This window comes from Malacoplasma penetrans HF-2 (genome assembly GCF_000011225.1).
In the GTDB taxonomy this organism is placed as follows: Bacteria; Bacillota_I; Bacilli_A; order Mycoplasmatales; family Mycoplasmoidaceae; genus Malacoplasma; species Malacoplasma penetrans.
This window is the reverse complement of sequence record NC_004432.1, coordinates 692,059-807,401: the sequence shown is the minus strand read 5'-3', so window position 1 is coordinate 807,401 and position 115,343 is coordinate 692,059. Positions and strand designations below refer to the sequence as shown.

General features: G+C 25.8%; 86 protein-coding genes, 2 tRNA genes, 1 pseudogene and 1 other annotated feature (1 of these 90 running past the window's edge). Of the genes and pseudogenes, 59 read left to right on the top strand and 30 right to left on the bottom strand.

Annotated features, from left to right (window positions below):
* Positions 1-161 carry the end of a glycosyl hydrolase 53 family protein gene (locus tag MYPE_RS03285; protein WP_011077453.1) on the top strand. Its footprint begins 2,167 nt before the window's first position, so only the last 161 of its 2,328 coding nucleotides appear in the window; its start codon lies off the left edge, out of view; the stop codon is at positions 159-161.
* A gap of 5 nt (positions 162-166) precedes the next feature.
* Here the strand turns inward: MYPE_RS03285 and MYPE_RS03280 are convergent, their stop codons facing one another.
* The 5 genes from MYPE_RS03280 to MYPE_RS03255 all read right to left on the bottom strand — a co-directional run bounded on the left by MYPE_RS03280 (position 167) and on the right by MYPE_RS03255 (position 5,980).
* Positions 167-889 carry a hypothetical protein gene (locus MYPE_RS03280; RefSeq protein WP_011077452.1) on the bottom strand — a complete coding sequence of 241 codons (723 nt, stop codon included), beginning with the start codon at positions 887-889 and terminating at the stop codon, positions 167-169.
* Between the two features lie 249 nt (positions 890-1,138).
* Positions 1,139-1,900, bottom strand: a complete 762-nt coding sequence (gene istB / locus MYPE_RS03275; RefSeq protein WP_011077044.1) for an IS21-like element helper ATPase IstB — start codon at positions 1,898-1,900, stop codon at positions 1,139-1,141.
* A 1-nt stretch (position 1,901) separates the two neighbouring features.
* On the bottom strand, positions 1,902-3,278 hold the full coding sequence (locus tag MYPE_RS03270; RefSeq protein ID WP_044891206.1) for a DDE-type integrase/transposase/recombinase: 1,377 nt from the start codon (positions 3,276-3,278) through the stop codon (positions 1,902-1,904).
* 320 nt (positions 3,279-3,598) lie between these two features.
* Complete coding sequence (locus MYPE_RS03260; RefSeq protein ID WP_011077451.1) at positions 3,599-4,423, bottom strand: hypothetical protein; 825 nt, start codon at positions 4,421-4,423, stop codon at positions 3,599-3,601.
* Between the two features lie 810 nt (positions 4,424-5,233).
* On the bottom strand, positions 5,234-5,980 hold the full coding sequence (locus MYPE_RS03255) for a YaaA family protein (RefSeq protein ID WP_011077449.1): 747 nt from the start codon (positions 5,978-5,980) through the stop codon (positions 5,234-5,236).
* A gap of 175 nt (positions 5,981-6,155) precedes the next feature.
* On the opposite strand from MYPE_RS03255, the gene MYPE_RS03250 reads away from it, so the two are divergent.
* Positions 6,156-7,235 carry a formate/nitrite transporter family protein gene (locus MYPE_RS03250; protein WP_011077448.1) on the top strand — a complete coding sequence of 360 codons (1,080 nt, stop codon included), beginning with the start codon at positions 6,156-6,158 and terminating at the stop codon, positions 7,233-7,235.
* Between the two features lie 487 nt (positions 7,236-7,722).
* On the opposite strand, the gene MYPE_RS05430 is transcribed toward MYPE_RS03250, so the two are convergent.
* From MYPE_RS05430 to MYPE_RS03235, 3 genes are all read right to left on the bottom strand, one after another.
* The gene (locus MYPE_RS05430) at positions 7,723-7,992 is read right to left on the bottom strand and encodes an SDR family NAD(P)-dependent oxidoreductase (protein ID WP_324293362.1); all 270 of its coding nucleotides are present in this window, start codon (positions 7,990-7,992) and stop codon (positions 7,723-7,725) included.
* A gap of 381 nt (positions 7,993-8,373) precedes the next feature.
* Positions 8,374-8,448, bottom strand: a tRNA-Trp gene (locus MYPE_RS03240).
* Between the two features lie 62 nt (positions 8,449-8,510).
* A complete protein-coding gene (locus tag MYPE_RS03235) occupies positions 8,511-9,191 on the bottom strand; it encodes an acetolactate decarboxylase (protein ID WP_011077446.1) in 681 nt (226 codons plus the stop codon).
* A gap of 329 nt (positions 9,192-9,520) precedes the next feature.
* On the opposite strand from MYPE_RS03235, the gene MYPE_RS03230 reads away from it, so the two are divergent.
* Positions 9,521-9,594 (top strand) — tRNA-Gly (locus MYPE_RS03230).
* 180 nt (positions 9,595-9,774) lie between these two features.
* Here MYPE_RS03230 and MYPE_RS03225 read toward each other — a convergent pair.
* Positions 9,775-11,208, bottom strand: coding sequence for a hypothetical protein (locus MYPE_RS03225; RefSeq protein WP_011077445.1), 1,434 nt, complete (start codon positions 11,206-11,208; stop codon positions 9,775-9,777).
* 147 nt (positions 11,209-11,355) lie between these two features.
* Positions 11,356-11,517 (bottom strand): hypothetical protein, encoded by a 162-nt coding sequence (locus MYPE_RS05700; protein WP_011077444.1) that lies wholly within the window; start codon positions 11,515-11,517, stop codon positions 11,356-11,358.
* A 293-nt stretch (positions 11,518-11,810) separates the two neighbouring features.
* Here MYPE_RS05700 and MYPE_RS03220 point away from each other — a divergent pair, with 293 nt between their 5' ends.
* On the top strand, positions 11,811-12,977 hold the full coding sequence (locus MYPE_RS03220) for an iron-containing alcohol dehydrogenase (protein WP_044891279.1): 1,167 nt from the start codon (positions 11,811-11,813) through the stop codon (positions 12,975-12,977).
* Between the two features lie 187 nt (positions 12,978-13,164).
* Here MYPE_RS03220 and MYPE_RS03215 read toward each other — a convergent pair whose 3' ends face one another.
* The 3 genes from MYPE_RS03215 to MYPE_RS03205 form a co-directional block, all read right to left on the bottom strand.
* Positions 13,165-13,662 carry a hypothetical protein gene (locus tag MYPE_RS03215; RefSeq protein WP_044891278.1) on the bottom strand — a complete coding sequence of 166 codons (498 nt, stop codon included), beginning with the start codon at positions 13,660-13,662 and terminating at the stop codon, positions 13,165-13,167.
* A gap of 430 nt (positions 13,663-14,092) precedes the next feature.
* Positions 14,093-14,368 carry a DUF2188 domain-containing protein gene (locus MYPE_RS03210; protein WP_044891277.1) on the bottom strand — a complete coding sequence of 92 codons (276 nt, stop codon included), beginning with the start codon at positions 14,366-14,368 and terminating at the stop codon, positions 14,093-14,095.
* Between the two features lie 124 nt (positions 14,369-14,492).
* Positions 14,493-15,038, bottom strand: coding sequence for an RBBP9/YdeN family alpha/beta hydrolase (locus tag MYPE_RS03205; protein WP_011077440.1), 546 nt, complete (start codon positions 15,036-15,038; stop codon positions 14,493-14,495).
* 408 nt (positions 15,039-15,446) lie between these two features.
* On the opposite strand from MYPE_RS03205, the gene MYPE_RS03200 reads away from it, so the two are divergent.
* From MYPE_RS03200 to MYPE_RS03180, 6 genes are all read left to right on the top strand, one after another.
* Positions 15,447-15,671, top strand: a complete 225-nt coding sequence (locus tag MYPE_RS03200) for a hypothetical protein (RefSeq protein ID WP_011077439.1) — start codon at positions 15,447-15,449, stop codon at positions 15,669-15,671.
* A 241-nt stretch (positions 15,672-15,912) separates the two neighbouring features.
* Positions 15,913-16,047 (top strand): hypothetical protein, encoded by a 135-nt coding sequence (locus tag MYPE_RS05900; RefSeq protein WP_267871832.1) that lies wholly within the window; start codon positions 15,913-15,915, stop codon positions 16,045-16,047.
* Between the two features lie 312 nt (positions 16,048-16,359).
* Entirely contained in the window at positions 16,360-16,530 is a 171-nt protein-coding gene (locus tag MYPE_RS05695) for a hypothetical protein (RefSeq protein ID WP_011077438.1), read from the top strand.
* A 140-nt stretch (positions 16,531-16,670) separates the two neighbouring features.
* Positions 16,671-16,868 (top strand): hypothetical protein, encoded by a 198-nt coding sequence (locus MYPE_RS03195; protein ID WP_011077437.1) that lies wholly within the window; start codon positions 16,671-16,673, stop codon positions 16,866-16,868.
* Between the two features lie 144 nt (positions 16,869-17,012).
* Positions 17,013-17,330, top strand: a complete 318-nt coding sequence (locus MYPE_RS03185) for a hypothetical protein (protein ID WP_011077436.1) — start codon at positions 17,013-17,015, stop codon at positions 17,328-17,330.
* A gap of 263 nt (positions 17,331-17,593) precedes the next feature.
* Positions 17,594-23,050, top strand: coding sequence for an ABC transporter permease (locus tag MYPE_RS03180; protein WP_011077435.1), 5,457 nt, complete (start codon positions 17,594-17,596; stop codon positions 23,048-23,050).
* A gap of 660 nt (positions 23,051-23,710) precedes the next feature.
* Here the strand turns inward: MYPE_RS03180 and argS are convergent.
* The 5 genes from argS to MYPE_RS03155 all read right to left on the bottom strand — a co-directional run bounded on the left by argS (position 23,711) and on the right by MYPE_RS03155 (position 30,586).
* Positions 23,711-25,405: an arginine--tRNA ligase gene (argS, locus tag MYPE_RS03175; RefSeq protein WP_011077434.1), complete on the bottom strand. Its 1,695-nt coding sequence runs from the start codon at positions 25,403-25,405 to the stop codon at positions 23,711-23,713.
* Between the two features lie 216 nt (positions 25,406-25,621).
* Positions 25,622-27,325, bottom strand: coding sequence for an APC family permease (locus MYPE_RS03170; protein WP_011077433.1), 1,704 nt, complete (start codon positions 27,323-27,325; stop codon positions 25,622-25,624).
* Positions 27,326-27,349: 24 nt separating this feature from the next.
* A complete protein-coding gene (gene arcC, locus MYPE_RS03165) occupies positions 27,350-28,279 on the bottom strand; it encodes a carbamate kinase (protein ID WP_011077432.1) in 930 nt (309 codons plus the stop codon).
* Positions 28,280-28,304: 25 nt separating this feature from the next.
* A complete protein-coding gene (gene argF / locus MYPE_RS03160; RefSeq protein ID WP_011077431.1) occupies positions 28,305-29,333 on the bottom strand; it encodes an ornithine carbamoyltransferase in 1,029 nt (342 codons plus the stop codon).
* Positions 29,334-29,353: 20 nt separating this feature from the next.
* Entirely contained in the window at positions 29,354-30,586 is a 1,233-nt protein-coding gene (locus MYPE_RS03155) for an arginine deiminase family protein (RefSeq protein WP_044891275.1), read from the bottom strand.
* A 296-nt stretch (positions 30,587-30,882) separates the two neighbouring features.
* On the opposite strand from MYPE_RS03155, the gene MYPE_RS03150 reads away from it, so the two are divergent.
* The 9 genes from MYPE_RS03150 to MYPE_RS03110 all read left to right on the top strand — a co-directional run bounded on the left by MYPE_RS03150 (position 30,883) and on the right by MYPE_RS03110 (position 48,448).
* Entirely contained in the window at positions 30,883-33,735 is a 2,853-nt protein-coding gene (locus MYPE_RS03150) for a P116 family lipid acquisition surface protein (RefSeq protein ID WP_011077429.1), read from the top strand.
* 148 nt (positions 33,736-33,883) lie between these two features.
* Complete coding sequence (locus MYPE_RS03145; protein ID WP_011077428.1) at positions 33,884-36,745, top strand: P116 family lipid acquisition surface protein; 2,862 nt, start codon at positions 33,884-33,886, stop codon at positions 36,743-36,745.
* Positions 36,746-36,882: 137 nt separating this feature from the next.
* A complete protein-coding gene (locus tag MYPE_RS03140; protein WP_011077427.1) occupies positions 36,883-38,787 on the top strand; it encodes a hypothetical protein in 1,905 nt (634 codons plus the stop codon).
* Positions 38,788-38,796: 9 nt separating this feature from the next.
* Positions 38,797-39,018 (top strand): hypothetical protein, encoded by a 222-nt coding sequence (locus tag MYPE_RS03135; protein ID WP_011077426.1) that lies wholly within the window; start codon positions 38,797-38,799, stop codon positions 39,016-39,018.
* 313 nt (positions 39,019-39,331) lie between these two features.
* Positions 39,332-41,989, top strand: a complete 2,658-nt coding sequence (locus MYPE_RS03130) for an SGNH/GDSL hydrolase family protein (RefSeq protein ID WP_011077425.1) — start codon at positions 39,332-39,334, stop codon at positions 41,987-41,989.
* 9 nt (positions 41,990-41,998) lie between these two features.
* Complete coding sequence (locus MYPE_RS03125; protein ID WP_011077424.1) at positions 41,999-43,891, top strand: acyltransferase; 1,893 nt, start codon at positions 41,999-42,001, stop codon at positions 43,889-43,891.
* Entirely contained in the window at positions 43,875-45,587 is a 1,713-nt protein-coding gene (locus MYPE_RS03120) for an SGNH/GDSL hydrolase family protein (RefSeq protein WP_011077423.1), read from the top strand. Before MYPE_RS03125 ends, MYPE_RS03120 begins: the two co-directional genes overlap by 17 nt.
* A 14-nt stretch (positions 45,588-45,601) precedes the next feature.
* Positions 45,602-45,829: a hypothetical protein gene (locus tag MYPE_RS03115; protein WP_011077422.1), complete on the top strand. Its 228-nt coding sequence runs from the start codon at positions 45,602-45,604 to the stop codon at positions 45,827-45,829.
* Between the two features lie 63 nt (positions 45,830-45,892).
* On the top strand, positions 45,893-48,448 hold the full coding sequence (locus MYPE_RS03110; protein WP_011077421.1) for an SGNH/GDSL hydrolase family protein: 2,556 nt from the start codon (positions 45,893-45,895) through the stop codon (positions 48,446-48,448).
* Positions 48,449-48,549: 101 nt separating this feature from the next.
* Here the strand turns inward: MYPE_RS03110 and MYPE_RS03105 are convergent, their stop codons facing one another.
* The 4 genes from MYPE_RS03105 to MYPE_RS03090 form a co-directional block, all read right to left on the bottom strand.
* On the bottom strand, positions 48,550-49,998 hold the full coding sequence (locus tag MYPE_RS03105) for a hypothetical protein (protein WP_011077420.1): 1,449 nt from the start codon (positions 49,996-49,998) through the stop codon (positions 48,550-48,552).
* A 7-nt stretch (positions 49,999-50,005) separates the two neighbouring features.
* Entirely contained in the window at positions 50,006-50,602 is a 597-nt protein-coding gene (locus MYPE_RS03100; RefSeq protein ID WP_011077419.1) for an ABC transporter permease subunit, read from the bottom strand.
* A gap of 92 nt (positions 50,603-50,694) precedes the next feature.
* Positions 50,695-52,836, bottom strand: a complete 2,142-nt coding sequence (locus MYPE_RS03095; protein WP_011077418.1) for an ABC transporter permease — start codon at positions 52,834-52,836, stop codon at positions 50,695-50,697.
* Positions 52,837-53,036: 200 nt separating this feature from the next.
* Positions 53,037-54,839 carry an ABC transporter permease gene (locus MYPE_RS03090; RefSeq protein WP_267871835.1) on the bottom strand — a complete coding sequence of 601 codons (1,803 nt, stop codon included), beginning with the start codon at positions 54,837-54,839 and terminating at the stop codon, positions 53,037-53,039.
* Between the two features lie 406 nt (positions 54,840-55,245).
* On the opposite strand from MYPE_RS03090, the gene MYPE_RS03080 reads away from it, so the two are divergent.
* The 23 genes from MYPE_RS03080 (at position 55,246) to rplL (ending at position 79,875) form a co-directional block, all read left to right on the top strand.
* Positions 55,246-55,719 carry a MerR family transcriptional regulator gene (locus MYPE_RS03080; RefSeq protein ID WP_052270426.1) on the top strand — a complete coding sequence of 158 codons (474 nt, stop codon included), beginning with the start codon at positions 55,246-55,248 and terminating at the stop codon, positions 55,717-55,719.
* A gap of 18 nt (positions 55,720-55,737) precedes the next feature.
* On the top strand, positions 55,738-56,325 hold the full coding sequence (locus MYPE_RS03075) for a hypothetical protein (protein WP_129374461.1): 588 nt from the start codon (positions 55,738-55,740) through the stop codon (positions 56,323-56,325).
* 77 nt (positions 56,326-56,402) lie between these two features.
* Positions 56,403-57,371: an ATP-dependent 6-phosphofructokinase gene (locus MYPE_RS03070; RefSeq protein WP_011077414.1), complete on the top strand. Its 969-nt coding sequence runs from the start codon at positions 56,403-56,405 to the stop codon at positions 57,369-57,371.
* A 311-nt stretch (positions 57,372-57,682) separates the two neighbouring features.
* A complete protein-coding gene (locus tag MYPE_RS03065; protein WP_044891273.1) occupies positions 57,683-58,015 on the top strand; it encodes a hypothetical protein in 333 nt (110 codons plus the stop codon).
* A complete protein-coding gene (locus MYPE_RS03060) occupies positions 58,016-60,325 on the top strand; it encodes a PTS transporter subunit EIIC (protein WP_011077413.1) in 2,310 nt (769 codons plus the stop codon).
* 260 nt (positions 60,326-60,585) lie between these two features.
* Positions 60,586-62,400: a BMP family ABC transporter substrate-binding protein gene (locus MYPE_RS03055; RefSeq protein ID WP_011077412.1), complete on the top strand. Its 1,815-nt coding sequence runs from the start codon at positions 60,586-60,588 to the stop codon at positions 62,398-62,400.
* A 271-nt stretch (positions 62,401-62,671) separates the two neighbouring features.
* The gene (locus MYPE_RS03050; protein WP_044891387.1) at positions 62,672-64,264 is read left to right on the top strand and encodes an ABC transporter ATP-binding protein; all 1,593 of its coding nucleotides are present in this window, start codon (positions 62,672-62,674) and stop codon (positions 64,262-64,264) included.
* On the top strand, positions 64,264-65,898 hold the full coding sequence (locus MYPE_RS03045; protein WP_011077410.1) for an ABC transporter permease: 1,635 nt from the start codon (positions 64,264-64,266) through the stop codon (positions 65,896-65,898). The genes MYPE_RS03050 and MYPE_RS03045 overlap by 1 nt, the downstream gene beginning before the upstream one ends.
* Positions 65,898-66,827, top strand: coding sequence for an ABC transporter permease (locus MYPE_RS03040; protein WP_011077409.1), 930 nt, complete (start codon positions 65,898-65,900; stop codon positions 66,825-66,827). Before MYPE_RS03045 ends, MYPE_RS03040 begins: the two co-directional genes overlap by 1 nt.
* Positions 66,828-67,005: 178 nt before the next feature.
* Positions 67,006-68,157: a tRNA uracil 4-sulfurtransferase ThiI gene (gene thiI, locus MYPE_RS03035; protein ID WP_011077408.1), complete on the top strand. Its 1,152-nt coding sequence runs from the start codon at positions 67,006-67,008 to the stop codon at positions 68,155-68,157.
* Between the two features lie 6 nt (positions 68,158-68,163).
* The gene (locus MYPE_RS03030; protein ID WP_011077407.1) at positions 68,164-69,135 is read left to right on the top strand and encodes a DHH family phosphoesterase; all 972 of its coding nucleotides are present in this window, start codon (positions 68,164-68,166) and stop codon (positions 69,133-69,135) included.
* 54 nt (positions 69,136-69,189) lie between these two features.
* Positions 69,190-69,357 (top strand): hypothetical protein, encoded by a 168-nt coding sequence (locus MYPE_RS05690; protein WP_011077406.1) that lies wholly within the window; start codon positions 69,190-69,192, stop codon positions 69,355-69,357.
* Positions 69,358-69,463: 106 nt separating this feature from the next.
* Positions 69,464-70,744: an adenylosuccinate synthase gene (locus tag MYPE_RS03025; RefSeq protein WP_044891272.1), complete on the top strand. Its 1,281-nt coding sequence runs from the start codon at positions 69,464-69,466 to the stop codon at positions 70,742-70,744.
* Between the two features lie 9 nt (positions 70,745-70,753).
* The gene (gene purB, locus MYPE_RS03020) at positions 70,754-72,052 is read left to right on the top strand and encodes an adenylosuccinate lyase (protein ID WP_011077404.1); all 1,299 of its coding nucleotides are present in this window, start codon (positions 70,754-70,756) and stop codon (positions 72,050-72,052) included.
* The gene (locus tag MYPE_RS05425) at positions 72,052-72,603 is read left to right on the top strand and encodes a phosphoribosyltransferase (RefSeq protein ID WP_011077403.1); all 552 of its coding nucleotides are present in this window, start codon (positions 72,052-72,054) and stop codon (positions 72,601-72,603) included. Before purB ends, MYPE_RS05425 begins: the two co-directional genes overlap by 1 nt.
* Positions 72,604-72,744: 141 nt before the next feature.
* On the top strand, positions 72,745-73,749 hold the full coding sequence (locus tag MYPE_RS05420) for an AAA family ATPase (RefSeq protein WP_011077402.1): 1,005 nt from the start codon (positions 72,745-72,747) through the stop codon (positions 73,747-73,749).
* A 32-nt stretch (positions 73,750-73,781) separates the two neighbouring features.
* Positions 73,782-74,642 (top strand): hypothetical protein, encoded by an 861-nt coding sequence (locus MYPE_RS03005; RefSeq protein WP_011077401.1) that lies wholly within the window; start codon positions 73,782-73,784, stop codon positions 74,640-74,642.
* Between the two features lie 91 nt (positions 74,643-74,733).
* Entirely contained in the window at positions 74,734-75,669 is a 936-nt protein-coding gene (locus MYPE_RS03000; protein WP_044891271.1) for a hypothetical protein, read from the top strand.
* A 384-nt stretch (positions 75,670-76,053) separates the two neighbouring features.
* Positions 76,054-76,491 (top strand): TM2 domain-containing protein, encoded by a 438-nt coding sequence (locus MYPE_RS02995; RefSeq protein ID WP_044891270.1) that lies wholly within the window; start codon positions 76,054-76,056, stop codon positions 76,489-76,491.
* Between the two features lie 16 nt (positions 76,492-76,507).
* Positions 76,508-77,980, top strand: a complete 1,473-nt coding sequence (locus MYPE_RS02990) for an MFS transporter (RefSeq protein WP_129374455.1) — start codon at positions 76,508-76,510, stop codon at positions 77,978-77,980.
* Positions 77,973-78,710: a glycerophosphodiester phosphodiesterase gene (locus MYPE_RS02985; protein WP_011077397.1), complete on the top strand. Its 738-nt coding sequence runs from the start codon at positions 77,973-77,975 to the stop codon at positions 78,708-78,710. The genes MYPE_RS02990 and MYPE_RS02985 overlap by 8 nt, the downstream gene beginning before the upstream one ends.
* Before the next feature lie 104 nt (positions 78,711-78,814).
* Positions 78,815-78,969, top strand: a sequence feature (ribosomal protein L10 leader region).
* 27 nt (positions 78,970-78,996) lie between these two features.
* Positions 78,997-79,482, top strand: coding sequence for a 50S ribosomal protein L10 (gene rplJ / locus MYPE_RS02980; RefSeq protein WP_044891269.1), 486 nt, complete (start codon positions 78,997-78,999; stop codon positions 79,480-79,482).
* Between the two features lie 27 nt (positions 79,483-79,509).
* Entirely contained in the window at positions 79,510-79,875 is a 366-nt protein-coding gene (gene rplL / locus MYPE_RS02975; RefSeq protein WP_011077395.1) for a 50S ribosomal protein L7/L12, read from the top strand.
* A 222-nt stretch (positions 79,876-80,097) separates the two neighbouring features.
* Here the strand turns inward: rplL and MYPE_RS02970 are convergent, their stop codons facing one another.
* On the bottom strand, positions 80,098-81,513 hold the full coding sequence (locus tag MYPE_RS02970) for a transposase (protein ID WP_011077394.1): 1,416 nt from the start codon (positions 81,511-81,513) through the stop codon (positions 80,098-80,100).
* 185 nt (positions 81,514-81,698) lie between these two features.
* Positions 81,699-83,180, bottom strand: coding sequence for a DDE-type integrase/transposase/recombinase (locus MYPE_RS02965; RefSeq protein WP_044891173.1), 1,482 nt, complete (start codon positions 83,178-83,180; stop codon positions 81,699-81,701).
* Between the two features lie 317 nt (positions 83,181-83,497).
* Between MYPE_RS02965 and MYPE_RS02960 the strand changes: the two genes are divergently transcribed.
* The 3 genes from MYPE_RS02960 (at position 83,498) to MYPE_RS02945 (ending at position 86,323) form a co-directional block, all read left to right on the top strand.
* Positions 83,498-84,688 (top strand): acetate kinase, encoded by a 1,191-nt coding sequence (locus MYPE_RS02960; protein ID WP_011077392.1) that lies wholly within the window; start codon positions 83,498-83,500, stop codon positions 84,686-84,688.
* Between the two features lie 561 nt (positions 84,689-85,249).
* Entirely contained in the window at positions 85,250-85,765 is a 516-nt protein-coding gene (locus MYPE_RS02950) for a hypothetical protein (protein ID WP_011077390.1), read from the top strand.
* A gap of 201 nt (positions 85,766-85,966) precedes the next feature.
* Positions 85,967-86,323, top strand: a complete 357-nt coding sequence (locus MYPE_RS02945) for a hypothetical protein (RefSeq protein WP_011077389.1) — start codon at positions 85,967-85,969, stop codon at positions 86,321-86,323.
* A 138-nt stretch (positions 86,324-86,461) separates the two neighbouring features.
* Here the strand turns inward: MYPE_RS02945 and MYPE_RS02940 are convergent, their stop codons facing one another.
* Complete coding sequence (locus MYPE_RS02940) at positions 86,462-87,478, bottom strand: IS30 family transposase (protein ID WP_011077358.1); 1,017 nt, start codon at positions 87,476-87,478, stop codon at positions 86,462-86,464.
* Positions 87,479-87,644: 166 nt separating this feature from the next.
* Positions 87,645-88,205, bottom strand: a complete 561-nt coding sequence (gene def / locus MYPE_RS02935; RefSeq protein WP_011077388.1) for a peptide deformylase — start codon at positions 88,203-88,205, stop codon at positions 87,645-87,647.
* A 79-nt stretch (positions 88,206-88,284) separates the two neighbouring features.
* On the opposite strand from def, the gene gmk reads away from it, so the two are divergent.
* From gmk to MYPE_RS02920, 3 genes are read left to right on the top strand one after another with little or no spacing between them, the layout of a single operon-like run.
* A complete protein-coding gene (gene gmk, locus MYPE_RS02930) occupies positions 88,285-88,875 on the top strand; it encodes a guanylate kinase (RefSeq protein ID WP_011077387.1) in 591 nt (196 codons plus the stop codon).
* Positions 88,876-88,880: 5 nt separating this feature from the next.
* The gene (rlmN, locus tag MYPE_RS02925; protein ID WP_044891383.1) at positions 88,881-89,933 is read left to right on the top strand and encodes a 23S rRNA (adenine(2503)-C(2))-methyltransferase RlmN; all 1,053 of its coding nucleotides are present in this window, start codon (positions 88,881-88,883) and stop codon (positions 89,931-89,933) included.
* Positions 89,920-90,717, top strand: coding sequence for a protein phosphatase 2C domain-containing protein (locus MYPE_RS02920; RefSeq protein WP_011077385.1), 798 nt, complete (start codon positions 89,920-89,922; stop codon positions 90,715-90,717). Before rlmN ends, MYPE_RS02920 begins: the two co-directional genes overlap by 14 nt.
* 107 nt (positions 90,718-90,824) lie before the next feature.
* Here MYPE_RS02920 and msrA read toward each other — a convergent pair whose 3' ends face one another.
* Entirely contained in the window at positions 90,825-91,304 is a 480-nt protein-coding gene (gene msrA / locus MYPE_RS02915) for a peptide-methionine (S)-S-oxide reductase MsrA (RefSeq protein ID WP_044891382.1), read from the bottom strand.
* Between the two features lie 658 nt (positions 91,305-91,962).
* Between msrA and MYPE_RS02910 the strand changes: the two genes are divergently transcribed.
* The 10 genes from MYPE_RS02910 (at position 91,963) to MYPE_RS02865 (ending at position 107,736) form a co-directional block, all read left to right on the top strand.
* Positions 91,963-92,604 carry a hypothetical protein gene (locus MYPE_RS02910; protein ID WP_011077383.1) on the top strand — a complete coding sequence of 214 codons (642 nt, stop codon included), beginning with the start codon at positions 91,963-91,965 and terminating at the stop codon, positions 92,602-92,604.
* Positions 92,594-94,123, top strand: coding sequence for an Eco57I restriction-modification methylase domain-containing protein (locus tag MYPE_RS02905; protein ID WP_052270425.1), 1,530 nt, complete (start codon positions 92,594-92,596; stop codon positions 94,121-94,123). The genes MYPE_RS02910 and MYPE_RS02905 overlap by 11 nt, the downstream gene beginning before the upstream one ends.
* Positions 94,116-96,605, top strand: coding sequence for a DEAD/DEAH box helicase family protein (locus MYPE_RS02900; protein WP_011077381.1), 2,490 nt, complete (start codon positions 94,116-94,118; stop codon positions 96,603-96,605). The genes MYPE_RS02905 and MYPE_RS02900 overlap by 8 nt, the downstream gene beginning before the upstream one ends.
* 187 nt (positions 96,606-96,792) lie before the next feature.
* The gene (locus MYPE_RS02895; protein ID WP_052270424.1) at positions 96,793-97,977 is read left to right on the top strand and encodes an ABC transporter ATP-binding protein; all 1,185 of its coding nucleotides are present in this window, start codon (positions 96,793-96,795) and stop codon (positions 97,975-97,977) included.
* A 275-nt stretch (positions 97,978-98,252) separates the two neighbouring features.
* Positions 98,253-100,796, top strand: coding sequence for an MG321/MPN456 family lipoprotein (locus MYPE_RS02890; protein WP_011077379.1), 2,544 nt, complete (start codon positions 98,253-98,255; stop codon positions 100,794-100,796).
* Positions 100,797-100,805: 9 nt separating this feature from the next.
* Positions 100,806-102,086: an ABC transporter permease gene (locus MYPE_RS02885; RefSeq protein ID WP_011077378.1), complete on the top strand. Its 1,281-nt coding sequence runs from the start codon at positions 100,806-100,808 to the stop codon at positions 102,084-102,086.
* The gene (locus MYPE_RS02880; protein WP_011077377.1) at positions 102,079-103,311 is read left to right on the top strand and encodes an ABC transporter permease; all 1,233 of its coding nucleotides are present in this window, start codon (positions 102,079-102,081) and stop codon (positions 103,309-103,311) included. The genes MYPE_RS02885 and MYPE_RS02880 overlap by 8 nt, the downstream gene beginning before the upstream one ends.
* A gap of 2 nt (positions 103,312-103,313) precedes the next feature.
* Positions 103,314-104,534 carry an ABC transporter ATP-binding protein gene (locus MYPE_RS02875; RefSeq protein ID WP_011077376.1) on the top strand — a complete coding sequence of 407 codons (1,221 nt, stop codon included), beginning with the start codon at positions 103,314-103,316 and terminating at the stop codon, positions 104,532-104,534.
* An 11-nt stretch (positions 104,535-104,545) separates the two neighbouring features.
* Positions 104,546-107,122, top strand: coding sequence for an ATP-binding cassette domain-containing protein (locus tag MYPE_RS05415; RefSeq protein WP_011077375.1), 2,577 nt, complete (start codon positions 104,546-104,548; stop codon positions 107,120-107,122).
* Between the two features lie 89 nt (positions 107,123-107,211).
* Complete coding sequence (locus MYPE_RS02865; RefSeq protein ID WP_011077374.1) at positions 107,212-107,736, top strand: hypothetical protein; 525 nt, start codon at positions 107,212-107,214, stop codon at positions 107,734-107,736.
* A gap of 1,200 nt (positions 107,737-108,936) precedes the next feature.
* On the opposite strand, the gene istB (MYPE_RS02860) is transcribed toward MYPE_RS02865, so the two are convergent.
* From istB (MYPE_RS02860) to MYPE_RS05795, 3 genes are all read right to left on the bottom strand, one after another.
* Positions 108,937-109,698 (bottom strand): IS21-like element helper ATPase IstB, encoded by a 762-nt coding sequence (gene istB, locus MYPE_RS02860; protein WP_011077372.1) that lies wholly within the window; start codon positions 109,696-109,698, stop codon positions 108,937-108,939.
* A 1-nt stretch (position 109,699) separates the two neighbouring features.
* Positions 109,700-110,773: a DDE-type integrase/transposase/recombinase gene (locus MYPE_RS02855; protein ID WP_011077371.1), complete on the bottom strand. Its 1,074-nt coding sequence runs from the start codon at positions 110,771-110,773 to the stop codon at positions 109,700-109,702.
* Positions 110,774-110,842: 69 nt separating this feature from the next.
* Positions 110,843-111,076, bottom strand: coding sequence for a DeoR family transcriptional regulator (locus MYPE_RS05795; RefSeq protein WP_044891267.1), 234 nt, complete (start codon positions 111,074-111,076; stop codon positions 110,843-110,845).
* A 332-nt stretch (positions 111,077-111,408) separates the two neighbouring features.
* Between MYPE_RS05795 and secA the strand changes: the two are divergent.
* Positions 111,409-113,808 (top strand): annotated as a pseudogene (gene secA / locus MYPE_RS05955) (preprotein translocase subunit SecA); the annotation flags it as partial.
* Positions 113,809-115,343 lie beyond the last annotated feature (1,535 nt).

The following is a 115,343-nucleotide window of genomic DNA, read 5'->3' as shown; positions in this document are numbered from 1 at the left end:
CAAATGATAATCTATACTTTGCAATAGATTTAAAATTGGCAGCAGGAAATGAGAAAGAAAAAAATGACACTGGTAATTCTGTGACTTATTTGGATGTAGGGAAAGAATCTTGACAATATCCTAAAATATTAGTTTTTAAATTAAATGTAAAGTGATCTTAAAAAAATTATTTATTTATACTTTCTTTTTTAAATATTTTTAAAGACATAAAAATTAGAAATGAAAAGGTTATTACTGCAATTAATCCAATAATAAAAAATGACTTATCAACATCAGAGAAATTATATTCATTATTAACAGAATAATTTGGATCATAATTTTGATTGATAAATGAAGATGCTAAAATTTGATTTTTTTCATATTCTGGAAAGCTATGTAAAAAAACAAATGGATCATAAATATTTTTAATTTTTAAAATATTATTTTTAGCATAAATTCCATTTAAACTATCATCAGCAGAAAATGAATCTTTATTTGTTCTAATAATGACATCAAAAGTTTCAGGTATAGGGAAATAAAATGAATTTAATACTTTATTAATATCTTCTAAAGAATAATTATAAGCATCTTTTAAAAAGAAAGCTGTTGTCTGAATAGATGTAGTAGTATATTGGAATCCTATAAAAGAAGTATTACTTAAAGATGGTTCTAAATTAAAAAAAGGCACATAGTTCTTATTTGTCATTTGCTGCTTGTAATCTCAAGACAAAAATATTTCTCAAGGAACCTTTTGAAAATATATTACTTGTGAAGCTTGATCTTCATTATTAATTATCAAATTAGATAGTTGGACTTGCCCACTTATATTGTTTGGAATTTTATTGGTTCACTCAGTATCTTCATCTTCATTATAATAAGGATGGTTTTTTGGCAAAGAAATTGTACTCATTAGAAGGAAAAATTTTTAACCATGATTGCATAACATCTCTCATTTCCTTTAATCATTGAGGATAGGTGTGATCTCTGCTTGTGATTAAAGAATCACCTAATCAAATTAAGTTTTTCTTTTTTGGATTGTATTTATCTAAGTTTTTTCAAATATGTTTTTGGTAAAGTTAATTCCCCACCCTTTCGGTAAAGTTAATTCCCCACCCCTTAGTATAAATGTGGGACTTAACTTTTTTTATTTAAAAGGGTTTTATTTAACATTATCCTTTCATTCAATTTCTTCTTTTAATTTTAAAGACTCATAGTTTCTATAAGATTTTCCAGCAATGCTAACAACATGGGATTTATGTAATAATCTATCCAATATTGCACTTGCTATAACTTCATCTTGGAATAGTTTTCCCCATTCTGAAAATAGTTTATTTGTTGTAATAATTGTTGAGCTTTTTAAATATCTACTATTAACCAATTGAAAAAATATATTTGCTTTTTCTTGATCCATGGGAAGAAATCCCAATTCATCAATTATCAGTAACTTGTACTTAGAATAGTGTTTAATTCTTTGAGCAAGTTGGTTTTTAAATTTTGCTTCTTGTAAATTATTTAACAACCTATTGCAGTCAATAAAATAAACACTATATTTTGACTCTGCAGCAGCAATCCCAATAGCTGTGGCAAGATGAGTTTTTCCAACCCCTGAAGTACCTTGAAAAATTATATTTTGTTTATTTTTTATAAAATCAAAATTTAAAAAATAATTAATTTGATTTTGATTTATTTGTGGTTGAAAAGTGAAATCAAATTCTTCTATAGTTTTTATTATTCCAAATCCTCCTGTTTTAACTTTTAAATATTTTCTTCTTTTAGTTTTGAAGTTTACCTCCTCTCTTAAAATTGATTTTAAAAATTCAACAATTAAAGGACTAGAATATCTTTGATCCATTAAAAGATTAAATACCTTTTCATTTGTTGTTCATTTAACTTCATTTAACAAATTTTCAATTTCTTTCATTTTAGGTCTCCTGATTTTTCTGATTAAAAACTTTTAGTTTATACTGCAAGTCTAATGACTCAACAGTTTCTTTTGCCATTTTCCTAATGACTTCTTCTGAAATATTGTCACCTCTTTTTAAAAATTCATACTTTAAAATTTCTGAATGAATTTCTGTTGTAGTAAAAGAATGCTTAGCTACTTTTAAACTGTTTTCATATGTTGCAATTATTGTTCCATTATGTTCTATGTAGACATTAGAATCATCTTGATATATTTGCACATATTCATTTAGATATAAAGGTGGTAAGTAGTAAAAATTGCTTAAAAATGCTATTTTATAGTCATTTTTTACCATTCTTGTTTCTTTTGAATTTAAATAACCTTCAATAATTTTTTTGTTAGGTAAAGGTTGAAGTGTATGCAATTCTTGTTTTAAAAAAGATTGAATTGGTTTAAACCCCACACCATTCTCACTGTTGTTGTATTTAGATTCTATGTTTTTAACAATTTCTATTAAGTGATTTTTGTTTTCAATTACTCCAGTTCAAGCTTTTATTTTTTTTGCAATTCTTACAGCACTTTCAACCTTAGCTTTTTGTTCTGGTGAAGCTGGATCACATGGAATAATCTCTATACCAAAATCTCTTTCAAAATCATTTCAATGTTTTTCTAAAATTGGCTTTTTGTTTAAATAGTTTTGGTTTTTAGAAATAATAGATTTCATGTTGTCGCAAACTAAATAAAGAGGGCTGCCTTGGAATTCTGCCAATGCAGAGACTAAAAACTTCAATACAGTTTGAGAACTCTTTTCATAAGAAACAAATAACTTCATATATCTAGAATACGAGAACTTTGTAACCAAAATATTAATTTTTAACTTTCCATCTTCCTTTGTATGAATGACAATATTTTCAGCCCAGTCTATTTCCAAAATTTTTCCAGGATAGGTTTCCTTTATTATTTTTTTTGGAGGAGTAATAGCTCTTGAAGAATAATCATAATTTTCTTTTAAAAATGATTTAAAAGTAGAATAGGAAATTTTATTTTTAAATTCAGTTTTAGATATTTCAAGCTTTGAAGGTAAGTAATCCAAGAGATGTTCATAAATTGAAAATATTGATGGTTTAGTTCCATTGGTTTTTTCTTTATAAGATTCAATTCTCTCTTCTATAATATGTTCAATTTGTGATAAAAAATTCTTAGATGGTTTTTTATATTTTCTTTTGAAGTCACAAGATTTTAATTCTGGGTTATTACTTAAAATTCTTAAATACTTCCTAACAGTTTTTCTGTCTATTTGTAAATCTCTAGATAAAGCCTTAATGTTTACTACTTGTTGATTTTTTAACAATTCTTTAATTTTATCTATCATTCTTATTTTGTTAATTTTTTTCATAATTCCCCCTATTAGAGAAATTATAAAAATCCCCATTTCTTTAGTTAAGTCCTCACGGGGGGTGGGGAATTAACTTTGCCGAAAGGTGGGGATTTAACTTTACCGATAACAAAATAAAATCAGATAAATTATTGAAATTATAAATTTTAAAAAATTTTTCATAATCTTCAATAAACTCAGAAATTAGTGAAGATTGACTATTTTTGTCAAATAACTTATTTGCTAAATCATAGTAGTTATAATTAATTTTGTAAGTTTTATATAATTCAATATTCTGTAAATTAAAAGTTTGAGTGTAATAACTTGATTCTGTATAAGGGTTAGTGTGGAAAAAAAGTAAAAATATCTGAGTTGTGAATAAAATCATATAATTTGTATTTATTAAAATCAGATTTTAAAGAATTGGAACTGTCACTTTTATATGTATTAAATTTTTCAGCAACTTCTTGTGATGTAAGTTGTTTATAATTGTTTGTCTTATATTCTTTAATTGCATTGTTAACAAAATAATATGGTTGATAATTACCATCTGTTAAAACATAGATTTTATTGACATGTTTTATAAATTCATAACTACTTTTATTGTAATTGAATAAATCTTCTAAACCACCATCTACAATTCAAACATCAAACATGATATTTGAATCTTTTTTAGTATAGTAGTTCAATAAGTAATTAGTTATATTTTCATCAGGGTATTGTTCATATTTATAGCTTCCAAAACTACTATCAATTTTAGAAGTGTTATTAACTAATTTAAAATTTCAATTGTTAAATGATTGATTATTTTTTAAAAATTTACTTTCTCATTCTTGTGAAGCTCATGTGTTACTTTCATATATTGAATTATTATAGAAAAACAAAATATCATCATTGCCTGCTCTATTTTCTTTTTCTAGTAGCATATATTCAGAAACTAAAATAGCTTGTTGATATGCTAAAGTAGCATTTCTATTAAAGAATAATTTTGGGTTAGTAGTTTTAGATGATTCTTTAATGGAATCAATTCATTTGTTTTCATATATTGTGTTTTCAATGGAAGCAGAAATCAAATTATTTGAGAAAGAAATTTCAAATTGGAAGTTGGGTAAGAAAATAAAATTAACACCAGTTAAACAAAATGTGTTGATAAAATATTTTTTCATTTATTTTTTTCCTTGTATATAAACCATAAATTTATATAACGTTCTAGAGATACATAAATTATAAAAATTAAAATTTGAAATATTACTTTTATTAACCTTAAGATATTCCTATATTTTGATTAATGATTGAGAAAAGTTTTTGAAACTTTTCATAAAATTATATACAGTTTAACTTAATAGATTTTTTTGTTAGCATAACTTTTTAAGATTTAATTTTTTGACTATTATTAATTCAATTAAATTCAAAATTTTGTTAAATTGTTTTTATTAATTCTTTCATAAAAAGCATTATTGATTTGCCTCCAAGAGGGACAAAATCACAAATAATTGATTAGTCTTTTTTAGGAAGAAAGTCTTGTGGAATCAACATTGATTATGAATTTAGTAAATTTTTGTTAAAAAAAATTGATTTATTAGATACAATAATATTGTTGCAAAATCTTCATACTTCTATTTGCAACTTGTTATGATTTACATAACTATTTAAAGAAGTGTACAAAATGAATTTATTCATAGTATTCATATAATTCTTTTTTAATGATTTGATTTTGTTTTTTATTATATGAATATGATATTCTTTATATAAAATTAATAGATATAATTTCTATTCATTTTAATTCCTTGCCCTTAACATGTACTGTTAGGGGTTTTTATTTTTTTACAGTATTTAAAATTTTTAAAAATTTTGTATATATAAATGACTTATAAAAATTAAAAACTATTTATATAAAAAAGTTTTTGTATAGCAAAAATTACAGGTTCAAAGACTTTTAACTGTTTATTAAAAACAATATATTTAATACTTATTAATTAATAGGCTTTGGTAAAAATATAGTTATTTTTATATGAAAGTTCATTATTGAATTTAAATCCTAGTATATCTAAATCTTTAATTTTATTAATATCTAAATTAATGTTTAGAAATTGATTAATAAAATAACCTCTACATTGTTTAGAAAATGTAGATAATGAAACATATTTATTTGATTTAAACAATTTAAAATCAACATTAATAACATTAAAGATTGAGTTATCTATCAATTTGCTATATTCACCACTTGCTAAATTTATTATTAATTTATCTGGATTTAGTTCCTCTAATTTTTGATTAAATTCTTTAAATCAAAAGTCATATAAATTTTTATAATTTGGGATATTAATTTTAGAACCTAGCATTAATCTATATGGTTTTATATAAGAGTTAGGAAAAACTATTCCATAAAACCCAGAAATGATAATTAGTGATTCATTAAGTTTTGTCTTTTGTGTTTCAGACAATTGAGAATACAAAATATTTTTGAATTGTAATCCATCATAAAATTCAATTGCTTTATATGCTTTATTATTTTTGAATTCTTTTATATCTTTAATTGTTTCTTCTATTAAGGAATTGTTTTTTAATTCTAGTCATGAATTAAACTTTTCATTATTTATAGATTTTATTAACAGATCATTTAATTCATTTGTTTTGTTAGTAAATAAAATGTTTTCTTCATTATTAGAAAAACTATCTATATTCTTATTTTGAGTTTTTGAAGGTGAAATTAATATTTTCATATCTTTATATATTTAATTAGTTTTTAAATAAAATTACTATTTATAAAATGATACTTTAGTTGTTATCATTTGATTAAAATTTAATTCATAAAATTACAAAAACTTTTTGTTTTATTTTGATATTCTTTTAATTTAAATATTAAAATTATATAAGTTTCAAATTAAAGGAAAATAAATGGAAGATAAAACTTTAAATATAAATGTACCAAAAAATGAATTAGGTGCAATTTCAAATATTAAAGCCAATTTCCCATCACTTGCAGAAAGATCTGTAGTTGGTGTTTTTGTAGCTAGTAATTATAAAGCTAACAAGAAATATTTAAAAACCTTTCTAGAAGGAATGTTGGCAGGTTTTTTTGTAGCAATAGGATATTATGTTGCATTATATGGGGCATCTAAATTTGCAGATGCTGGAGTGCAAACAGTACTGATTGGTGCAATGTTCCCAGTAGCAATTTTATTAATAACATTTGTTGGTGGGAGTTTATTTACAACTAATTGTTTAGGTTTTACAAATGCCTGTGTTAAAGATGTTAAATTTAATAAATTCTTTAAGAACCTAGCAATTTGCTATGGTGGAAATATTGTAGGATCTTTAGTTGTCTTTTTAATTCTGTTAGCTATGGGGGTTTTAGTACCATACTTAAAAGATTCTAATGGGAATAATGCATATACAGACCATGGTGCTTTTACTCAATTAGCAGCTGATTTTACACTTAAAAAAATTGGAGAGTTAGGAACTGCATTAAGAACGGGTGAAAGCATTTCAGCAGGATTAGTAATTGGAACTTTCTTTTCTAATTTCTTCTCTGGTATTATTTGTAATGTTTTTGTTTGTGTAACTTTATATATTACATTCTCAACAAAAAATATAGCAGCAGTTGTAATAATGTTATGACTTACAATATTTGTTTTTGTAATCAGTGGAACACCACACTGTGTAGCTAACTTAATATTGTTTTTCTGTAATATTTCACAATCATTAGTTGTTTCATCTGGAATGGATTCTGCTAATATATTAGCTCAAAGTGGGCAAACTTTTTTACCTGTAGAAACACCATACTTATTTTTAGGGGTTAATATAATTCCTTCAATCTTAGGTAACTTTATTGGTGGTGGAATTTTAATTCCTGGAATTGTGTACTTGATTTATAAAGATAAAATTCAAAAAATATCAAAAGAATTATCTTCTGAATCAATTGCAGATTCAGCTAAAGAATTAGTTTCTAAACTTCATTCATCAATTGCATTATAGTAAATTGAATCATTAATAAAGCAACAAAAACACTCCAGTTAAATGGAGTGTTTTTTGCTATTATGTTATTTGTTTAAGTTTTAACTATATTTTCATATAGTAAAAACAACTATATTTTTGTATAGTGAAATTTAACTATATGGAAATATAGTTGGATGGAAATAATATCAATATGTTATTAGTGAATAATAGAATTTTCATTAACTACAAAAAATAAAAAGATAATAAAATTAATGATTATCCTTTTCTTTGGTATTCAAAACTATTGTATATCCACCATCTACTATAAAGGTTTACCATATTGCAAAACCATCATATTCACTAGATAATCATAGTGCTAAAGAAACTATCTTATTTGCTTTTCCAATTTTTTTCTAATAGGATATCATCAATTACTTTATCCATGTGTTCAGGTACCATTTTAACAACATTAGTAACCATAGAAGTATTTGTTATCTAGATAGTTACATTTATTCTAATACTGCTTCTAGTATTTTAAAACAGAACATTTAGTTAATCTAAATACTGCATGTTTACTTTTAGTATAAACTGAAACACCTACTAACCCCACAACACCACTTTGTGAAAAGCAATTAACAATTACACCTTTATTAGATTGTTTTAACATTTGTGCTATCTCATATTTTATACAGTTATAAATGCCACCTAAGTTAATATTAACAATGCAATCAAAATCTTTTCTAACTATATCTGCTAATTTTGTATCACTACTAGCATGCACACATGATACATCTAATTTTCCGATGACTTTCTAATTTCATTAATTAAGATTTTTATGCCAACTTCATTTGACACATCACTTTTATAACATTTGATAGTGTATCGAATTCTCTAAGTTCTTTATATGCAACTATTTTTATAACTTTTTATTATAACCAACAACTACTAATGTTGTATTTGATGTTGCAAAATTTTAACAGTTTCAAGTCCTATTCTCCTAACTTCACCTACCACTAAAACAGCTTTATCTTTAAATGAATATTCATTTATTTTACATCTTAAAAAATATGTATTTTTTCTAATAGAAATACTTAATCTTCAGTAATGAGTCTAAATTAAAATTCAATAATAAAAAATCTTATTGTATTAAAAAACACAATAAGATTTTAGATTTTAATGGCAGGGGTAACAGGACTCGAACCCACAACACGCAGATTTGGAGTCTGCTGTTCTACCATTGAACTATACCCCTATTTTTATGATTATAAACAATCATAAAAATTTTAATGTAGTTTTAAGAATTTGATAATTTAATTACTTATTTTCTGATAAGTCTAATTCTAAAAATTCTAAACAAACTGGGGAATGATAGTTAAGATCATGAATGGGTTTAATAATTAAACTGATTGATTCTAATTCCATATCTATAACATGACCACCATAGTCTTTATCTTGACTAATGTAATGTCAGTGGAAACCTTCAATATTAAAATTAGAAAATAAACTAGGAGTGTAAAAACCGACTAATTCTATTTCTTTGTTTTGAATCCAAATTTCTGATTGTAATTCTTTAATTTTTTGTATTTCAACATATGGCTTTTCTTGCCTAATGAAAGTTCTTGAATGTAATTGCTTTACTATAGCTTTAGCATAGACAGCTTGTATTAAGTTTTTTGTATCAAAAATCTTTAGTAGTTTATTTTCTAAAGATTGTTTAGTTAAGTTTTCAAATTTGTATCCAAATCCTTTATAGTCATGGTTACAAACAAATGCATAAGATATATTTACATTTGAATTACATAAAATTACATTGGTATTATCAATGATTTGATAAGCTTTTCCATGAACTATAATAAGTTCACCATTTAAAGATTCAAAAGCTCCAATTCCAAAATTACCCTCTTTTAATATTTCTTGGGCAGTAAAATTTGAACAGTAATTTCCTTTGCTTAAAGCATTAATAGAGCTAAATGCATGTGCTTTACTTTTAAACACAATATTCTCCTTAATTAAAACCTTATTTATAAATTTAGATTATTTTTTATGAGTTTATAAAATTCAACTAACATAGGAATTTGCTTATAAAAAATATATTCTAGATAATATCAAATAATTTGCTGAATTATTTTTTATAGAATTAAGTTATTAAAATTTTTAGCAATTAAAAATTCTTAAGTTTTAACAAGTTTAGTTGCTGTGTGACTATATTTAATAATTAAAATTATTGGTTTGGTATGTTATCAATTAATAGGCTTTTTATTACTTTTATATAATAATTAAGTATTCAAAAAAACCAAATTATTATATAATAATAAATGTTAGTTGCAGATGTAGTTCAATGGTAGAATGCAACCTTGCCAAGGTCGAGACGCGAGTTCGATTCTCGTCATCTGCTCCATTTAAAAATAAAAAAATCCATTTATTAAGTTAAATGGATTTTTTTATTTTTATAATAACATTATTATTTATTTGAAGTTCAATTATGGTGATATTAGTTATTACACTATTATCTTTTTAGTTTTCTTTCAGCTAAAGATTAACTTTAAAATATTTTATGATTGATTTTTATTAGATTTTTTTATTTTATATGGAAAGCCTTTTTTACATTTTTTATATCTTCATCATTCAAATTAAAATTATCACTTGAAATAATATAAAATATTACTAACAAAAGAATAAAAAAATTATCCACTATCTTCACTTTAATTTCTTTATCACCATTTCCACTTCCATAATTTCCATTTTCTTTTTTATCATTACTTATAACTTCTTTTTTATTGTCGACAATCAGGTCATAACCATAAATCTTGTATAATTTATAATTTTTATTGCTACAAATTCCCAATAACTCATTTTTTGAAATATTTATTGTGTCTTGAAAAGGTTTATCAGCTTTTTTGGGTTCACATTTTCTTTCAAGCCAGTTAATAAAAAATTGTTGATTAAGGAGTCTAAACTGATTGACAGTGGATTTAACTTCAATATAAATGTCTGCTTTAGAACTGTATTTAATATTTTCTGCCAAAATTCAAGGAACAGTAATAGAAATGTCAGATAAATGTCTGTTTTCTTTTTCTAGATTAAACCATTTTAAATTGATGTCTTTTTTTCATTTGTTAATTTTATTACTATTATTTTCAAATAATTGCATCCTTTCTTTACTATTATATTTTTCTATGAAACACTTTAGGTCTTTGAATGAATTTGTATTTTGAAAATTTTGACTATCATATTTTTCTGAAAAAAAGTTCATAAAAAGAGAATGTTCTGCACATCTTCCTTGGATTTTATTATTTCTATTTCCATCTTTGTTGCGAGAAATTTCATTTTCAATCTGGGCCTTGAATTTTTCTTTTATTTCTTTATAAATTTTCTCTTTCAAAGTCTTTTGTGATTTTTCTTGTATTTCATTATGAATTTCATTTTTAAAAATCATTTGCAATTTTTCTTTTTCTTTTTTTCTTGAGATTTTAAAATTAGAATCAGTTCAAGTTTGTAATTTATTTTCTTTAGGGAAATCAAGTTCAAATAAATAAATTACATATTCTTTTAAATTTTTTAATGAAGTTCTATCTAAAAGTGTAAGGATAAAACATTTAAAAAAATCTTCAACAATTTCTTTAGAATTGTCTGATATTAAATTTGACACATCTTCACTCAAGGACTTCAAAAAGCTACTTTTTTCTTTACCAACTTCTAATAATATTTTTTCAGATATTTTTCGTTTTTCATTTAAGGAATGAAAATTAATTCTTTCATAGAATTTGCTAAATTTTTGTTTTGAATTTATTAAATTATTGAAGAAAACTTTATAGTCAAGTTTTGAGTTTTCTACTTTTTTTATTTCTATTTCTTTTTCTACTTCATTTAAGCTTTTTTTAAGAATTTCTGATATATATTCATTTTCTTCTGAGGTTAATTCTACTAAATCATCATCATATATTAAACTACTTAAGTCATCTTCATAATAATATTCTTCAGTATCATATTCTTTTGAAAATTTTTCTTCCAAATATTCAAAGTATGAACTATCAATATTGTTATCTTCAAAAGATTCTTCAATATCATTTTCTTTTAAAGTTCACTCTATTGAATTAGAATCTATTGAACTACTGGTGTTATTTTCTACACTTAATTCTTTAGTGCTTTCTTCCTCTAACTATATTTCAGTATTTTTCTGAATATTGTTGTTTTCAATAGTTTTATCTTGTAATAATTGGTTTTTGTTATTTTTATTTTTTAAAAATGTATTTTCATCAATATTTTTATTTTTTTTCTTTTTTCAATTAAAAAGTTTTTTTAATCAAGATATTTTTTTCATGTAAGCCTCAATTTCACAATAAATATATTTTAATTCCTATTGATTCTCAAAATTAAAGAAATCTATTATTTTAAATTAAGATAAATCTGTTTTTATAAAAAAGGAATCTTATTATTAAAAATAAAATGAAGTTTTGTATTTGAATGTGACAAATATAATTTTCTATTTTTTTACTTTATTTCTTCATTAAAATAATTATTTGTAGAATTAAATAAATTTTCTATTGACTTAAACTTAGGTTTAAGTTGTAAACTAATTATCTAAACAAATTATTTATATTTATGGAGAAGATAATGAGTAGTGTATTTTTAAAATCAAAATATTTTTTTGGTAAAGGTGCAATCTTTGAGGCAAAAGATGAATTAGCAAGTAAAAAATATAAAAAAGCTTTAATTTTATATGGTGGAGGATCAGTTAAAACTAATGGTAGTTTTAATGATCTCATCACTTTACTTAAAGAAATCAATTTACGATATGTTGAGTTTGGTGGTATTGAACCAAATCCAAAAACTGATACTGTTTATAAAGCAATATTATTTGCTAGAGAAAATAAAGTTGATGTTATTTTTGCAATAGGTGGTGGAAGTGTAATTGATTCTTCTAAAGTTATAGGAGCTTTAACTGCAAATCCACATCTTAATGATGTTTGAGAATATTGTTTAGATACTAGTAAATTAGTTAATCCAAGTATTGATATTATAGCTATTACTACACTTGCTGGAACTGCAAGTGAAAACAATTCTGGTAGTGTTATTAGTAATTCTAAAACTAATGAAAAATATGGGGTATTTACACCAAGTGCTGTTCCTGTTTGTGCAATAGAAGATCCAACATATACTTTTACAGTTAATAAGTGACAAACAGCGAGTGGAATTTTTGATTGTTTTTCACATTTAACAGAACAATATTTAGGAACTGGTACTTTTGGTTGAACTAAGAATTATTTATTTGCAAATTTAAAAACATTATTAAAATATGCTAAAACTGCAGTTGATGATCCAACAAACTATGAGGCTAGAAGTAATGTTTTATGAACAACTACAATGGCTTTAACTCAATTAGCATATTTCCAATGTGAATCAACAGATTGAGCTGTTCATACAATTGAACACTCATTTTCAGGAAGGTGAGATATAACTCATGGTGCAGGTTTAGCATTTGTTACTCCAACTTACTGAAAGTTAAGAAGTGAAAAAGATAGTTGATTTAAAGACAAAATTGTGGAATTTGGTAAAGAAATATTTGGTGTAAATGGATTTGATGCAACAATTGAATATTTAGTAAATTGAATTAAATCAATTTATTTACCAACTAACTGAAGCCAATTTAGTGAAATTAAAGAAATTACAGAAAAAGATATTGATTTCTTGGTTGAGCACTCTTTTAAATTTAATTTTGCTCCACATATTAGTAAAGACTTCTTTAGAAAGGTTATTACTGAATTAGCAAAAATTAAATAAAATATAGTGAATAAAATGAAAATACTCCTTTTTAAGAAAGGAGTATTTTTTATATTAATTAATAAATTTATTTTAGTTACCATTTGGCAAGTGTTAATTTAAATTATTTAAATTTAATATAAACAAAAAACAACAACTATTTTTTAGTTGTTGTTTTAGAAGGTTGCAAAGGTTGTAAACTTATATATTACACAAAGTCAGGTGAATTATGGCTCTTGCAGTATTTGCCAGCTTTAACATCTGCCATATCTGTTTCAAGAACTGAAACTTTTTCTTTAAGAATTTTAATATCTTGTTTAACTTCTATCATGTCTTGTTTAAGATAATTAATATCTTGTTTCATTTCTTTTATTTCATCAATAAGATAATCTAGTTTTTTATTAATTTCAGCATGGGCATCGCCTCCACAAATAGTACCGCCACCACGACCATCTGTTGGTCCTAAAATAATAGGTTTTTGATATTTTCTACTAACTACCATTTCTACATATCCTTTGATATAAGTTGTTTCAGTTATTTCATTTTCAGATTCATTTTCATAAACATTAAATGATTCTTCAAAATCTCTAACATTTATAATTTTACAACCTTTTATTTTTCTAACAAAATCTTTTTCTTTTAAAGGACCTGTAAAAGACCCTGAATCAGAATTTATTTTTTGGTTGTTATTATGTTTATTAGCCATAATTTTTGGCTCCTTTCGTAAATTAAATCTATTGATGAGTGGCAAATTAATTAACTATATCTATTAGATAATTTGGGTTTTGTTTGTTTTTAAACAAATTATTAATTTTTTATAGTTTAGTAATTGAATAAAAAATATCAATAATTTTTATCCCCGTACTTTACCTCTCTATTATATGTATGTAAATTTTGGGGGCTAATGTCATAAAAAAAGTGTCATTTTTTTAAAATTTTTAATTAAATTAAAAAATATTTAGGATTTTTAATTTTAAAAATAGGAAAAAATAAAATAAGAATTAAACCTTTAATTTAATCCTTATCTATTATTTGCTATTGAATCATGTAGTTTAAAACCAAATTAATGAAGCTAAAATATGAGATGTTTATTACAAAGTACTAACAAAAATAAAAACCTTTATTTAAAAAGGTTTTTATTTTTGTCCTGCATATTTAATTGTGTCTTGAATTGAACCATCAAGTCTTCTAATAATAATTGTTGCTGATTTTTTTCCAGCTAAACTTTTAGCTTTTTCAATTGCTTCTTCTTTAGTAGCAACTAATGCTGAAATTCTTTCACAATTTTCCATTTTAACTTCTCAGCCTTCTTTTTTTCCATCTTTATCTTTTCTAGCTGATAGGTAATAAATGTTTCTACCTTTTGGTCCCTTTTTTTCAGTAGCTTTATCATTTGTTTTGTTGTTATTCATTTCTAACTCCATTTTGTTTTTTCTTATTAATTAGCATTATAAATTAAAAGTTTGTTATTAAAAAATAAAAAAAGGCTTTTTGATAAAAATATTATGTTTTAAATTAAGTTAAAAATACAAAGAATTATTTAATTTCATGTTTGATTAATTGAAATAATTCATCAGATTTATAAACTAGAAAATGACCATAATTAGAAAAAGAATAAAATTTGGCATTAATTTTATTTGCTAAGTTTTGAGAGTATTGAATTGGGACTAGATCATCATTGTCTGAAGATATCACAACTCTTTTAATTATTTTATTTATGATTTTTGATTCATCAATTGGCTTTTGAGTAAACCCATTAAGTTGGGGGAATAGAGATAAAGATTCATAAAAGCCTGATACCAAAAAGATACCTCCAACTTTTATATTATTTTGCTTTTCTATAAATTTTAGAGTTGCAATACACCCTAAACTATGACAAACAAAATAAGTGTTTTCATTAAGTTCTTTAATATTGTTATCTAAGAAATTAATTCATTCCTTTAAATTTGGATTATTTGTATTTGGTAAATTTAATGTTTTACATTTGTAATTTAATTTACTTATTATTTGGTCATTTAATCAAGGGAAGAAATTACTGTCTTTATCAGCACCATATCCATGAATTATGTAAAAGTCTTTCATTTTGTATTATTCCTTTTCAGTTTCTAAATAATATATATAAATATTAATTTTTAATTTACTTTTTTATTATTTAAAACTTATTAATCAATGAACTAAATAAATACTTATTAAATATAAATTTAAATCTAAGATAGCATTGTTATTTTTGATTTATATTTTTTACTTTTTTTATGTAATTATCTTTGTTGGCTTTTGCTTTATTTAAAATGAAATTATAAAAAATGATTTGTATTTTTTAAATAGACAATGAATATGAAAAAGAATTTAGTCAAGAAGCAAATCAAAATAATATTCAAAATTTGGTTGAACAAAAAGCAAATAATGAAATGTCATTGTATTTTTATGGTTTAGACACTATTAAAGATTTATTTATAGAAATTAAAAGTGACCAACCAATAAGCAAACTTATTGAAAAATCTTCAATTTATTTATTTTATTTTTGAATTAGGAATAATCTCTAATGAATTTAGTGAAATATTAAAACAAGTTTTTTATATAGATTCAAATGCTTCAACAAATAATAGTAAAAATCTAATAAATATAATTTATGAAAATAAAAATAAAATTTTGAGTTTATTGAAATCATATTTAGGAAGTGGATATGACATGGTAATTCTTTGATTCAACACTTAGAACCAAATATGAAATCTGATAATGAAAGTTATAGATTAATTTTGGATTATCTAGATAAATGTGCAAAAGATGACCAATAACTTAAAAATATTATTACTGCAGATATTTTAGGGGTTACAGGAAATTCTAAAAATTTATGAAGTGTAATTTGAGACAACATTGATTTTTTTAATAATGTAAGATTAAAGGGTTTGTTTCTAACAATCCTACACTTAATTCTTTACTAGTTTTGATAAGTTTAATGTTTGTAAAAAATGGTAAAAAAGAATTTGTTTCAATTTATCATTCAATATTTGCAAGTGATGAAAATAAAACAAAATTTGCTAATGCATTGATAAAACTTTTTCAAAGCAGATTATGTAAGTATTTTTATTAACAACAATCTAAACTTTACTAAAGATAATTTGAAGGCCTTGATATCTTCAGTTTCAAATTCTATTAATAAAATGTTTACATATAAAAAAGATATGGATATCAATAAACCATATTATGAGAAATATGAAAATTTAATTTTTACCAAATAATGAGTTTTAACTCCTAAATTAAATAAGAAAGATAATAATATATTGGTCTCATTTGAATACAAAGTAGCTTTTAAAATTAATACACAAATAGATATAAATTTATCATTTATAAAAAACTTAATTAGCAAAATAGTTTTGATTTAATAATTGAGCAATTAACAAAAATGAATAAAGACTCATTTGTTAAAATGATTAATGATAAAGTTAATGGAACTCAAGTGGCAGGGCAAAAGATAAGTTTAGAAACTGAAGCTTCTACAATGATTAATAATGAGTTTGAAAAAATTAAAAATTATTTCTTTGATTTTTACTCGATTTTATTTCACTTGGAATAGATGAAAACTTATTAAGTTTTAATTTAAAAGTAACAGAAGAAGAAATATGATTTGATCCTAGTTTTAACACTAAAGACTCTTCTTATTATTTAGGATTTAGTGTTGGATATGATTTAAGCATATTTTATGATGATCCAGCAATGATAAATTCAATAGCTAAAAATTTCTCAGTCAACAATGTTACAGGACAATCATCTTATAAAGTTAAAGTTCTATCATCTAGTATTAAAGCTTTATATTTTGACTACACAATAAATTACTACAATTTTTGAAAACCAATACTAGAAAATGTTTTATTAAAAAACTATATTGTTTCTTCAAGGTTTTATTTTATCTAATTACAAAAATAAAATTGCAGATAAACCTACATATGATGAAAATTATTATTGCACTAATTTAACTTTTACAAATAAAGCTGATTCAGTTTCAGTGTCTGAAATTGACAAACTATTTGATAAATCAAAATCTGAAATATTGAAACAGTGAATAGCAATATCTCTTTAAAAGATAAAAATAAAAATGATGTTATTTGGAAAGATAAAACAGAAAAGATAACAGGAACTAATGTTATTACAACCAATAAGAATAAATCAGATACATTATCTAAAATATTTGATATAAATACTAATAATAAAAGTTTAATTAATTTGAAACTTATCAATAATTATGATTATAATTTTAATTCATTAGTTAACTTAACATCAGAGTTAAGTTTTAAATTAATTGCAAGGGGTGAATTAATTTTCTTATTTATAAATGAAAAGAAGAATTTCAAAATATTTCATTTAACTTGAAACTAAATATTTCAAGTTATTATACTAATATTTACTTCCTGATTAGGTTTTATGATATAAGTAATAAAAAATTAATCCAAAATTAGGAAAAAAGATACAATAATATCATTGCAAATAGAAATGGCATCTAATATGATATTTATTGCTAATAATTAAAGGCAATAAATTTGATGCCTGTATAGGCAATAAATATTTATTAAATAAAATATTTAATTTAATAATAAAACAATAAACACATACTTATATAAGGTAAGAGAAAAGGTTCAATTTTGACTCAGTTAATTAAACAGGTTTTTAAATCTTTTAAAAGAAGTGTTGTATTACTAATAGGATTACTATTTATTGGTTTTGCTATTATTTTTGCCTTTTTCTCTTCTTTGTATTTTACAAGTAATATTGATTATTCTTCTTCATCATTAAATAGTGCTTCAAACTTAGGAACTTCAATTGTATCTACTAATAGTAGTGATTTAAATAGTTCAAGTTTATCCTATGATATTGATGGTGCTTTTAATGAGTATCAAAAGCCAACAAGCGATAACAACCAAACAAGTTCAGTTTATTTTTCTTCATATGAAGAAAAAGTTCAAAACATGGATAAAAGTTTTGCTTATACTCCAACATATTTACATCACTCATCATTTGTAAAAGATACTTCTAGTAGGAATTATATTTTTGCTTATTATAATGGTTCTACTAATAAAGACTCTAACCCATTCTTTACACAAGCAGGGATTAATGATGCTAATCAACTTTATACTAAAAGAGCAAGAGGAGTATTGTACTCTTATGGAATTGCTTCTATTCCATCTGAATCAAGTAAATGAAGAGCTTGAGGTTTATTTTTAGATGACTCTGATCTTCAAAATATTGTATATGCTGTTGATCCTTTAACTGGAGAAACTCAAATAGATAGTAACCAAATGGCTACTACTATGGGTTATTTTAATGATGGGTATCTTAATAGTACAATGACAGTACGCGAAGGTAATATGATTTATCCTTCAAATGTTACTGCTACAAAAGCATCGGATATCACTGGGAACAACAAAGCATATAGATATAAAAATGGAGATTATTATACTCCTTTCTTTTCATCAAAAGATGACTGATGAGTAAATGATTTTAGTTGAGACCTTGCACAAGGTTGAGACTGAATTTTACAAATGCTACAACAGGGTGCAGATGTTTTTAATTTACTGCCTAGTATGTCTAAAAACATTAAAAACACTATATCTCTTTCACCTAATATAAATTGAGACTTAGCAGTATTTTCACCATACTATGAATATTTAAAAATATTAAGAGATGGAAGATATCTTACTAAAAATGGTAACTCAAATACGGATAACAAACCAACAAATGGCAATGATATTATCCAGTTTAAAGATTATGTTTTTAATGTTCATTTAAATATGAATAATTTATCTCAACTAGAGAGAGAAACATTAAACTATGTTAAATCAACTTATGGTGCAAAAACTTATAATGACTTAGTTTCATTTGTTTATACTGTTAATGGATCATGAATTAAGAGTAAGTTAAAAGAGAATGTAGATTCTTCACAAACAACAAATGTTGATAATAATAGTTTTGAAACTCTTAGTGATTTAAACACTCAGTATACATTAAGAAGTAATGACAAAGAAAAGATATCTGCTAAAGATATTGTTAAAGCATGAATTAGAAATTATTCAGAATCAAAACTATCTGAACTTTCTAGTAGTCTTTTAACTTATGAAAAAGAATATATTGCAAGTAAGTTAAGTACAGTATCAAATATTGAATTTAATAATCAAAGATCTTATACAATATCTGATTCTAAATCTTCTATTACTTATTTAGTTTCTAGAAAAGACTATGACCCTACAAACGATAAATACCAATCTAACAATGTTAATAAATTGGTTATGACTAGTGGTACTAGACTAGAAAATAGTTATAAATACTTAGATGCAGCAAATTCACTCTTTAATACTGTAGAGGATACTACTAGTAGAATTCCAGCAGTTGAACCAGATAACAAAGAAATTAATAGTTATGCATTAAATGCAAATGGTAACTATTTAATGAATTTAGTGAAATTCACAAATGAATCAATTGTAGCTGGGATTACTGATGTACCAATCATTGATGGAATGGCAAGTGATTATCAAACTGTTAGAAATTTAGCAGCCAATATTTTAAACCAATATGGAATTGGTGATACTCCATCAACTACTGCACCTTCTGTAAATGCAAATGACTACTATCATTTATTTTCTATAGTATCTCCTGATTTTAGTAAGGATAATATTGTTACTACTAATGATCAAAATATAAGTTTATCTATTCAAGTTAAATGAGGGGGAGCACCTGCCCACTTCCCAGGAAGTGTTACATATGTTACACCGTATGGAAGTGCTGTTGTAACCACTCAAAAATGATTGGAATTAAATAAAAAATCAATTGTTGATCCACAAGAATGAGCTAAAGCAGTTTATATGGATTCTGCAGACTATGTAGAATGATTAAATAATTTAAGTGATGATAAAAAGATTGTTATTAACTCTAAGAGTTTTGCAATTATAGGGACAGGTATTTCAGCTGAAAATGCGTATCCTGTAACTTCTATTACTAACCCTTTACCAAACTTTAGCACTGAGAGTTTAATTTATTTAAATGATCAAGGTTATAGAACAATTTTAGCTACTTCTTCTTTAATTACTGAAGATAGTTATTTTGCAGTAGCAAGTACTAACAATAGTGATAACTTAGCTAGTGTTCAAAGTGCAGTAAGAAATTTAGTTTCAACACCATATTCTTCAAATGATATTGTTAACAATAATAATTTATTAACAATGAGAATTGGTGTTCCAAAAATGATGACAACATACATTCAAATCTTTACAAGTATTTTGATTGTTGTTATTTCTATAATTGGTGTTTACTTATGTTATTTATTAATTAAGATTTACATTGAGAAAAACCAAATTTCACTAGCAATTGCAAAAGCTAATGGTGTAAGTTCATTAAAAATTATTTTTGCAGTTTCTATGTTTGGTTTAGTTGTTGCAGTTTTTGCAGGAATTGTAGGTTATCTATCTGCATTATTCTTACAATCAATTTTCTTAGGTGTTATAGGTAATTATTGATTTATTCCTATTTCTCAACACTTATTCTCTCCAATTGGATTTATTTCAGGAACTGCTATTATTTATCTTGCGTTCTTATTGTTTGTTTCTTTAGGTGTTTGAAAAACATTTAGAAAACCAATTAATGATTTATTATCAATTACTACAGAATTAAAGATTAATAAATTCTTATATTTATTAAAATCATCATTTACTAATGCTAGTGTTATTAGTAGATTTAGAATTGGTTTATCATTTACAAAAATGAGTAGATTCTTCTTATTGGTATTGTTATGCTCTGTTGGTATTTCATTTATTTCGACTGGTGTTTCTATTCCTCAAAAATTCACTAAGTCTCAAACTGATACTCAAAACAGTATTAATTACAAATATTCTTTTGACTTACAAACTCCAACTCAACAAACTGGATTATATAAAGTTCAAGATTATGCAGATTTAGGTATAACTGATGAATCTTTAGGAATTTATAGCATGTATGCTAATAAAAACTATACAGGTTATACTGATCCATATCAGACATTGTTTGAGAAAGAGGGATCATCTGGAAAAGATTTATTAGCTTTAAGAGATAGTTCAGGTAATGTTATTGAATATACAAATTCTGATGGAACAAAATATAAGAGATACTTTACTAACTTATTGTTACCAAGTTATATTGCTCAGTTTGGTATTCAAAAAGATCCGCATTTCTTTAGAAATTCAGTTGGTACTAAATGATTGTTAGACTATACTATCAACATTGCTTCTTTATCATTAAATATTTGAGACTTTGTTAGTAGTTCATTCTCAAGTGATTTAATTTCTAGAATTGATGCTTTAAGTAATGATTTTGTTAATCAAATAATGGCTGCAACTGATGCAAATGGAAACACTTATTTAGCAGAGAAAAATGAAATTGGTAATGGTACTGTAGATAACCCTAAACCATTCTTATCTCTTGATACAAATGGAATATGACAAATAAATGCAAGCAATGTAATGTCTAGTTTAAATGCTACAAATGTAGATGATATTAGATTCAATGATGAGTTTTTAAAATTCATTGGGATGGTATATGGTAATAAAGAATTAAGTGCAGCTGATTCAAAAATGGCATTTGGAATTGTTCCTTTTAACAACTTAAATGATGAATCAAATAATCAAACTGAAACTTATACTTATTTAACTTCAACTTTTAATAGTCCAAACATTACAATTCCAGCTTCTAAAAATGATGGTATTTCAAAACTATCTGGAATTGATGTTGAAATATTAGGAATTAAAGAAAATTCAAAATATGTAAAATTAATTGATGAAGATGAAAACAATATTAGTAGTCTTTTAAGTACAACTAGTGCTAGTGCAGATGGCAATACTGTATATCCAGTTATTATTAATGTTGGTTCAGCCTATAAATATGGTTTAAAAGTAGGACAAGAGTTTGATGTATTAGTTTCTAACACTTATGATAGATATACTAAAAAGATAGCTGGTGAAGATCCTTCTGTTGATGTTAAGTTTAAAGTTGTTGGTATTAGTGCAGATTCATTTGGGGCTCAGTTCTATACTAATCAAGAATATGCTAATAAAATATTAGGATTGAACTTTGATCAAGGTGCTATAATTTATGGTACTTCTAAGAAGACACAGTGAAATCAAGTAGAAGCAACTATTTTAGGTGATGAATCATTAATGGCAAAGGAAGAGGTTAATATAGAAAGTAATGGTGACCATAAATTTAAAGTTAATTATGTTGCACCACCATCTAACTATGTTCCATTTAATGGTATTTTCACAGCAGAAGAAACTCCTCTTCAAACTTCAAGTTTAACACTTGAAATGGTTAGTGGAATTTGAGGAAACTACAATTACTTTAAAAGAGGTGATGCTATAAATGCTTCATTCAACAATTACTTTGTATCTGGTGATTCATCTATTGGTGATATATTAAATGCAGTTATTCCTTATGATCAAAAAACACTTAGTGTTTTAATAGAAAAATTCAAAACTGCTAACCCCAACTATTTTGCTTCAATTACAGTTGATGATACAAATAGAAGAACAACAGTATTAAGTTATTTAAGAACTACATATAATTCTGTTTCTTCACTTGCAGAGTTGTTACAAACTACATTTGGAAATAACAACATGGTAGCAATTCAAAATTTAACTTATTTTGATATTCTATTTGGAACATATACTACCATCTTTAATTCATTATTAACTGTTGAAAATATGTTAATCATATTGATAGTTCCAATTATCATTTTCACAATTATGATAATTAGTTCTACAACATTAAATGACTTTAGAAAGATGTTAGCTGTTTTAAAAACACTAGGCTATAAAGATAGAGAAATATTAAATTCAATTATAGTTTCTTACCTATTGATACTATTGGTATCAATAGGAATAGGAATTGGATTATTAGCTGGTTTACTAACAGTCTTCCAATTATTGATATTTAATTTATCTTCAATATTCTTAACTTCTGCAATAAGTTGAATTCCTTTTGTTTTTGGTGCAAGTGGAATATTAGCAATATTAATATTTAATATTCTATATATTACTGTTTTATTCAAAAAGCAAAACTTAAGAAATTCAATTGATTAAATTTAAATAAGTAAGATTAATTCAACAATCTTACTTATTTTTATTTTCCTTTATTTAAGTTTTTAGTTTGATTAGGTATAAATCAAAATTGTTTTATCAATTGTAAATAAAGATAATTTACAGTTTGATATTTTATCTATTTTATTTAAGTTCTTATGGATTTCTAAAACTGTTATTGACTGTTTGTGGGTTGGTAGAATAAGTTAGTATTTTTTTCAATTTATATGGTTGCACTCTTTTTCATCTATCTATTAATGATCTTTTAAGATTAACTAGAAGTAAATTGATTTATTAAAATGATTTTCATGCACAGAATAAAAATGTAGATTAGAGTTAGAGTAATTGTATGGAATTATATAGGACTTACAAACAATGCAAAAGAATGATTTATTTGCAAAAGTTTAAAATAAATCTAATGGATGTTTTTTAAAGTATAGGTAATAGTAAAAAGTTTAATTAATATATTTAGTTTAAAGGGTACTGATTTATTTTACCCTTATATCTCATTTAAAGGATGTAATAAGAGACTAAGAATTTACTATTATATTGAATTGCTTTATTTGAATTAAATTCAATAGATTAAATGCAGTATAAATAGTCATTTTAAGAACAAAAAACACTAGAGATTAATCTAGTGTTTTTAAATTTAATTAACTTAAATTATTTATTTAAAACTTTAGCTTCAATATCTAATAGTTTTAAACCATTTTTAATAACTTGGTTTACACATTGTAATAGATGCAATCTTTGAATAAGTAATTCTTTGTTTGATTCATCTATAATTTTTACTTCACTATAGTAAGAGTGTAATAAGTTTGCTAGAGTGTATAAGAAGATAGGAATTTTATGAACTTCATAACTTTTAGCGATATTTGCAATTGTTTGTGGATAATAGAACAACATTGCAATCATATCTTTTTCTTTTAAGTTTGTTAATAAGTCAGTATTGTAAGATTTGCTTTCCTTTAATAAAGATTCATTCTTTTCTAGAATCTTTTGAATACGACTATATGCATATAGAACATATGATAAATTAGAAGTAGAATCAGCAGAAGTGAATTTTTCAACATCAATTTCAATATGGGATTCAGCAGCTTGAGAAATTAATTCTCATCTTGAGTTATCAACACCAATTGCATTGATTAAATCTCTTAGTGTAAGTGAATTACCACTACGCTTTGACATTTTGAATTCTTTACCATTTTTAGTTAGTTTTACCATTTGCATTACAATTACATGCATGATGTCTTTTTTGAACCCTAAACATTGCAAAGCAACAGTCATACGGTCTACATAAGAAGCATGGTCTGCTCCTCAAATGTTAAAGATTTTATCTGTTTTTAATCCATTGATAGTTCTTGTTGCTTTGATGTCATGGTAAGCAATATCTGGCATGAAATAAGTAAATGATTTATCACTCTTAACAATTACACGGTCTTTATCATCTCCAAACTCAGTAGTTTTAAGTCATAAAGCTCCATCTTTTTCATAAACATATTTACCTAATTTTTTAATAGTAGGATCAACTAGTTTCATTTCATAAATTTTAGATTCTGGAAAGTATCTATCAAAATGAACACTAAAGTCTTTTAAGTCTTTTTTAATGATGTTCATTAATTCAGTTTTTGAGAAATCTCTAAAGAAATCAAAAACTTTTTCATCTTCAATTTTTGTTGCACTATATTTAACATTAACAAATTTATCTTTATGTTCTTTATAAATTAATTCAGCTACTGCAATTGGTTCACTACCTTGGTAAAAGTCTTCTTCCATTTGGACATCTTTACCACATTTTTGTAAGTATCTGTAAAATACTGACATCCCTAAGTTATTAATTTGGTTTCCACCATCATTAATATAGTATTCTTGTTCAATTGTGTATCCATATGCTTTTCACACATTTCCAAGAGTTTGTCCTAGTGCTGCATTTCTAGCATGTCCTATATGTAAACTACCAGTTGGGTTTGCACTTACAAACTCAATGTTATAAGCAACCTTTTTAGGTTCAAAAATACCATATGTATCTTTATCTTTATTAATTTGTTTAAATAAATCAGATTTAACTGAGTTTGATAAAAAAACATTTATATATCCTGGTTTTACAGCTTCAGTTGATTCAAATAAATTTGTCTTATGATTTTTTAAATATTCACAAATTTCTTCAGCTATTAAGATTGGGTTCTTTTTTAATTTAGAAGCTAAGATCATTGCAACATTTGAATAAAAATCACCAAACTCTATACTTTTTGCTTTATCTACTACAAAGTCATTTAAATCAATTGTTATTTTAAATTTATCTTTTACAGCATCTTTAATTAAATCTTTAATAGATGCTATTATCGTGGTTTTTATCATTTTATCCTCCTTTTTTGGTTCATAAATTTAAATAAGTCTTTTTTTAGACATATAAATTATAAACAAAAATCTCAGTCCTTAATTTGTTGTTTTACTTTGACTTAAATTTTTTATTACACAATAGCTAAAAAATATAGAGTGAATTTTGGTTTAAACCAATAAAAAAACCACCCTTTTCAGGATGGTTTTAAAATTATTCTTTGAATTTTTTAAATATTAACTAACAACAAATGTTTGTTTTTGTCATTCTTCATATTTTTCAATTGATCCAAATTTTTTAATATTGATATGGTTTTCAATATAAATTGGAGCAAATGTTAATCCAGCATATAAGAATAAAGTAACAACTAACATTATTCTAGATACTACTATATCAGTGTATGAACCACCTGCAGCTGCAACAGCAGCAGGATCAACATGAGATAATAAGAATAAATCAATAATTGGTAACAATACTGTTACACCTAATGAAATTCCAACTGTAATAATAGTTATAATAGCAGCTGGCTTAAAGTATGATTTTTGATCAGTTACTACTTTATTAGTTTTTCTGTTTTTTAACCCACCATAAACAGAAACCATAATGAATGCAAATGTGAATAAAGCAGTTCAGTTAGCCATAAGGTCTGCAAATGTATATAATTTATCCATTCCAGCTCCATAGCCTACACCATAGTTATCTATATACCCTAATGCTCCAATTAAAGTAAATACAACAACTACTGGTGCTGAAATTACTAATGCATAACAAACACCAACTATTGGTTTGTTATCATTTAATTTGTTTAAATATTTGTGTGCAAAAGGTAATTCACCTTCTTTTAATAAATCTTCAGTGAATCTTGGTCCTCACATTGAAAAACCATTAATAATACCTAATACACCAATTGCAATACATAAGTTAATAACACCAAATAAGATATTAGCAACCTGTGTTCCAAATTGGTTTTGCATAGTTTCTTGCATTCCATAGAAACTACCATCACCATTGATTGACATTGAAATTGCAATTATTAAATAAATTGCAGTTGTAATTCCTAAACCAATTAAGATTGCCATTGGAGTTTTCTTAGGTTCTTTCATTTCTGATTGAATTCCAGCAGCTACATAGAATCCATCATATGCAAAGAAAATTGCTCCTATTGCTAAGAATAAACCTAATCCTGGTGCAAATGTTTGTAAGCTAGCACCACTTGCGATTGTTTCAGTAGTTGGTCTTACAACAGTTGCAGATGCTGAACTACCAGCTAAACCAACTAATACAAACCCTACAACAGCAACAAATGCTAATGGTAAGAATTTAATATAAGTTACAACTTTATTTTGGATGTTACCAGCTTTTGAAGAAAGCCCACTTATTACAATAAAATATCCACTAATCATTAATGAAATGATTGTTCAAATTACTCAGTCAGCACCTGTTCCAAAAGTAAATGGATTAGTTGCTCCCTCAGTATTCACATTAATTAATGCCCCCAAACCATCTTGCAGTGACATAATCACATATAAAGGCATAAAGAAGTAAGTTAATGGTAGATAGATATAGAACATAAAGTTCTTTGAGGCTTTGAACATTGTTTTTCCACAGAATACTTTTGCTCATCCAATTAATGATAAGTTATCATTACGAGCAGAAGAGATTTCAACTAAAGCTAGGGCCATAGCAATAACTGAAATTGCAGCAATAACTCAACAAAATATTGCTAGCACTAATGAAGATTGAGATAGTGATAAAACACTAGATGATTTAAAGAATATCCCAGCACCAATAGAACCACCCATTACTATCAACATAGCAGAGAAGAATGAAATCTTCTTACTTGTTGGAGCTTGAGAAATTCCACCAGCATTTTCTTCTTTAGTAAATGATGTAGTTTCTGAAATTGTTTCAGTACTACTATTAGAAGAATTGTTTTTCATTTCTATTCCTTTCTTTTTAAATTATTAAGCAATTATTTTTGTACCACTTAATCCTTTTAAAGCATCTTCAACTTTTGAAAGATCAGCAATAATTGCACTACGGTTTGGATGACCATTTACAAATCCCATAGCTGCTTTAATTTTAGGAAGCATACTTCCTTTTGCAAATTGGTCTTGGTTAATAAAGTTATTTAAAGCTTTAACATCAACAGTTTTAAGTGCTTTTTGAGTAGGTTTATTAAAATCTACATAAACATAATCAACTGCAGTTAAAACAACAAAGATATCTGCATTTACAGCATCAGCAATTTTTGCAAGTGCAAAGTCTTTATCAATTACTCCATCAACTCCAATGTATTGGTTATCTTGAATAATTGTAGGAATTCCACCACCCCCGCCAACTATACAAACACAACCATTGTTTACATTTTGTTTAATAGCATCAATTCCAATAAAGTCTACTGGAATTGGGCTAGCTACAACTTTTCTAAATCCACGGCCTGCATCTTCTACAATTACTGAATTTGGGTTGTTAGCTTCAGCAATTTCTTTACTTGAATAGAAAGGTCCAACAGGTTTAGTTGGATTTTTAAAAGCTGGATCATTTGCATCAACAATAGTTTGAGTTAAAAAATATAAAACATCTTTTTGTATATTTAGTTTTTTTAATTCATTACTAATTGCTGTTAACATGTGATATCCAATGTATCCTTGAGACATCCCACCAGCTTCAGCAAATGGAACTAGTGCTGTTTTTTCATTTGCTTTTTTAGCATCAGCAAATGCATTAAAGATCATTCCAACTTGTGGGCCATTTCCATGACCTACTATTACTTCATGACCTTCTTGAATCAATGCAGCAATTTTAGCTGCAGGGATTTTTACTAATTCTTTTTGTTGACTAGGGTTATCTCCCAAAGCATTTCCACCTAAAGCAATAACAATTCTAGACATAATATAATTCCAAAATTATTAAATACTAGTAACCAATTGTAGACAGAATGATAGCTTTAATAGAGTGCATTCTGTTTTCTGCTTGGTCAAATGCTTTGTTGTGAAGTGATTGGAAAACTTCATCAGTAACTTCCATTTCACCTTTTGCAACAATTGGGTATTTAGCACCTAATGTAGTTGCAACTTCTTTTGAGAATGATGTGTGGTCATCATGGAAAGCTGGTAAACAGTGTAAGAAAATAACATCATTTTTTGCAGCTTTAATCATATTCATATCAACTTGGAAGTTTTTAAGTTCACCAATTCTTTTATCAAATAATTCAAATGGTTCTCCAAGAGATACTCAAACGTCTGTATAGATTACATCTGCATCTTGTGCAGCTAAAATCTTATCAGTGCTAAATCTTAATGAACCACCATTTCTTTTGAATAGTTCAATACATTTAGCTAATACATTTTTGTCTATTTCATTTTTATAGTTGTCTGGCCCACACATTACAACATGCATACCATTGAATGCAGCACCAATCATTGTTGAAACACCAACATTGTTTTTATAATCACCAATGAAAACAATTTTTTTATTTTTTAAATTTCCAAATTTTTCTTTCATTGTCATAAAGTCAGCAATGATTTGAGTTGGGTGTTCATCATCTGTTAACCCATTTCAAACTGGAACTCCAGAGTATTTTACAAGTGCATCAACATCACTTTGTGCAAATCCTCTAAATTCAATTCCATCATAGAATCTTCCTAATACTTTTGCAGTATCTTCAATAGATTCTTTTTTACCCATGTTAGATCCACTTGGCCCTATGTAAGTTACTCCTGCTCCTAAATCACTTGCAGCAACTTCAAATGCACATCTAGTTCTAGTTGAGTCTTTTTGAAATAAGATAGCAATGTTTTTACCAACTAATGGTCTGTTGTTGATGTGAAGACCTTGGTATTTTGCTTTTTTAAGATCAATTGATAAATCAATTAAGTGTTGTACTTCTTCTGTGGTGAAGTTTAATAAACTATCTAAACTTCTTCCTTTTAAATTTACTGGCATTTTATTTTTCTCCTATATATTTATTTTTTTAAATTTTCTCTAATTAAAGGCATAGACATACATCTTGCACTTCCCATACCTAATGAAAGTTGAGAACCATTGAATGAAAGAACTTTAATTCCAGCTTCTACTAAAGCTTTTTGAGTTTTTTCATTTCTTTCATATCCTACAACTACACCTGGTGCAATTGTTAAGTAGTTAGTTCCATCAAAGTGAGTTTCAATATCAATATCTAATTGATTAGCACCTTTTCCAGCAATTGGAATTAAGATTGGTTTCTTATCAATAATTGAATATAAAACTTCTTCTAATGTTCCTTTCTTTTCAACAAATTTAACAGGTTTAACATTTAGATCAATTTCTCAAATCTTTAATACATTCATCATGTTAGGTGAGTATAAGAATTTGTCATAATCTAACATTGTTAATCAAGTATCTAAATGCATTAGATTTGGCATTGGGGGAACATTGATTACTACAATTCTTTCAAATGTACAATCTTTGTTAGCTTGGATATTTTTTGCAACTGATTCAATTGCTGCAAAATTAGTTCTTTCTGAATTTCCAATTACTAATGTTTTACTGTTGTAAATAAAAATATCCCCACCTTCAATAGTTCCGTTATTTCCAACGATATCGAAATATCTTGGTGTATTTTTGTATTTAGGATTATTTGTAAATACAAAACGACTAAAAATAACTTCTCTTTTTCTGGTAGGGTATTTCATACAATTAATAGATACACCATTTCCCATTGATGCAAATGGATCTCTTGTAAAATACAAGTTAGGCATTCCGTCAATAATTAATGGATTATCTTGTTTAATGTTTAATTCATTTGCTAAGATTCCAGACATCATTTTTCTTACCATTTGAACTGTTGGGAAACTTAGTAAATAATCTTTTACCACTGGTCGTATTTCTTTTTTAAGAACAGGTAAAGCTTCATCCAAGTATTGTTCTATGAATGAGTTTCGGACTTCTTTAGAACAAAGTTCATAAGTCTCTGCAACTAAGTCACATAACTGAATTACTTTGATGCCATTGTTTTGCAAAATTTTCACAAAACCTTTGTGTTCTTCGATAGCTGTATCTGCTTTTAAAACAGCAGAAAACAACAACTCTTCAAGTCTTGAAGGAGCTGTATATCTTATTTCATCACCTGGGGTGTGAACAAGAACTTCTTTTAATTCACCAATTTCACTATAGACATTAATTCCATTTCCAAGTGAATTTTTATCAATACTACTCATTTTGCCTCCTATAAAAATAGAAATTTGAGTGCATAGGCTTGGCAACCTATACAATTTTAATATACTCCTATTTTGGGGTTTGAAATAAATCTTATTTAAAATATTTAGTGCAATTGTAATAACCAAGTTTTTAATTTATTTTTATTTTTTATTAATTGCAATGCTTAAATTGTGAAATATTTTGCATCTTATCTTGCACTAATTATAAAAAGTTAAATCAAATGTATTAAGTTTGTTAATTTAGTAAAGTTATACTTTGGGTAACAAGGTATCTTACTAAATAACAGGTAATTCATATGAATTTTAAAAATAAGAAAAATATTATTAAAATGCTATCATTGTCTCTAGTTGGAATAACAATTGCTATCCCTTTAAGCTCATGTGGTTATAGTAATAATGCTTTTAATTATGATGCTAATCAAACACCATCAAAAGATTTTAATAATGAAAATAATAACAATAATAATGGATCATCAAATAATTCTGGAATATTAGATGCTAGTATTGTTGAGTCAAAAAAGGTTCAAAATAATTTATCATTACAACAAGAAAATCCAAATGATTTTGGGCTAACTCAAAATTATTTGGATTTTGCTAACAATGGTAGTTTTAATAAATACTTAGGAGATAAATCTATTATCTATGAAGATATCTTGGGGTACTTAAATTTCTTATATTATAAAAATAATAAGCAAATTTCTTTTACTAATTCAAACATTAAAGATCTTAAATTTTTAGAAGTTGATGCTAGCAATAAACTTATTTTAAACAAAAGTAAAATCAGTTTTGAACTTGTTGTTACAGTTTCTACTAATGAGTTATCTGAATTTGTAATAGGGGATAAAAAGTTTAATTTAGCAAAAGATCATAGTTCTACTCTAATTATTAAATCAGTAGATCAAACCCTAAAACCAACTATAGAAAAGCAAGGTGAAAAATTTTATTTAGGATGATTTTTAGATAAAGTTAGTGTTTCTTTTAACAATCAAGATTTTGAAATCTTAAATTTTAAACCTACTGCAAATTCATTTTCAAAAGCATTTTATTTTTCTTTTAATAACTTATCAGATAAGCAATCATATTTTGATTTAAAAGAAAAATATCAAAAAGATTTTGAGAATCAAATTTCAAATGAAAGTGTTAAAAAAGACTTAGAAGAAAAAATAAATTCAGAAACTGCTTTGTATTTTGATTATATGGACATTGCAAATAATTTAATTAATGAAATTGCAACTGATCAACCAGTGAATTATCTTGTACAAAAAGCATCTGTGTATTTAATTGATATAGTGACAAAAATAGGAATTATACCTCAAGGAATTGATGCTATTTTAAAAGAGGCAATAAAGATAGATGGTTCAAACAAATCATTAACTTTATTGGAAGTAATTGTTAATAATAAAGAAAAGATTTTATCTATTCTTAAATCATATTTAGGCAGTGCTTATGACATTGTAGAACCTTTATTAATTAATTTACAAATTAATATGAAAGAAGACAATCCAAGTTATAAATTACTTTTAGAATATGTTAATCAATTTGTTGGTAAAGATGACCCAATCAGAAAATTAATTACAGGTGATATTTTAGGAGTTACTTCTAGTGCAAAAAGTTTATTTGATATTGTTTGAAGTAATATAGAAACCATTTTAAATAAAATTAAAGAAGCTACTCAAAATGATAAAACATTAACATCATTAATTAACTTGCTAACAATTATTTTTACAAAAGATTCAACATCTAATCAATTTGTTTCTATTTATGATTCATTATTTAAAAGTAAAGAAACAAAACAAAAATTTATCAATTCAATAGTAAGTTTATTACCTGCAAATATTAGTGAATACTTAAATATTTTAATTATTGATAATAGTGCAGTTAATAAAGAACTCATGTTAAAAATAACTAAATCTTTTGCTAATTTTTTCAAAGGATTATATGAGCATAAATCAGATGCTGATGATACAACATCATTTGACCAAAGATATAAAAATTTAAGTTTTACTAAAACTTGAGTAACTTCACCAACTGTTACTAAAAAAGATGTTATTACAACAACTTTTAATTATGAAATTAAAGCTTCAATTATTAATGCAGTTGATTTAGATATTAAACCAATTAAAGAAATTATCACACAAGATGCTTTTAATAAAATTGTAAAGAAATTAGCTAATCTTACAGGTGTAGTTGCAACTGTTGCTGAAAGTCAGATTTATCCTGAATTGAGGAAACACCTTTTAAATTATGTTCCTGATGTTTTTAAATTTGGAACTAATGGAGAAAATACAAATGCATTAATTTTCACATATAGTGGTAAAGATGAGCAGATTTGATTTAACCTTGATAAAAAAGGAATTGATTTTTACTTAGGATTAAGCATTGGATACAATTTAAATATTTTTTATGATGATCCTCAATTATGAAAAAATATTGCAAGTTCTAATAATTTTAATAAAGAAGTTTTTGAGACAACAAAAACTGTTGCACTTATTGTAAAAGTTAATTTCAAATTTTGATATTACAACTTCTGGAAAAGTATTTTACAAAATGTATTAATGAGAAGTTATGATATAAATTCAAGATTTTATATCTCTGATTATTCTACAAAAATTGCAGATTACTCAAACTATAATGAGAACTATTATTACACTAATTTATCTTTTGTTAATAATGCTAATCAAGTAAATGTTAGTGAAATCAAAACATTGTTTGATTTATCAAAGACTGGAAATTTTAAAGACCAAGTTAGCACAATTAAAAATGATAAAGTTCAAAACCCTAATACTTTAAATTGAGGTAATAAAGCAACTGAAGAAGTAAAAGGTATAACTCCATTAACAAGTGAAAGTAATTTAAAAACTATCAAAGAAAAAATGTTTTCACTAACTACAAACAACTCTAGTTTTATTTTAACTAAATATAATCTTGATTATTCTTTTAATACTTTATTTAATTTCTTAGCAAAAATAGAATTTCAGGTTAAAGCAAGTGTTGGAAATGTTGATGTTCATCCTATAATTTCTTTTAATATTTCAATGTTTAAATCTAATTTATATTTTCCAGTTAATTTTTATGATGAGACTAATAAAAAATTAATTACTAATTTTGAAAAAACTTATTCTGACATTTCATTTAATGCTCAATTATAAATTATCTTATATCTAAGATATCTAGAACACACATAGATAATCACTCAAACTAAGCAATGTTTGAGTGATTTTATATTGTGATATTTGTTTTATGAAATTCCTAAGTTATACTTTAATTTACCAATAATTATTTTTAGGAGATTTCATAGTGAAATTGAAAAATAAAAGATCTTTAATTAAACTATTTTCTGTTTTTCTAGCTGGAGCTACTATTGCAATCCCACTAAGTTCATGTAGTTATAACAATAATGATTTTAGTTATGATGCAAGTCAAACTCCTCCTAAAGATTTTAATGATTCTACAAATAGTGATAATAACAATAATGGTTCGAATAGCTTTGGAACACTTGATGCAAGTATTGTTGAATCTAAAAAGATTGAAAGTAATATGGTTTTAGTTGAAGAAAAACCCAATGAATATGGGTTAACTCAAAACTATAATGATTTTGGAATTAATGGTGATTTCTCAAAATATTTAGGTGATAAAGCAAAAATCCCTGAGGATATTTTAGGTTATTTAAACCATTTATATTATGTGAATAATAAAACTGTTTCTATCACTAACTCTAATCTTAAGAAAGTAAGTTTTACAGAATTAGATTCAAATAATAAACTTGTTTTTAACAAAACTAAGATTAGTTTCGAATTAGAAGCTAAAGTAAGTTCTAAAGAATTATCTGATTTTGTAATAGGGGATGAAAAGTTTTCTTTACCAAAAGATACTAGTCTTACTTTAACTATTAAAGCTGATGAACAAATTCTTAAACCAACTATTCAAAAGCATGGACAAAAGTTTTATCTTGGATGAGTGTTAGATAAAGTTTTTGTTTCTTTTAACAATAAAGATTTTGAAATCTTAAATTTTAAACCAACAGAAAATTCTTTTTCTAAAGCATTTTATTTTTCATTTAATGACCTATCAGAAAAACAAACATATTTTGATTTAAAAGAAAAATATCAAAAAGATTTTGGACAAAGCATTAATAGTGAAAGTATTAAAAAGTATTTAGAAGAAAAAATTAATAGAGAAACTTCTTTATATTTTGACTATATGGATCTAGCAAATAATTTAATTAATGAAATTGCAATTGATCAACCTGTTAATAAACTAATAGAAAAGTCTGCTTTATATTTAATTGATATCATTACAAAGATAGGCATTATTCCTGATGGTATTGATGCAATTTTAAAAGAAGCAATAACAGCTAATGGTTCATCAAATTCAAACACATTAATTCAAGTAATTGTTAATAATAAAAACAAAATTTTATCTATTCTTAAATCTTATTTAGGAAGTGCATATGATATTGTTCAACCACTATTAGAAAACTTAGAAACCAATATGACAGCTGACAATTCAAGTTACAAATTAATTATGGAATATGTTGGTCAATTTGTGGGTAAAGATGATCCTATTAGAAATTTGATTACAGGAGATATTTTAGGAGTTACTTCACAAGCAAAAAGTTTATTAGATATTTTATGAACTAATTTAGATACAATTTTAGCAAAAATTAAAGAAGCAACTAAAAATAATCCAACTTTAACTTCATTAATTGATTTATTAACAATAATCTTTACAAAAGATTCATCAGCTAATGAATATGGATCAATTTATGATTCAATGTTTGGTAGTGATGAAGCAAAACAAAAAGTAATTAATGCTATTAAAAATTTGTTACCAGCTAATGTTGGTGAATACATTGATATTTTGTTTGTTAATAACAAAAGTTTTGATAAAACAAACTTTCAAAAGATAATTCAATCTTTTGCTAACTTCTTTAAAGGTTTGTTTGAATATAAAACAGAATCAACTGATAAAACATCATTTGATCAAAGATATAAAAATTTAAGTTTTGCAAAAACTTGAGTTAATAATCCTGTTGTTAATAAGCAAAACAATTTAATAACAACTACTTTTAAATATGAAGTTAAAGCCTCTATTTCAACTGCTGTAACCTTAGATATGGTTCCATTAAAAAATATTATTTCACAAGAATCATTTAATACTCTTATTAATAAAATAGCAAATCTTTCTGGAACTAATGCATCACTAGCTGAAAGTAATATTTATCCAGATTTAAAAAAATATCTTTTTAATTTTTTACCTGATAACTTTGTGTTTGGCGGGAATGGAAAAGATACTAATGCATTAATTTTTACATACAGTGGTGATAATGAAGAAATATGATTTAGTCCCGAAAAGAAAGGATCTGATTATTATTTAGGTTTTAGTGTTGGATATGGTTTAAATATTTTCTATGATGATCCAAACTTATGAAAAACCATAGCTTCTAATAGTAATTATGTTAAAGGTGTTTTTGAGGCAAGTAAGAGAATACTTTTAATAGCAACAGCTAAATTTAAATTTTGATACTATGATTTTTGAAAATCAATTTTCCAAAATGTATTAATGAGAAGTTATGATATAAATTCTAGATTTTATATATCTGATTATTCTACAAAAATTGCAGATTATTCAAGTTACAATCCTAACTATTATTACACTAATTTATCTTTTGTTAATAATGTAAATAATGTTAATGTAAATGAAATTAAAACTATGTTTGACTTATCTAAAGCTGAAAATTTTAAGGAAGAAAACAGTAGATTTACTGATGAGCAAGTAAAAGATTCAAATACATTAATGTGAGCTAATAAAGATTCTGAAGTTGTAAACGGTATTATGCCAGTTACAAACCTAACAAACTTAAAAACTATGAAAGATAAAATGTTTACTTTCTCTGATTTAAATTCTAACTTTAAAAATCTAGAATATGGTTTGGATTATTCATTTAATACACTATTTAATTTTTCAACCAAGTTAGAATTTCAAGTTACAGTTTCTTTAGTTAGTGTTGATGTTCATCCAACAATTTCTTTAAGTGCTGGCTTATTTAAATCTAATCTGTTTTTACCAGTTAATTTCTATGATGTAACTAATAAGAGATTGGTAAATAATTTTTCTAAGAATTATTCTGATTTTGTATTCAGTGTAAGTGGAGTTTAGTTAGTTTAACTTTAATCTTTAGCAATTATTTAATAAAAATCTTGAGTAAATAAAACTCAAGATTTTTTATTGTCCAGAAATTAAAAATTAATAAGATTAGTTGTTTTTAATAGAATTTAAGTAAGGAGAATAGTGACATGAAAATATCATCCTTAAAATGAATTGGCCTAAGTTCTTTCTCTTTAGCCATCATTACTTTAACTCCTCAATTATTTTTAACAGCAGTTAAAAATGAAAATTTTAATTATGATAAAAGCACTTTAAATTCAAATTCTTTAAAAAATACTAAAGCTACAAACTCTACAGAAAAATGAATAGAAGAAATTAAAAAACCTGTTAACAACACTAATATTCAATTGGTTTTTACTAGAGATGTAACTTTGGTTTACCAACAATCTTTAATTTTTACTAACTACTGAATTGAAGAAGATAATTTCAAAAATGCCACAACAAGTGATTCAAATACTGAACCTAGAATTGTATGACTTGCAAATCAAACAGATGTTAATAATAAAAAATGGAATTTTGATTTTTATAATTTATCCCCTGCAAGTAGCAAAGTTAAATTAATTACAAATACTAATTTTAATAATGGACCTGATTTAAAGTACTCTAATTGAATTGATGATCAAATGTTAGATGAATTAGTATCTTATTACACTACTAAAATTTCAAGTAGTGTTAAATTCGATTTATGAGTTTCAGATATTAATATTGAAGATTTATGAAAAGGTGATAATAGTGTTAGCTTTTATAATTTTTTAAAATATGTTAATAAAATCAACATAATTTCAGATGGTAATTATCAAACTATCTTTTTTGCACAATACTTCCAAGATAGAACTAATGAATCAAATTATAAACAACTAACTTCAACTGAAGCTAGTAATTTAATAAAACAATATCAAACAGATACTAATAATTCACTCTATTCTAAATTTCAAAACACTAAGATTTATGATTTTTTATTAGCAAGTGATTTTATAACTATGTTTAATGTTGAATCATATTCAAATTCACCATATTATCTGCTAGGTAACAATTCTGTCTTTTATGATGTTTATCCAATTGATTATGATTATTACAATATGGGAAAAACTTTTTTTGGAAGTGATGCAACAAAATTTAATAGTTTTATTAATAGATATCAATCATTCTTTAATTTTTCTTCAATTCACTCAATTACAGATTTTTTTGAAAGAAATGCAATCAGTTATAGTTCTAGTAAGAAAAATATTATTTGAATAGGAGATTCTTTAATTACAGATCCATCTGAAATGTATAGTCAAAGACAAGAAGAACTACAGGCTCTAACTACTGCAATGCTAAAAAAATATAAACCAAGTGAGTACAACTGAATCATAAAACATCACCCAAGATATTCAGTATCAGATCAAGAAGCATTAATTGATTATATATTTCCGAATAACTTTAATCCAATTACATTTAAATCATTTCCTTGAGAAGTGTTTTTATCTTGAGATAACTATCAACAACAAACGAATCAAAATTATATTCCATTCTTTGATAAAGATTTAGTAAGCAGTTTTTATTTAAGAACAAGTTTGGTAGGTTTGCAGTATTCAAGTACTGTTATAGAAACAACTTATTTTTATTTAACTAATACTCACAAGTGAAATCAAAGTTTAGCCTATGAAACTGTAAATGCTTCTAATTTTCCGGTTCCTGCTACTTTTAATGTGGTAAGACCAACTCAATCTTATGATTATTTACCACTTCAAACACTGTCAAATAATTTAAAAAGAATTGAAGAGTCTCATGAACCTTTTTATCAATTAAATGTTTTTCCAAACTATAAACAAGATATTATAAGCATTAAAGACTTTGCTAATAATCTAGGAGTTTCATATAAATACCCAATAAAAGAAGATAACACCATCAAAATAATTTTAGGAGTATTAGTTCCAAGTGTAATCATAATTTTAATTGCAATAACTACATCTATAGTTTTGGTAAGGAAAAGAAAACAAAAAAATAAAAAAAGTAATATAAATAAAATTGAAGAGATAACTTCTAATTAGGAGTCTACTATGTCTAAAAAAAGAAAATTATTATTTATTATACCTTTAGGAATTTTTGCCATTGGTGGTCCAATTGTTTTAACTTCTTGTAAACCAGACCCCGCAACTTATTTTGCAAATAATAAAGAAGAAACAAACCCACAACTTCCAGACTTTAGTGGTGGTTCTGGAAACAACAATAATAAACCAGGGGGCAATTTTTCTGGTGGTGGAGATGAAAGACCATATTAATAAATTATATTATCAAGAAAATACTTGAAGCATTAGGTTGTTTTAAGTATTTTTAATATACCACATTTTGATTTTTTGAATCGTCAAAATTAATAATATTTTATAACTTGTTATTGTTAATAAATGTTAGATATTTGAAGGTGTGAGCTATTTTAATTTAGATAGAAAGGCTGGTTTAATTAATAATTAAATTAAAGAGGACAATAATTAGAAATTAGGTATCTTCTTTTTATAGTCTATTTTGCAAAAATATAAAATTTAACTATTAGTTATTTTTGTGCTAGATGTCCTCTTTAGAAGGGAGGACATTTAAATGGCTTCTAAAAAAGTAAAATGAGCTGCTTTTGTTTCAACCATTTTATTAGTTGGTGGAATTGTTATTCCTGCACCAATAATAGCCACAGAAATTTTTTGAGCAAATTATAAGTCCAAAAATACAAATTATGATATTGAATATCCCTTACCAGAAACTGGAAGTGATGTTTCAACTTCAATTGCTACATGAGGAGTAAATGAAGATAGAATTTCTTCAAACCCTGAAGATAACTTAAGATTTCAAGAAGCAATTGAAAACACATGAATGTTTGCAGGTGGAAGTGATTTTTATTCAAACTTTGACATTCTTAAAAGTAGAAAAAACTGAATTGGATTATTTGATGAAAACTTAAGATGAAATTTTAAGATTAGACAAAATTCAGATCCATCTACTTTATATTCAACAATGGCTAGATTCGTGATCAATGTATCAAAACCAAATCAAACTCTTAAAGAACTTAATGATAAGTTTGCTTATAAAGTGAGCAGAGTTGATCCTAAAAATGTGGTAACAATAGTTGGTAAAGAATATATTGAAGCAGCTGATGAATATGAATCATTAGTTGCATTTGAAAATGATTTAACAACATTTATTAAAAACTCTTTAACACTAAGAGAATCAACTTCAACAGTTTCAATTATTAAACATTGAAAGGTTCCTTTAAGAGATTACAAAGAGGATAAAACATTTAATACTAAGGTTGATAAATTCAACAATGTTGTTAATAAAGTTTTATACAACTTATATATTGATGATGAATATAGAGACAGTTTAACCAGAGTTAAAGTAATTGATTGAACAGATATGTTTATGGACAATTCTACATCACAAGGTGAATGACCATTTGATGAAGATAATAATATTAAATCACTTGTTGCTCACAATAAATTGGGTCGTCAATTTATGCTGGCATATGATAATGGGGTTCCTTGAACTCAAGGGCAGTTAGATCCTTCGAGTAATACTTATGGTGATTTTAGTAATTCTTATACTGAAGCTACTACAATGGATGCTGCAGTTGATACTAGAAAAAACCATTTATCATTAGGTAAAATTACTCAAACTGAAAATACTAGTACTGTTACATATAAAAACCAACCACTAGTAAATTTAACAGTAGAAGTTCCAAATGCAATTGAAGGACAATATTTAAAATATAGCTTAGAAATTACTGATTCTGGTTTAACTATTCAAGACTATTCGTATGTTTCAAATGGTGCAATTACAATTGATAACATTGCAAAATATGACACAACTGTTGTAAGTCCATATTCTGGAGTTAACTATACAAATAGTTTTGATTTAACTGTATTTGATATTGATGGATTAGTTTATAACCGTGTTGGTGGAACTTTAGGAGATGATGCAAGTATTTATAATATTGGTTCAGAAGATGATCCTTCTTATAAATCAAATTCATCAAGTGATTCTACTGTAATAACAAGTAGTGCTTCTACAAGCGCATCAACTAGTAATAATTCACAAGATACAACTTCTACTATATCAGTTGCTAAACAAAGATTCTTAGAAAAATTTAATGATAAATCTAAGCCTATGGTTTGAGCTTGAATTGGTGATAGTGTAGACCATGGTGTTGCATTTGATTATGGTTTTGATAATTTCTCTGAAGTTGTTCAAAAATCAGTTCAAAGTGATTGAGGTAGATGAGATGACATTTTTGTTAATGGTGCAATAAGTGGAGATTTCACTAACAGGGCAGTAGATCCTTATATGCTTCATTCTAGAATTACAAAATATGCTCCAGATGTTTTGTCAATTGGTTTAGGTATTAGTGATAAACAAAACATTGTTAACAATGGACAACAAGTATATTCAGGTAAAGAACAATTTCAAAATAATATGAAAACTTTGGTTGAAACTGCAATTGCTTCTAATCCTGATGTAATAGTTGTCATAAATGGTATTAACCCAACAGGATTTAATGGAAGAACTGGAGTTCCTGCTGAATATAATAATTATTTAAAAGAAATCTTTGATGGAGAAAACAATCAATATCCAAATAATGTTATTTACAATGGAGAAGTTTTTGAGGCTTTAGAAAGCATAAAAACTAACTATCCATGATTATATGGATTAACTTATACTGGTGCTCAAGTAACTGCAACTAATTACAACTGATTTATGTCTAGAGATAAATTACATCCAGGTGGAGGAGTGAATCTTATTAAAGGAAAAACATTTTTATCATCACTTGGAATTAATGTAGAAGACAGTTATTTGGATAGTTATCAAATAAAAGCAGGTAACCCTTTAACTACAACTGCATCAACAGGAAAAATTGATGTTACAGTATCAACTGGAAGCAGCTATGCTGTTCCAAATATAAAAACTTGACTGTCTAGTTATCCAATGGGTGGTAATAGTAATACAAAAAGTGAAGGCAATGTAGGTTCATTATATTCAACAATATATAGAACTGATGTTGAAGATGATAGAACATATTTCCTACATCCAGGATATAAAAGTTTAGCTGTTAATGCAACTACAGCAAATAATCCAAACAACTATGTATTACCTTATCTAGAATCTGGAACTTATACAATGTCTTCTTGAGCAATTTCAAGATTAATAACTTATACATTTAATTCTGCTGGTTATTATGATGCAATTGACACTACATTCACAATTAATTAAGGATTAACTATGTCAAACAATAAAAAAATATTTAATAGTAAACAAAGAAAAAATGTCATTGATGAAATAGAAAAAGATTATTTGTTGAATGGTCAAGAAAATAAAAATAAAGACATTAAATCAAAAGATAAAAATTCTAAAAATGAAAAAGCAGAACCATCATTAATAAAACCAGATTCTTTAGATGTATCTAAACAAGATAAAAAAAGTGATGAATCATTAAATCTTGAAAATAAGGAAAATGAAAAACCTAGTTTATTAAAAACCAAATTAAATAAAGAATCTTCAAGTGAAAATGAAGATTTAAGAACTATGTTTAAAAGCACAGAAGTTGAAGATGAAATATTAAAAAACAAAAGAAATAAAAATAGCTTAAAAATAGATCCAGTAAAAGTTTCTGATAAAAATGAAACTTTATTATCAAAAGAACCAAAAAGTGAAATTCCAATTAATTCTTTATCTGAATCAGTTAAACCAGAACCAGAAGTTGAACCTGATATAAAGATTGTTTTAGAAAAAAGTGGATCCTCCAATATTAATGTTGAATTAATAAAAGAGCCTGACAAACCAACTGCACAAATCCAATTAACAGATCAAAAAGAAACAAAAGTAAGCACTATACCAAAATTTAAAGATGCTATCCAAAAGAATTTCAATTTAACTAAATATGGAAAAATGGAAACTAATTTATCTTGATTAAAGATATTAGCAATTCTATTAGTAGTATTAACGCATACTATTCAATCACCTCTTGGATGAGCTTCTAACAATGGTGGGTCAATTGAAGCGCTATATCCAATAATTGGAAATAATGCCTATTATCTTCATTTCTTTCAAATTCTATCAATCCCTTGTGTAAATATATTTGTGGTTATCTCCTGTTTTTTAGAGAACAAACCACTCAAGATTAAGTTTTATAAATTAATTAAATTATATTTACAAATTACATTCATCTTATTAATGATGACTGTGTTTAAGTGGATTGTGTGACCTACTAAAATTAGTTATGAAGATTGGATTGATTCAATTATTTGATTCTTCATTGAAGACCCTTGATACTTTACAGCTTACTTTGCATTCTTAATGATAGTTCCATTTGTGAACTATATGTTTAAAAAACTTACAAAGAATGGTGTTAATATCGCATTCTTAGTAGTAATGATTGTTTTCATTTTATGAAAACTATTGGCTATGTTTGCAGGTAGAGGTTTATGAGATAGCTCTCTTGGAATTTTTGGAAATTATGGAATAAGAGATGCGGTTACAAACAGAGGTTACAATGTTATTAACTTCTTAGTAATTTATGTAATTGTGCAATGACTAATTGTTCATGACTTCTTTAGAAGATTTAAATGATATGGATGAACAATTACATATTTAGTAACTTTTGGAATTCAATACTTAATGATTGTTTGAACATACTCAAACATGTTATATGAATATTCAAATCCTTTTGTTATTCTTTCAGCAATTTCATTATTTGGAATGTTCTACAATATGAAATTAAAAAAGAAAAATGAATATGTAAATTATTTATCTACATTAACTTTATTAATCTTCTTGTTACACTGAAATCAATTAGGAAAAACATTCATTATGTATAGTTCTGCAGACTCTGATCTTGGTGATATGTGATTAAGTTACATTATGAGAACTTTAATGAGACAACCAGTTGTGTTTATGACTGGAGCTTGGGTAGCTGAACCAAACTTATGAGCAGTTCATGTATTGTTGATATTTGCATTATTAGCAACAGCACTATTTATGATGTCTCTTATATATGATTTATTAAGTAGATTGATTACTGCTTTACCACCTTGAAATGCATTTGTGAATATGAGTAAGTCTTTATTAATGCTAGAAAGATATGAGGTTTTATTTGTAGATGATCAAAAGAAATAAAATGAAAAAGAATTGATTGTTAGCATTAAGTTCTCCTCTTTTAGTGGTTCCAATTGTTTTAACAAGTTGTACTAAAACTGAAGAAGAAACTTCTGTTTATAAAAAAGATGGTTTGTACTCACTTAATAATAATTTAGGAACAAAAATACAAAGTGCAATGCAAAGTGGTGAGATGAATAATAACTTTGGATTCTTTGGTGGTAATGATTTATTTAATTATGATATTTATCAAAATAATGCTTACAGATCTTATGTTGATTTATTCTCAGATTACATGAGATACAATGGGCCTTATAAATTAGATAGTAGTCCTTATCAATTTGATACTGCTTCTAAAAGAAGAACAATTGGATCAAGATTTGTATTTGACTTAAGTTCTAAAGATCAAACATTAGCTACAATTGTGAATGATTATAATGGTTTAGTAAAAGACAATAATATTAAAACTTCAGTGTTAGTTGTAGATTCAGCTGATATTAATAATTTAAGTACTGAAGGTGCAACAACAGAATTTGAAACCAATCTAAAAAGATTTATTTTAAATGGAACTAGTCAAAATAAAAATAAAGGAATGGTAATTATTCAAAAGCACTACAAGACTAATGATTCTAGCTTTAATAACTCTGTAGATTTAATAAACAGCATAATTGATAAAGTAGTTTTATCATTTGCAGATGATGCTGATCTGTTTAGCAGAATTGGTTTAGTAGATGTTTCAAAAAATACTGATAATGCTAACTTTAAATCTATTGGAATAAATTCAAGTAATTTATTAACTCCATATGGAACTTTAGAATTGCTAAATATATTTGTAGATTCTTTGTATCCAAAGCATACTTCAATTGCTGAATGAACTTCTAGTGTTGATGATATTAAAGCAGATGTTATTAACCAAACAATTACAAAAGAAACTTCATATTTGCAAACTGCAGATTCTACTAAAGTTATAAATTTTAAAAATTATTTAAGTAACAATTCAAAATTAAAATGAGCATTTGTGGGTGACTCATTAACTAATGGAAGTTATTTCACTAGAGGTTATAGTGGATTATATGAATACTTTAAGTGATATTTAAAACATGACTGAAATAGACCAGATGATTTGGTAGTAAACATGGGAATTCACTCTAACCAATACTCATTAGAATATAGTAGTCAAAACTATGGATATAACTTTTTAGGATATGCTCCAGATGTTGTTCATTTATGAATGGGGATTAATGACATTTATTATGAATCAACTGCTTCTAAAATTACTAATACTTACTTTAGTAATTATCTAAATAAAACTTTAACTGATTTAGAAAGTGTTAATAAAAATGCTTGAATTGTGGTTTCTACAATTCCTACTCCAAAATCAGATACAGTAACTAATGAAATTAAAACAGCAATTGGTAATGCAAATGTTGCTATTAAAAACTTTGCTAAAAGCAACTCAAAAGTAATCTTGAATGATTTAGCAAGTGTAGTAGATAAAGTTTTAGAAATAGATCCAAATTATCAATCAAATATTTATGCTTCTGATTTACTACATTATCAAAGCACTGCATATGTTACATTTGCAAAGAACTTACTAACAGTTTTAGGAGAAAATTTTCCAGATCCTCCAAAATCAGAAACTGAAGATGAAAGCACAACTACTACATTAAATTCAAGAATTGAAACTATATTAGATTCTGTACAAGGTAAAAATTAATAAGGAGAAACATTATGTCAAAGAAATGAAAATTTTGGCTGTTAATACCAGCTATAGTTACAGCAGCTAGTATTCCATTAGTTTTAACATCTTGTGCAGATCCAGCTTTATTTGATTTAGATCAAAGAAACAATATCTACAATGAACAAGATAATCAAAATAATGGTGCTAACTCTAATAATGGAAATTCTAATTCACCTGGTGGAAACTTTTCAGGTGGTGGAGATGAAAGACCATATTAATTTCAAAGTGGTCAATCATTAATTTAAATACAAAATTATTTTTTTAAAAGAAAGGTATTTACAATGGCTTCAAAAAAAATAAAATGAATAGCTTTTATCTCCACAATGTTTTTAACTGGTGGATTAGTAATTGCAGCACCACTTGTAGCTTCAAAAGTTTTTTGAACTAATCAAAGATCTGGACCAATTGATTATGATGTAGTTTATCCATTACCAGAAACTGGGAAAGATGTATCATCTTCTATTGCAACTTGAGGTGTTAATGAAGATAGAATTTCTAATAGAGCAGAAGCGAACTTACGTTTTCAAAAAGCTATTGAAAACACTTGAGTATTTGCTGGTGGAAGTGATTTCTATTCTAATTTTGATTTAACTAAAAGTAGAAAAAACTGAGTAGGATTATTTGATGAAAATATCAGATGATATTACAAAGTTTTAAATACATCCAATCCTGCAAGTTTATATTCTACAATGGGTAGATTTGTTATAAATGTTTCTAAACCTAATCAAACTCTTAAAGAATTAAATGAAAAGTTTAATTCTAAAGTTAGTAATTTAGATCCTAAGAATGTTGTCACAATTGTTGGTAATGAGTATTTAGAAGCAAGTGATGAATATAATTCTTTAGTGTCTTTTGAAAATGATTTAACTACATTTGTAAAAAACTCTTTAATGTTAAGAGATCAATCATCTACTGTGACTATTATTAAACATTGAAAATCCCCTATTAAAGATTTTGATACTGATACTGCTTATAATAACAAAGTAGATAAGTTCAATAATGTAGTAAATAAAGTTTTATACAATATGTCAGTTGATGAAACATGAAGTGAATCACTTTCAAGGGTTAAAGTAATTGATTGAACAGATTTATTTATTAACCATATTGATTCACAAACTGAATGACCATTTGATGATAACCACAACATTATTGCTAGATGAGCAAACAGTTTATTAGGAAAAGAATTAGTAATGGCTTTTGATGAAGGAAATGCTTGAACTCAAGGAACTATTGAAGATCCTGAATCTGCTTGACATGGTTATGAAACAGAATTTATAGAAGCTACTACACTTGATGGAGCAGTAGATACTACTAAAAACAATTTACAACTAGGAACAGTAACTCAAACTACAACACAATCTACAACTTCTTATAGTGACCAACCTGTTGTTAATTTATCTGTAGAAATTCCAAATGCAGTTGAAGGACAATATTTAAAATATATTTTAGAAATACCTGATGCTGGACTAACAATAGAAGACTATTCATTTGTAACAAATAAAGTTATTACAATTGATAATATTGGAACATTTCCAACAACAAGTACTAGTCCAATTACAAATCAAGCATATACTAATAAATTTGAATTGACTGTATTTGATATTAATAATCAGCCATATGATCGTCTTACAGGGGTTTTAGGAAATACTTCAGCAGATTCAACTACATTATTAGATTCAACTCCAACTGATTTAACTGATGCTCAAAAAAGATTTATAGAAAAATTTAATAATAAGAATGAACCAATGGTTTGAGCTTGAGTTGGAGATAATGTTGACCAAGGTGTTCAATACAATGTTGGCTTTGATAGTTTTAGTGAAGTAACTCAAAAAAGCATTCAAAGTGATTGAGGTAGATGAGATGATATTTTCATTAATGCAGCAATGAGTGGTGACTTTACTAATAGAGCAGCAGATGATTATTTAATTCAATCAAGAATTACTAAATATGCTCCTGATGTTTTATCAATTGGACTGGGTGTAAATGATTTAACTACAGGAACTAGTAATGGTCAAACTACTAATACTAATAAAGATACATTTGAAAGTAATATTAAAAAAATAGTAGATGCTGCAATAGAAGCAAATCCTGAAGTAATCATTGTAGTTAATGCAATCAATCCTAATGGAACTACTACAACTGCTAATAATATTTCAACATACAATGGATATTTAAAAGCTTTATTTGGTGATTCTACTACTAGTGGTGGAAGTGGATCAGCAAACTATAAAAATAACGTTATCTATAATGAAAGTGTTTACACTATTTTAAATCAAGTGAAAACTCAACATCCTTGATTATATGCAAACAATAATAAATACAATTGATTCATGGGAAGTGATGGAATTAATCCAAGTATTAGCACTAACATAATTAAATCTAAGACATTCTTATCATCTTTGGGTGTAAATGTAGAGAATAGTTATTTAGATAGCTATCAAGTAAAAGCTGGAACTCCTTTTTCAAGTTCTACTACTAAATCAATTGATTTTGCTGCTGGTAATACAAGTAATGGTCCTAATTGAGGACTTCCTGATCTTAAGGCTTGATTAGCAACTTTACCAATTGGTGGTTCAGCTGCAAATGGAGGTAATGTAGGAAGAGTTATGATTAATATTGAAAGCACTGATGTATCGGATGATAGAGTATACTTATTAGAACCAAGTTACAATAGTTTAACTACTACAAGTTCATCAACTAGTAATAACTATGTAATACCATTTTTAGATTCTGGAGATTATGTGTTATCTTCTTGAGCAATTTCTAGAACTGCAGTATTTTCTTCAAATGCAGATTATTATTTAGCACCTGCCAATTCTTCATTTAAAATAAACTAATAACTGCTAATTTAGAAGTCAAATAAAAATGTTTATGTATTTAAAAACTCTTTTGGAATTACCAAAAGAGTTTTTAAATTAGTATAGTTTAATTAATATTTTTAAATAACATCTCTTCTTCTAAACAGTAAGAAAGAAACATAGTTTAATAAGATCAGAAATAAGATTCATCCAATAAACAATGAACTAGTATCAAAATAACTTTCTATAGTAAAAGTATAATTATCTTCTTTGTTTGTTAAAAATGGTGTTGAAACAGGTTTATAAAAAAGTTGATAATATGAGGCAACATATTTTATTGAAGAATCAACATAGTAATAAATAAAGTTTCTATACAAACTAGAATTAGGGTTAAGATAATCATTCATAACTTTGTTATAAACACTATTTTCATTAGCTTGATTAACTGGATCAAAATATTCTCAGATTGCTGCAGTTTGAGGTAAAGAAGAAATTTCTTTATTACCTAGCATTTCATCTAATCCATAAAAATATCTAACTAGATCAAAACCTAACATATTTAGCTTTATTAAGTTTATTAGTGTATCTTTATGTTTATTATAAAATTCTTCTTTTTCTGCATTTCTTGTTGCTTTATAAGTTCCTGGAGTTTGTGGATATAAAGAAGCTCATTCTTGTACTGCTTCATTGATTTCTTTTATATTAACTTCAAATAATTTCTCATTTAGAAAACTTAATACTAATTTATTTAATTGAATTAAAAGATCTTTTTCACTCATAGATTTACTATCATAATAGTTTACAAATAAATGAGATAAAGTGTATTTCGATAACTTTGAGATATTAATAAAGAAACCATAATAGTTTAAAAAATTAATATCATTATCAAAACTTGCATTCTCTACATATCATCTAGTGTCTTCATATAAAGGACTTGTTTTATCTGTGATATATTGGTGTATAGCTTTGTCTGCACTTGATAGTCAGTTTGATTGATTGAAATAATTATTATCTTCTTTCATAAAATTTAAAAAACTATTATCACCTTTATTTTGTGATTGAATAAAATCTCACTCCAGTGCTTCATAATCAATGCCACCAAAATTAATTGTTTTGTGTTCACCTAATTGAAGATAAGAAAAGTCATAAGAACTTAGAGTGAAATAAAAGGGTATTGAAAAACCATTGTCTACACCTTCATTTAAATTTAATTTAAGAGTGACATTTTCTGGAGTCAAAGCATTTTTAGAAAAGTCAAAACTATAATGAAATGGGTAGTTAAAATCAGCATTACCCATATAACTTTCATCAGATAAATAAGTGAATTGTTTGTTTAATCCATACATATTACTAAGTTGTTGATAAAAGTTAATTGGTATAAGTTTTGGATAAAGCCTCTTGCTATAGTTGTTTAAATAATCTTCTTTAAAATCATTCTGACTGTTACTTGATATTACATTGGTTTGTTTAATTTCATTATCTTCATCCATTGTTAAAACATTACTGATTTTATAACTTGATGAAAAAGAACTATTACTTTTTGATTTAATATCTACTACAAAGATATTAATAATTGAAAAGAACAGCATAATAATATTAAATATTGAAACAGTAATTAGTTGCTAATGACTTTTTCAAAAATATAGAGATAAATAATGAAATAGAAGCAAATGCTAAATAGATTACTAGTGAAGCTATAGGGATTCCAAATAAAGCAATTAAAGAATATGAATGAACAGAATTAGGGAAAGCAAAACAGATTGCAGTTACAGGTAAAGCAACTAATGCATTAATTAATCCAAACATAGAAATAATAGATATTTTTGAAATAAAGATATTTGCTCTATTTAATGGTTTACTAACAATCAATAACTCTGATCCATCTTCAATTGGTGTTTTATAAATATCTGTTGAAATATAAGAAGATATAACTGTTAGTAAAAAAATTAAAAATGTAATTGATATTGGGTTAGCAAAAAAATATGTAGGTTCATCACCTCTAATTAATGACAAACAAATAAACAATATTATTATTGCTTGGTAAAGTAAGATAGAAACATAGTAACTTACTTTTTTAATATATAAGACAAATAAAAAAATAAAACAGTGTTTATTAAACATGTTCTTAAAATGATTTTTAACATAGTTCATTGATGAACTTAGTTTCTTATTTCAATTTAAATATTTTTTCATTTTGAGTTCTTAATAAAAATATAAAGCAATAAAAATGTCTTTATATTTTAGAGTATTATATTTAAATTTATACAATTAATTTTTTTATATATTTAAAAAATATCTTTTTTTCTAAAAAATAAAAATGAGATATAAAAAAGAATTGTTGGGAATAAAACTCAACCAACAAATAAGCTAGCAGTATCAAAATAACTTCTTGATGTAAAAAAGTAACTGTTAGATGATTCATCATATTGGAGTGGTGTTGGGCTATAAAAATTTCTAAAGTATGTAACTTCATATTTCATTGAACTATCAGATAAATATTCATAGAAAATACTTTTATATAAACTAGAATATGGATTTAAATAATTATTCATAATTTTATTATAAATGCTGTTTAGATCGGCTTTGTTATTTTGTGGATTTAAATAACTTCAAACCGTACTACCATTAGGTAAAGTATCTATTTCATTGTTTTCTTTTAAATCATTAAAGCCATAAAAAATTCTAGCTAAGTCAAATCCTATTAGATTTAGCTTTATTAAGTTAATTAATATATCTTTATTATCATTGAAGAATTTTTCTTTTTCTGATTCTTTGTTGTCAGTTGGAGTAGATGTAGTTTTATCTTCTGTTAAAAGAAGAGTTCATTCATTTATGATTCTATCAATATCTTGAGTATTGATATTAAAATCTGAAGAATAGAAAAATTTAAAAAACAATCTATTTATTTCATCTAAAACTAATCTTTGACTCATATTGCTTTTGTCATAGTATTGACCAAACATATAAGATAGTGCACTTTTTGAAATCTTTGTTAATGTTAAAAAGAAACCATAGTAATTTAGAAAATCTTTATTGGTAGTATTGCCATAAATAGATTTACTTACAGATTCACTTGTATCTGTATATAAATGAGTATTTTTCTTTTTAATATAATTCAACATAGATTCTTCAATATCTGTGTTTCATCTTTTTTCAGTAAAGTATCTGTTTTCTTGATTTATATAATTTTTAAAAGTTGTATTGTAAAAATTTTGAACATCAAAAATTTGAGATTTATATTCAAACTTACTTTCATCTTGTGAATCTTGGTTGGTTGTCCCATTGTTGTTAGTTTGATTATTATTAGCATTGTTGTTTTGAGTATTCTCTTCAGTTGAAGATTTTTCTATATATTCACCTAAATATAAATAAGAAGATGAATATGAATTTAAACCAAAATAAAAAGGAATTGAAAAATTATTATTAGTTGTATTAACATTCAAATTTAAATGTAGATTTAGTTTATCTATTGTTAAAGCATTTTTAGATAAATCAAATTCATAATAGAAAGGGTAATTTAAAGTACTATACCCCATATAGCTTTCATCTGTTAAATAAGCAAATTCTCTATTTAAACCATACATATTGCTTAGTTGTTGGTAAAAATTAATTGGTGTTAATTTTGGATATGTTCTTTTATCAAAGTAAGTTAAATAGGTATTTTTAAAATCAATGTTATTTGAACTTTTTACAACCTTTATTTCATCTATTTTATTTTGATTATCTAGAACTAATGGATATTGGATTTTATAACTTGTAGCAAATGTATTGTCATTCTTTAATTGAATATCTACTACAAAGATATTAATTATAGAAAAGAACAACATAATTACATTGAAAACAGAAACTATTACTAGTGCAATAGCTTTTTTAAAAAATATAGATGCAAATAATGAAATTGAAGAAAATGCTAAATAGATTACTAAACTTGCTGTAGGAATTCCTAACAATGCAATTAAAGAATATGAATGAACTGAATTTGGAAAAGAAAAAACAATTGAAACTATAGGTATTGATATTAGTGAATTAATCAAACCAAATATTGAAATGATAAATAACTTAGAAATAAAAATACTTGACCTATTAAGTGGTTTACTAACTATTATAAGTTCTGATCCATCTTCAATGGGTGTCTTATAAATATCTATAGTTATATAAGAGGCAACCACTGTTAATAAGAATATTAAAAAAGTAATAGTTATTGGATTAGAAAAAAAGTATGTTGGTTGAACATCAATTATTAATGATAAACATATAAATACTAATAGCAGTAATTGATAAAGTGCTATAGCTATGTAATAACTAATTTTCTTAATATATAAAACAAATAAGAAAGTAAAACATTCTTTATTAAAAACATTGGATAAAGAATGTTTGATTGATTCTATATTTATTTGTTTAATTTTTGAATTTAAAAGTTTTTTCATTTTTATGTTTTAAAAGTTAATTAATAAAAATATCAATTAAACATTTTAAAATATTTTGCTGATTTATTTAAAAAATATTTTTTGTTTTTAATAACAGATTTAAAGACAAAATAAAAACAGCAGAATAAGAAACTTATTCTGCTGTAGTGTAAATTTGTCTTTTTTACAATTCTTATTATACACAAATATTTTATTTTTTATTAAAAAATATCTTTTTTTCTAAAAAATAAAAAAGATAGGTAATAAACTAGGACTGAAAAAGAAATTCATCCCACAAATAATCCACTTGTACTAAAATAACTTTCTGTTGTGAAAGAATAGCTTTTAGATAATGAGTTTAATGGAATTGCCATTGATTTATAAAAGTATTGATATTCTCTGACTGAATAATTTTCATTTTCTTGTTTATAAATAGAATCATATCAAAACCCAGTATTTATATTAGAGTATGGATTTAGATAGATTGTCATCATTCTATTATAAATATTTCTATGATCATCATCACCATTTGGATTTAAGTAACTTCATAATGAATCTTCATCATCTGATAAATTTGTAATAATATCATTCATTACTAAATCATATAAACCATAAAAGTAGTAAGATAAATCAAAACCTATCATTTTTAATTTAATTAGATTAACTATTGTATCTAAATGCTTTTGAAGAAATTCTGTTCTTTTAGCTTGGCTTTTTTGTTCTTCTGAAGAACTTTTGTTATTTAAAGCATCCCACTCTTTTACAATGGTTTTAATTGTTGGTATATCTATATTAAAATCTATTGAATCTGAGTTAATGAATTGTAATACCATTCTATTTAGTTCACTTAAAACAACTGAATTTCTAATATTTGTTCCAAAGTATTTAGGAGATGAAAGAAATAATGAAATTGCATATTTAGACAATTTTTCTACATTAAAAAATAAAGCATAAGTTTTTAAGTAGTTTAAGTGGTTTTCACCTTGGAATGATGTATGAGTTCAAACTTCATCTTCTAAAGGTGTTGTGCTATTTTTTATATAATTAGTAACAGCAGTTTCAATGAAACTTGTGAATTCAGATGGATGAAAATAATTATTATTTGAATTTATAAAATCAGAAAAATCTTCAATTCCTGTATTTCTGCTTCTTGCTATTATTAATTTATAATCAAAATCTCCTCAACCTTCTTCTCCGTTATTTTGATCATTTTGATTGCCTGTTTGACCGTTATTATTATTCAAATTTTCAAAAGAATAATCTTGCATAGTAATATATGAAAGAGATCTGTATCTTACTCCAAAATAAAAAGGAACTGTTAAGTTTTGATTGATATTTAAATTTAAAGAGACATCTAAATTATTTGGTTCTAAAGCACTCTCACTAAAATCAAATACAAAACGAAATGGATAGTTCAAAGTACTATATCCCATTAATGAACTATTTTCTAAATACATAAATTGTTTGTTTAGTCCATACATATTACTTAGTTGTTGATAAAAATTAATAGGACTTAATTTAGGATATAGTCTTTGGCTTGATTCATTTTGATAACTTTCATAAAAATCTGTACCATTAACATTTGAAACAACACTTTTTTTATCTAATTGATTATTTTGATTAAGAGTGATTGGATGAGTGATTCTATAACTATTAGTAAATGTATTATCATTTTTAAATCTTATATCTACTACAAAGATATTGAAGATAGTAAAAAATAATAAGATTACATTAATTACAGAAATAGTAATTAATGATAAAGACTTTTTCATGAAAACAGAAATTAACAAAGCAAGAGAAGAAAAAGCTATATATATTATTAATGTAGCTATTGGAACACCAAAAAGGGCAATTAAAGAATAATCATATATTGAATTTGGAAAAGCAAAAATAGTAGATGTTACAATTAATGAAATTAATGAATTCATTAACCCAAATAAAAGAATCATAAGAATTTTGGATAAAAAGATATTTGTCCTATTTAATGGTTTACTAATTATTAATAGTTCTGAACCATCTTCAATTGGGGACTTATAAATATCTATAGTAATATATGAGCAATTACAGTTAATAAAAATATTAAAAAAGTTATTGTGATAGGATTAGATAAATAGTAAGTTGGTTCATCACCCCTAAGTAATGATAAACATATAAAAACAAGCAACAGTACTTGGTAAAGACCAATTGATGCATAGTAACTTATTTTTTTAATATTTAATACAAACAAAAACAAAAAACATTCTTTATTAAATAAATTCAAAAAATTTGATTTTGTTTTTTTGAAGTTAATAAATCTAATTTTTTGGTTTAATTGCTTTTTCATTTTGCTCTGTTATGTTAACTTATTATATAAAATTCTTATTTACATATTGTAAAATACACTTAATGTTTAAAAAATATTTAGCATTTTTATTATTGCAAGGAGTTTTTGTGAAATATAGAGTAAGTGATATATCTAAGTTGTTATCCATCCCTGCTTCTACTTTAAGATACTATGATAACCAAGGCTTATTACCTAACTTAGAAAAGAATGAAAGTGGAATTAGAATTTTCCAAGAAAAAGATATTGAAATTTTATATTCAATCAACTGTTTAAAAAAAGCAGGACTATCAATTAAAGATATTAAAAAATATATTTATTTAATAGAGCAAGGGGATTCAACAATAGAACAAAGATACAAAATCTTTTTAAATAAAAAGAAAGACCTTATAAATGAAATAAAAAAATTAAATGAAATCTTAGAGTTTGTTGAATATAAAACTTGATTATATGAGAAAGCAAAAGAAACAGGATCATTTACAAAAGCAATGGAAATATTTTCTTCTGTCAAACCTAAAAACGTCATAAGCGTTAAGCAAGCAATTGAATTGAAAAAAGAAGAACACAAACAACAAGGGAAATAATTAAAGAGTATGAATAAAATGGATAAGCTTTTTGAAAATGATGAAAACATTGCAAAGTATGGAAAAAACTATGAACATTATGAAAATTTAAAATTTTTTAATTTTCCAGAGAATAGTAATACAAAAGAATTTTGTGAAACATTAATTACAATAAAAATTAAAGTTACAAATTTAATTACTTTTGCTGGATTCAACCTAGGTTCATGAATTGCTTCAATTGCATTGTGGATCATGTTAATTTCTAAATTCTTTAATGATAATAAGCAAGTTTTAATAATTGCAGTTTGTTTGACAGTTTTGGCAACAATCTTTACTTGCTATGTTGCTTGGTCTTTTTATAAGATTTTTTTATTGGTTAAAAAAATATTTAATCTTGAACAAATTAATCAATTACCAGAATTAAAAAAAACTAAAACAATTAGTTTAGTTTACTTTTTTACTGGTGCTAATTTTATTTGTTTTAGTGCAGTTACCATTTGATTAATGTATTTCATTGTTAAAAAAGCAATGAATAAATTATCTACAAATCCTGAAATTTTAGGTATTTCTAAAAAGGATGAATCTGAAATTATTAAACAATTGAGTGGAAAGAGTGCAATTAAATAATTAAACAAATTCATTAATATATGAATATTAAATTTATAATTTTAAAGATTATTAAATTTATTTAAGGATATTTAAATATGAAAAAAATCGCAATATTAACATCTGGTGGTGATGCATCAACTATGAATAAATGTCTTAGTACATTTATTACATATGCTAGTAAATACAATTGTGAAGTTGTATTTGTAAAAAATGGTTATAAAGGAATTTACGATAATGAATTTGTTAAACCGGATTATACTGAAACTAAATCTTGATGAAGTTTACCAGGAACAAAAATCTATTCTTCTAGATTTCCAGAAATCTTAGATGAACAAGTTAGAAAACAAATGGTTGATAACTTACATAAAAATTCGATTGATACATTAGTTGTCATTGGAGGAGATGGAAGTTATAAAGGAGCTAGATTATTATCTAAATCAGGAATTAAGGTTATTGGTTTACCAGGAACAATTGATAATGATATAGCTTCAACAAGTTATTCAATTGGTTTTGATACATCATTAAATGCAATTGTTAATTCAATTAAAGAAATTAAATCATGTATGGATTCTCATGCAAATGTTGCAATGATTGAAATCATGGGAAGACATTGTATTGATTTAACTGTATTTGCTGGAATTGCAACTGAAGCTGATATCATAATTACTCCTGAAAGTTTTTATACACCACAACAACTATTAGCTAAGATAAATGAAAAAAGAAAAACTAATTCTAGAGGAATTATAATTCTTTATGTTGAACTATTATTAGGTACTGAAAATATTCCAACAGTTGAAGAATACATTAAATATATTCAAGCAAATTCAAAAGAATCAGTTAAGAAAAATATTTTAGGATATTTACAACGTGGTGGGAATCCAACTGCAATGGATATGATAAGAGCAAGTTTAATGACTGAACATGCTTTAAAAATGATTAGTGAAAACCAATATAACAAAATTATTGGTGTTGATGAATTTAAAGTAGTAAGTTATGATTTAGAAACTGCTATCAATATGAAAAACCCAAGCAGAAAAGATTTAATTGATAAATTCTTTAACTAAGCAAGATTCATAAAATATAAGCAAAAGACATAATTGATTATCAAAATTGATTATGTTTTTTTATTTTTCTTTTAATTTTAAAGAAAAATTTAGGCACTAATTTCTACTTGATATAATGCAACATTTTATAAATGTTATTTTTTTGTTGTTTCACTTTTATCTCTTTTAATTTGAAAATCACATCAGTAATAAACTGAAAAATGGAGATGTAATTTGTAAATTTATTAAAAATAAGATAACAATGTCTCTTTAATAAGTTATTTAGACTAGTGTTAAATAAAATATTAATTTTTTATCTTGGAAAGGAATATATGAAAAATTTTATAGACAATTTTTCTTCAACAGCAAAAAATATTAATGATAAATTTTGTTCTTGAATAAAAAGGTTATCTATAGGTCAAAAAATATATATTACTTTATGAATCATTACGGCAATATTATTAGTTGCAACTATTATATTGTTTGTTGTTTGACAAAAGTCTTCATTAGAAACTGTGACAATTGATCAAACTACACATTTAACTGAACTTGCTAAATATCAACAAAATGTAATTGCTGCTGTAACATTCTCTACTGTTGTTGTACTTGCTATTTCTATTTTTACAACTACTTGAGTTTCTTATAAGAAAAAGAAAGGCAAATAAATGTACATTAGTAATTTAAAAACATTTGGTTTAGTTCAAGATGTAAAACAAGATCATAAAGTTAGCTTTAAAAGCAATAAAGTATTTGCAAAAATTGGTTCCTCTTTCAAAAAGACTTTTGAAAGTTTAGGAAGACTTGGGAAAGCTTTATTATTCCCTATTGCTGTTTTACCAATTGCAGCAATATTAAATAGATTAGGTGCACAATTACCAAATTCAGCCGATACTCCTGAATTTGCTAAATTTGTGCAAACATTATTATCAGCAGCTGGTAATACTGTATTTAACAACCTCCACATTTTATTTGCAGTAGGTGTAGGATTTGGATTAACTAAAGATAATCGGGGTGAAGCTGCTTTAACTGCATTGGTTGGAATTATCCTACTTGGTTTATTAATGAGTAGTACTGGTGCAGACTTACCCCAACAAATTTATGGAAAAATTAAATTTCCAATTGATCAATCTTTGATTGATGCTGGAATTGTCTCTGCAGATGCAACAGGTTTTCAAGCATTATTTGGAAACAAATATGATTCAATACTTTCACAAAATGTTTTAAATGGTATTTTATCTGGAGTATTTGTTGCTTGAGTTTACAACAGATTTAACAATGTAGAATTACCAAAAGTATTAGGATTCTTTTCAGGAAGAAGATTATTACCAGTTCTTATTATTTTAGGAATGATGTTTTATGGAATTATTTATGCAGTAATTTTCCCTTGATTAGGTTGAATTCTATATCAAATTTCACTTGGTTTATCTTCTGCCACTGGTAATAGATGAAGTAATGCTAGTATCTCAGGAGTATATGCATTTTTAAATAGATTATTAATTCCGTTTGGATTACACCACATTCCAAATACATTATTTTGATTTGTATTAGGGCAAGCACCAGATGCAAGTGATCCTAGTAAATTTGTATATGGTGATATTAATATCTTTTTAAATGGACAAGCACAAGGAAATAATGCAGGTACATTCCAGTCAGGTTTTTTTGCTAGTATGATGTTTGGTTTACCAGCATTGGTTTATGTGTTTTATAGAAATGCAGAAAGTAAAGAACAAAAACAAAGAGTATTATCTACTTTTGGACCACTTGCTTTAGTTTCATTCTTAACTGGAATTACTGAACCTATTGAATTTGCATTTATGTTTGTTAGTCCATTACTATATGGAGTTCATGCATTATTAACAGGAATATTTTCATTTATTACAGGAGCAATGGGAATCCAAATTGGATTTGGATTTAGTGCAGGATTGATAGATTACTTATTATCAATTCCAAAATCTCTTCAAATTATAGAAGCTAATAGAACTGGAATAGATGCAGTATTTGCAAATCCAGGATGATTGTGAGTAATAGGATTATTGTGTGCATTATCTTATATTTTTGTAGGCAATCTATTAGTTAAAAAACTTAACTTATCAGTACCTGGAAGAGGTCAAAATTTAATTACTGAATCAATGGTGAAAAAAGACAATCATACTGATAATAATAAAGACAATAAAAAAGGGTTATCTGAAAAAACTAAGAAATTAGTTTTAGGTTTAGGTGGATGAGAAAATATTGAAAATTATCAAAACTGTACAACAAGACTTAGATATGATGTAAAAGACATGAGTAAGATAGATGAAGCTTTGCTAAAAGAAGGAGGAGCAATTGGAACTAAGAAATTCCAAGATCATCATCTTCATGTAATTTTAGGGCCAGAAGCTGAACTTGTTAATGATGAAATTATTAATAACAAAAACAGTGATTTAACTTTAAATAATGACAATAATTTAGTTAAAGAAAAAGAGAAACAAAAACTAGCATTAGCTAAACCTGTTAAAGTTAAATCTCCAATTAGTGGAACTATAGTATTTTTAGAAGATGTTAAAGATGAAACATTTTCTTTAATGGGCAAAGGTGTTGCTATAATCCCATCTGAAAATGAGTTTATAGCACAAGACAATTTTGAGATTGAGTCTTTCTTTTGAACAGGACATGCTTATATTGCAAAGATTAAAGATCTTGATGTATTAGTTCATATTGGGATTGATACTGTAAAAATAAATTCAGATAAAAAAGAAGGGGATAAACTTGAAGTCTTTTCTACTAAATTAATCGATAAAAAGAATCATAAAATTTCAAAAGGTGAAAAGATAATTAAAGTAGATTTTGCTAAGCTTAAAAAACTTGGATATGATCCTACAACTTTATTTATTGTTTTAAATGAAAATTTAGTTAACAATGAATTAAATCTATTAGTTAAAAATAATCAAAAAGTTAACAAAGGTGATCCACTGTTTGAAGTGAAAGCAAAATAGTAATCTCAAATAATAATTTAAAAGTCAGAGAGCAATCTCTGACTTTTTTAAAATATTTTCTAATTAGTTAAAAATGTTAATACAAAATGAAATTGAAAATAATAATACAGCAGTTAATCTTTTTTGTGAAAATACTTTATATAAAAAAATTAATTTTATTATGTGTTATATAAATTTTTTTTAATTTTCTTGAAAATTAGGCAAATATCCAAAAGATTTATAATAACAAATGAAAACTAATAAATTAAGGATAAAAAACAATGATTTTAGGCAAAAAGTTTCTAAAAGTGGGATCTTTACTAGCAGTATCTAGTGCTATTACAGTTTCTGTTACTTCTTGTGGAAGTCCACTAAGTTTTGAATCGTCTGTTCAACTTATTGTTTCAGACAATAGTTCAACCCTTGCTGACCAATCTTTTAGTGAATCTAGTTTTGATGGAATTAGAGATTTTATGGCATCAAAAAGCCAAGATACAGTTCCTGCAGCTTCTAGTAAATCTATTAAAGAAAACAATGGGCTTTGAAAAAGACCAGGATATGACACAATTTCTAGAATTGCTTCATATAAATATGCTTTTGAAGATGGTTCAAAAGTTATTGTTGCAACTGGTTACAACCAACAAGATGGTTTACAACAAATTACATCTAGAACAGCTGAAAACAAACAATTTAAAGATTCATTTGCAAATGGAGCTTTTGTTTTTGTTGATGGAGCAATGACTGCTGATACAGATAGTGGTTCATATGATTCAGATCCATATAATGTTTCGAGTGTTTCTTATCGGGCAGATGATGGATCTTTTTTAGCGGGTATTTCAACTGCTGTATTTTTAAATTTACATCAAGATTACTTTGTTACTAGAACTTCATCTGGTGAACAAACATTAGGTGTTAGTTCATTTGTTGGATTAGATCTACCATCAACTCTAAATTTCTTTAGTGGTTTCAGATTGGGTATTCACTATTGGAATACAATTATGCAACCATTAATACCTAAAGTTGATGATAATCGTAATACATTACCAATATCTTGAGTTTCTCCTTCAAATAACTATGATCTTTCAAACTTTGTATCTGGAAGTTTTAATGCTAATGAAACAGCTGCATCAGCACTAACAGGTAATATGACTAATAATGGTGCTTCAGCAATTTTCCCTATTGCGGGTCCTCAGACTGCATTAGTTGTAAATAAAATTGCATCAGATGGTTCTAAAGCAATTGTGTTAGGAGTTGATACAGCTCAAGAAAATACTGATTCACTTAGTGTTAATTTACCTAGTAATGGTAGTAGTGTTGGAACTGGAAAAATCATCCAATTCTCTTCGGTTAAAAACCTAAAAGATTCAACTAACTATATATTAAGTGCTATTACTGATTCAAGTGGAAAGTACAATGGTGAATCTGCAAAGAATAATTCTAATGGCGATAGTAGTTCCAATATCAAAGGATACAATGGTTTTTATGGATTAGGTTGAAATAATGTTGGTACTCTAACAAATGCAGGTGTTGGTGTTTCAAATGCAGGTTTGAAATATTTGTTGAATCCTAACTGAAATGAATGAAAAAAACCAGATGGAGCAACTAGCATTACAAGTTCTGACTTAACAAGCTTAAAGTTAACTGATGTATTACAAAAAAATGTTGCAAATTCATTATCTGCAGATGATGCAGTTATTAAACAGTATAGTGCTTTATTGAATGGTACCTTTAATACTAAAAATGGAACTACAACTTCTGGAACAGCAGGGAGTTCAGGCACTAATGGTACAACAACAGGTGATTTGAATACAACGGCAAAAGGCATTATTGAAACTAAGCTTACATCTTCACAAGGTCAAAATGGCCCAAAAAACGATGGTAGTTGAAAAATTTATAATAATGTAGGGTCAGGTAGCAGTGCTGCAAATGATTTTATAAGCACTAACTTATCTAAACACATTCCAGCAATAACTTCTAATGGTGTTGCTGTTACTTATTCTGTTCCAGATGCTGAAGCTAAGTATGTAGCAAGCACTAAAGTAATTCCTCAATCATTACAAGATGAAGTCAAAAAGGTGTTCTTCAGAAGAACTTAGAGGTATGATTATGGATAAGAAAAAAACTAAAAACACAAAAACTAGTACAGTTAAAGCATCAACAAAATCAACTGCAGCTGTAAAAGTATCTGAGGCAAAGATTGATAAAAAAGAAACTAAGAATACAAAGGACACAGTTAAACCATCAGTAAATGCAGCAACTACTGAAAAAGTATCTGAAGAAAAAACAGAGAAAAAAGAAGTTAAAAATTTCAGTGAATTTACATATGTACCTTTTAAAGAAGAACAAGGTGCTGATTATGTATTAAAAATGGTTAACATTCACAAATCATTTAATAATGGAACCATTAAAGCAAATGTAGGGATGAATTTATATGTTAAAAAAAATTCAATCCATGCAATCATTGGTGAAAACGGTGCAGGTAAATCTACTTTAATGTCTATCTTGTTTGGGATGTATGAACAAGACATTGGAGAAATTTGAATTAAAAATGAAAAGATTAAATTCAAATCTTCAAAAGATGCAACTATATATAAAATTGGAATGGTTCACCAACACTTCAAATTAGTAGATAACTATACAGTTTGAGAAAACATAGTTTTAGGAAGTGAAAAAACTTTCAAAGGTTTCATTGATAGAATGAAATCTAAAAAAATCATTTCAGAGTTAATCCAAAAATATGGATTCAATATTAATGTAAATGATAAAGTAAAAAACTTAACAGTTGGTCAACAACAAAAAGTAGAAATCTTAAAGGTTTTATATAGAGAATCAGAAATTATGATTTTCGATGAACCAACAGCAGTTTTATCAGATAGTGAAATAGTAGCATTTTTAGATATCTTGAAAAAATTCAAAGAAGATGGAAAAACAATTATTATTATTTCTCATAAGCTTCATGAGATTAAAGAAATTGCAGATGAAGCAACTATTATTAGAAAAGGTAAATACATTGATCATATAAAAGTTAAAGACACTTCTGTTGAAAAGATGGCTGAATTAATGGTTGGTAGAAAAATAGTACCAAGTGTAAATGATTTACCATTAGATAAAAAAGAAGTTGTTTTAGAAGTAAAAGATTTAGATCTTTCTCACTTAACTTTATTTGATGATGAAAAAATCCAAGAGCAAGTTGTTAAAGTAAAAAATATGGCTCTAAAGACCATTAACAAAAACATTAACATTGAAAATGTAACAGCTAAAAATAATTCAAAAGTTAGCTTTAAAGTTCATAGTGGTGAAATCTATGCAATTGCTGGAGTTGAAGGAAATGGTCAATCAAAACTAGTTGAGCAAATTGCAGGACTTAGAAAAGCAAATCCTAATTCAATCTTTTTCATGGGTAAAGATATTTCAAATTCAAATATTAATAAAAGAATACAATTAGGAATTAGTCATGTTCCAGAAGATCGTCATAAGTTTGGTTTAGATTTGGAACAAACTGTAAGATACAACATTGTTAATAATCAAATTAGTAAAAAACCATTTAGTAATATAGGATTTTTAGTTGATTATGAAATTGTTGAGTATGCTCAAAAAACAATTGAAAAATATGATGTTAGAGGATCAGCTAATGGAGTTGCACTTGCTAAATCACTTTCTGGTGGTAATCAACAAAAAGTGATTATTGGTAGAGAATTAGAAAAACACCATAAGTTAATAATCTTAACTCAACCTACAAGAGGATTAGATGTAGGTGCAATTCAATACATCCATAACCAGATTATTGAAGAAAAGAAAAAAGGTAATGCAGTATTATTAATCTCTTATGAATTGGATGAAATACTAGCACTTGCTGACACAATTTCAGTAATGAGTAAGAATAGAATTATTGAAGAAAATGATAGAAAAATTATGAATAGAGAACACATTGGACAATTATTAGCAGGGGAGAGTTTATAATGAAAAATTTTTATAATAAAAATTTAACAACGTTTGATAAATTGTTTTATCAGACTAAACAAAAAAGTTTAAGACGGAATTTCCTTTCTGTTACCTTATGTATTGTGTTTGCTCTATTTGTATCATTTGTAATCATTTCAGCATTAGGAACTAAACCTGAAGCATTCTTCCAGATTTTTGTTAAAGCATTTGCATGAGAATATGATGCCCAACACTTTGCAGTTCAACTTTGTACATATATTGTTGCAGCCCTAGCCTTTAGTTTCTCAATGAGAGTTGGTATCTTTAATATTGGTATATCAGGTCAAATGATGGCAGGAGGAAGTACAGCATTCTTATTGATTAGCTTATTCCCACAAGATTTTGCACCAGCTGGTGGACAAATCATTACATTATTATTTTCAATATTAGGGGCAACTGCAGTTGCAGTAACAATAGGGTTATTAAAAATATATTTCAAAGTAAATGAAGTAGTAAGTGCAATCTTACTTAACTGAATCATTCTATATATTGTAGGGGCATTAATATATAAATATGATTTAGATCAAACTGGATTAAACAACGGGTTATTTAGATCAAATGCAATGAACCCAGCATTTACTTTCTGACAAGAAGGTGATTTCTGAGGATGAGCTTGATCAATTGGAATTACTGTAGTTTGTGTGGTAGCAATTTGAGTAATCTTAAAATTCACAGTTTTTGGACATAAATTAAAAACAACTGGACAAAGTCCATTTGCAGCTCAAAACTTTGGTTATAACAAAAATGCATTGCAATTATGATCATTTGCAATCTCTGGTATCTTATCAGGAATCTTGGCAGTAATAGTTTATACAGGGACTTATACTAGATCATTAGATCTTCAATCTGCTGGAGGGTTAGCACTTAATAAAACACCAACTCAAGGGTTTGACGGAATTGCAATTGGATTAATTGCATTAAACAACCCATTAGCAATAGTGGTAGTATCATTCATCTTTACATTCCCTAATGTTGGTGCAGCACCTGCTGGTCTTCCATCAAGTACAATCCAATTAATAGTTGGTATTATGATGTATATTGTTGCAATCTATTCATTATTAAATTACTTCAAACCATGAAGAGAATTTATTAAAAATAGATATGGTAAACAAAATCAAGAAAATTACATGAATTTAGAAAACTCAGTATTTGAAGTTTCTGAAGCTTATTCTTTTGAATACAAAAGACTTAAAAATGAATTTATTAATTTAAAAATAGAAAATTCAATCAAGAAAAAGAACTTAGATAAGTTTACAACTGCTTTCTTATCATTCTTTGTAAAAGTTTATTACAGTGTGGTTCTACCATTAAGCAATAAAGAATTTAAAGCAAGAGTATTAGAAAATAAAAAAGCATATGCTGAAAAAAGAGAAAAAATTAATAATGACTTTAAATTCAGCTGTGTGATTTCAACTTTGGATTATTGAAAACATTTTGTTTTTAAAAAGAACAACTCAATAGACAGTAAATGATTGAAAGATAAAGAAAAAATTAAAAAATGAATTAATGAATGTCCAACAACTATGCAAGAAGATTTCACAATTCTTAATTTAGAAGAACAATACTCTATTATTGAAAAGAGAGTAGCTGAATTCAAAGGAGGTAACCAATAATGTTTGATGTTAGTCAATGATTTATATTAGCTCCAGCATTAATATTTGGAATTTTAAGTGGTTATCTTTCTGAAAGAGTTGGAATTGTTAATATTGCAATTAATGGGATGATGATCTTTGGGGCAGTGTTCTTTAACATTTTCTCAAATGTCTTCTACCAAGCTTTTAATGAAGGAAGTGGATCTTATAACTCTACATTCTTTCTAACTATGTTAATCTCAAGTGCGCTAGGAGTTGGTGTTGGTGCATTGTTTGGATTTGCTGTTATTAAATTAAAATGTGACCATGTAATTGGTGGTACTGGAATTAACTTAATTGCTCCTGGAATTGGTTTAATTATTTCTGATAATGCTCCAGTAATATTTAATGGTCAATCAAGTTTAGCAAATAAATATACTTTTAACCCTGATATCCGTGTTGGTTCTGTAAGTGGTGAAGCAATTATTTGTTTAGTAATTTCTTTAGTTATAATTGCAGCAATCTATGTATTTATGAACTTCACTAAATATGGTTTAAGATATAGATCAATTGGTGAAAATCCAAATGCTGCAGATGCTCAAGGGATTAATGTAATTAAATATAAATGAATTGGAGTATTGGTAGTAGGTGCTTTAGCTTCTTTTGCTGGTTGTTTATTCTCTTACTACATTCCTGGAAGTGCGTTTGCAGGAGATGTTAATGGTCTTGGATTTATTGCATTAGCTTTATTAATTGTAAGTTCATGAAAAATCAGTCCAAGTGTTATTATAGGATTCTTATTCTCAGCATTGTATGTATTTGCATCTAATGCATTATCTCTTACTCAAGAAAATAGATATATCTTAAAAATTATTCCATTTGCATTAACTCTAGTTGTAATGGTTCTATTTGGAAGATTCTCAATTGGGCCAAAATCAGCTGGTAAACACTTTAATAAGAGTGCAAGATAATTTTTATAAAATAAAATACTTAATTCAAACCATAAAATGTTTATCCATTTTATGGTTTTTTAATGAATGATAATTAGTTGTAATTAAGTTTATTAACCATATTTGAACTAAATAATATTTTAAAAAAAGATAAAAATTTTTTTGAAAACTATAGTATTATTATCCATTAGGCTTATTTATGAAAAAACATATAAATATAAAATTTGGTGAATTATTTTTAAAAGGAAAAAATAAAAAAGAGTTTATTAAAGCATTATTTAAAAATGTAAATAAAGCTTTATCAGACTTTGAATTTAAATTACTAGATAAACATAGTATGTTTACTTTAGAGTATTGTTCAGAAGATGAAAATGAAATTATTCATATCTTAAAAATGATTCCAGGGATTCATCACTTCTTTTTATGTTTAGAAGCAAAAACAGATATTAAAGAAATTGCAAAAGTTGCTAATGGGTTTGATAAAAAATATAAGACTTTTAAAATTGAAGTAAAAAGAAGGTATAAAGAATTTCTTGATCAAACTGAAATTAAAAAAGAAGTTGCCACTTATATTTTAAAAAATAATGAAATTAAAGTGGATGTTCATAATCCTGAACTAACAATCAATATTGAAATTTATGATGAAAATAAAAGTTATGTTTGGTTTGATAAAATACTTGGAGTTGGTGGATTACCAATTGGTGTAAATGGTAGGTGTTTATCTTTACTATCCGGAGGAATTGATTCTCCTGTTGCTTCATTCTTATTACAAAAAAGAGGTCAGCAAGTAGATTATTTAACTTTCATTACAGATGATGTAACTGAAATTACACTTAATAAACTAAAGTCATTAATTAAACAAATTACTTTAAACTATAAGATTTATAAGCCTAGATTTTTTATAGTTGATTTTACAAAAGTGCAACATGAATTAATTCACATGTCTAATGAGAAATATAGGATTACATTAATGAGGCGATCATTTTATAGAATTGCTCAACAGTTAGCTATTAAATATAAAATGAACTCATTAATTTGTGGAGACTCATTAGGACAAGTAGCATCTCAAACTATAGAAAGTATTAATACAATTTCTCAAGTTTGTGACAAGATGGAAATATTTAGACCATTACTTACATTTGATAAAGTTGAAATTATTGAGATAGCAAAACAAATTGGGACATATGAAATTTCAATTAGTGAGCATGAGGATGTTTGTTCTATGTTTGCACCAAAACATCCAATTACTAAACCTAAACTAAGTATTGCACTAGCATTAGAAAATGAATTAGAATTGTTAAAAAGTTTAGAAGACAGAGCAGTTGCAAATGTTCAAATAATAAAGGAGTAAATTACTATGATGGATATAACAGAAATTATTATTAAAAAAATTGAAGAGTATGAAAACATTTCATTATTTTTTCATGAGAGACCTGACTTTGATGCATTAGGGTCATGTTTTGCTGTGAGAGAATTTATAAATGATAACTTTAAAAATAAGAATGTGAAAATTATTGGTTTAGATACATTATCTGAACTTTATGGTTCTTCTCTTTTTAAATTTGATGCTGAACAAAATGCTTCATCAAATGAATTCATTTCTTCATCACTTGGTATTATTTCAGATACTGCTAATACAGCAAGAGTATATTCTAGAAAAAATACATTATGTAAAGAAACAATAAGAGTAGATCACCATCCTCAAATTGAAACTTTTGCAGACTATGAATGAATTGATCCTATGATCCCAGCAACTTGTGAAATGTGAGGTTCTTTATTTTTGGAATCTAAATTAAAATTAAGTGCTCAATGTGCAAAATATTTGTATGCTGGAATATTAACTGATACTGGAAGATTCTTACATAGTAATACTTTACCTTCAACTTATGAAGTAACAAGTAAATTAATTTCTACTGGTTTTAGAAGAAGTGAAGTACATGATTCAATTTATTTAAGAGAACCATATCAAATTGAATTTACAAATTACTTAATGAAAAGAATGCATATTGAAAATGGAGTAGCATATTTTGTTATTCCTAAAGGTGCTCATAAGAAATTTAATATTTATCCACAATTTTCAATGGTTCATTTACTATCAGATATTAAAGGTGTTTATATTTGAACTACAGTTTATTTTGATGAACAAACTTTAAGTTGAAAAGGTTCTATGAGAAGTAGAGATATTCAAATTAATCACATTGCTAGTGAATTTAATGGTGGTGGTCATAAATTTGCAGCTGGATATACTTTAGAAAATGAAAAAGACTTTTATAAGGTAGTTGAAAGACTACAATCATATTTGGCAGAATTGCAAAATCAAGAAGGTTAGAATACCTTCTTTTTATTTATTACAATATGATAAAGATACAAAGAGAAATATAATATGAAACATAGAAATAAAAAGAACAAGAAAAATAAAAAGGTTCAAAAGAGTGAAGTAAATGAAGTAATAGTAAAAATGAAAATTGAAAGAAAACCTTTATTTATTAAAAATGAAATTAAACCTGAAGAAAAAGAAAATGATAAAAAAGAACCTGAAAAAGTAAATTAATTTTAATTAGTAAATTATTTAAAATAAATACTCTAATTTTTATATTATTTGTAATAATAATAAATGTTTGATATATAAAAATTTACTGATTAGGAACAATTTACTTATGAATGAAAATTTATTGATGATTATTGGCTCTCAATTTGGTGATGAAGGTAAAGGAAAATTTGTTGACCTTTTATCCAATCAATTTGACTATATAGTGAGATATCAAGGTGGGGACAATGCTGGTCATACAATTGTTTTTGACAACAAAACTTTTAAATTAAGATTAATTCCTTCTGGAATTTTTAACCCTAGAAACAGAGTAGTTATTGCTAATGGTGTAGTTTTAAACCCAATTACATTATTAGAAGAAGTTAAGTATTTAAAATCAAATGGAGTAAGTACTGACAACTTATATGTTTCAGATAAATGTCATGTTATTTTTAATTTCCATATTGAAATGGATAAAATGCTTGAAGAACTAAAAGGATCAAAAAAAATAGGGACAACTAATAAAGGGATTGGACCTTGTTATACTGACAAAGTTTCAAGAGTTGGGATTAGAGTTTGTGATTTATTTGATTTCAATGTTTTATTAGCTAAGATTCAAGATAACTTACAAATTAAAAATGTTTTATTTAGTAGATATGGAAAACAAATTTTTAATCCATATACAATTGCTAAACAATACTATGAATTAGGACAACAAATTAAACCTTTTGTAATTAACACAGTTGCTTTATTAAACTATGCTTATGAAAGAAATAATAAAATTTTATTTGAAGGTGCTCAAGGAATAATGCTTGATATTGATTATGGTACTTATCCATATGTAACTTCTAGTAATGTAATTGGTTTAGTATCTTCTGGAACTGGATTAGCAATTAATAAAATTAAAAGAATTTTAGGAGTTGTTAAAGCTTATTCTACACGTGTAGGAAGTGGTCCATTTGTTAGTGAAATTGAAGAGGAAAATTTAGCACATTATATTCGTGAAAAAGGTCATGAATATGGAACAGTTACTAAAAGACCTAGAAGAATAGGTTGATTAGATTTATTCTTATTAAAATATGTTGTAACAGTTAGTGGAATTAGTGAAATTGCTATTACATTAATTGATGTTTTATCAAAGGTACAAAAAATAAAAGTTTGTATAGGATACAAAAGAAATGATAAACAACTAAACTACATGCCATCATCTATTGAAGAGTTACAAAAATGTGAACCAATTTATGAAATATTAGATGGATGAAGTGAAGATGTAAGTCGTATCAAAAGTTATGATGATTTACCCTTAAATTTAAAAAGATATATAAGCTATATTGAAAACTTTTTAAAAGTAAGAGTTAGATTTGTTTCAGTTGGTCCAGATCGTAATCAAACAATAATAAAAGATAATTAAGGTGAAAATATGATTAAAAGATATGAAGTTCCTATAATTTCTAAAATTTGATCAGATGAAAATAAATTTAACACTTGATTGAAAATTGAAAAGTGTGTAATTAACTATTTTTATGTGAGTAAAAAAATTGATGAACAAACATTTAATTTATTAAATGAAAAAATGTCTTTTGATTTAAATGAAATTTATGAAATTGAAAAAAACACTAAACATGATGTTATTGCTTTTTTAAGAGCAATATCTTTAAACATAAAAGAAGACAGTGTTAAGAAGTGAATTCATTATGGTTTAACTTCAACAGATGTTGTAGATACTGCAAATGCAGTGATGCTTAAAGAAACAAATTTGTTAATTATTGAAGCAATTAAAAACTTAATGAAGGAACTAAAAAAGAAAGCTTTTAAATATAAAGATTTAGTTCAAATAGGTAGAACTCATGGGATCCATGGAGAACCTACTAGTTTTGGTTATAAATTTGCAATTTGATATGATGAATTAAATAGAAACTTAGAAAGATTAAATCTTGCTAGAAAAGAAGTTGAGGTTGGAAAGATTAGTGGTGCTGTTGGTACATTTGCAAACACTGGATTAAAACTTCAAGATTATGTTTGTAAGAAACTAAAGATTAATTCATCGAATGCTTCTACTCAAATTATTCAAAGAGATAATCATGCATTTTATTTTGCAACTCTTGCAGTGATTGCAAGTACAGTTGAAAAAATTGCAACTGAATTAAGACACTTATCAAGAACTGAAGTTTCTGAAGTTAGTGAATTTTTTGATATTAATCAAAAAGGTAGCTCTGCAATGCCACATAAGAAAAATCCTATTAGTTTAGAAAATATCTGTGGGCTTTCTAGAATGATTAAAGCATATAGTAATGTTGCATTAGAAAATAATGACCTTTGACATGAGCGTGATATTTCTCATTCTTCAAATGAAAGAATTATGTTTTTAGATGCTACAACACTTACTTATTATGTAATTGAAAGATTAACTAAAGTAATTGCAAATCTTAATGTATATGTAAAAAATATTCAAAAGAATTTGAAACTAACTAATGGTTTAATTTACTCTCAAGCATTGTTATTAAAGTTATTGGAAAATGAAAATCTTTCTAGAGAATTTGTATATGATGAAATTCAAAAAATAGCATTGTTGTGTTTTAACAATAATTTAGATTTTAAAAGTGAAATTTTAAAATCTAAATTGGCTGATGGATTAACTGAAAAAGATATTAATTTTATTTTTGATGAAAAACATCATTTAAAATATATCAATGATATTTATAAAAGGATTTTTAGATAATGTACCAAGATTGCTTTGCTAAAATTTTATTTTCTTATGAAGAAATAAAGGATGTAATAAAAAAACTATCTTTTGAATTAAATGCTTATTACAAAAGTTTTGAAAATAGTGATGTTGTTGTAATTCCAATTTTAGATTCAAGTGTTATCTTTGCAGGACACTTGTTACCATTATTGGATTTTTCAACAATTTTTAAAACTGTTAAAATGACTTTTTTAGGTCATAAATCAGTTTCTAAAAATTCTAATATTAAAGTGATTGCAAATTTTGATCCTTTAGAAATTAAAGGACACAAGATATTAATATTAGACACTATTATTGATACTGGAGTAAGACTTCAAAAGGTTTGTGATTTCATTAAAAATTGTGATGTAGAAGAAATTAAAACATGTACATTATTTAATAAGATAAGTGATTATAAAGACAAATATAAACCTGATTGAATAGGCACAAACATTCCGAATGAATGAGTTGCTGGATTTGGATTAGATAGCAGAGATAAATACAGAAACTTTAAACATTTGGGTGTTGTAAAAATTGAAAAAAGATAAGGATATTTATTGAAAAATGATATTTTTATCAATTTTTAAAGGTTTAAAAAAATTTTAAAATCTTATTATTATTTTTAACTCTTTAAAGTAAAATAATACTTGAATTTTAAAAAATATTTGGGAAAAAAATAGAGACAACTTATGGATTTATTCAATAGTAAAAAAAAGATAAGAGAGGAAGTTTCCAAAGCCTTAGATGAAAAGCTTTTAGAAGTTTCTAAAGAGATTATTCATCATCTGGAGCATGGAATAACTTCCAAAGATTTAAAAGTAACTTTAGAGTCAATGGAAATCAAAGACATTGAACTAAGAGATGCTAAAAAACAACACTTTTTATTTGAGACTGTTTTAAAATTAATAGCTAAAAATTTTAATGTTTATTTATACTCTGCACCAGGTGTAGGGAAAACTTATATGGCTCAAGAAATTGCTAAGACTTTAAAACTAGATTTTTATTTTAGTGGAGCAGTATTAGAACCATATAAATTAGTAGGATACAAAAGTGCAAAAGGTGATTATATAGAAACTGATTTTTACCGTTGTTTTAAAAATGGTGGATTATTTTTATTTGATGAAATGGATGCATCAAACCCAGAAGCTTTAATTACAATTAATGCTGCACTTGCTAATGGCTTTTTAGACTTCCCTGTGGGAAGAGTAATTGCTCATGAAAGATTTAGATTAATTGGTGCTGGTAATACTAATGGGATAGATATTGGTAATGGATATACTGCAAGACAACAACTTGATATTGCTACTCTTGACCGTTTTATCTTCTTAGAAATGCCATATGATGAAAAATTAGAAGAAAAGTTTGCTAGAGGTTACCCTTTTGGAAAACAATACTTTGATAGATTTATTGCTGCTAGAAAAATTGTAATTGCTGAAAAATTACCATTAATTTGTTCAACAAGATCCTTAATTTTAGGTCTAAGACTTATTTCGATTGGCCACTCTTGAAAAGAAGCTTTTGAGATGACAATTTTAAAAACTGCACTTCCTAAAATTAAAGAAAGAATTTATGCATTAATTGAAGGCTTTATGAGAAAAGAAACTGGAAGTCCAATTACTGTTATTGAAAAAACAGATGTTGCAAAGAAAACAGTTGCTAGAGGTCCAGTTCCTAAAAAAACTGCAGCTAGATAAGCTGAATTAAAATAATGGCTTAGGTAAAAAGTATGGCTAAAAAAATAATAAGTAGAAAGAAAAAAGATAATCAATTGATCAAATCAAGAGTTATTGAAATCAAAATCAATGAAAAGACAGTTGTTTATATTGATGAATGATATCTTGAAGAACTTGTTGATATTGTTAAACAATACCCAGGTGAAAAATATGCTGAAATGATTAATCAAATGATTATCAATACAAAAAGAAAAAAACCATCTTTTCCTCAATTAAATTTAGCTTCACACAGAGTCATCGATAAAAAGAGTAATTTCTTTGAATTTCCTACAATGGAAGATTACATTAATGAAACTTGGTTAAATCAAGAAAAAATCAGTTTACTAAAAGTTAATAGTGTTAAAAAAATGAGAGTTAAATTCAGTACTGTTGGTGGTGTTCCACACATTCCAAGTTACTTAAATAACTTAAGTCCCAACAACATGCTAACTTTCATTAAAGAAAAATCAATTATTTTCAAAAAGGCAACTATTTTGATTAATGTAAGTGGAAACATGAATTGAAAAGACTACAGAAAAATCATTAGAGACTATTTCAAACTATATGATTTTGAAAGTTTGTCTTTAGGTAACATTTCTAAAACTACAGAAAATAAAATTGATTATTACAGAATATCAATTGTAAAGATAAGAAATGGTGTAAATGTTAATGGTCAAGGATTGATGTTTGAAAGTGCAGACTTCTTAAGAAGAATGATGTTCATGATTTATGAAATTGATCCAACTAACCAATATTGAAATGCTTATGGTAACACTATTTACAATAAAGATATTCAAAAGCTTAAAGAAGCTGAACCGTATTTTACAACAATTCTAGAAAGATATTTAAATCCATCATTAATTCTTGTAGAATAATCTTAATTAAGAGATTAGTTAATTATAAAAATTGATTAAGTTAACTTCTTTCAAGATTATAAAAATATTAAAAAACAAAAAGGGGAACAACATGTTTAAAAAGAAAAAAATTAAAACACCTTTTGTAGTTGTTTTGTCATTCTCTAGAAGAACAGTTGCTGAAATTGCTAAAAACACTTTAAGTGATAAACAAATTTTAGATAAAAAATTATTAAAAGAAAAATCATACTTTAGTAGTGAAGATTATACTTTCTTTAATTTTGTAAATGATGACAACAAAGTGTTTAGAGTAATCTTTCAACTAGTAATGAAAGAAAAAGAAAAGAATAAGAAAAAATTATTTTCTGAATTGAAATACATGTTTGATTGTTCTGATATTGAAATTATTAATAAGCAAGATTTTGATTTCTCAAAATATAATGTTAACCCTCTTGTTAGAGGAGAAGTTCATAATTTTCATACAGCTTCTAAAGATGAAAAAATTGAAGAGTCTAAGCCTTCAGTTAAAAAAGAAGTTCAACAATCTCCAAACATTGCAACTGTTGCAAATGAAAAGTATATTGCTCAATCTTTAGAATCTAATACAAATGCAGATAACAAGTTAAACCATTATCAACAACAAAACAATAACCAATTAAATGGTCCTCAAAATTTAAATAGTTCTATTAACAATGCAAATTTAGTTAATCCTGGTTCTCCTGCAAATCCAGTAAATCCTATTATTCAACAAGATCCAATTTATAGAAATTCAAATGTTGCAAACCCTGCAAATGTTTTAGCTTTAAAAGAATCTAATTTAAATGAAATTAACAATGCTCCTGTGGTAAGTTTAAGCCAACAAGATAATGTGAATGTTCCAATTAATTCAAATCAACCAAATCCAAACAATTTTCAAAGTGAAAATGTTTTAAATAATAATGGTGCAAATCCTAATATTCCTAACTATAATAACCCAAATAGTTTTCAGAATAAAAAAGAAGATGATGTGCACTATGTAAAATACAATAAAGAAAATCCATTTGAATAAAATCCAAATGGATTTTTTTATTTAACAATTAAACAATTATTAGTGCTTCCATATATAAAATTAAAAATCTTATTTGAATACCAAATAAGATTTTTTGTGTTTTATAAAAATTAAATTCAGTAATTATATTTTTACTTTCCATATTATATATACAATAAAATTCAATTTTTGATTACATTAATAAAAACATCTTTTTTATGTGAAAAATTAATAACACTTGTTAAAAAGCAAGTTTGCTATTCATTTTAATATATAAGTAGATTTATGATTGTTTATTTAATAATTCATAAATCACCTATAAATTTTTAAAAGTATATTTGTTAGCTTATTTTAACTGACTAGCAATTATTTACTTTTTTATAAAAACATATGAAAGGAGGAAACATGGAAGGTAAAAAGCAAAAGAAAAAATATTTTCTTACACAAGAAGAAATTATTGAAGATTCTAAAAAAGCTAATGAGCTAAAACAACAAGGTTTAATTTATGATCGTGAAATTCCAGAGTATTGGTCTTCTGGAACATCTCCATATAAAAAGAAAACTAATTTATTATTAGCTATTTTTTTAGGATTTTTTGGTGCTGATCGTTTCTACTTGAAAAAGTACATCTCAGCATTTATCAAACTATTTTTTATTCTAATTGTTACACCAGTTAGTATTTATTTAACAGTAGATCCTAATTTGGCACTGTATGCTGCATACCCTGATATTGTAATAGTATTTTCAATACTATTCTATGGTACTGCGGCTGCTTTTTATTTTGGTGACATTGTTATAGGGATTGTCAAACCAAGAGATTATGATTTTCAAAATTTAAATTAAATAAATGAGGAAAAATATGAAAGCTAATAAAAAGAAAGATCTTTCAATGTGGGCTAAATTGAAGTCATTAGGTCCTAAAACCATAATTGGGATTTTATTATTAGGTGCAGCAGATTGTTTTGTAATTGCAGCTCCATATTATTTAAAATCTCTTGTACCTAATTTACAAGTCTACTTGAATGTTAGTGAAGCTGATGTAAGTACTATGACTTCTATTATTGGTTGAGTGGTTTTACTAACACAACTTCCTGGTGGGTGGTTAGCTGATAAAATTAGCTCAAAAAAATTGTTATCAATAGCAACCATTATGACTGGAGTTATTACAATTTGATTTGGTACATTGATTATCAAATCAAGAGATTTAGATTATGTGAATTTAAAAATCCAATACTTTATAATTTTTGGACTTTGAGGATTTGCAACAACTCCATTATTTTGAACACCTTTATGAAAACTTGTTTCACAACAAGGTAATAAAGATAACCAAGGTTTAGTTTATGGTTTACAAGGTTCATTAAATGGAATTGTAGGTTTAGTATTTGTATTTGGAATTGGAACTGCAGTTAGTCAAGTAATTGAATACAATGCTGGTAATACTGCTATTACTCCTGAAGCTTTAGAAGCACAACCTGGTCTTGTAGTTCCTTTTGCAATTTACATTTATATCTTTGCAGCATGTTTGTTATTAATTGGTGTATTAGTATTCTTCTTTGTAGTTGAAAAACCTACATCTGAAAAATTTGCTGTTAATATTAAAACTTTTGCTAGAGTTTTACAAGATTGAAAACTTTGAGCATTATCAGTATTCTTAATGGGAATGTATATGTTCCAATCTATTTTTGCATATTATTTAAATCAAATGCTAGCTAATGTTCTATTAATGCCAACAGTTGCATTGCTAGTAATTTCAGGTTTTAGATTATATGGTTTAAGATTTTTGGTAAGTGCATGAATTGGTAAAAAATCTGATTCATTTAGAAGCTTAACATTATTACTTTTAATTACTTTAACAGTAGGGTTAGTAATTGTTGCAATCTTCTTATTCTTACCTGGTATTTCACCGAGTGGAACATTAAACTACTTCCAAACTTTAAGCGATGGTTATAAATTATTTGCAATGATATTCATGTCAGGATTATTCTTAATTTCTTCATTCCTATCATGAGTAATGGTAACTTTAAGATATGCACAAATGAGTGAAATCCAAATACCAAAAAATAGTTATGCTTCAGCAAATGCTTTAATGTCATTTATTGGATTTAGTAGTGATGCATGATTTTATCAACTAGGAAGTGCAATAGCATCAGATTATACTGATCCTAATACTCAAGTTGTTACTCAAACAGGTTATCAAATAATTATAGGAATTGGGATGATAGTTGCTTTAATTGGGTTGGTTGCAGGATTTTTAGTGTATTGAACTAATAACAAACAACTAAGTAAACACAATATTAATTACTTTAGATGAAGAGCTTTAAACAATGCATAAAAAAGTAGATATATCAAAAACTCACACTAAAATACTTGCTCATAGAGGCTATAGTGGGATTGCACCTGAAAATACAGAATTAGCATTTGAAACTGCTGTTAATTTTGGATTTGATGGTTTTGAGATTGATGTTCATTTAACCAAAGATAATCAATTAGTTGTTATTCATGATGAAGATACTTATAGAACTAGCTTAGTTAAAAAAATGATTAAAGATTCTACTTTAAAAGAATTAAAAGAACTGGATCAAGCAGCATTTTTTAAAATTAATTGCCCCAAACAAGAAATCTTAACTTTGAAAGAATTGTTAGATAAATTTCTATATAGAATTAGTTATCTAAATATTGAGATTAAAACTGATATTATAGTTTATCCAAATATTGAAAAGTACTTAGATGAATTAGTTAAAACATATGATGATGCATATGAAAAAATTATCTTTTCATCTTTCAATTTCAATTCTTTAAAAACTTTACATGAATTAAACCCTAAATGAACTAATGGTTTTTTATGATGAACTAAATCTCAATTTAAGGCAGTAAATCCAGAAGAGATTAAAAAGGTATGTAAATATCTTCATCCTTGAACTGAAATCTATAAAAAGGAAAAAGATAACTATTTAAAATTAGGATTACCATTTAATTTATGAACTATTAAGGATGCTAAAGTTTATGAACATTATGCAAAAGATAAAGATGTTCATTTCTTAATCAGTAATTACAAATATTAAAACTATTAATTTTTAAATCAAATGTTAGGAAGTAAAATTATTTCCTAACATTTTTTTATTAACTTTTTTAAAACTTATTTTTTAAACCATTAAAAAATTTGTTATCATTATTTAGTAATATACTAAAGACAGTAACTGGTGAATTAACCTTAATTTGTTACCGAGGTATACAACAAATATTTTATCTTTATAAAGTTGTAGATCTTAACATAACTTGTCTTTTGTATTTTTCAAAAGGGCAAGTTATTTTTGTATATTACAAAAAATATGGATAAGGAAATATTCTATGAAAAAAATTATTCAATTTAAAGATAATTTAAGTAGTGAGATTTCTGAACAAATAAAATCATCTAAATCATTTATTATTTTTGAATACTTAGGGCTAGATGCTGCTACTATTACAAAACTAAGAAAAGATTTATTTAAAACTGGTAGTAAATTATTAGTTTTAAAAAATAATATTTTAAGAAGAGCTTTAGAAAAAGCAAATATTAAAGAATTTGGTGATTTAGTTGGACCTAATGCAATTGTTTGAGGAACAGAAGATGAAATTGCTCCTCTTAAAGAAGTTTTTAACTTAACTAAAGACAATGAATGCATCAAAATTAAAGGTTCTTATGTAGAAGGAACTTTCTTAGATGCACAAAAAACTATGTCAATTGCATCACTTCCAAACAGAGAAGGATTATACTCAATGCTATTATCTTGTCTTACAGGACCAATTCGTGGTGTTTTATATGCTTTAAAAGCAGTAAGTGAAACAAAAAATTAATTATATAAAATAAATGGAGAATTAATTATGGCTAAATTAAGTGCTAAAGATATTATTGACTCATTAAAAGAAATGAGCATGTTAGAAATTAAAGATTTAATCGAAGCAATCGAAACAGAATTTGGTGTTTCTGCTGCTGCACCAGTTGCAGTTGCTGCTGCACCAGCTGGTGGAGCTGCTGCTCCTAGTGAAGTTACTGTAACATTAAAAGATGTTGGTGGTAACAAAGTTGCTGTTATTAAAGTTGTAAGAGAAATTACTGGATTAGGATTAATGGAAGCTAAAGCTTTAGTTGATAATGCTCCTTCTAAAGTTAAAGAAGGTGTTAAACTTGCAGATGCAGAAAACATGAAAAAACAATTCGCAGAAGCTGGCGCAACTGTTGAATGATAATTAACTAATTTCTAAAAAAACAAACTTAAATGTAAAAGGATATCTTGTTAAAAAGATATCCTTTTTTAAATATTTTTTAATTTATATTATTAATTATTGCATGTTAATTTTATGTGACTTTGTCCCTATTAAATAGAACTTGGAGCAACTAAATTATATCAATGAGAAAAATATAATTTAGTTGCTTTTTGATATTTTTAGTTTTTGCTTTTTATTGCTCAATTAAATATTTAAAGAAAGTTCAATTTCTCTAATTTTAATTTTTTCCTCCCTTTCTTTTAAACTGTTGCTTCATCTTTCTAAAGCTATTCTTGTGTTTTCATTTTTTTGATAAATAGCTTTAGAAGCAGCTATACTTTTTCTTTTAATTTTTTCTAATTTTAAAAACTCATTATCCTGAATCTCATTTATATATTCGTTTAATAAATCATCATTTATTTCTCTGGCAAAATATTTTGTATTTTTATCAAGTACAAATTTTTCACCTGTTAACATGTTGGTTCTTAATAAGATTTGATTTTTCATACTAACTCTTTTATCTTCTTTGGTGAACAAACCCATAGCCTTCCCATTATGGAAAAAATAAAAACCTTTTAGAACTTTACAAATCTTAGTTGTATAGAACAAGTCTTTTAAATCATCTTTACTTAATTTTATGAATTGGTTTCTTTTTCCTTTTTCAGACTTTTTATATCTTTGATTGTAAGCATCAACAATTAACTGATAGTTCTTTTGTATTTTTTCTTTAGTATTCAAACCATGTTTTAAAAATAGTTTGTAATAAATTTGTTGTGCATTTTTAAATGATCTTTCAACATTAGCTTTAAAAGTTGGTTGGCTTTCTGACTTAACTTGTATTTCTAGTTTATTTAAACAATAAGTTAAATTGGTAACTGAATTTTTAGATCAAAATGTTTTTCTTCTGTCTGTTTTTATAATGTTTGGAGCCCCATACTTTTCTAGGACCTGTTTAAGCAGTTTACAATACCCAAAATTTGTTTCCTCATCATCAATTCAAAAACCTAGTAACTTACCAGTCCCAGCATCAATGGCATGGTATATGTAATATTTTTTAATTCCTATTCAAACACTAATGCAAGCATCTACTTCAACTATGTGACCAAAATCATAGTTGTGTTTTACATAAGGGGGATTTTTAGTTTTTAAATATTCTGTGTACGTTGGTTTATATTTTCTTAGAAATTCCAAAATTTTTTCCTGGATTTTTAACTCTGCTAAATTGCCTTCTTTAAGTTTTTTCTTCATAGTTTTTCTTATGATCCTTTTTGAATATGAAGTGAGTAAAAAATTTTCATTTAGAAGTTTATTTACAAATCCGTATTTAACATTAAACTTGTCTTTTATTTCATCTAAATAAAAATCTAAATGAGTCATTTCATAATGACCATCACTCATTTCTTTGCATGGAGTAGTTACTTCAATATATTTCTCTATAATTGATCTTTTTACTTCATCTTTTATTTTGTTAACATTTTCCTTATTTTTGTTTTTATGGCTAATCAAAAAAGTATTATCTTTAAAACTTTTTATAAACCTTCTAGACTGTTTGATTGAATATCCTGTTTTATTACTTAAAGTTTTTGGATTTAACTTTCCTTTTTTATTCAAAGAACCCATTTCTTCTAAAATTCAGAACCTACTATTCTCAAATTTTGTTAAATTGTTTTTTATTATTTCTTTCTGTTAATTTTATGTGACTTTGTCCCTATTAAATAGAACTTGGAGCAACTAAATTATATCAATGAGAAAAATATAATTTAGTTGCTTTTTGATATTTTTGGTTTTTGCTTTTTATTGCTCAATTAAATATTTAAAGAAAGTTCAATTTCTCTAATTTTAATTTTTTCCTCCCTTTCTTTTAAACTGTCGCTTCATCTTTCTAAAGCTATTCTTGTGTTTTCATTTTTTTGATAAATAGCTTTAGAAGTAGCTATACTTTTTCTTTTAATTTTTTCTAATTTTAAAAACTCATTATCATGAATCTCATTTATATATTCGTTTAATAAATCATCATTTATTTCTCTGGCAAAATATTTAGTATTTTTATCAAGTACAAATTTTTCACCCGTTAACATGTTGGTTCTTAATAAGATTTGATTTTTCATATTAACTCTTTTATCTTCTTTGGTGAACAAACCCATAGCCTTCCCATTAAGGAAAAAATAAAAACCTTTTAGAACTTTACAAATCTTAGTTGTATAGAACAAGTCTTTTAAATCATCTTTACTTATTTTTATGAATTGGTTTCTTTTTCCTTTTTCAGACTTTTTATATCTTTGATTGTAAGCATCAACAATTAACTGATAGTTCTTTTGTATTTTTTCTTTAGTATTCAAACCATGTTTTAAAAATAATTTGTAATAAATTTGTTGTGCATTTTTAAATGATCTTTCAACATTAGCTTTAAAAGTTGGTTGGCTTTCTGACTTAACTTGTATTTCTAGTTTATTTAAACAATAAGTTAAATTGGTAACTGAATTTTCAGATCAAAATGTTTTTCTTCTGTCTGTTTTTATAATGTTTGGAGCCCCATACTTTTCTAGGACCTGTTTAAGCAGTTTACAATACCCAAAATTTGTTTCCTCATCATCAATTCAAAAACCTAGTAACTTACCAGTCCCAGCATCAATGGCATGGTATATGTAGTATTTTTTAATTCCTATTCAAACACTAACGCAAGCATCTACTTCAACTATGTGACCAAAATCATAGTTGTGTTTTACATAAGGGGGATTTTTAGTTTTTAAATATTCTGTGTACGTTGGTTTATATTTTCTTAGAAATTCCAAAATTTTTTCCTGGATTTTTAACTCTGCTAAATTTCCTTCTTTAAGTTTTTTCTTCATAGTTTTTCTTGTGATCTTTTTTGAATATGAAGTGAGTAAAAAATTTTCATTTAGAAGTTTATTTACAAATCCGTATTTAACATTAAACTTGTCTTTTATTTCATCTAAATAAAAATCTAAATGAGTCATTTCATAATGACCATCACTCATTTCTTTGCATGGAGTAGTTACTTCAATATATTTCTCTATAATTGCTCTTTTTACTTCATCTTTTATTTTGTTAACATTTTCCTTATTTTTGTTTTTATGGCTAATCAAAAAAGTATTATCTTTAAAACTTTTTATAAACCTTCTAGACTGTTTGATTGAATATCCTGTTTTATTACTTAAAGTTTTTGGATTTAACTTTCCTTTTTTATTCAAAGAACCCATTTCTTCTAAAATTCAGAACCTACTATTCTCAAATTTTGTTAAATTGTTTTTTATTATTTCTTTCATAAAAAAACACCTCACTAGATTAAACTCCAAGAGGGACAAAATCACAAATAATTGATTAGTCTTTTTTAGGGACAAAGTCTTGTAAAATCCACACTCAAATTTTGTTAAATTGTTTTTTATTATTTCTTTCATAAAAAAACACCTCACTAGATTAAACTCCAAGAGGGACAAAATCACAAATAATTGATTAGTCTTTTTTAGGGACAAAGTCTTGTAAAATCCACATTTTTTAAATATTTTTTAATTTATATTATTAATTATTGCAACAAGATATTAAAATTAAATGGTTGTAATAGAAAATAGGAGAAATCATTATTATGAGTAAAAGTATTTTAGTTATAAATGCAGGAAGTAGTTCTTTAAAATTCAAACTATATGATTGAAATATGGCTGAATTAGTTTCTGGTATTTGTGAAAGAATTGGGATTGATGGTTTTTTCAAAATTGAATATAAATCAAACCATGAAACTAAGAAATATGAAGGTAATGCAGATTTTCAAAATCATGATTTAGCAATTGATTATTTATTTAATAAACTAGTTGAATTAAAGATTGTTGATAACCTAGAAGATATTGTTGGTGTTGGACACAGAATTGTTCAAGGTGGTAGTTTATCTGAGTCTTCTTTAGTTGATGATAAGATTTTAAAAATAATTGAAGATTGCATTACTCTTGCACCTCTTCATAATAAACCAGAAGCAGATGTGTTAAAAATTGTTATGAATAAAATTCCAAATACTAAAAATGTTGCAGTATTTGATACATCTTTTCATACTTCAATTCCTAAAATTAATTCATATTATGCAATCCCTAAAGAATGAATTGAAAACTATGGAATTAAAAAATATGGATTCCATGGAACTTCATATAGATATATAACTGAAAAAATGCATGATATCTTAAATATTAATAGACCTTTAAATTTAATTATTTGTCACTTAGGTAATGGTGCAAGTGTTTGTTGTGTAAAGGAAGATAAATCATTTGATACAACAATGGGATTAACACCTCTTTGTGGTTTAATAATGGGAACTAGATCTGGTGATATTGATCCTTCTGTTTTTGATTTAGTAGCAAAAGAAACTGGAATGTCAGCAGCTGAAATTTTTAATAAATTAAATAAAGAATCAGGTCTTAAATCAATTTGTGGTTCTTCTGACTTTAGAGATATTGAAAGTAATACACAACCAGGAAATGACTATGAATTTGCAACTGAAATCTTTGTTCAAAGAATTGTAAATTACATTGCAATGTACAAAAACATGTTGGAAGATAAAGTTGATGGAATTGTGTTCACTGGTGGAATTGGTGAAAATGTTTGAAATGTAAGAAAACAAATTTGTCAAAAGATTAAAGGATTAGATTTAAATCCTTCTATAAATGAAACAAGAGTTGGTGAATGAGCAAGAATTAGCCAACCATTATCTAGACATAAAGTTTTTGTTGTAAGAACAAATGAAGAATTAAAAATTGCTCAAGATACTCAAAAAATTGTATCTAACAATTAATTTATAATTAAGATTGCTTTACATATTAAGTGTTTTAAATTGACTCTTTTTGGAATTAATAGTTCTAAAAAGAGTTTTTTATTTTTTATCAAAACTTAAAAAATTTAAAAAAAGTTATGACATTGACCCTGAATTTTTACATACATATAGTGTAGACATAAAGAATGTCTACAAATTGTTAACGACTAAAATGGAGTACAAACATGAATGAAATGAAATTCAAAAAATAAAAAATTTTTTAAAAAAGTTATGACATTGGTCTGATTTTTTTACATACATATAGTGTAGACATAAAGAATGCCTACAAACTTTAATAAAAAAATGGAGGTCAAAATTTGACTAAAAGAAAAATTCAAAAAATGAAATTTTACTATTTTATTAATTTTGTAAACAGACTTTTTAAAATTTCAAATATTAATAAATTAGCTTTTACAGAAAGTATTAAAAAGAAATTTATAAGAGTTAAACAATTATTTATAAAACAAATTTATAAAATGACTTTTTTCCAACTAGCTAAGGATTTTTACAATAATTCAGTTAATACGAAAATGGAGGTAAATTATGGACCAAAACAATAAAAACAACAATAAACCTTTTAAAGGTCAATTTTCCGAAAAAGAATTTATATCTGTGATAAAAGGTTGCAAAATCGTAAATGTTGATCACTTTATTACAGATAGCAATGTTTTTGTAGATGATAAAAACAATGTTAGAATAATAACAACTAGAGCAAAATGTTATATGGAAATTATTAAAACAAAAAAAGAAAAATTAATTAATGAGGTTATTCCTCCTCCCAAAGACAAAGATAGTTCAATTGAAGTTATACTTGGTAAAATCCTAGATAAAATGGAAGTAATTGAACTAGATCTGAAAACTCTTAAAGAGGATGTAGCTCAACTAAAAACTGACATGGTTGAAGTTAAATCAGATGTTGCTCAACTAAAAACTGACATGGTTGAAGTTAAATCAGATGTTGCACTTCTTAAACAAGATGTTGCTATTCTTAAAGCAGATATGATAGATGTAAAATCTGGTAAATACTGCAAAAACCATAATCTATATGAAAATGCTTAAATCTAATATATAAAAACACTCTTAGTTAGTATAAATTTGAAATTTTAAATTGTTTTATAAATAAACATCTATAACCATACTAAATCTTAAAATTTAGTATGGTTATTTTTTATTATTAATATATTAAATATTAATAAGACATCAATCTTATTACACAATAAAAACAATGTTAGAATAATAACAACTAGAGCAAAGTGTTATATGGAAATTATTAAAACAAAAAAAGAAAAATTAATTAATGAGGTTATACCTCCTCCCAAAGACAAAGATAGTTCAATTGAAGTTATACTGGGTAAAATCCTAGATAAAATGGATGTAATTGAACTAGATCTGAAAACTCTTAAAGAGGATGTAGCTCAACTAAAAACTGACATGGTTCAAGTTAAGGCAGACATTGTTGAAATGAAGAAAGACATTGTTGAATTAAAAACAGATGTTGCTCAACTAAAAACTGACATGGTTGAAGTTAAATCTGATGTTGCAGTTCTTAAAGCAGATATGATAGATGTAAAATCTGGTAAATACTGCAAAAACCATAATCTATATGAAAATGCGTAGAATTAAAGTTATATAAATTTATAAATAAAAGACCACGCTTGTGCATGGTCTTTATCCTTAATTGAAACATGAAGTGCAACATTAATGTTAGCATAAGAAATTCTGTTACCTCAAAAAAGGGAGCAGAATTTTTTTATTTTATCAGTTTAAAGAATTCATACATTTTTTGTAGTACTGATCACTACTCATATAGTTAAACATTTTTCTAGGCATTCTATTAATTTTGTTTTGGAGATTGTTTATTTCTGCATCACTTAACAAAGAAAAATCTGTACCTTTTTTATACACTCTTCTAATCAATCCATTAACATTTTCATTTGAACCCCTTTGATATGAAGCATAAGGTTCACAATAATAAACTTTACATTTTATTCAATAAGCTGCAATTCCTATTTTTGAGAATTCTATTCCATTATCTATTGTTATTGTCTTTACATGTAAGTTGTTTTTATTAACTAAACTTTTTATTGCTGAGTTAATAGTGAAAGGATTTTTGTTCTCAACTTTAGTAATAAATGAATTTCTAGTTTTTCTTTCTACCATTACCAATAAATTACTATAACCAGATTGTCTTTTTCCTATGACTAAGTCTAGTTCCCAATGACCAAACTCTTTTCTGTTAAGTATGTGTTTTGGTCTCATCCATATGGGAAATACATACTTTTCATCAAATTTAGAAAACATTCCTTTTTTTCTTTTTCTACCTTTTATATAAGCAGTTCTTAGTTTGTCTGATCTTTTTTTAATTCATTTATTTGTTTGTATTCAGTTATAAATTTGTTTAGTGGAAGGAACTAAAACACATGGATAATTTTCTTTTATATAGTGTCTAGTTAATTCCACACCATGTCATTTGCAATTGTATTTTTCTGCAAATAATTCTGAGAAAGTTTTGTATTTTTGTCATAGAAAAAAGTTTTTATGGTTTCTTCTTTCTATATATTTTTTCTGTGCCTTTTCAGCACTATATCCTTCAACATTATTGTTTCTTCTGATCTCTCTTAAAATTGTGGATCTATGTCTTTTTAATTCTGTTGCTATTTGGTTAATATTTTTCTTTTGAACAAAATACATATGTCCTATTATTTCTCTTTCACCATAAGACAAATGTCTGTATTTGTTAGTATCATTTAGAGTAATTGTAGTGTAAAACATAATTGGTGTTCCTTTGTGCGTTTATATGGGGGCACTTTTTTTTATCCCAATAAATAAAAAATTGAAATGTTAGGTGCTATACAAATTATACTTTGCATGTTGCACTTCACATTTCAATCGGGGATAAAAGACCACGCTTGTGCATGGTCTTTATTTTATCAATTGATTAAATTTCTTCTCAATTTTTTTCTACATAGTAAGGATCTGACTCATTAATTCTGTTGTAATAGAATTTGTTGTTGTTGTGATCGACTTCATGCTGAAAACAAGCTGCTAATAAATCTGTTGCTTTGACTTCAATTTCTTTATTAGTAAATAAATCAATTCCCTTTACTCACACAATTGATTTTCTTATTGAAAGCCCTTTGTGATCTTTTTTTACAGATAAACAACCCTCACCATTTTTTAAATACATTTTTGAAGTTGATTCCTTAATAATTTTAGGGTTAGCCATCAAATATTTGTGCTCTCCATTTTTATCATCTAAATGAATGTAGATAATTTTTTTTGGGCAACCTAATTGAATTGCTGCAATTCCTATTCCTGCTCTTATGTCATATTTGTCAGCTTCACCTTCATATGAAGCATCAACATAACTAAGCATTTGGCTAATTACATGCTCATCTTCTTTTGTTAATGGAAACACAACATCTTCAATTGGTTTGTGCATAACTGGGTTATTATCATAGACAATTCATTTTGGAGATGGATCTAATTTCTTAAACATTATTTTCTTTTTCCTCTATTTTTATTTAGAATTAATATAATTTTACTCAAATAATATTTTATATTAATAAGGTTTTAATATGGAAGAAAAAAATAAAAAAGGAAAAATAATTATTATTAGTGGTCCAAGTGGGGTTGGAAAAAAAACAATAATTGATCAAGTTATTAATAATGTTGATCTTAATTTAACATATAGTATTTCAATGACTACCAGGCTTCCAAGAGAACATGAAAAAAATGGTGTAGATTATTTCTTTGTCTCTGAAGAAGAATTTAATAGTGCAATTGAAAAAGGTGAGTTATTAGAATGAGCAGAATTTGCAAACAATAAATATGGAACACCAATTAAAAATTTATATAAGTTAATTGGTGAAAATAAAAATGTAATCTTAGAAATCGAGGTTCAAGGTGCAACCAAGGTTAAAGACATTTTAAACAGAGAAGATTATATTTCTATTTTTTTGATACCACCATCAATCAGGGAATTAAAAAGAAGATTGAAAATTAGAGATACTGAAACTAAAGAAAAAATTAAACAAAGAATTAAAAGAGCTAAAGTTGAATTAAAATTACAAAATGAATATGACTTTATCATCTTGAATGATGATGCTAAAAATGCAGCAGATAAATTAAGACATATCCTTTATGAAAAGGTACTAGAAAAGAAATAATGCTTATGAACTCGATTTATAGTTTTACTTTACAAGAATTAAAAAAAGAACTAACAAAAAATAATATTAAAGCTTTTGTTGCTGAACAAATCTTTGATTGAATTTATTCTAAACATGTAGATTCATTTGATGAAATGAAAAATATCTCTAAAGAAAATATTGAAAAATTAAAACAGTTATTTTCTTTTGAAAATATGGTTGTAGATAAATTACAAGTTGATAAACATGATGGTACAGTTAAATTTCTATTAAAGTTAGAAGATGGTAATTTTATTGAAACTGTAATTATGAAATTTAATTATGGTTATAGTGTTTGTGTAACTTCTCAAATTGGTTGTAATATGGCTTGTAAGTTTTGTGCTTCAGGATTAATTAGAAAGAAAAGAAATATTACAGTTGGTGAATTCATTAAACAATTTATAATTGCTAAAGAATATGTTGAGAAAAACTTTAATGATAAGTTAACTCATATGGTTGTAATGGGGATTGGCGAACCATTTGATAATTTTGAAAACTTAATTCAATTTTTTGAAGTTATCAAACAACAAAAAGGATTATGTATTAGTCCTAGAAAAATCACAGTTTCAACTTGTGGATTAGTAGAAAAAATTAAAGAATTTGCAGATCTTAAAAACCAAGTAAATTTAGCAATTTTATTGCATGCTCCAAATAATGAAATCAGAAATAAGATTATGCCAATTAATAAAGTTTATTCTCTTGATAAAGTAATAGAAGCAATGGATTACTATATTAAAGTCACTAAAAGAAGAGTAACTATTGAATACATTCTAATAAAAGATGTAAATGATAGTGATGAAAATGCAGTTGAATTAGCAAAATTATTAAAGGGCAAATTGTGTTATGTTAATCTTATCCCTTATAATAAAGTAGTTGAGAATAATTATTTTAGAAGTGTCAGAGGAAAACAATTTTTTGATGTTTTGAAGAAAAATAATATTCAAGCAACTATAAGACTTGAACGTGGAAGCAGTATTGATGCAGCTTGTGGACAATTAAGAATAAAGAAAATATTGGAGCTAAGAAATGCAAAAGTTTAATTTAGAAAAATTTTTTAATAACAACAATAATTTTATTAAGTTAAGAAGAGTTTTATATTCTAAATCTGATACTGGTACAAGACAAAAAAATGAAGATTATGCATATTGTGGAACAAATAAATTACTAGATAATTTGTTAATAGTATGTGATGGAATTGGAAGTTGTAGAGGTAGTGAAAAAGCAGCTGAAATTGTAGCTAAAACATTTGTTAATAGTTTTCTAAAACAAGAATATCTTTTAACTAATGTTAATGAATGATTTGAAAAAAATATTGAAAGAGCAAAATTTGCAATGATTGATCATGTCTTAAGATTTAAAGATCATAATCAAATGTGTACAACTTTAGTTTTAGCATTATCTGTTGAAGACACTTTCCATGTTTTTTGAATTGGTGATTCTAGGGCATACTTAATTGATAAGAAAAGTTTTGAACAATTAAGTGATGATCATAACCTACTAAATTATTTAATTAAAACAGGAACACCACAAGAAGAAATAGAGGCTAAAGGTAAAAAGATTTATTCTTTAATGAATTACATTTCAATTAACACTAAAGATAAACAAGAATATGATTATGTTTCATTTAAAATCAAAAAGAATTCTTTTGTCTTTTTAGCTTCAGATGGTTTTTATAATTTCTTTAGTGACTTAGGTTCTTTATATGACATCTTATCTCATGATGGGAATGCAGAAAACCTTTCAAATGATTTAGTGAACTATGCTTTAAATAATCAATCAAATGATAATATTTCTTTCTCATACATTGGTTTTTTAAAAGATTAATTAAATTAATTATTAAATTAAAAATACTTAGGCACCCTAAGTATTTTTTTAATCTTAATAAGTATTATTGTAAGAATTCAATCTTATGTTTTACTTTAATATTATGATTATTTTGCTTTTAAATTAATGTGACAATATCCATTAGGATTTTTTTCCAAATATTTTTGGTGGTACTCTTCTGCTAAGTAATAGTTATCAACAAGCATTACTTCAGTTTGAATTAGTTTACTATAGTTGTTTTGTAATTCATTTATTTTTTCTTGGATAGCCATTAATTCATTACTATCTCTACTATAAATTCCAGTTCTGTATTGTCTTCCAATATCATTACCTTGTTTATTAATGCTTGTAGGATCTATAACTTTGAAAAGTAAATCAATAATTTCATTTAGTGAAATAACTTGATCATCATATGTAAGTTCAACAGCCTCAACTGCATCTGTGATATTATTACAAACATCTTTGTATGTTGGATTATCAATTTTTGAATTTAGATATCCCACATTTGTAGAAATAATTTTTTGATTTAAATTGTAATATTGTTCAATTCCTCAAAAACATCCTCCTGCTAAATATATTTTTTTAATCATAATTTCCCCTTATTAAAGTGATTGATAAATTATATATCATTAGAATCATTAAAAAAATTTTAAATCAAAATATAAGCAGTATTAGCAATCATTATTTATATTGTGAGTTTAATTACTGAACAGCTTCATTTGATGTTTTTATAATAAAATCTTCTGGAATATTATCATCTTTCTTTAAGAATTCATATTTTGAAATTTTTGAATTAATTTTTTTGTTGTAGTAAATGAATGATTGACTATCTAAAAACTGTTTTAGACTGCAATTACTACTATTTCTAAATCTTTAGATAAGGCTTTAATTTAAACTACTTTTCTGTTTTTACAATTATTTAATTTCTCATCTATTATTTTTATTTTTTAAATAATTCCACTATTAGAGAAATTTTTAAATTGCTATTTATTTAGTTAAGTTCATTGCAAGAAATATAAGATTAACTTTGTTCAAAGGCTTAGAATTAACTTCTTTATAATGATTTTGAATTAAGATTTTTTATATAAATTAAAGTGTTATATAAAATTAACTAATTATTGAAAGAATATTTTTATTTAACTATGAATTATTTTTTTATTGTTTAGTTAAAAAAGAACTCAGAACCTTTAAAAAGAATATATTATTGAAAGGTAATTATTTTATAAGGTTAAATTATTTGTTTTTATGAAAAATGGTAAAAGTAAGATTGATTATAAAAATACTCAATTTAAAAATAAAGAGAGAATTTCAAAATATGGAGAAGTTTTTACTTCACAAAGAGAAGTAAATGAAATGATTGATTTAGTTTCTCATGAAGCAATTAGATTAGAATCAAGGTTTTTGGAACAAGCTTGTGGAGAAGGTGTGTTTTTGATGGAAATACTTTCAAGAAAACTTGATGCAATAAGTAAAAAATTCAAGAGATATAAACAAGATTTTGTTAAAAACACAATTATTGCTGTTTCATCATTATATGGAATAGATTTACTTAAAGATAATGTTGAAAAATGTAGGGACAATCTTTTAAAAATTGCTTTAAACAAATACAAAGGTTTTTTTAAAGATCAAAATGAAAAGTTTGTTAAAACTATCAAATTTATATTATCTGTTAACATAGTATGTGGAAATTGTTTAACAATGAAAGATAATAATGGTGAATTTATAATATTTTCTGAATGATCACCACTTAATGATTTATACATAAAAAGAACTGAATATTTATTTAGCGAATTAACTGATTCTGATAAAGATTTTTTTATACCTAAAGAATTAAAAGAGTATAAGCCTATAAAATATTTTGATATTGGAGATATTTATGAACAATAATCATAATCCTGATGTCTTGAATTGTATTGCTAATCTTAGTAGTGATGAAATTTTTACTTCTCCAGAGATTGCAAACAAACTATTGGATTTATTACCGAGAGAAATATGAAAAAATAAAAATATAAGATTTTTGGACCCATGTTGTAAAACAGGGGTATTCCTTAGAGAAATCACAAAAAGATTAATAAAAGGCTTAGAAGAAGAGATACCGAATCTTGAAAAAAGAATTAATCATATTCTTTTAAACCAAGTGTTTGGCTTATCTATAACAGAGTTAACAGGATTTATTAGTAGAAGAACACTTTACTGTTCCAAAAAAGCCAATAATAAATATTCTATATGTGACAGTTTTAAAGATGAAAGTGGAAATATAAAATATTTGTTAACTGATCACATGTGAAATAAAGACACATGCAAAATGTGTGGAGCTAGTGTATTGAATTACTCAAGAAGTGAAAAATTAGAAACACATGCTTATAGTTTTATTCATTTTGAAAATTTGAATGAGGTGTTTAATATGAAGTTTGATGTAATAGTTGGCAATCCCCCATATCATCTTTCGGACGGGGGGGGGGGTATAGGGTCTAGTGCCATACCTTTGTACAACAAATTTGTAGAGCAAGCAATAAAAATGGAACCTAGATACATAACCATGATTATTCCATCTAGATGAATGATCGGAGGTAAAGGATTGGATGAATTTAGGAATTATATGTTAGCTTGTAATAAAATTAGCACAATGGTTGATTATGTTAATTCTTCTGATTGCTTTTCCGGTGTAGATGTAAATGGAGGGATTTGCTACTTTTTGTGAGAAAAACACTATAGTGGAAAATGCAATTTTGTAAATGTGGAAGATGGAAATACTAATACCAGTAGTAGATATTTATTAAACGGAAACAAAGATTTCATTAGATTTAATAAAGCTGTATCTATAGTTGAAAAAATTAAAAACCACCCTAGCTTCAAACCTTTTTCATCTATTGTTTCTTTTAGAAATCCTTTTAACATACCTTCTAATGCTAATTTAAAATTTACAAATCCTAATAATTTGTTAGATTTAACTAAAATTTATGGTTTCAATAAGGGGAGATATGAGAAATTTTTGCATCAAGATGTTTTAATAGAAAAAAACATTGTATTAAGAGACAGATGAAAGATATTCATTCCCAAAGCAGTTGGTGATGCAAATATGAAAAAAAGAGGACTGTTTTTAAAACCTATAAAAGGGATAATTAACAGTGTTTGCACTGAAACATATTTAGCAATAGGCCCATTTGATACTGAAAAAGAAGTGGATTTTTGTATTGAATATATGAAAACCAAATTTTTCCATTTTTTATTTGGCATGAAAAGAATTTCACAAAATACAACAAAAGAAACTTATGATTTTATTCCATTGTTAGATTTTTCAAAAATATATACTGATGCAGAACTATATACAATGTTTCAATTTTCAGATGAAGAAATAAATTATATTGAAAATATATTTTCTAATAAGGAGTTTGTAAATGAGTAATAATTATTTTCAAAAACAAACAAATAAAATTGGGAAAATATATGCTTACTATGATTATAGAAACAATAAAGAAATGAAGGTAGGTTACACAACAAGAGAGAATCCAGAAGATAGAATAAAGGAACAATTTCCTGTGAGTGCACCAGTAAAAAAACCATTTACTATGTTTTTTGCAAAAAATGCAATTAGAAATGATGGAACAACTTTCACTGACATTGAAATTCATAATGCTTTATCTCGCTTAGGGGTTCAGAGAAAAAATGGAGAGTGATTTGACTATAACCCAGAAATTTTAAACAAAGCTTTTTTTGAAGTTAAACATAATAAGTTAAATTTTGAAGTAAATAGAACAAAAGATTTTTCACTTAGAGAAGAGCAAAAAGAAGCTATAAGAGTCACAAAAAATTATTTTTTGAAAAATGCAAATGAAAAATATTGTAAATTTTTATGAAATGCCAAAATGAGATTTGGCAAGACTTTTACTGCTTACAAGTTTATTCAAGAAATGGAATATAAAAATGTTTTAATTGTTTCATTTAAACCTACAGTAAAAACAGCATGAAGAGAAGATTTGCAATCACATATTGATTTTGAAAATTATATTTTTATAAATAATCTAGATAAAGATGAAACATTTAAAACTTTGCAAAAAAATTCAGGAAAAAATATAGTTTGTTTCAGTTCATTTCAAGATTTACTTGGAAAAAATAAGTATGGTGGAATAAAAGTGAAAAATCAGTGAATTCACAATAACAAATGAGACTTGATAATTATAGATGAATATCATTTTGGTGCTTGAAGAGAAAGATCAAAGGATTTATTTAATGAGAAAGATGACGACTTTTACAACTCAATAGAAATAATGGATGCATTAGGCATTGAACAATTCCCTATTAAATCCAAAAGATATTTATACTTATCCGGAACACCATTTAGGGCTATTAGTAATGGTGAGTTTTTGGAAGATCAAATTTTTAATTGAACTTATACAGATGAGCAAAGTAAAAAAGAGCAATATAAGAATGATGAAAATAACCCTTATAGATGTATGCCTAAAATGATTATGTTAACTTATAAATTACCTGATAATCTAAGAGAGGTTGCATTGAAAGGGGAGTTTGATGAATTTAGTTTAAATGAATTTTTTAGTGCAAAATTTAATGAGAGAAATAAAAAATATGAGTTTATTCATGGTGACCAAGTAAATCAATTTTTAAATTTTTTAACTGGAAAACACACAATATACCTAAATGAAAGATTAAAGGCAAGAGATAAGCAAGCACCAATGCCTTTCTTAGATGAAATATTGCTTAATAATTTGTCTCATACTTTTTGACTACTACCTAATGTTGCATCTTGTTATGCAATGTATGATTTATTGAGAGAAACCATAGAATTTAAAAAATACAAAATAATATTAGCGGCTGGTGGAAAATCAAAAAGTGGTGAAAGTTTAATTGAAGAAATACATAAAAACATGGAAAACCCCATTGAAACAAAAACTATAACTCTTTCATGTCAAAAATTAACTACAGGTGTAACTATAAGACCATGATCAGGTATTTTTATGCTTAGAAGTCTGAAATCTCCTGAAACATATTTTCAAGCTGCTTTTAGAGTTCAAAATTCTTGAACTTTCAAAGATGATTATAATGAAGTTTCAAAAGAGGAAAATTATAAAAAAGAATGTTATATTTTTGACTTTGATCCAAATAGAGCATTAAAACAAGTAGTTGAATATAGTCAAAATCTAAATACTAGTAATAAGGTATCTACTGAATCAAAGGTAAAAGATTTTATAAAATTTTTACCAATTCTAGCATATTCTTCAGACACTAATATAATGGAGGAAGTTGATGCAGTAAAAATTTTAGATTATACAATAACTAATATTACTTACAATATGCTTGTTAGAAAATGGGAATCAGCAATGCTGGTGAATGTTGATAATGATACATTAAAAAGAATTGTGTCTAATAAACAGGCTTTAGATATTCTATCCAAATTAGAAGATTTTAGAAATTTGAACAAAGACATATCTATAATTATTTCTAAAAGTGAACAAATAAAAAAATTAAAAACTAAATCAACTGAATCAGAACTTACAAAAGAAGAAAAAAAGTTACTTAGTAATGATAAAAAGGATGAGCAATCAAAGAGGAGAGAAGTACAAAAGAAATTAATTAAATTTGCAACTAGAATTCCTATTTTTATGTATTTAACTGATTATAGAGAAGAAACACTTAAAGATGTGATTACAGAGTTAGAACCAGATTTTTTTGAGAAAGTTACTGGTTTAACTATAAAAGATTTTGATTTTTTAGTATCTTTAAATATTTTTAATGAAAAAATTATGAATGATGCCATATGAAGTTTTAGAAGATATGAAGATTCTAGTTTGAAATATACTGGGATTTTAAAAAACAAATCAGAAAAAATAGGTTTATTTAATACAAAAATTGTTTATTATGAAGATAACTAATTTTTAATTAAATGAATATTAAAATAAAATTACATTAACAATTGAATTGTTAATTACAATTATTTATTCTTGATGTTATTGAGTTTATTTTAAAAAAATATCCAAAAAAGAAAAAAACAGAATAGCAATATCAATATTGAAGATATCATTTTATAATTTATTAAATGTAAAATTATTAATTATGAATATGAATACAAAAAATAGTTTTGACAGCATTAACAAAAAATTTGAATCAATTTATAAAATGGCCGAAAGTCTTGTTAAAAATAAAAACAAGAATTCAATTGCATATAGAGCACAAATAGCTAATGCTATTGAAGTTTTATATAATGGTTTATTAGAACTAAATGAATTGAAACCAACTGAAAAAAAAGAAATCAAATTGGTTAAAGAAATTAGAACTACATTTTTATCTTTCTTACATAAAAATATTACTTATATTGAACAAGCTAATTGAGTGAATAGAAATCAAACTCAAATGGATAATGAAAATTTAATTTTAAAAATTAACAATGTTTCAAAATACTATTCATCAAAAAAGATGGCAATTAGGGTTTTACAAAATATCAACTTAGAAATTAATAATGGTGACTTTGTTGTTTTTTTAGGACCTAGTGGAAGTGGTAAAACTACACTTATGAATTTAATATCTGGAATAGATCGTCCAACCACTGGAAATCTATGAGTAAATAATTATAGATTAGAAGAAATGGATGAAAAGAAATTAACCATTTTTAGAAGAAACAATATTGGTTATGTTTTTCAAAGATATGGTTTATTACCAAATCTAACAGTTTTAGAAAATGTTTTAATGGGCTCATACTTAGGTAAATCTTCAAATTCATTTTTAGATAATAGAATTTATAAAAATACTTCATATTCAAAAGAAGAATTAAAAAAACTTAATAAAGATGAAAAAGAAAAAAATAATTTAAACAGAAAAGAAGAACTAGCAAAAATTGAAAATATTTTAAAAGGCTTAGAGTTGTTTGAATTTAAAGACAAATATCCTTATGAACTTTCAGGTGGTCAAAAACAAAGAACTTCAATTGCTAGAACAATTGCAAAGAATCCTAAAATTATTTTTGGTGATGAACCAACTGGTGCAGTTGATTCTGAGATGTCTGGGCAAATTGTAAAACTCTTCCAAAAAATAAATGAAGAATTAAAGACAACAATTATCATTATTACCCATGATGAAACAATAGCAAATTATGCTAATAAAGTATTTTACATTCTTGATGGTAAATTAAATAGAACTGTTGTTAAGAAAAAAGGTGAACCAATAGAAATGTATAATAATAAAAATAATGGGATTTCTGAATTAGAAAAGAGCACAAATTTTATTAATAAAACCTTCAAACAAATATAGTTTTTATTTAAAAAAAATTGTATTGAAATAACCAAAATAAAAACATTTTAAAATTAAATTAAACAATCTAAAAAACCTCTTATTAAATATTTTGATAAGAGGTTTTTTTAACTATTTAAATAAGTATCTTAATGGCTACCATTTACTAAAAATGTATAAACATTATAAATATGTGCTTTTTATTTTTGCAAGTTTTTAACTGTAGATAAAACAATATAAATAAATATATCTATGATTACGTAACATAAACTATTTATATATACAAGGGGTTTCATATGAAATTAATTTGGAAATTATTAGCAAGTAGTTCTTGTTTGGGTATAACTGTTGGAACTACAATTGGTGTTGTGAACCAAGGTGGAGAAGTTGCTGGCTATGGTAGTTCAACCACTCCAACATCATATAGTTATATTAATCCTTTTAATATTAAAGCAGCAGATGGAATCAGAGATATTGAAGTAAGTATTGATTCATTTAGAGATGCTTTAAGACGTTATGGTGCAACAGAATCTAATCCTATGCAAATTGATTTCATTACGCCTTACTCATCTTTAGGGCCATTGAATACAACTATGTATAACAGAATAGGTACAGAGATTAGTCAGACATTATCAGGTGGTTTAATGAGTTGAAACTGATTGCCTGCTGGTACAGCTAATCCATCTGCCAGTTCATGATTTAGTACTGGAAATTCTGAAATGGGATTCTTCTTATGAGGACCAGACTATGATGGGGTTGGAACTTGAATTTCTTCTTGAATAGGATTAGATGAATGAGGAAATAATAATAGAAATAGTTTAAATGTTTGAGATGCTGTTCATAAGAGAATTAGAGATATTTATAGAAATGAATCTTCTTATTTAGCTCAGTATGGTCAAAAATATGTTGCTGCTGCTAAGGACTTATTAAGTAAACTAATATCTGCTGGATTGTATAAAAGCAGTTTTTCTACTGGAACTAATTTACCAGATGATTACAGACAAGCCTTTGAAGGAACGCTTGGTCAATCATCAGGGAATAATGCATTTCAAGGTATTTTTACAGATTCATTCTTTGGTCAGCATTTAACAGAAGATATTTCTTTCTTTTTACAATATATTTTAGATGATTTATATCTTTTTATGCCTACTCCAACTGCAAGTTTGAAGTCTAGAAGTGCAACTTTATTAGATCCTCAATTCATTCAACGTAGTAGTCCTTATGGACTTACAAATTTAAGAGATAGTGCAGTAAAAGCTGCTGGAACATATTATCAACTTCCTGGTAATAGAGAAAGAGGTGTAATTAAAGGTTATGGTAATGCTACAGCTTGGCAAACTAACAACCAATGATTTAGTCCAGCATTTGGTACCGCATCAAATTCTAACTATAGTACAGGTATTTCTTTGATAGATACAGAAGTTACAGGTGATTGGAACAACAGTGATTCAAGACAACAACCAATGGATCATTGAAGATTAAATGGTGCTACTAGTTTGGTTTTGAAGGACAACACTGGAAAAGAACTTCAAACTTTAAATAGAGGTCAAGACTTAGATTTAACGAGTCTTTCTGAAAATTTAGGTAAAACTTATCAATTAGAATTTAATATTGACACTAATATTAAATGAGTAGATAAAAACGGAAATCAAAAACAAGCATTAAGTGGGAAAGATTTTGAAAGAAATTTAGAGGCCTATTGATTAGCATCTGAATTAGGTTATCAACAAAATAGTTATTTTATAAATACTTTAGCATTAGATTTACAAAGAACTGTAAATAATGGCAATGGTAGCAATAACAATGGTAATAATGGAAATAATAAAAAAATAACAGATTCAGATTACCCAACTGAAGAATATACTAATACAGACAATAAATTCACTTTATATGTAACAAAACCAAATGGTCATATTTTGGAGTATTTATCAAGTTCTTACTTCTGAGGTATCCCATACACAAACCAAGAAGTTAAAAATATAAAAACAGGTGATTCTGGTGAAATAAAAACAACAACAACTAGTGAAAATGGAACAACAAGAACTACACTGGATTTAGATAGAACAAATTTTGGGAATATTTTTGGAATGGCTAAGGGAAGATCTAGTGATTTAAATGATGATAACTTGTGAAGTGCAGGTGCATACTATGTTGCAAGAATTTCTGAAAGTGAAATTGTTTATAGAAAAAATAATGAATACTTTAATGCTAGAAAAGATTTAATAAATAAAGATGAAGAAAAAATAACCGAACAAAGAGTTAACTTGGTTGGTGCTCAAGTTACAGCACAAGTAGTATATGAAAACTTTTTAGCAGGTAATTATTCATCTGCACAAATTCCAACAACTGAAACTCAAACAGTTATAAACGATCCTGTTTGAAGAAATGCAATTAAATACATTGGGGTTTCAAGAACTGAACAAAGTAATTTTGCAGTATGAGGTGGGAACCCTTATGAAATTGATTCATCTACTCATAGACCAACAACAAGATTAAAAAGCTCAGTTAATTCAACTGCAGCAAGATTCTTATCAGATTATGAAAGTGATCAAGCAAGAATTATTAGAGCTGCTATTCCTGGAATGATCAATTGATTCAATTTATCTTCACTTGTATACCCAGCTGGTGACTTTGAGTTTAGTGCAATTCCTTATGGTGTATTTCACTGAAATGAAAAAGATAGCACTGGTGGTGAAGATGTAACAAAAGAACTACACAGACAAATTTATGATGGTGTCTATGCACCATTTACAAATCAAGCAAATCAACCAGTTTACAACTATGGAGTTTTACCAAGAAGCCCAAGTGAATTAGTACAAATTGGATTAGGTTTAAAATAGGAGAAAATAATGCTTAAATACTTTTTAAAAAGATTATTATTTGCAGCGATATCGCTGTTAATAATAATTACAATAATTTATTTTCTTACAAGTCTTTTACCTTATTTACCTTCCAATTTACAACATACCAATCCGAATGTAACAGATGAACAATATAATCAATTATTAGCTCAATATGATTTAGGTCCATATGGACTAAGTGTAGTTCAAAGGTGATGAAAATATATAAGTGGAATTTTCTCTGGGGATTTTGGAGTTGTATTAGGTACAGGTGCTCATAATATTCCTGAAACATTTTTCAGTAGAATTCCTTTTACTTTATTAATTAGTTTTATTGCTTTAATAATTTCAATTGCAATTGGATTATTATGTGGAACAATATGTGCTTTCTATAGAGGAAGAGCAGTTGATATTACTTTAAATGTTTTAGCTACAGTATTTTTATCAATTCCATCATTCATCTTTGCAATCTTGTTAATTAGAGCAGGAAGACTTATAAATCTTGAAATTCAATTTATTCCACCAGGAACATCCAACTATACACTATCTGGAATGATAAGATCTATGATCTTACCAATTCTTTCTTTAACTTTTGGATCAGCTGCTTCTTTAACTTATTTTGTTAGAAATGAGTTAGTTGAAATAATGAACCAAGATTATATAAAAACAGCTAAATCTAAAGGTTTATCAATTTGAAGAATCTTAACTAAACATATGTTAAGAAATGCAGGAATTCCTTTAGTTTCTAGAATTGCACCAGAGTTCTTACTATTGTTATCTGGGTCATTAATTATTGAATATTTCTTTGGTGTTCAAGGACCAGCACAATGATTGGTAAGTTCAATTTCAAATGGTGAAATTAATGTAGTATTGTTTCAAACAATATTCTTTACATCAATCTTTTTCATCTTTGATTTATTAATGGATTGCTGTTATCCACTAATTGATCCAAGAGTAGTTCTAGTTGAAAAGAACAATTACTCTCTATACAAGAGATTTGTAAGTTACTTAAAGAGAAAATTATGAATCAAAGGATGAGAAGAAATTACAGAAGAAAATTCAATTACATTAAATACTGAAGATAAGTTCTTTGACTATCTTTTAGAAAATAAAAAAATAATCAATAACAATGTTCATCTTAATGAAAAAGAATATCAAGATGTATCAAACAATTTAAATTCCAATATACAAAAGAAATTCTTAGTTATTGGTCAATACAAATATGCAATTAAATTAGTTGATGAAAAATTGGCTAATGAAAAAGCAGAAGGAGGTAACTTAAATGAATAACCAAAATAATTTAGAACAGCAGCATTCAGGAAAAGTAAGTTTAATGAATGATAATTTTGGTGAACTACAAAACATTGAAGTTAACTCTGAATTATTAGTTAATGTTGATTTTAGACAATTCCAACAAAAAGAAAAAACCTTAAGTAGACCAATAAGTTTTTTTAGAGGAGTATTAAAAAGGTTTTTCAAAAATAAATGAGCAGTAGTATTTTTAATTATTTTTATTGTGATTTGTTTAATGGCTTTAATCATTCCTTTAACTTCCCCATACCCTTCTTTTTCACCAATTCTTTCAAATACTAATCCACAATTAATTAGAATGTTGCCACCAAGGCTATTAGGGATGGATCCAATTTATACTTATCCTGAACCAATTTCATCTGATATCTATGAAGCTGTTAGACAACTAGATGAAGCTGGAGAAGGTGTTAGGGGTAGCATTATAGTTTCAGCTATCCAACAAGAAGGGAATCCTAATTTCTATTGATTAACTTTATATCCATATAGAATTCCAGCACTAAGCAATTTATATCCAGTAATTGGAACTGATACTACTGGTATTGATATGTGAACTAAAGTTTGAGATGGGTTTGCAGGCTCATTAGGAACAGGAATTATAGTTAGTGTATTTGCTATTATAATAGGTTCAATTTATGGAGCCATTGCAGGTTCATTTGCTGGTAAAACAATAGACATTGTTATGATGCGTATCATTGATATTATTGGTAGTGTACCATCTGTTGTATTATTAATAGTTTTAAGTTTAGTAATAGCTAGTAGTAATCCAGATGCATCAGCAACATTAGACAATACTTCAATTACTTTTGCATTAATTTTAATTAGTTGAATGGGACCAGCATACCTTGTAAGAATGTATATCATTAGAAACAGAAATGCTGAATATATCCAAACAGTTAGAGTGATTGGTGGAAGTAAATCAAGAATCTTATTTTTTCACTTATTACCAAACATTTCTGGAAGAATCTTTGTAAGATTTGTTCATATGATTCCAGGAGTAATCTTTTTTGAAACTTCATTAATTATTATTGGTTTAAGAACTCCAACAAGCAACTCTTTTGGGCAAATCTTTACAGATACTTATGGAACTAATCTTGCTCAAATGGTTTATGCACCAATTGCTATCTTTGCTTTATTTGCAGTATCTACTCAAATAATTGCAAATGCTATGAATGATGCTGTTGACCCAAGAATTATAGGTAAATAATTATGAATAATAGTGATAATAATTTAGATTTAAATAACAACTTACCTATAAGAGAAAATCAAGCACTTGTAGGTAATGAAGTTATTAGAGCAAAGAATTTAACAGTAGCATTTAAAACTAAAGATGGTGCTTTACCAATTATTAGAAAAACTTCTATTTCAATTGATAAAAAAGAAATAGTAGGTTTAGTTGGGGAATCTGGAAGTGGTAAGTCTGTTTTATTAAAAACTTTAATTGGGTTTAATGATAATTCAGAAGTAGATGCTGATACATTGAACTTAGGTGGAGTAGACTTATTAAAAATCAGAAAAAGAGATTGAAAGAAAATTAGAGGAACAAAAATTGCTTACATTCCTCAAGATCCTTTAACTTCTTTAAACCCAACTATGAGAATTGGTAATCAACTTAAAGAAGCAATTTTAGTTACTGAGAAAAAAGTTTATAAAGAAACTGTTAAAAGACTTAAAGAACAATTAGCAAATAATTCAATTGACCAACAACAATATAAACAAGAATTAGCACAAGCTAAAGCAAACAAAAAATATTCTTTATCAAGAAAAGGAATTAAAGCTAGATTAAATGAAATCTTTGAATTCATTGGAATAGAAGATGTATCTAGAAGATTAAGGGCTTATCCAAATGAATTTTCAGGAGGGATGAGACAAAGAATTGCTATTGCAATTGCTGTAATTTCAAAACCTGATGTAATAATTGCAGATGAACCTACAACTGCACTTGATGTTACTATTCAAGCCAAGGTTTTAGATTTATTAAAAAAATTAAGAGATGAATTAGGCACAACTATTATTTTCATTTCTCATAACATTGCATTAGTAGCAAACTTCTGTGACTACATTTATGTAATGTATGCTGGGAAAATTGTAGAACAAGGAACAACTGAAGAAGTGTTTACAGATCCTAAACATCCATATACTTGAGCTTTAATTTCTTCTTTACCAGAAGAAGGAAGTGATGATGAATTACTTTCTATTCCTGGTACTCCCCCAAACATGTTTGATTTACCAAAAGGAGATCCTTTTGCCCAAAGAAATGAGTATGCTTTAAAAATTGATTTTGAAAAAGAACCACCAATGTTTAAAGTCACTGATACTCATTGAGCAGCAACATGGTTATTACACAAAGACTATAAAGGGACTGCTATCCCAAAAATTATTGCTAATAAAATTGCAATTGCTAAAAAATCATTTACTAAAAAAGCTTAGGAGAATTATTTATGTCAGTTAAAGATTTGGACAACAATTTAGATTTAGAATTTCAACAAGAAAATGTTATTGATTCTAATGACAATAGTCCACAAAAAATTTTAGAAGTAAATGATTTATCTGTTTTATTTAAGGCTCAAGGAACATACTTTAGAGCAGTAAATGATATAAGTTTTAGTGTAAATAAAGGAGACTTCTTTGGAGTAGTAGGTGAGTCAGGTAGTGGTAAATCAACTACTGGAAAAGCTATAGTAAGATTAGTTTTGCCATCTGGTGGAAAGATTTTATTTGAGAACAAATTAATATCAGTTAAGAAATTAAAAAATGAAAATAGAAAGTTCTTACAAGAAAATGCTCAAATGATTTTTCAAGATCCTACAGCTTCTTTAAACTATTCTAAAAATATTTTAAACTTAGTAGCTGAACCTTTAGTTGTTAATAAAACTATTAAAAACAAAGCAAAGGAATTATCTGAAAAATTAAAAACTATTTCAAGTTTTTATCATCATGATTTTTTGAGAAGATATAAAAGCATAAGACATGACTTTTATAAAGATTTCTATAATGGATTAGAACAAGCATATGATAAAGTTTTAAATTTAGAAATTCCTACTAATGATTTAACTCCTAAAGAGTTTTTAGAATATCGAAATAATGAGTTTGTTAATGAGATTTGAAATGTTACAGAAATAATTGAAAACTTCATTAAAAAACGTGATGACTTAGCAGATGAATATTATGAAAAATCAAAAGTTTATGATTCAAAATCAGATTATCGGAATTTGTTAAAAGCTAAAAATGAATTAGAAGTTATTAATAAAGTAGTAGACTATCAAACTAATAAAGTTGTAGTTAATAAAAAGAATTTGAAGCTAACTAAAAAAGATAGAAAATTATTCTTTAAAAATAAGAAACAAGAATTGTGTTTAGATGGAAAAGAACTAGCAAAAAACTTATTAATTGCTATCAAAAATAAAATTAAAGTTTCTAAACAAAATTCATTATTATCTAATGACTTTATAACTCACATACATTTCAATATCACATTGTTAGAGAACAAATTAAATTATTTATTCTTAGATTTTTTAAGAGAACAATTTAAGAATTTAACTGTTGTTTTTGTAGAAAACAGTGCTGACCAATTTGCAACTATTGCTAATCAAATTTGTATGTCTATTGCAAATGAATTTATTAATTTATCATCTAATTTTGCTAAGTCTACAGTAGATGAAAAAAAGCAAATTATTAGTTCATTAAAAGAATTAGATTTAAAAACAAAAAAGATTTTAGATTTCTTTAAATCTAACTTGAACAAGTTAAATGAATCAAATCTTAATGAAATTAATAATTTGGCAAAAGAAAATCATGTTGATGAAAAAAAGATTACTGAATTATTTAATATCTTTGGTGAAGCAAAAAATTTAAGTGATACAAATTTAGAAATTATTAATCAAGCAAGTTTAGATGTTAAAAATTCTGAAGTTGATAAAGACTATGCTTTAGAAGAAATTGAAAATGATTTAAAAGAGATTGATTCATTTGTAGGCCATGATGAGAATGGTTCTAAATTCTATGATTTTGTTACAGAAAATTTTGAGAATTTAGATAAATTAAATGAATTTAAAACATTATGTAAACAGCAATTTATTAATTCTAAAGAACGTTACAGTTACTTTAGAAATGCATTGAAAAAGATTTCTGATAACTTCATTAAATCTAAAAAGTTTAAACCAGCTGATGTAGTTAATTTAAAAAAAGAATTGTTTAAACTAGATAGAACTTATAAAGCACAACTTAAAAAAGACATTGAAGCTTATATCCAAAATTATCATCAAAATTTATCTTCAATTAAAAAGGTGTTTTTAAAAGATAAATTACTTAGAAAATCTTATAAGTATATAGAAGATAAATTGGTGTCATTTAATGCTTACAAAAACTTTATTTTAAGAGAGTCTTTATATTATGAAAAAGCAGTTGAGTTACCAAATAATCTAAAATGAATTTTCCATGGATTTTTTAGAACAGTTCAAAAAAGAAATTATGTGTATGATGCTTTAGAAAAAGTTGGTCTTAAAAAAGAACATGCTTATAGATATCCACATGAATTTTCAGGTGGTCAAAAACAAAGAATTGTAATTGCTCGTGCTTTAATTACTAACCCAAAACTAGTTTTAGCTGATGAACCAATTAGTGCATTGGATGTTTCAATTCAATCTCAAATAATTAACTTGATGAAAGAATTAGCTCAGAAACATCAAATTACTTTTATATTCATTGCCCATGATTTATCAATGGTAAATCATGTATGTAATAAATTAATAATTATGCATAGAGGGAAAATTCTAGAAGGTGGAGAAGTTGATAAAGTATTTAAAAATCCTGTTCACCCATATACTAAATCATTAATGAAAGCAGTTCCAAAACTTTCAAGAATCCATGTTGATTTAGCAAGTTTTGAAGAAAAGCATACGTATGATTCAGACTATTCTTTAGTTAATGTTCCAAAATATCATAATGTTGATGAAAGTGGATCTCACTATGTGTTAGCAACTAACAATCAATATGATGAATGAAAGGGAAGTAACTAATCTAGTAAAACAAAAATAGTAATTAATTTTTATTTGTTAATTACTATTTTTGTATATAGATTAGTGATTATTTTTATAAAATAAAAATCATGAATGATAATAAAAAAGGTCTAAAAACAGGGTTAACTAAATACAACTCTTCAATTTCTAAAATTAGTGATAAAAAGATTAATAAAGATGACAATGAAATTTCAAAAGGGAAGTACCCTAATGGAATAACTCCTTTTATTAGTTTGTTGTTAATCTTTGGAATCATTGTTCTAATAGGATATTTAGTTAACACTCGTAAATTATTGCAATGATATGATATCTTTGCAATTGCTAGTGCTACTACTTTTGGTTTAAATGTTTTATGACTTTCAATTAGACAAAGGTTTAATTTATCTTTAAGATATAGCATGAAGAAAATGATTAGATCATTTAAATTAGATCGTTTAAAATTTACTGAACCTTATAGTGATTTAGATTATTCAATTCATAAAGTTACCAACATTGAAGAATATAAAGAGTATTTAAAAGAACGTTCTAAAAGAAGTTCAACTTTGTTTTATATATCTTTTGGGATTCACACAATCACTTTTATAGTTTTTATAGTTCTTTCTTGTGTTCTTTAATTTTTAATCTTTATTTTAAAAATATTGAAAAGATAGGTTATTTAAACCTATCTTTTTCTTTTGATATAAATATCTGTCTTTTAAAAAATAATAATTATAAAAATAAATTTGAAATCAAAAGTTAATAAGTGTTTACTTCTTGTTTCTATACGTTACTATTTAAATGTATACATAGGTATATGCACTATTAATATAGTGGATGAGTTTATTTTGCAGTTATTGAAGCACAAAATGGGGGGCATTGGGTGTGGAATGGCAAAATGGCTAAAACCCCAATATATGATAAGAGATGTTACCATCTCTTTTTTTATGTCTACAATAATAAATATTTACTAATAAATTCATAATAATGTTTAAGAATAGAATTAAATAAATTAATTAGCCAGTTAACTAAATGTAATTTTTAAGAAATTGCTTTTTAAATAAAAATAAGTTCATTGAAAGTGTACACCTATTTTTAGTTAATTTAAAAAATTTTTTATTTATGGATTTAGTTATATCTTTGTATATACAAAAACTTCTAAATATGATTTTTAATCAGATATCCTTGCTATATCATAAATTAAATGTGCAAAAATATAAGACACTTCATTCTCTGTGTTAACATATATATGTATACGTAGGGTATATATACATTTATATGTATGTAATTTAATTTGTAGGTATTGAAACACAGGATGGGGAGCATTTTGTGTGGAATGATAAATTAAATAGAACTCCGCATAAAAAGAGATGTGTGCATCTCTTTTTTTATTTATAGAAAACAACTAAAAAAAGAAGTTATTAAAATGGTTGAAAACTAAAGAACTAATATTGCTTCTACTTCTTTATAAAAATCTAACAAGAATAAAATTAAAAAATAAACAAAGTTTTGCAAAGACTATAGAGATTTAAAGTTTAAAAAATTACTACATAACATTTTTATGCTAATATTTAAATGTATACATAGGTATATACACTATTAATATAGTGGATAAGTTTATTTACAGTTATTGAAGCATGAAATGGGGGGCATTGAGTGTGGAATGGTAAATTAACCAAACCCCAGTCTATGATAAGAGATGGTTAACATCTCTTTTTTTATTTAAATTTATAAATAATTGTGTTTTTGGTAAAGTTAATTCCCCACCCTTTCGGTAAAGTTAATTCCCCACCCCTTAGTATAAATGTGGGACTTAACTTTTTTTATTTAAAAGGGTTTTATTTAACATTATCCTTTCATTCAATTTCTTCTTTTAATTTTAAAGACTCATAGTTTCTATAAGATTTTCCAGCAATGCTAACAACATGGGATTTATGTAATAATATATCCAATATTGCACTTGCTATAACTTCATCTTGGAATAGTTTTCCCCATTCTGAAAATAGTTTATTTGTTGTAATAATTGTTGAGCTTTTTAAATATCTACTATTAACCAATTGAAAAAATATATTTGCTTTTTCTTGATCCATGGGAAGAAATCCCAATTCATCAATTATCAGTAACTTGTACTTAGAATAGTGTTTAATTCTTTGAGCAAGTTGGTTTTTAAATTTTGCTTCTTGTAAATTATTTAACAACCTATTGCAGTCAATAAAATAAACACTATATTTTGACTCTGCAGCAGCAATCCCAATAGCTGTGGCAAGATGAGTTTTTCCAACTCCTGAAGTATCTTGAAAAATTATATTTTGTTTATTTTTTATAAAATCAAAATTTAAAAAATAATTAATTTGATTTTGATTTATTTGTGGTTGAAAAGTGAAATCAAATTCTTCTATAGTTTTTATTATTCCAAATCCTCCTGTTTTAACTTTTAAATATTTTCTTCTTTTAGTTTTGAAGTTTACCTCCTCTCTTAAAATTGATTTTAAAAATTCAACAATTAAAGGACTAGAATATCTTTGATCCATTAAAAGATTAAATACCTTTTCATTTGTTGTTCATTTAACTTCATTTAACAAATTTTCAATTTCTTTCATTTTAGGTCTCCTGATTTTTCTGATTAAAAACTTTTAGTTTATACTGCAAGTCTAATGACTCAACAGTTTCTTTTGCCATTTTCCTAATGACTTCTTCTGAAATATTGTCACCTCTTTTTAAAAATTCATACTTTAAAATTTCTGAATGAATTTCTGTTGTAGTAAAAGAATGCTTAGCTACTTTTAAACTGTTTTCATATGTTGCAATTATTGTTCCATTATGTTCTATGTAGACATTAGAATCATCTTGATATATTTGCACATATTCATTTAGATATAAAGGTGGTAAGTAGTAAAAATTGCTTAAAAATGCTATTTTATAGTCATTTTTTACCATTCTTGTTTCTTTTGAATTTAAATAACCTTCAATAATTTTTTTGTTAGGTAAAGGTTGAAGTGTATGCAATTCTTGTTTTAAAAAAGATTGAATTGGTTTAAACCCCACACCATTCTCACTGTTGTTGTATTTAGATTCTATGTTTTTAACAATTTCTATTAAGTGATTTTTGTTTTCAATTACTCCAGTTCAAGCTTTTATTTTTTTTGCAATTCTTACAGCACTTTCAACCTTAGCTTTTTGTTCTGGTGAAGCTGGATCACATGGAATAATCTCTATACCAAAATCTCTTTCAAAATCATTTCAATGTTTTTCTAAAATTGGCTTTTTGTTTAAATAGTTTTGGTTTTTAGAAATAATAGATTTCATGTTGTCGCAAACTAAATAAAGAGGGCTGCCTTGGAATTCTGCCAATGCAGAGACTAAAAACTTCAATACAGTTTGAGAACTCTTTTCATAAGAAACAAATAACTTCATATATCTAGAATACGAGAACTTTGTAACCAAAATATTAATTTTTAACTTTCCATCTTCCTTTGTATGAATGACAATATTTTCAGCCCAGTCTATTTCCAAAATTTTTCCAGGATAGGTTTCCTTTATTATTTTTTTTGGAGGAGTAATAGCTCTTGAAGAATAATCATAATTTTCTTTTAAAAATGATTTAAAAGTAGAATAGGAAATTTTATTTTTAAATTCAGTTTTAGATATTTCAAGCTTTGAAGGTAAGTAATCCAAGAGATGTTCATAAATTGAAAATATTGATGGTTTAGTTCCATTGGTTTTTTCTTTATAAGATTCAATTCTCTATTCTATAATATGTTCAATTTGTGATAAAAAATTCTTAGATGGTTTTTTATATTTTCTTTTGAAGTCACAAGATTTTAATTCTGGGTTATTACTTAAAATTCTTAAATACTTCCTAACAGTTTTTCTGTCTATTTGTAAATCTCTAGATAAAGCCTTAATGTTTACTACTTGTTGATTTTTTAACAATTCTTTAATTTTATCTATCATTCTTATTTTGTTAATTTTTTTCATAATTCCCCCTATTAGAGAAATTATAAAAATCCCCATTTCTTTAGTTAAGTCCTCACGGGGGGGGGGGGGGGTGGGGAATTAACTTTGCTGAAAGGTGGGGATTTAACTTTACCGATAACAACTTGAAATTGTTTTTCTTTTTTTTATATAGAATTTTTCAAAAGTTATATGAACTTATACAAATATAATTTTTAATATGATAAAAAATGATAAGCAAAAATAATCTAACTATTTGTTTAAAAAATAGCAACTAAATAATAAATATAAATTAAAATAATTATATTATTTGCAAAAAATTATTTTTTAAACTTATCTTGTTGTAAGGAATGCATATGAAAATTAAAAAATTCAAAAAAATTAAAAAGAAATCTAAAATCCTTGTTAAGGCAAAACTAATTGCTCAACAAGTTGAAAATAACCGTGAAGAATATAGTGCTTTATCAATTGAAGACTTAAGGATTAGAACTGATTATTTAGTAGATGGTTTAGCTAAAGATAAATTCACACTAGAAGATATCATTGTTGATGCTTTATCAATTGCAAGAGAAATCATTTATCGTGAACATGGTATGCTAGCTTATGAAGTTCAAATGATGGGTGCATATGTTGTTCATACTGGTGACTTTGCTGAAATGTATACTGGGGAAGGTAAGAGTTTAACCTTACTTTTAGTTTCTTTTGTAAATGCCCTTACAAAACGTGGTGTTCATATTGTTACTGTTAATGAATATCTAGTTGAAAGAGATGCTTTATTTGCTCAAAAAGCTTTTGAAAAATTAGGAATAACTGTAGGTTATAACACTTCAAAATTAAGTAAAGCAACAAAAAAAGAAATGTTTGCAAGAGACATAACTTATACTACTAACTCAGAACTTGGTTTTGATTATCTTAAAGACAATATGGTTAGAGATATCAATGAAAAAGTTATTAGAGAATTATTTTTTGTAATTGTCGATGAAGCTGACTCTGTTTTAATTGATGAAGCTAGAACTCCTTTAATTATTTCAGGACAACCAAAAGAAGATTTTTCATTATATTTAGATATTGATAAATTTGTAGGATCTTTAGCTGAAGATGATTACAAAATTGATAATGAATCAAATACAATTGCTTTAACTGATCAAGGTGTTTCTAAAGCTGAAAAGTTTTTTAATTTAACAAATTTATATTCTGTTGAAAGTGCAGAAATAGTTCATAAAATTACTAACTCTTTAGTAGCTCACTATATTTTTGCTAATGGTAAAGAATACCTAGTGAAAGATGACAAAATTTATTTAGTAGACCAATTTACAGGAAGAGTTTTAGAAGGTAGAAGTTATAATGCTGGATTACAACAAGCAATTCAAGCAAAAGAAAGAGTAACAATTGAACCTGAAAATGTTGTAATGGCAACAATTACTTATCAATCATTTTTTAGACTTTATGAAAAATTGTCAGGTGTAAGTGGAACTGCAATGACTGAAGCTGAAGAATTCTTGAAAATTTATAACATGGTAGTTGTTAGAATCCCTACTAACAAACCAGTAGCTAGAATTGATAAGCAAGACTATATTTTTGGGACAAAAAGAGTTAAGTGGAATCATGTAATTCAAGAAATAGTTAATCGTCATGAAACTGGTCAACCAATTCTTGTTGGCACAGCTTCTGTAACTGACTCAGAAATTATTCATGAAAGATTAACAGAACTTAAAATCCCTCATGAAGTATTAAATGCCAGAGATAACACTAAAGAAGCTGAGATTGTAAAACATGCTGGTGAAAAAGGTGCAATTACAATTTCAACTAACATGGCAGGTCGTGGTACTGACATTAAAGTAAGTGATGAAATTAGAGAACTTGGTGGTCTGTATGTAATTGGTACTGAACGTCATGAATCTCGTAGAATTGATAACCAATTAAGAGGTAGAACTGGAAGACAGGGTGATCCTGGTGAATCTAGATTTTTTACTTCTTTAGAAGATGCTTTATTTAAAAGATTTGCAACAGATAGATTTGAAAAAGCTTCTCAAAAATTAGAAGAAGAATTTTATGACTCAAGATTCTTTTCTAAGATGTTAGATAGAACTCAAAAAAAGGTTGAAGGTCTTAACTTTGACATTAGAAAAAACCTAATGGATTATGACCATGTTTTATCTTTACAAAGAGAATTGATTTATAAGCAACGTGATCAAATTTTATTAAAAACTAACAATTTAAACATCATTAACAACATGATTGATGATTATGTTGAAACAGAAATTTTAAACTTTAAAAACAATGACAATACATCTCTTGTTGATGCAAATAAGATTGTTGCTTTCTTAAATGAGAAAATCTTAAAATTCTCTTATTTTACTCCAGCAACTTTTGCTAATATGCCAATCTTATTAGCTATTGATAAAGCAATTTCAATTATTAAAAAAGTTGTTGATGTTAAGTGTAAAATTCTTGAAAAAATCAATGGTTTAAATGTAATAGATGAAATCTTATTAGTTAACTTAGATCAAAAGTGAACAACTCACATTGATAAAATGACTAAGCTAAGAGAAGGGGTTAACTTAAGATCTCTTGAACAAAGAAGTCCATTAAATATTTATATTGAAGATGGAAATAATTTGTTTGAAAGAATGAAAATCAATGTAGTAACAGATACTATTACAAGTATTTGCAATCTTTCATTGCCTAATGAAATGATTGAAATTACAAATGCATTGGATGAATTTGTAAACTCTGAAGAATTCAAAAAAAAAAATTATGGAAACCAAAGGGAGATTGAACAGAACTTTAATAGCGCTTTAAGTTTTTCTGGTTCTGCAACAAGTGAATTTGACAACTTTATTGAAAGTGAATTAGAGAACACTTTAATTGAAGAAACACCAGAAGAATATGTTGAAGTTGAAGAATATATTCCACAACAAACAGAACCTGAAGTTGTTGAAACAGAAACTACTCCATATGGATTTGAAATTCCAAAATATGATACTAGTGGTACAGATAAATATGAATTAAACAATGGTTCAAGTGAAGTTAACATTTTAGAAAATGAATCAGATATTTTTGAAAACTCTTTCTCACAAATTCAAAATACATTTAATACTGAAGAATTAGATCCACAAGAAACTCCTCATACTGCTAAAGCTGATGACCAATTTGTATTTGAGTCTGCTAATTTAGAAGATGATATTGAAGAAATTGAAAATGTTTCTAATATTGATAAAGCTCCTGAAATTCAACAACCTTTAAGTGAAGAAGAAATTCAAAAAATTCTTGATATGCCTGCATTTAAAGATGATGAAAAACCATTAACTATTGGAAATTACTTAGATAACATCTTAGACAGCATGGATATTGACTATGATCAAGATAAAGAAATCACTCAACAATTAGAACCATCTTCTAATGAACAAGAAGTTACAGCAAATATTCCTGAACAAAATCAATTGGATATCACTACAAGTGACATTGATAATGAAATTGAATTGTTAGATGAATCTGAGCGTGAATCTATTAAAGAAGAAATTCAAAAATCTATTTCTTTTGATTTATCAAATGACCCAGATTTTATTGAATATAGAAATTCAGTTTTTGTAAATAAAAACAATGGAATTGATTATTCAGATTATAAAAAGTTAAATGAGGATGAAAGTGATGATGATATCAAAGCTTTCTATAAACTTCCAAAAGTTGATAAAAAAGAACCAGGAACATTGTTTGGTGGAAATCTTTTAAAGAAGACACCATTTAATTTTAAAAATAAAAATGAATTAGATAATGAAAAAATAAAATCTACTAATTTATTTAGAGAAGAAAACCAGGCTAGTGAACAAGAACTTAATACTTTATTACAGTTAGATGATGAAAAAGATAGATTGGAAAAAATTAATCAACTTTTAAATAAAGAAGACCCTGAGGTTCTTGAAAGAAAAGAACTAGAAAGACAAGTTGAGTTTGAAACACCAGTTTATTATCTAGAAGATATTCCAGAGGGTGAAAGCTTAGACAACTTTAAAGCTATGGATAACCCTCACGAAGAACAATCTTTTGAAGATAATCTTGTTGATGAAGAAAATCAACAATTAGAATTTGAAGAAGCACTAGATGAAGTAATTGATGATGGCCAATTCAATGATGAAGTTGAAGCTGCTGAATTATCTGAAGAAGTTTTAGAAGAAGTAATTAATCCTAATCCAGAAGAGTTATCTGAAGAAGATAAATGACTTATTACAAAAAAAGAACATGAGAAATTCATGGAAAAATATTTAGGGGATGTAAAAGAGTTAACATCTGA